Origin of the sequence: Methanothrix thermoacetophila PT, assembly GCF_000014945.1 — an archaeon.
Classification (GTDB): domain Archaea; phylum Halobacteriota; class Methanosarcinia; order Methanotrichales; family Methanotrichaceae; genus Methanothrix_B; species Methanothrix_B thermoacetophila.
The window spans coordinates 1,264,717-1,380,059 of sequence record NC_008553.1; the positions used below are offsets into that span (position 1 = coordinate 1,264,717).

The following is a 115,343-nucleotide window of genomic DNA, read 5'->3' on the forward strand; positions in this document are numbered from 1 at the left end:
GTGTATCCATCACCGAGAATCAGAGGTCTCTCCGATGATATGGTGTAACGATCATCAGAATCTATCAGTACCTCCCGGAGCTCGCCCTTTTCGAGGGAGCTGATCTCCTCTGTAATCGGCCCCTCCGGATACCCTGCGAGGTACCTCTTCCCCAGGAACCCTATCCAGAGGTACCGTCCCCAGCTTTCGTACTCGAAGCGCTTCGCCACAGCTCTGCACGAGTATATCAAATTCCCTTCCTCGATCGTTCTCTCTGTGGGAATTATGGAAAGAGACTCGCTCCCCATGCCCTCCTTCAGGTCGTAGACGAACCATCCGAAGTCCTCTGCGTTCCACACCCCCTCCGCGGTTGCCATGTGGCCCCTGATCTCAGCTATCTCAGATGGCATCTGGCCTGCAGATACTCCTACCGTGATGAGCATGATGCTGAGAACAAGGCCAATCTGTCTCGGTGATCCCATTTGCCAGCCCTCTAGATAACTCCTTATATCTACTTCTCCATGAGCTACGCGGAGTCTGTCATGTCACCTATTAAGCATGTTGCCATCTACGGCAAGGGAGGTATTGGAAAGTCCTGCATAGCATCAAATGTGGCGGCTGCATGCGCCGAACGCGGGGTCAGGGTCCTGGTCGTCGGATGCGACCCGAAGAGCGACTCCTCGATAAATCTCATAGGACGAAGGATTCCCACGATGATGGACATGATCCGGGAGGGGAAGGAGATCCGTGAGGAGGATGTCGTCTTCACAGGATACAGAGGAGTGAGGTGCATAGAGGTCGGCGGCCCGGAGCCGGGAGTCGGATGCGCTGGCAGGGGAATAATAGTGGCAATAGATTTCCTTAGAAAGGTCTCCAGGATAATGGATGATGTAGACCTCGTGCTATATGACGTTCCCGGGGATATCGTGTGTGGTGGATTCTCAGCCCCGATAAGAAAGGGTCTCGTCACGGAGGCGTACATAATAACATCTGGGGAGTACATGCCTGTTTACGCTGCCAACAACATATGCAGGGGCCTGAAGCGGCTTGGGGCAAGGCTCGCCGGGGTCGTTTGCAACTCCAGGGATGTTGAGGGGGAGAGGGAGATCGTCGATGATTTCGCCAGGGCGATAGGTAGCAGGATGGTCGTGTTCATACCAAAAGATCCCGTTGTACAGAGGTGCGAGAGGAGAGCTGTAACGGTGATCGAGGGTGAGCCTGAAAGCAGCATCGCAGGGGTTTATCGCGCCCTCGCAGAGCATGTTCTGAGCTGTACGGATGCATCGGTGCCGGAGCCGCTCGACGACGAGAGTCTGCGTGAGATAACAAGGATGTGAACCGCCCTTTGGGAGGAGCTAATACCCTTCCGATCTTTCGTGGAGGTAAGAGCATGCACATTCCGAGGATCGTAATTGCCGGGGACAGAAGCTCCAGCGGCAAGACCACGATAGTGGCAGGGCTGCTTTCAGCACTTGTTCGGATGAACTTGAATGTCCAGGCCTTCAAGGTAGCCATGGACTACATAGATCCGAGCTACCACACATGGATCACGGGGAGGTTCTGCAGGAACCTCGACGGTTACCTGATGAGCGAGAGCAGGGTGCTAGAGATATTCAACCATGCATCCAGAGATGCTGATATCGCCGTGATCGAGGGGGTTCGCGGCCTCTACGAAGGATACGAGGGGGATGCTGGTTCAACAGCGCAGATCGCGAAGATGCTCCGCGCGCCTGTGATACTGGTCGTGGATGCGAGATCGATAACGAGAAGTGCAGCCGCGCTTGTGAGGGGATACATGGATTACGACAGGGATGTTCAGATCAGAGGAGTCATACTCAACAAGCTCGGCGGGGAGAGGCATGCAGACAAAGCGACGAGGGAGATCGAGCGTTATGCCGGGGTTCCTGTCGTGGGTGCGATACAGAGGAACGATGAGATGCACCTCGCGATGCGCCATCTCGGCCTGGTCCCTGTGACAGAGGGAAGGCTGAGACATCATGGATTTGCTGAGAGAGTCTCCAGGATACGAGAGATCGTCGAGCTGAGTCTTGACATAAATAGATTGATTGAGATAGCAAAAGAGGCTGAGGATCTCAGGGAAGTTGAGCCAGATCTGTACATGAGAAACGATCGCGGTCTCGGCCTCAGGGTGGGCGTTGCGCAGGATGAGGCGTTCAACTTTTATTACAGAGACAACCTCGAGCTGATCGAGCTTGCGGGCGCTGAGGTCGTGCCCTTCAGCCCGATCCACGACTCCAGGATCCCGGAGGTGGACGGCCTGTACGTAGGCGGCGGATACCCGGAGCTGTATGCAGAGGATCTCTCTAGGAACAGCTCGATGATGAGCTCCATCCGCGATGCCCAAACGGATGGCATGCCTCTGTACGCGGAGTGCGGAGGCCTTATGTACATGTGCCGGGAGCTGGAGTGGCCTCACGATGGCGAGGAATCGCGGTATCAGATGGTGGGGGTGGTGCCGGCGCTCGCACGACGGGGCCGGAGGAGGATCGTGAGCTACGTGAACGGCGCCTTCGTCACCGACACATCCATCGGGAGGAGCGGTGATGGGTTCATGGGTCATGAGTTTCATCACTCCGAGCTCGTGGTCGATGGCGATGTGAGGTACGCCATAAAGCTAAACCGCGGCACCGGAATATCCAACGGCCTGGACGGAATAGTAGACGGGAGGATGATCGCAAGCTACTCGCATCTCCATTCCGCATCATACAGGGGCTTCCCGGACGTGTTCTTGGATGCGTGCCGTGAGTACAGATACGAGACCTGAAGCTCCTAGGTGGCCCCTGCCATCTCTCCGTGCCCTCCTCTAGTTCCATCTCGAGGGGGAGACAACCTTTAAAAACGTTAAGCTACCTCCCCTTGTTCCATGAGCTATCCCGAGTCAGAAATGCGGCAGAGAACGACGATTCCTATGGTCGACAGAAGCATAGGAGAGCTCGTCTCTGATATGGCCCGGATGGGGTTTCAGGCAGGGCAGCTTGGCCAGTCCCTGCGCGTCTGGGAGAACATGCTGAGCAGGGATGTGACGGTATTTCTGGGACTGGCAGGCGCCATGGTCCCCGCGGGGCTCCAGGAGATGATCGCGTATCTGATATCCAGAAGATACGTGGACTGTCTGGTGAGCACAGGCGCGAACCTCTTCCACGATCTATGTGAAGGACTCGGCATAATGCACTACAGGGGGAGTTCGTGCGCAGATGATGCTCACCTGAACGAATGCAAGATCGACAGGATCTTCGATGTATTCGTATCTGAGGTCGAGCTGCACAGGGCGGACAAGTACATCTCAGATCTTGTAATGAGCCTCAGGACCGACATCATGTATTCGTCCAGAGAGATAATGGAGCTCCTCGGAAGAGAGCTGCCGGAGACCACGATCCTGGGAGCTGCGTACCGTGCTGGAGTGCCGATATTTGTGCCGGCGCTGTCTGACAGCTCCATAGGGATAGGGATGGTCATCGCCTGGCGCAACGGTCACAGGGTTATCGTGGACCAGATCAGGGATGTGGATGAGATAACGCAGATATCGGAGAAGTCGGCGGAGACCGGAGTGGTGTTCATCGGCGGCGGCGTGCCGAAGAACTTCATACAGCAGACGAAGGTCATATCTGAGCTCATGGGAACATACCGGGGAGGTCACTCGTATGCTATACAGTACACCACGGACACGCCGCATTTTGGGGGGCTCTCGGGATGCACATTCAGCGAGGCCGTATCGTGGGGGAAGGTTGATAAAGAGGCGAGGATGGCACAGGTGTTCTCGGATGCCACGATCACCGTGCCACTTGTGGTCCATGCGCTGAGGGAGCGCGTGAAGAAAAGATACTCTGTGCCCAGGTTCACCTGGAATGGATCCGAACTCGAGCTCGTCTATGAGCAGGTCTAGTTGAGAGCGCATCGAACCTCTCCTCGGCGATCCACCTCACAGAACCACCTGGGTGCAGTGGCGTTCTTCATGGAGGGGGAGCGGGCCTCCACCCAGTAAGACTTATATTTTGTCAGTAATATTTTCTCTTCATAACACTCAGACCCGACAAGACGCAACGCTACGGAGAAACGGTTTGCTATGGAATATTATTAATATTGAGGAGATGAGAGCTGCTGGTGATCAGAGCGATAAAGAGATGCCCTAGAGTCTATGAGGAGAACGTGCAGTGAGCATCAGATGATCAAGAGGAGAGCAGATGGGGGTGTTGAAGGAGCTCGTCCTCAGCTGATCCTGTGGATGGAGAGAGGAGGATGGTGAAACTTGGAGTCATACCTGCGGCAGGCTCCGGCACGCGCCTCGGGCCGTTCACGAATGCGATACCGAAGGAGCTTCTGCCGGTGGGAGAAAAGGCTGTCATAGAGCATGTCGTTGAAGCGATGAGGCTTTCTGGAATAGAGGATATAGCGATAGTATGCAGCCCGCACAAGCACGGGCTCTGCGATTACCTGGGATCAGGCAGGCGGTTCGGCGTGAATCTCGTCTATGTCATGCAGGACGAGCGAAGGGGGTTAGGGGACGCGGTTCTCGCTGCTGAGAACGTCATCGACGAGAGCTTTGCGGTCGTGCTCGGCGATAACTTCTTCCACCCGAAATCGTTTCTGAGCGAGCTGATCTCATATCATCTTGAGAGAAGGGCGGATGCAACTCTGGGCGTCGCGGAGGTCGAGGACGTCACGAGACACGGCATCATCAAGCCTGAGGGCGACAGTATCGTCGACATCGTGGAGAAGCCATCGCCCGAGATGGCGTTCAGCAATCTCGGAGCCATCGGGATGTACGTATTCTCCCCCGATATCTTCGATGCGATACGGGAGACGGAGCCGGGGTACAGGGGTGAGATCCAGCTCACGGACGCCGTGAAGGTCATGATCGATCGTGGGAGGAGTATCTTATACAGAAAGATCGATGGGATCCACATCGATGTCGGAACTCCAAAAGATCTGATGAGGGCGAACGAGTGGTATCTGAGAAACGTCATGGATCGCTGCTGATTCGTTCATCCGAGACCCATCGCCTCCATCATTCTTTTGTTTATGATCCGCACATCGAACCGCTCCTCAGCGATTCGACGGCTCGCCGCGCCCATTCGCCCGATCAGCTCAGGCTCAAGAACGAAACGCTCCATCGTCTCAGCGAGCGCTCCGACGTCCCGCGGCGGCACCAGGAATCCATTTTCCCCGTCGATCACGGTCTCGCGGCAGCCAGGAGCGTCTGTCGTGATCACCGGCCGGGCCATCAATGAATGATCTCCGTGCCCGAGAAACCGCTGAGAGGATGTGTTTGGGCACGTGTTGTTTTCAAGGTTTTCAGCTGAAAAAGTACCGTACATTCCGAATTTATCATAGTTCAGAGAAAGGTGAAAAACCCGGATACCGCGTGCCTATTTGAGATACTGATCAAAAGTTCTAAATACAAATATGATGCAAATTATTGATCAAGTTTCTGTGTCATAGATCCGGACAACACAAGTACGGAGGCGCTACCCATGTCCGATGGTTTGGGAAAAATAAGGCTCCTGCTCCTGACTCTCACAGGGGCATTGCTGATTTTGTTAATGATCTCCTCATCGATGGCGATCCAGGTGAGCTACAGCTCCAGTGGAGGAAGCGGCTTCGCCTCAGCCTCTAGCTCATACGATCTGGACTCCTCCACCAGCCTCCAGGAGTCGGTAACAATGGGCGGTGGCATCTCGAAGACCATGACGTCCGCGGGAGCAGGGAGGAACCGGATGGAGCAGACGATAAGCGGCTCCGGTGAGACCGGCAGCTTCTCAGCTGAGAGCAGAGTTGAGAGCGTCGGCGCCATGAGCATCGGCTCCTCGTCTCTCTCATCAGGCGGTTCAGGGGCACTTTCCCAGTCAGTATCATGTCTCGGAGATGCTCAGGTTCAGGTCCAGGCCCAGCAGGGGAGTTCAGAATCGCTTGAGCGGGCTGTTGTGAGCGCTGGATACCTCTCTGCATCACAGAGCGTGGCTGCAGCTGATGAGATCACATCAGGCCAGGCTGTTGCGGGCATGGGAAACTATGTTGGCGCAGTGTCAGAGGGGCAGACAGGTAGCGCAGGATCTGTCCAGATGGCATCTGTTCTGTACGGATCTATGAGTGCAGAGCTTGGCACAACAACCGCCGGCTGTGGGGTGAGCAGCTCGCAGAGCACACTGATCGAGGGGGCGGCTGGCAGCATCTCCTCCAGCTCGATGTCTGATAGCACGCACATGACCGTCGCAGGTGACTTCCTGGGCACCGGCAGCATCGAGGCAGATCTCTCCACAGGATCGGATGCTGCGGTCAGAGGTTCCATCTCCGTGGACGGCGCTGAGTGGATGAGCGGATCGGATATGGAACGCGTCCACCAGGAGGGCGGCGGGCTTGCGGTGCATGGTCTGCGCGCACTGGATGATGGTGTGGGCACATTCGGCGTGGCTGCGGAGAGCGGCTCTCTCGGCGAGAATGTGGCAACCCTCATGCAGGGCGGATCTGACTCGTCCTACGCTCTCATCGGCTGGCGGTGGAACACGCGGGATCCGAGGATCCAGCTCTACCTCAAGAACGACGACCAGCTCGCTGGCGAGGGTCTCACAGCCGCGCAGGCGCAGGCAGCCATCGCTGCTGCTGCGAACACGTGGGATGATGCGGTCGGCCAGAACCTCTTCGCTGACGGGACGCCGGTGATCATCTCCAGCTCCGTCAACACCGACAACCCATGGGACGGGGTGAATGTGCACGCCTGGAAGTACCTCAAAGATGCGCCATCTGCCCTCGCATACTCCAGGACGAGGTATGGCAATCCGGTGGTGGACGGGTACTACAGCGTGCTGGAGTCAGATGTGAGCTACAACACAAGGTACAGCTGGTCCACGGATGGTGTGAATCACATCGATGTGCAGACTGTGGCCCTGCACGAACTCGGGCACACGATCGGCCTTGGCGACCTGTACACGCTCCCAGAGAGCGACCCGAGACGCTACGACTACGACCAGGTGATGAACGCCTATAACGACATCCAGAGGACGCTCGGGAACGGTGACCGGGCGGGGGCGGTGCAGTTGTATGGCGCTCCAATACCTGTTGCTGCATATGGGGGCCTGTATCGCATGTACGGATATGGTGATCACTTCTACACAACCAGCTACCCAGAGGTCCAGTTCGCAAACTCAATCGGATACAGGTACGAGGGCATAGCAGGATATATTTATCCATCCAACCAGGATGGAACCATACCCCTGTATCGCATGTACGGATATGGTGATCACTTCTACACAACCAGCTACCCAGAGGTCCAGTTCGCAAACTCAATCGGATACAGGTACGAGGGCATAGCAGGATATATTTATCCATCCAACCAGGATGGAACCATACCCCTGTATCGCATGTACGGATATGGTGATCACTTCTACACAACCAACTACCCAGAGGTCCAGTTCGCAAACTCAATCGGATACAGGTACGAGGGCATAGCAGGATATATTTTGCCAGTTGGCTGAGATCTCCCATCACCTCCTGGGTGCTGAAATTCGCTCTCGCTCATATGTGCGTGGCAACTTGTAGGGCATGCGATCTGGTTGGTGATAGCACTCATTCATTCGACACGAACGCATGCCGGGGCCATTGTCTTTCCAGGAAAGTCATTATATGGATAAGAGCGCTGAAATTTACTTTCTATTTACTTTTCGCAGAACCATCCCAAAGGTCTCTGCAGCCTGTTCTTTTGCTATAATATGAAATACAAGCATATATATTCTCCAAAGAATATAACAAGGGAATAAGAATGAGAAATATGAGCTGATGTAGTAATATTTTTCCTTAACTACTTCAAAACCTAATGACAAACAGATGTGTTTGATCTCTTTTGGCGTACACCTATCATAGTAAGCAGGAAATCCTTGACGATTTTTTGCATTTGGAAATGCTGTGTTGGATAACTATTTAAACTAGGAAAATATATAATATATTTCATGGCCTATGAGGATAACCGCAATTGGCGCGAATACAATGAGAAATTGGTTAGGCGAGGATGGTTTTACCTTAGCACTGACTTTGTGAATAATTGGGATGAAGAGCTACTGAAGATGAATAAGAACAAGAATGGCAGACCCTATCGCTATCCTGAGACATTTATTCAATTTTGTGGTTTAGCATACGCCTTTCTTCATTTACCATACAGGCAGCTCGAAGGATTTATTCAGGCGCTAAGCGGATTTGTTCCTGGGCTGTTGGCTGCCGATTATTCGACATTATGGCAGAGGATTACGAATTTGGAGTTGAATATTCCAATACCTGATAACGATTTAGTGGTCGCAGTTGACTCAACAGGAATGAAGGTTACGAATAGAGGCGACTGGATGAGAGAAAGTCATGGTGTTGAACGCAGAGGCTGGATAAAAGTGCATATCGCCGTAGATGTTGAAACAAGGAAGCCCGTAACCTTCGAGATAACCGATGAGACCGTCACTGATCATGAGATGGTAAAACCGCTGCTGGAAGATGTTAAGCTTGAAGATTCACTGATGGATGGAGCTTATGATAAGGAGGGGGTATTCGATTTCATGAAAGAGAAGGGCGTAGATATGCCTGGAATCAAGATCAGGAAGAATGCTATCGTCAAAGCAGGCTCGTCCAGAGCCGAACCAGTTCTTGAGTTTATGAAGTATGGATACCACAGTTGGAAAATTGTGCATGGATATGGAAGAAGGTGGGCGGCTGAAAGTGTATTCTCAGCAATTAAGAGGATATTTGGCGAGACTGTGAGGGCCACTTCGAAGGAAGGCATGATTCGCGAAGTACGCAGGATGTTCACATTTTATACTATAATTTTAAGCGTATAACATTATGACGAAGATTCTTGAAAGAATAAGAGAGAATATATGAATATAAAGCTACTTATCCAACACAGCAAAAAAGTTTGAAGAGGTGTACAAGTTGCTCATCGGATTGAAACAGATAGTCCCCATTTTTTTGACCGCAGTTGTTTTGATCGCACTGGGGACAGGAGCACCTGCGTCGAGTAATGACGAGGTCATAACTGTAGTGGATTCCGCTGGAAGAGAGGTGGTGGTTCCATATCCCGTGAAGTCTGTAGTGGTTCTTTGGAGCAATCCAGCTAAAGAGATGCGAGCTCTGGGGGCGGTGGACAGGATCGTGGGCATGGATCAGTCCACCAAAGATGAGGTGGACAAGGGAACACTTCCCGAGCTTACAAACGTTCCCGTGGTGGGAACTCAGGAGGAGCCGAACTATGAGAAGATCGCTGAGCTGAAACCCGATGTTGTTATATGCCTGTCGGCCGGGTACCCACCAGAGCCTGACGAGGTGCAGAAGAAGCTGGAGCCATTCGGGATAAAGGTTGTGGGGCTGGATTTCTACAGGACTGAGGTATGGTTCGATGAGATAAGTACACTCGGCAGGATGCTTGGAAAGGAGTCTGAGGCCGAGGAGTACATGTCCTTCTTCAGGAGTTATTACGACCTTATCAACCAGACAGTCGCGACGATACCTGACTCAGATCGTAAAACCGTTTATTTCGAGGGCGCCAAGAAATACTTAACCTATGGGGGTGCTGGTTACGGCAGTGGAATACCCAACATGATCCGCGCTGCTGGTGGTAAGGATCTTTATCCGGAAAGGTCTGAGCTGGCATTCGAGGTCGACCCCGAGGATGTTGCCAGAAGGAACCCTGATGTGATATTCAAGGGTACCACCTTGGGCTGGAACGCAGAGAGTGATGAGCAGTTCAAATCCATCCGCGATGAGATAATGAGCCGACCTGAGCTTGCAAACACAAAGGCTGTTAAGAACGGCCAAGTCTATGTTATAAGCTTTGACGTAACAGGAGGTGCTGGCAAGAAGTTCGGGCCAGTCTTCCTGGCGAAGGTGCTCTATCCTGAGAAGTTCCAGGATCTGGATCCGATAGAGTTCTACAGAGAGTATCTGAATAGGTTCCAGGGATTGGAGTACAGAGGTGTGTACCTCTACCCTACCCCCTGATTTTTGGAGATTGTCTTGCAGCTATTCCTCCACTGTTGTAATGTGCCCCAGATGCGACCAGCTGCGAGATTGACACCATGATGGGAGCTGATAAATCGTATGAAACCTCCAGACAGAATCAGGAGTACATCTTTAGCGATAACATCGAAGGCTGACAGAGTTAATGCCAGACAAGCCTACTCAGAGTTTGTTGCAAGGAAGATTCTGTTTATTGCTGTGAGTTTTGCCATTCTGCTGCTTCTTGCGATTTTGTCGGCCTGCACGGGGGGTGCCAAAGAAAGCTGGACCGAGGTTTTTCATTCGATACTATCGAGATGCATCCCTTCCATAGATAGCGACCCCTTCGTGGAATCGATAGTCTGGCATCTCCGGCTTCCCCGTATTCTTATGGGTATAGTGGCAGGATCTGGACTGGGGGTAGCAGGGGCTGTGATGCAGGCGGTGACAAGAAATCCTCTTGTTAGTCCGTTCACAGTGGGGATATCATCTGCTGCAGCCTTCGGTGCCTCGATGGCAATAATGTTTGGGATAGGATATGTGGGCGTCGGAACCTATATTATAATCCTGAGTGCTTTTATATCTGCTCTTGGATGTGGTTTACTGGTATTTTTTATAAGCCGCCTGAAGAGATCTTCCCCAGAGGTCATGGTCCTTGCCGGTATAGCGCTGACGTACTTCTTTGGATCGTTGACAGCGATTCTTCAGTTCTTCGCAAATGAGCAGCAGCTCAATGCCATGGTCAACTGGACATTTGGGACTCTCTCTGGTGCTGACTGGCACAAACTGACAATAATCACTGGAGCGTTTCTCCTGTCGATGCCGGTTTTCATCCGGTTCTCATGGGATCTGAATATAATGTTCTCTGGGGGCGATGAGGCTGCTAAGAGTCTGGGAATAAATGTGGCTCAGGTGAGAAACGTGGCCCTCCTATTATCTTCATTTATCACCGCCGCGATAGTCTGCTTCACGGGGATAATCGGTTTTGTGGGGTTGGTCGCACCACATGTTGGCAGGATGGTTCTGGGGAGTGACCACAGGTTTCTCCTTCCGGCATCATGTGTTGTTGGCTCTATCCTTGTGATCGGGGCTGATATAGTTGGAAGAACGATCCTGGCGCCGGTGATCATACCCATCGGGATTGTCATCTCATTTGTAGGGGTTCCCATGTTTCTCTATCTGATGGTGACAAGAGATAGTGGTTGGGATTAGCATGTCCGGAGAAAAAGTGATGGCTGAAAAGCCTGTTACCTTTCACAGCAGCTGTCTTAGGCTTGCTGGAGTTCTAAGATACCCAGCTGGGATTAAAGATCCTGCACCTGCGGTCCTCATGATCCATGGATCACTTGAGCAGGACAGGGACGGGAATCTCCTAAACAGACCTGACGGAAGGCCAGTATTTAAGAAGAATTTCTTTCTGGAAATATCAAAGAGGCTAGCACGTGAGGGATTTGCAACCTTCTCATGGGACAGAAGGGGTATTGGAGAGAGCGAGCCTCCTGTCTTTGATGGGGGATATCTTCAGGATGCTGAAGATGCGATGGCTGCCTATCGGGCACTTTCCTCCCTCGATCTTGTGGACCCTGAAAGAATCGCGGTTATGGGTCAGAGCGCAGGGGTCTACACAGCAGGTCTACTGGCTAAAAAGGAGAACAGGCCGAAAGCATACATTCTCCAGGGAGGTCTTTACAGAGATTATGCAAAGATGATGATCTTCAACTACCAAAGAGTGGTAGAATACGCTACAAAGAGCCCGGAAAACCTCCGATGGGTTGAGGAGAACGACATACTGGGTCTGGTGATTGGACTGAACCTTCAGTCGCTTATGGAGAGGGCGATGATGGGTGAAGTCGAACACCTCTTCAACTACAAGGGGAAAACGTGGAGGATCCGGCACGACCCGATCTGCTATTTACCTGAATATTCGCCAAAAAACCAGTTTAAATACATACAGAAGCCGGTGCTTGTAATTCATGGAGCTTGCGATCTGAACGTTCCAGTTGAGGATGCCTTCATGATAGAGCAGGATTTAAAGGAGCATGGCAACAAGAACGTGGAACTGGTAATAATCCCTGATGCAGATCACAGCTTCCAGCAGATCGCAGAACCAGCTGAGTTGAGACTCAAAGAGCGAATCTCTCTTGAAAGTTTTCGACGTCCCTATCGTGAGGAGTACTTTCTCGCAGTTGTATCCTTTCTCAAGAGATGGCTTTAAGGCATGCTCCTCGCACCAATTTGCTCTCGCTCTTATGTCTTTGGCAACTTGCGGGTCGTGCAATATGGCTGCTGAACGCACTTATTCATTTACCTGGAATGCATAGCAAGCCCAGTGCTTCTATTAGGCAAGTTAACATATGGATAAGAGCGTGCAAACGCTCTTATGTATTCAGCAACTTGATATGCAGGCCGGTTGCTGAATGCACTCATTCGCTCGTCACGAGCGCATAGCGTGACTGGTGCTTCTTCGGGCAAGTTATCAGATGGATAAGAGCGAAAGCAAAAACTTTTTATGTTTAATTAGCATAGTTATTTATTATGAAATGTAGAACAGTTTTAATGGGTTTGGTTATTTGTCTTTTGTTTGTATCGTCTGCGTATAGCGCAAGCCTTGCCTTCAAGAATATACCACTTAGTTCAGAGATTCTTGCTGTTGGCAACGATGCTGGAAGGGTTAATTATTATACCTCACCGTTCGACCTTCCAAACAGGGTACCTAACACAGATGTTCTCCTTGTGTTAATGGCTTACGAGGTTAATGATGAATATAACTTCTTTACTCTCAATGTACCTAATAGTGAAAGACGTGTAATTAACGATGCCCATTACAGCGTCGCGAGGGGTTCGACATATTATGCAGGAAAGCTTCTTCCTTCTGGAGGTTCTTGGGCAACGCAGATAGTCCCTCTTAGGCAGAGTTTGCTGAGAACCCAGGGCAATATTCTTGGGATACACACGAGGACAGATAGCGGTAGTGCTAGTGGGAATACAGACGACATAAAGGTTACCAGAATTTACCTGATTTATTACGTGACCTGAGATACCAAGTATGGACTGGGATGGATAATATCTGCTATTTTTTTATTTTGCCATACTTTTTGGTGGCCTACTCCTTGCGTGTCATTGGAGCCAATAGATGATTCCTATTTACACGTATCTTCAGCTTAGCACCTGGCTTTGATTGTTTATCTGGCATATTTGGAGCCAAATTCGCTCATGCCCATGTGATAACTTACCTTTAGAGGCAGCAGTCATGCTATGCGCTCCTTGCGAGCGAATGAGCGCATTCAGCAACCGGCCTGCATATCAAGTTGCTGAATACATAAGAGCGTTCGCTTTTATCCCACATTCCGCATTAACGCTCCAGTCCGTAGTATTTTTCGCATTCTGGTCCAAACAGTTTTATTATTTTCAAAGTATTCTCGTTGAGGTTAGCGATTTTCTGGTGTTTCTCGCCGCACAGCCATATGTTGACTTCGGTGACACCGAGGAACATGAACGCGATCCATTTGAGAGTTGGTTTTTGTGTGGGTTTCTTCAGCTGATTTGGTATGGATTGATTTGATTCTTGCAACCTTTTTCTGATCAGCCACTCTGCCACGGAATAGATCATGAGTGAGAGGACCATGATCATGGCGAGAGCTTCGATGCGTTCTTCTTTTTTGAGGTAGACCTCTGCGACTCTGAAGCTTTTGTCTTTGAGGAACCTGAATCCGCGTTCTACCTCTTGCTGTCCTTTATAGTAGCTGAGTAGTGTATCAGGGTCGATATTGAGGTCGTTAGTTGCGATTATAAACCTTCCGAGCCTGGATTTCGTTTTTTCGACTTTTTCCTGGTCGAGTTCGATATCCGCGTCTATAAAATATATTTCGATGAGTTTTTCGCCGTTTTTAGGTCGTCCTCGTTTTTTATCTGCTCGTTTGCAGACCTTTTTGAGAGAGATATGGCTGAACCTGTAGAGCGGATGGTCTCTGGCCCACAGTTCAGTTTCTTTCAGTGCGTCTGCTTCGCATGCGAACTCACGCCGTTTCAGTTTTGCCAGAGACCGTCTTGCTTTTGTCCCGTCCTTTTCAAGATGATTCTCGAACCTCTCTGCCTTGAGATCTCGCATCGGTTCTGACTGGTAAAGGACCCACTTCTGCTGTACTCCGCCGTAATCAGAGGTCGTCGAGAAGCATCTGTACCTGGCGTCGCGACACTCAACCATCTCAACATCGCTGTCAAGAAGCATCTCACACTCCTTTATCGTGGCCGGGACACGTGTTATCCATTTCATCTCCCTGCCGAGCATCCTGATGTTGGGCTCGGTGTAGACTGCACTGTCTGCTATGTAATACGCGCAGTCTTCAAGGTTGAGTCCGGATTTGATCTTTAAAAACGACTCTATGATCGTGTTCCTGTCGGATGCGTTACCTGAATGCGCTTTTGCAAAAAGCGGTATACCGTCCTGGTTCGTCACAAGACTGAGAACAAACTGTTTCAGATCCATCCGGCTGTCCTTCGAATGGCCCAACGTTATCTCAATCGATCTACCGCCATTGAAACCCTCATAGCTGCCATGAACGCTGAAGCTTGTGGTGTCTGCGTGCAACCTCTGGACTCCAAGCTCGAGCTCTCCCATCACCTTCAACGCTATCTCGTTGAAAAGATCCGTAGCACCTTGCTCATAAATCGCATCCAGCGTCCTGCCTATCGCATCATCGTTCAAATCAGATGCGTTAACTCCATCCCCAAGAAGCCTCTCAACAGGCAGCCTCTCGTAGAACTCCGGAAACAGGTACAACCTCTGACCCACAAAACCAAGACCGTTCAGAACCATCGCCTTAACAATCACCGAATGTTCCAGCTTGTGCTGCCTCAACTTCGGCATACGCGAATCTATAACATCCGCTATGCCAAGCCGGTCGAAAACCGCCGCAACTATCCCCAAATGATCCAGCGATCGCGTGTCTGTCTCCATCTAAGCTGCTCCTCAGAACAAAACCCTTGGTGCAGCTTAAAACGTTTGCCACACGCCCCATCCCAGGAAATTGTTTGGAAAATCAACGTTAATGCGAAATGCAGGATAAATGCAAATCGGCAAGCTTTGTTAAAAATCTTACAGACAATGCAAAATTTTTTATTTATAATTTTATAATTTAGAAAATTGCACAATTAATAATTTTATTTTATTACATATGTTTCTTATTAAAAGAATATGCGAAATTTGATGCACATTATGTGATTTTGTTATCCTAGAATTTGAGTATTTTGTAACCAAAAAAATTTTCAATTTTGCATAGCCTTACTGCGAAATGTGGGATACAAGCAATAACCAGGAAAAATGAAACGATATTCCCTGTAGAAACGAGGATAAAATCGGAACTAACAGTGCCTGAGGGATCAGGCTATTTATTTGGTGACGGTGAATATGATTCCAGGAAATTTTTGAATGATGTTGTAGATAAAGGTTACATGCCTGTTATTAAACCGAGAAAAATAAGTGCCGGTGGTTTTGGATCCAGAATCAGAGATCGGATCTTTAATAGAGAAATATACAAACACAGATCAGTTTGTGAAGGATTCTTTGGTGCTTTGACCAATTGGTTTGGAGATAGAATACCATGTTTCCTCGAAGAGACAACTATTACAAGGATACTTCTGAGAGTACTGGCTTATGCATTGAGAATTCTATCAAGATTTAGTATAAAATAAATTTGAATGATAGACACACCCTCAACGCCGGAAGGGTTCTTGTTACCACGGTCAAAAGAGTCCACGTAAAGATGGTCGTTACTGCATTCGCTTATAATCTGTACCAGCTGTGCACGCTGAAAAATGCCGGCATAATTTGAACCTAGCGGAGGCTATCTAAGAATGACGGAAAAAAGAGTGAAATCAAGGTAAAATCAAGCGATTTGAGCAAATTTTGAGCGAAATAGTAATCAAAAATAAGAGCTTAAGCTAAACGTGCATGTAAATAGGAATCCATATATCCTATGAAATTAAAAATATCCAGCCAAGGTGGCGAGAATGAGACGGTCTAAAGGAAGAGCCATTCCACGGTGCTTCATATGTTTGGGCAAGGTCCTTCCCGTGGCAATCCTGACAGGATGCCTGTTTGCTGGTATCCAGGGCTGCGCTGGGCAGGGAGAGGGGATGAGGCTTGAGGTAGAACCACAACAGGTGCTGGTAGGCGATCCCGTCAGCATAAGGGCGAGCGGGCTTGATGCGGGGCAGATTGCCACGCTGCGTGTTTCTGGCCAGGATGTCTTAGGAAACACCTGGTATTCGGAGGCGTCTTTCCGGGCGGACGATGCGGGAACGATAGACACCTCACGTGACGCGCCGGTGGAGGGCTCGTACCACGGGATCGATCAGGCTGGGCTTTTCTGGTCCATGAGTGTCAATCAGACAGGAGAATTTGTTTCTGCGTTCCCGGTGATACACAACCTCACTGTGGGGTTGTATGTTGACGGCCGGGAGGTGGACAGCAGGGTGGTCCAGCGGATCGCCCAGATCGATCTTGAGAGGGAGAATGTGACAGATCCCATCGTGGGTGTTTTCCTGATACCAAAAGAGATCACGGAGCCCACGCCGGCGATCATAGTGCTGGGCGGCTCCGAGGGCGGTTACAAGGAGGGCTGGGCGAGCGTGATCGCCTCCAAGACGCGCATGCCCACGCTGGCGCTCGCCTACTTCGGCGCGCCGGGATTGCCGCAGACCCTTGAGAACATCCCTGTGGAGACAGTGGGAAAGGCCATCGAATGGCTGAATCAGCAGCCTCTGGTTGCCAGAGACCACATCGGAATCGTCGGGGCATCGCGTGGTGGTGAGCTGGCCCTTCTCGCAGCCTCGATATATCCAGAGATCAAAGCTGTGGTGGGGTACACACCGAGCGGAGTCATCTGGTCTGGCATCGGAGAGAACCCGGATGCACCGGCATGGACCTACCAGGGCAGGGCGTTTCCGTATCTGAAGGCGATGATGAGTGAGGAGCAGGGGAGGCAGTTTCTGGAGGCTCAGAAGAACGGCACACCCTATCTGGATGCGCCATCCTTCCTCTACAGCCTTGAGATGCAGCGGTCCCGTATCGATGAGGCCACAATTCCTGTTGAGAACTCCAAAGCAGCCTTTCTGCTCATAGGCAATCCCGGGGACGGGGTCTGGCCCTCTGATATGCTATCCCAGATTTCCATCGATCGACTGAGGGCCCACGATCATCCCCGCCAATACCAGCTCCTCTCCTACGATCAGGGCGGGCACATGCTGATACCCTATCCCTATTATCCAACCACAATGCGCCAGTTCTATCTGCCCACTGTCGATGTATGGGAGGGGCTGGGCGGAACAGCTGAAGGAGCTGCAAGGGCTGCAGAGGACTCGTGGCCCAGGGTGGTGGAGTTCCTGAAGAGGGAGCTCGAGGGATAGCAAGGCACTCCAACCCGGCCTGCCTCTCGCGCCCCATCGCTGTTGCTGAGTGACGATCATCCCCACGACTGGGGCGCAGGAGGATGCAAAGGCTTATCTACTCACTCCTGAACATACGTCCAGTGATAGGATGGCGGAGATAGCGCCTCACAGGCATTGCGTTGTATGCGGGAATGCTATAGGGTCGGAGGAGAGCTTCTGCGATGAGCTTTGTGAGTCCAGGTTCAGATCGGCTCAAAGGAAGCAGCAGATCCTGTTTGCAGCATTCATCATACTCATGGCGCTCATACTCTTCCTTCCATCGATCATCAAGATGAGCGGATGATGGATGAAGCGATACAGAGCCCTCATTCTTCTGTCAGCGGCGATTCTGCTGGCTGCCCACGGAGGCGGTGCCAGAGAGAACATCCACGTCGAGGAGGTGACGATGCATCTGATGGATGGGAGCGCCACCTTCGAGCTCAACTACTCACTGGATGCCTTCACGAGGCTCTACGTCCTGGCCCTGGGCTGCAGGTCACTCGAGCCTGAGCTCGCCTCCATCCTCTGTGGATACAGGGACGTCAGGCTGATCAGGGCAGATCTGAATCGCGCTGCCCTGCTCGTCGGCGATGCAGCAAGGTACAACGGCGGATAATATCTCTTTGAGTCCCGCCCCTTCGGATATGGGATCCCCAGGTTCACGGTTGTCTACCCAGATGGCCAGGCCAGGACGTACTACAATGTGACATCGACACAGGACGTCTTCTGCACTGAGCGCTGATGCTCAGGATGCCGCTGGAGTCTGACCTCCTTCGGGGATTGCGCCTCACTATCAGTCACCGTGTCTAAGTGGTCCTGGTCATGAGGACCGACTGGCTCCATACTCCCCCAGTCCCTGGCTACTGCTTTCGGCCTCCATCTCCCTGGCAAGATCCCTCAGGCCGGGGTGTACCACTGCTCCAGAGAGATAGGCGAGCCAGAGCATGAACCTCTCAGCCCTATCCTCCAGAAGCCTGGTCCGGTTGTAATGCACCATGGCCTCCTCCATATAGCCCCTGGCAAGCCTGGAGCTCTCCTCAGATAGGAGTGCAGAATCCCTGCACCTCTCCTCCAGGTCCTCCATATCATCGATGAGTGCAAGGCTCCTGTTATAGAGAGGTGCCGTCTGCTCGTACAGGGCTCTGGACTCAGCGAGCAGCCTCTCCGACTCCTCAACCATCATCGCAGAGGAGAGGGCCTTTGGCTGGGGGGTCGTCGGAGGAGCAAACCCCCCTGGTCCGATGTGGGGCGCGGAGGCCGAGGCCCTCGCCCCGGTCTGGAGGTTTAAGACATCATCGATCCTGCCATGTCCGAGAGCCTGAGGCTCCATTGCAGTTGCCACCTGCATGGTGGCAAAAATGAGCAATAATACGATCCACATCGAGGTAAATCGCCTCCTGGCACCATTCAAATGAGGATTCCTAAAAACCTTGCTTTAAAACCCACATTTCGCAGTAAGGCTATGCAAAATTGAAAATTTTTTGGTTACAAAATACTCAAATTCTAGGATAACAAAATCACATAATGTGCATCAAATTTCGCATATTCTTTTAATAAGAAACATATGTAATAAAATAAAATTATTAATTGTGTAATTTTCTAAATTATAAAATTATAAATAAAAAATTTTGCATTGTCTGTAAGATTTTTAACAAAGCTTGCCGATTTGCATTTATGTTCTCCTATTACTATTATCAACTGTGACTGAAAGTTATTCCGTTAATGCGGAATGTGGGATAACCACTGTGTATAACCTATTGCTCCGAGGAACCGTTGTATCCATGATCTGGCGTAGCTCATGGAGTGCGCGAATCTGGACCAACCCTATGAGATGACTCTTTTTGCGTCTTCCAGGTTTTTGGTAGTCTGCCATTATCAAAGGCAACTGCAGAGATCCGCGTGAAGGTCAAACGCATACTCCGGAGGCATGGATATCCGGTGGACAGACAGGATGAAGCTGTGCTCACCGTCCTGGAGCAGGCAGAGGCGGTGGCCGCGGAGTGGGCGGCTGCGTGACTCCAATGGCAAAGCAGAAGTACAGCGCTGCATAAAGCCCAGTATCATTCCTCCTCATCGTGATTTTGGATTTCATTCGTCTTTATTTACCAGTAAAAACGTGCGAAAATCCCTTCCCCTGCATTATGAATAATATCTCTGACCTTAGCTTTATGAGTGAGCTTAGCTTTATGAGTGAGCAGAGATGCTGGAGCAGGTGTCTTCGGTCCGCATCGTTCTCTTAGGTTCTCCGAGGAAGCTGTAAGCTTCACTGATAACTGCAGGAAAATCGTCAATCGTTAAAGCAACACCTGTCGCTGAAAAATGTAAAAATGGATAAAAATTCCGCGCTCAGACTATGAGCGGGATGTTCTCGACGGACTCGGGATTCGCGAGTGCTGAGATATCGCCGACCGGCTTGCCCAGGGCCTTGGCCTTTATGACCCTGCGCATGATCTTTCCGGATCTTGTCTTCGGGACGTCCTTGACGAAGTAGACGATCTCCGGATATGCGACAGGCCCGAGCACACTCCTGACGTGCTTCGCGATGTCCTTCTTCAGGTCCTCGCTCTCCTGCACGCCCTCCTTGAGTATTATGAAGGCCACGATGACCTCGCCCTTGACCTCGTCGGGCTTGCCGATGACTGCTGCCTCAGCGACCGCCGGATGCGAGACCGCAGCTGACTCGACCTCGGCGTTGCTGATCCTGTGGCCCGCTACCTTCAACACATCATCAATCCTGCCCTGGATCCACCAGTAGCCGTCCTTGTCCCTCGTCGCCTTATCGCCTGCCAGGTATGTGCCGGGCTTGATATCCCAGTACATCTGCCAGTACTCCTTCATGTACCTCTCGGGGTCCCTGAAGAAGGCGCGGAGCATCGACGGCCAGGGTGTCTTCTGGACTATATTACCGCCGTAGCCGAGTGGCACGGAGTTGCCATCCTCGTCGTAGATGTCTGTATTGAATCCAGGCAGCGGGAACGCCACGGAGCCAGGCTTCTCAGGTGTCATCGGGAGCGGAGCGATCACGTGGCATCCTGTCTCTGTCTGCCACCATGTATCGATGATCGGTGCCTGCCCTCCTCCGATGTTGTTCCTGAACCAGACGTACGCCTCGGGGTTGAGTGGCTCGCCGACGGAAGCCAGGATCCTGATGGACTTGAGGTTGTACTTCTTCGGCCACTGATCGCCGGCCTTCATGAACATCCTAATCGCAGTGGGAGCTGTGTAGAACACAGAGACGCCATACTCCTCTATGATGGACCACCATCTGCCGATGTCCGGATAGTCAGGGGCGCCCTCGTAGAGGATGCTCGTCGCGCCAAGGCAGAGCGGGCCGTATACGACATATGAGTGGCCTGTGATCCAGCCGCAGTCCGCTGTACACCAGTAGACGTCCTCCTCATGGACGTCCAGAGCCCATGCGGTTGTGTATGCAGGACCGACACAGAATCCACCATGTGCATGCTCGATGCCCTTCGGCTTTCCGGTTGTGCCCGATGTGTACAGAATGAACAGCCTGTCCTCTGGATCAAGCTCCTCCGTGTAGCACTCGGCTGGCTGATCTTTTACAAGATCATGGTACCAGATGTCGCGGCCCTCTTTCATCGGGACGTCAAGCCCTACCCTCTTGACCACGACGACCTTCTCAACGCTCGGGGCGTTCTGGACTGCCTCATCGACGTTCGGCTTGAGCGGGAGCGGCTTGCCACGCCTGTAGAAGCCATCAGATGTCACGACGACCTTAGCCTCTGCATCCGTGACCCTGCTCTGCAGGCCTCCAGCGCTGAATCCCGAGAAGACAACACTGTGGATCGCGCCGATCTTCGCACATGCGAGCATCGTGATCGGGAGCTCGGGTATCATGGGCAGATATATGCTGACCCTGTCGCCCTTCTTGACGCCCAGACTCTTGAGACCATTTGCCATCTTGTTGACGGCCTGGTAGAGCTGGTAGTATGTGATCGTCTTTGTGTCGCCAACAGGCTCGCCGACGAAGTAGTACGCGACCTTGTTCCTGCGCCAGGACTTCGCATGCCTGTCAACTGCATTGTGTGCGACGTTGCACTTACCTCCGAGGAACCACTTCGCATATGGCGGGTTCCACTCGAGGATCTGGGTGTACGGCTTGAACCAGTCCGCGTATGTCTGGGCCATCTCATCCCAGAAATCGAGGTAGTTCTGGGCACACCACTCGCGCATCTCCTTCTCTGTCTTGAAGCCCTTCTTCTTCATCCACTGGTAGGAGTTCGAGTACTCGATGATCCACTGGGGGGTGTTGAATATCCTGGTCTCCTCCTGCAGAACAGCAGTCTTTGCAGTCTCAGCCATTTACATACCTCCATTCATCTAGATAATGTGCTTCCGTCCCACGATGCCGCTGGCATGAGCTCCACCCGAGAACTCCTCCTGAGAAGAAGCGGGTCAAGAAGTCCTCCTGCCAAACCATAACTGCCATGCCGCGATCACCTATGAGCATTGGGAGACTCCGGAAACACGATAATTCCATACGTATTCCGTATTTATAAAGCTGTCGATATAGAAATGTCACCAAAAATTTGTAATAATTATTTTTCGTGATAAAAGTGTTAAAGATTATATGTAAATTAACGATATCGATATCCAGCAGAAGGGACCATGATAAGAAAACACACGAAGTCAGGCCAAAACAGAGTATCACATAAAATCAAATAAAATAGGTTGACCGCTCACTTGATGAGCGGTATGGCGTCCACAGCCTCCGGGTTCGCAAGCGCAGAGATGTCTCCAACTGGATTGCCCAGGGCCTTGGCCTTTATGACCCGGCGCATGATCTTTCCGGATCTTGTCTTCGGGACGTCCTTGACGAAGTAGACGATCTCCGGATATGCGACAGGCCCGAGCACGCTCCTGACGTGCTTTGCCAGTTCCTTCTTGAGATCCTCGCTCTCCTTCACACCCTCTCTGAGTATGACGAAGGCCACGATGACCTCGCCCTTGACCTCGTCGGGCTTGCCGATGACTGCTGCCTCAGCGACCGCCGGATGTGACACGAGCGCCGACTCAACCTCAGCGTTGCTGATCCTGTGGCCCGCTACCTTCAACACATCATCAATCCTGCCCTGGATGAAGAAGTAGCCGTCCTTGTCCCTCGTCGCCTTATCGCCCGCCAGGTAGACTCCAGGCCTGATATCCCAGTACATCTGCCAATACTCCTTCATGTACCTCTCTGGATCCTTGTAGAAGGCGCGGAGCATCGACGGCCATGGCGTCGGGTTGACTATGTTGCCGCCCTGTCCTGGAGGCACTGGGTTTGCGTCCTCATCGTAGATGTCTGTGTTGAACCCGGGCAGCGGGAATGTGGGCGAGCCGGGCTTGAGCGGTGTGATCGGCAATGGAGAGACCACGAAGCATCCAGTCTCCGTCTGCCACCATGTATCCATGATCGGGCACCTGTCGCTTCCGAAGTACTTTCTGTACCATATCCAGGCCTCGGGGTTGATCGGCTCACCGACAGAGCCGAGCAGTCTCAGGCTGGAGAGATCGTACTTCTGCGGCCACTGCTCGCCGGCCTTCATGAACATTCTTATGGCTGTTGGCGCTGTGTAGAAGACAGAGACCTTGTGCTCCTGGATTATGCTGAACCATCTCCCGAAGTCTGGATAGTCAGGGGCGCCCTCGTAGAGGATGCTCGTCGCGCCCAGACAGAGTGGGCCGTAAACGACGTAGGAGTGGCCCGTGATCCATCCGACATCGGCTGTGCACCACCAGACATCGTCGTCCTTGAGATCGAATACCCAGTGAGTTGTTTGTGCCGGAGTCACGCAGTAGCCGCCATGGACGTGCTCGATGCCTTTTGGCTTTCCTGTCGTGCCTGATGTGTAGAGGATGAACAGTCTATCCTCAGAGTCCATCTTCTCTGTCTCGCACTCGTCAGGCTGATTGGCCACGAGCTCGTGATACCAGATATCACGGCCCTCCTTCATCGGGACGTCAAGCCCTGCCCTCTTGACCACGACGACCTTCTCAACGCTCGGGGCGTTCTGGACTGCCTCATCGACGTTCGGCTTGAGCGGGAGCGGCTTGCCGCGCCTGTAGAATCCATCGGTTGTGACGACAACCTTCGCCTCTGCATCGAGAACCCTGCTCTGGAGGCCTCCAGCGCTGAATCCGGAGAATACCACGCTGTGGATCGCGCCGATCTTCGCACATGCGAGCATCGCTATCGGCGTCTCCGGGATCATGGGCATGTATATGCTGACCCTGTCGCCCTTCTTCACACCAAGACTCTTCAGGCCGTTTGCGAATTTGTTAACAGCCTTGTACAGATCCAGGTAGGTTATCTTCCTCACCTGCTGATCTGTCGGCTCGGGCACGAAGATATAGGCGACCTTGTCCTTCTTTGCGCCCTTTGCATGTCTGTCCACAGCGTTGTACGCGACGTTGCACTTCCCACCAACGAACCATCTCGCATACGGCGGCTTCCACTCGAGGATCTGCGCGTATGGCTCGAACCAGTCCGCGTAGGTCTTGGCCATCTCGTCCCAGAACTCTATGTAGTGCTGGCCGGTCCAGGCGCGCATCTCCCGCTCGCTTGTGAATCCCTTCTTCTTCATCCACTGCATGACATTTGAGTTCTCAGCAAGCTCCTTAGGGGGATGGAACACTCTTGTTTCCTCAAGAAGAACCGCAGTTGTAGCAGCTTTTTCCTCAGCCATTTTGTGACACTCCTCAACAGTCATTCTGCCTCCAGCCCATCCCGATCTGTTGCGAATCTGCCCTCCCAGCAGACAAATCAGGATGTGGAGACTCAGAGGCATTATTACGATTGATAATTATCTCTTTCGTTTATAAAGTTAACGTTTGAATGAAATTAATGTTTAATAATGATATTGAAAAATCATTGAAGTAACCTCGAAGCAAACAATTCATTTTACAATATTACATCTTGTTGGATCGTCGTCTATATCGAATAGCTCCAAAACTATATAAAATTATTTAAGAAACTCTCGGCTGCAGACAAATCCGCAGCATAGAAATTTAATAAAAATAAAAATTGCGGACGTTCTACACAATCTTCGGTATAGCGTCCACTGCTTCTGGATTTGCAAGTGTGGATATGTCTCCGACAGGCTGCCCCATCGCCTTCGCCCTTATGACCCTGCGCATGATCTTTCCGGATCTCGTCTTCGGGACGTCCTTGACGAAGTATACCGCCTCAGGCATTGCAACAGGCCCGAGTGTCTCTCTGATATGCTTTGCGATGTCCTTCTTGAGCTCCTCGCTCTCCTGCACCCCCTCTCTGAGTATGGCGAATACTATTATGACCTCGCCCTTGACCGGATCCGGCTTGCCGATGACAGCTGCCTCTGCGACCTTCGGATGTGAAACTGCAGCCGACTCAACCTCCGAGTTCCCGATCCTGTGGCCTGCGACCTTGATGACATCATCGATCCTGCCCTGTATCCAGAAGTAGCCGTCCTCATCCCTTCTGCCCTTGTCGCCTGCCAGGTACGTTCCGGCCCTGACGTTCCAATAGGTCTCCCAGTACGTCCTGAAATACCTATCGGGGTCTTTGTAGAAGTCTCTCAGCATCGATGGATACGGCTCAAGTATGACGATGTTTCCGCCCTCTCCTGGAGGCACAGGCTTTCCAGCCTCGTCCCATACATCCATGCTGTATCCCGGCAGAGCGAACGTGCAGCTTCCTGGCTTGAGCGGCGTGATCGGAAGCGGAGAGCCTATGAACGTGCCGGTCTCGGTCTGCCACCAGGTGTCCATGATCTGGAGCTCATCCCTTCCGATGTTCTTCCTGTACCAGACCCAGGCCTCCGGGTTGATCGGCTCGCCCACGGTGCCCAACAGTCGCAAACACTTCATGTTGTACTTGGCAGGCCACTGCTCACCGGCCCTCATGAACATCCTGATCGCGGTTGGCGCTGTGTAGAGCACGTTCACGCCGAACTCTTCGATTATAGACCACCATCTTCCGAAGTCCGGGTAATCAGGAGATCCCTCGTATATTATGCTGGTCGCGCCGAGCGAGAGCGGGCCGTATACGATGTAGGAATGTCCTGTGATCCATCCGATGTCTGCTGTACACCACCAGACGTCATCCTCTTTGAGATCGAAGACCCAGTGGAGAGTCTGCGGAACGCCAACACAGTATCCGCCGTGCGCGTGCTCTATGCCCTTCGGCTTTCCTGTCGTGCCTGATGTGTACAGAATGAACAGCCTATGCTCTGGGTCAAGCTGCTCGGTCTCGCACTCAGCAGGCTGATCCTTTACGAGATCATGCCACCAGATATCCCTGTCCTTGTTCCATGGGATATCCTGGCCGGTTCTCTTGTAAACGATCTGATGCTTTACTGTTGGAGCATCCTGAATCGCCTCGTCAGCCTGCTTTTTGAGCTCCACAATCTTTCCGCGCCTCCAGAATCCATCAACGGTGATCGATATCTTCGACTCCGCATCGATAACCCTGTCAGCATACGCCTTCGAGCTGAATCCTGAGAAGACAACGCTGTGGATCGCACCGATCTTTGCGCATGCAAGCATCGCTATCGGGAGCTCAGGAATCATTGGCATGTATATGCTGACTCTATCGCCCTTCTCGACGCCCAGACTCTTCAGGCCATTTGCGAACTTGTTAACCTCTCTGTAGAGGTCACCATAGGTGAACTTCCTCACGTCGCCCAGCGGCTCACCCACACCGATGTACGCCACCTTATTTCTCCTCCAGGACTTCGCATGCCTGTCCACCGCGTTATAGGCCATGTTGACCTTGCCGCCAACGAACCACTTGGCATACGGAGGCTTCCAGTCGAGGACCTGCTTGTAGGGCTCGAACCAATCTGCATACGTCTTGGCCATCTCGTCCCAGAACTCAACATAGTTCTTTGAGCACCATTCCCGCATCTCTTTCTCTGTCTTGAAGCCCTTCTTCTTCATCCACTGCATCACATTTGAGTTCTCAACCAGCTCCTTCGGGGGATGGAACAACCTCCTCTCCTCGAGAAGGACCGCAGTTTTTGCGGTTTCCTCGGCCATTTTTATAAACCTCCTTCCATATCCATCCGCCGCGTGGTCTGAGGGCTATAGGGCGGCAGATGTTAATGGTAGATTATGTTCATTATTAATAAATCTATTGGTTCGTGCTATCATTTGCCCACCATTCCCAAGATAATATAATAAATAATAATTATAGATTCTCGAACAACATCTCTTTCGGGTTGGATGAGTATACCAGATAAATATCCAGAGCATATGGTATGAAAATAGTTCTCGCAAAGGTCCATTTTCATCCACATTGGTGACCTTGGGTCAAGGGTGTTTTTGTGTTTTTTTATAATGCAGATGAAAATCAATACCGTCCACCCAAGCACCCCGTTCAGATTGTGCAGATCCCGGATCACACCTTTTGCCCCGGCCGTGCAGGAAAGCCTTTAAGCCCATCAGATGCCTCAGAGACCATCATGAAATCCTCTGAGGAGCTGCTCTCGAAGATCAAATCGCTCATTGATGCCCTGGAGGAGCTGCGCCTTCACATCGGAGTTAAAGATATCTCCATCGGATCCAAGAGGTTCAACGCGCAGCTCGTCTTCTGCCTGGCCAACGCATGCCTCAGAAACAGGGCAGTTTTGCTCTACGGCGGCATGGGCGCTAACAAAACAACGCTTGTGAACATTCTTGGTGGTGTGTTCATGAACATGAGCTTCGATGACGTGGAGAACCTCATGGTCACAGGACACCCAGAGCAGACAGAGGAGAAGATCATTGGCTTCATAGATCCAAGACAGTGGATGCAGCCCACCAGCTCAGAAATCAGAGTTCTCTGGACGCCGTGGGCGAGATCCAGGTGGAAGCTCATCAACGAGATCAACAGGTTTCCTGCTGGAAAGCAGAACCTCTTCCTGGAGATCATCAAGAAGAGAAAGATAACCTATGCGGGCCAGGTGCTGGAGCCGGGGGACACATGCTACTTTGCCACGATGAACCCGGAGTTCAGCTCCACCTACCCTGTTGATGAGGCCCTGATGGACAGAATATCCGCATGCATCCCAGCGGTACAGCCCGACCTTCTCGCCGGCCTGAACCTCGCGGAGCGCACAGAGGAGATACGAGATCTGGCGGAGCAGCTCCCGAAGTTCTCAGCAGACGAATTTGATGCACTGCCTCACGCGGTTGAGGGCATACCGCTGGATTTCCTCACAGAACTCTGCATAGTCTCACTGATCCGCGACTTCACGCTATGCGAGCGCGCGCCGTGTTTTGATAAAACACAGCTCTCAGGCAGGAATCCAAGTCATGGTCTCTGCTCTGGATGCCATTACTACAACAACCCTGAGGTCTGCTGCTGGCAGATCGATGAGGGCCTTTCTGACAGGGTTCGACAGGATCTGAGGGCATTCACAAAGGCTGTCTCGTTTGTCTGTGGTATCAGTAACGGATCCAGAATCGAGGTGTTGAGGGCGGTTGCACCCTATATCATATGGCATAGGGTGACACCGAACCGCTCAATGCTCGAGAGGCCTCCATACTATGGAGCAAAGCGCCTGGAGTACATCTCAGATCTGGTTCAGAAGAGCATAGACAGGACTGTGAATGAGCGCGGGGAGATGAACATGATATTCTCAAGGGCGGTCGATGGGGAGCTCACGGTTGAGAGAGCGATAAAAGAGCTCTCAGAGCACGACGACCCGATCGCGAGGCTGGATTACATCCCGATGCTCGAGAGGCTGAGGTAGTTTACAGTAGATCCACCGAATCTGGCGGCATGTGAATCCAGATGTGTTGTGATGTGGGCGCGAATCGCTGAGAAATCAATGGGATTCATGTGATAACCTACCGGTTATTTGATCTCGATTTCGAGGGTGATGACAAACAGTTCGATCTGTATTCCCGTACCGGGGCTGGGATGATGGGCCTGAAGGATATGATGGAGAACGCATACGGCGGAAGGATCCGGCACAGGAGGCTCGAATCCGGCAGAGGTGATGGGGTCATAAGCCTGGAGGACCTCGCCGACAGGCTCCCGGATCATCCGGAAAAGAGGGAGATCGCGGAGCTTGTCAGCGATGATGTAATTCCAAGGCTATTATCGAGCAGACCTCATGGAAAGAGGGAATCCGTGATTTTGGGGTATATCACAAGCATCGCAGCAGAGAGATCAAAACAACCGGTCACGGTGCACCCAATGGACTTCGCGGGGCTTGAGCTCTCCCGTGGGACTCTCATCCTGAGCAGTAATGGAAAGAGCAGACCATCACATGTGGGCGAGAGGATGAGCTCCGGCATAATCAAGATGTGCGATGCCGGAGATTACCTCGGCCAGGGTATGACCGGAGGAGGGATAGTCGCCTCCTCATGCGGAACATATGCGTTCAGAAACATGAGCGGCGGATGGGGCGTGATCCTCGGAGATGCGGGCAGCTTCATCGGAGTCAACAACTCAGGAGGAAAAATACTCGTGAAGGGCAATGCAGGCGAGAGAGTGGGCTGGCTGATGCGCTCTGGGCGTATAACCGTGTTGGGCGATGTCGGGGATTACGCAGGCATTCTCGCGAAAGGCGGCCTGATAAGGATCCGCGGCGGTGCTGGAGAGAACGCCGGCTGGAGGGCTGGCGGTGTCAGGATCGAGATCGGTAGAAGATGAGATGCTCAGGATATGGGAGACGGCACGGAGCGAGTGGCACCATCCACAGCTCCCGCGTCCTGTCATATCCACTGATGGCTCAGGCATCTTCCCATTCGATAACTACAGGATATCTGTCAGGGAGGAGGATCTGAGGGACCCGTTGTATCTGGAGAGCCTCTTCGAACACCTTATCCTCCATTACATCCTCTGCCCCAGGTCGCTTGAGGTGGCTGGAGAGCTCGCCCTCTCAGCTCTGAAGGGCATCAAGAGGAACGACACGAACTTCGCGAGGACGATCGTGAACATATTCAGCGATATAGTGATTGACTCTTTCAGGCTTGAGAGGAGTGAGTATGACGAGCAGAAGGTAATCCTCCTCTGGAGGCGCATCGCGGAGTCTGCAGAATCCGATCTTGATATGGCAGTTCTGTCTTTCATCGAGAAGTACTGGTCAGCCGATATCTGCGGTGCAGCCGAGACAGAGGAGACGAGAATTCTGCTCCAGATCTTCGCCCCCGGCGTTCGGGAGAAGTCTCTGTGGAGGAGACAGTGCCAGCAGATGGCAATGGTTCTCTCACCACTCGCCCCCGGCTCTCTAGGAAAAGAGGAGGTCAGATCCCTGGAGATCCTTCGCGGGAATGCGAGATCCGCGCCTCTCGCGGGTCTTGCATCTGAGCTCGAGCCAGAGGAGTACATCAGGTGTCTGGACGTGCTGGGCATCAGGGGAGACCTGAAGCGGTGGTACCGCGATCAGGGGTACAGGATAGAGATCGTGGCGAGCAGGTCGAGCAGGAGTGATACATATCCCACAGGCACATCGAGATGGCGCTTCGACGATCCACCGAGCGAGCTGGATGTGAACTACTCACTCAGTATGAGCCCCAGGCTTGTCCCCGGGGTGACCACGTACAGGAGAGATCGCGAATCATGCGGCATGACTCCGGGCAGATCCGATGTTCCTGATCTTCTTGTGGTTCTCGACAGCAGCAGGTCGATGGATGGTCACAGGAGAGGATCCAGGACATTCTACGCGACGCTGGCCGCGTTCAAGGCCGCGCAGTTCGCCTACGAGCAGGGTGCTGAGATAGCCGCGATAAACTTCAGTGAGAGGTTTCTGGTACAGCCATGGTGCAGGGACCTAGACGCTGTGGAGGATGTCCTGATCGAGTACCTTTGTGGAAGAACGAACATACCCGGAAGCAGGATTCTGGAGCTCGTAAAGGAGAGGAAGGGCTGTCTGATTCTCTGCATAACAGACACAGGAATACAGAACCTCTACACACAGTGGGATTACCTGAAAGAGGCATCCTCGCTTGGCAGGTTTGTGCTCTTCTGCATAGATGAGAAGGGCAGGGACAGATACGTCCTAGAAGCGCTCGGCTCTCTCGGCAGGGTTTATTACATAAACACTCCGGAGGATCTTATATCTCTCGTCGTTGAGACCACAGAGGATGCGTACGGGGATGCGCCTGTTTAGCATCCAGGTGGCTCTGATTCAGGCGGTCCGATCGTGTGCTCATGTTCTGGCTCCAAATACCTCACAGGAGTTCTGTCAGGATCCCTGAAGGCACTCTCCAGCACTCCAGGCCACGACCGGCAACCCCGAACGCCCGGATGGCCGAGAGAATGAAGGCACTCAAAGCATAATAAGGAGACCTATGGAGCGATGTTGATGGACCGTGTTCGGCAGCTTTCTGTAAAACCTGGGATGAGCGTGGATGAGCTGGTGAGGGGCATGGAGGGCTGCGGCTTCGGCGCACGCAGGCTCGCGCATGCCGCTGAGATCTACCAGGAGATGGTGGAGGAGGATTACAGGAAGTTCTTCACCCTCGCAGGCGCGATGGTGCCCGCAGGCATGAGGAATCTGATCTCAGATCTCATAAGAAGGGGGATGATAGATGTGCTCGTCACGACCGGAGCGAATCTGGTGCACGATATCGTGGAATCTTTCAGCCATCACCGTCTGGGGTATCTCGAGGCGGACGACTCTGAGCTGAGGAGATCTGGAATATCAAGGATATATGATGTATACATAACAGACGATGACTTCGTCAGGTTCGAGGAGCTGGTCCAGAACCTGCTTCCAGATAGAGAAGCTCCGATCTCTGGAAGGGATCTACTGGCAGAGATAGGATCGGGGATAGACGACAGGAGATCGATACTCAGAAGCGCCAGCGATTGTGGTGTTCCAGTCTTCTGTCCTGCAATAACAGATTCGATGATAGGGCTCCAGGCATGGCTCCACAGGCAGACGAAAAAGCTGAACATAGATGTTCTTGAGGATGTGCGTGAGATAGTCGATATATGCTACGAATCAGAGAGGGCTGGAATACTCATGGTCGGTGGGGGGGTTCCAAAGAACTTCGCACTGCAGTCGATGCTTGTGACCCCGAACAGCTTCAGGCTCGCGATCCAGCTCACAACAGATCATCCAGAGGCAGGGGGACTCTCAGGCGCGACGCTCTCAGAGGCGATATCCTGGGGAAAGATAGATCCAGAGGGGAAGCACGTCACAGTCTACGGGGACGCGACCATAACGCTTCCGCTGCTTGTCGCATCTGTAATCACCAGGATAGAGGAGAGGTGTGAGCGTAATTAGCAAGGTTTTTTCGGTGGAGAGCGCACCATTCCTGCTGAGGTCGTGCAGGAGGGTGCCATGATCAGCGTGCAAGGATGGCGAAAAACTTCTTCGAGCCAGATAGATCACATTGATCTGGATGCACGGCTCCCACCCGTCTCCTCGACATAGATCTCCCCGTCCTCTGTGACGTAGATATCAAAGCTCCTCTCAATGAGTCGCCTTCTGGTGAGATGCGGGGCGATCTCCTTCAATCCCGCCAGGATATCTATTGAGTTCACCGGCAGCTTCAATCCCCTCGTGTCGGCCTCTCTGAATATGATCCCGGGAAGGGCGAAGAGGTCTGTGCCCTCAGGGATACTGACGGCAACAGGCGCGTGGATCATCTTCCACTGCTTCAATGTCTCAAGTGCGCGGTCTATGTTCTGCATCGCCCTCTTCTCCAGGATGCTGACATTCGCTCTGGTCGTGCCAAGGAGAGCAGCCACCTCCTCCTGCGACATCCCACTCCTTCTGAGGCGCAGGACCTGGATCTGCCTCTCAGTGAGAAACCCGCGCGAATTCATGAATGAACCTCCAGTCCACAGGCCTCAGCATTCCTGCATGCAGGAACGCCCTCACATCATCAGAATCAGAGTTCAGGAGTAGATCCGCGGATCCGGATGAGACCACCCTGCCATCCATGATGATCACAATCCTGTCAGCCAGACGCACCGCCTGGGGCAGGTCATGGGTAGATACCACTGTGGTCATTCCTCTCATCTTCGCACGGGATATCAGCTCTTCTATGACATAAGATGTTCTGGGATCGAGATTGGCGGTCGGCTCATCGAGAAGCAGAAGTTCAGGGGATATCGCGAGAGCTCTTGCGAGAGCCACCCTCTGCATCTCCCCTCCTGAGAGGACCTTTGCGGGCCTTCTCTCGTATCCTTTGAGACCGACATCAGAGAGAGCAGCTTCAACCCTCTCATCGATCTCATCCTTCGATAAACGACGTATCCTGAGACCATAAGCCACGTTATCGTAAACAGTGCCCCGGAGCATGACAGGCCGCTGGAAGACCACGCCGATCCGGCGCCTGGCTGCCAGCCTCTCGCCCTCGTTCTTCGGAGCTTCGCCTTTAAAAAGCACGCGACCTTTTGACGGAAGATCGATGAGATCCATCACTCTCAGCAGCGTCGTCTTTCCAGCGCCTGTTGGGCCGATTATGCCCAGCGTCTCGCCTGTCCTGACCTCAATGTTGATATCGGTAAGTATCTGTCTGCCGTTCTTCTCGATGGAGACGCCTTCAAGCTGTATCGTCCTCACCACCCCTGGAGTCTGCCGACCACTGTGTTCACCACCAAAGCTATCGAGATCAGAATCAGGCCGAGAGCTATTGATATCTCCAGGTTCCCCATGGATGTCTCGAGAGCGATCGCTGTTGTGAGAACTCTTGTGTATCCTCTTATGTTCCCACCAATCATCATCGCGACGCCCACCTCCGAGAGGGCTCTTCCAAAGCCGAGGAGGACTGCTGCAAGCACAGGTCCCCGCGCCTCCACTATCACCGTCCACATCGTCTGAAATCTGTCGGCGCCGAGCGAGACGGCCGTATCTCTAATATCTTCACTTACACTGCTCAGAGCCGATATCGTGAGCCCGAGGATTACGGGCGTTATCAAAACAGTCTGACCGATGATCATCCCGTAAGGAGTGTATAGAAGCCCGTAGCCCCCCAGTGGACCCTCCCTTGAGATAAGCAGGAAGACGAAGAGTCCGACGGTCACTGTGGGTATACTGTAAAGGGTCTGGATGAGATTTATCAGACCACTCCTCCCCGGGAAGTGATGAAAATGTATCAGGCTTCCAAGAGGCACATTGATCAGAGATGCGATGGTGACCGAGGTGAGTGCGATTAAAAATGAGCGGAGCGTGACCTCGATCACCTCCGGATTCAGTTCGATTATCAGCTCAACAGCCCTGATGAAACCTCTTGCAATCTCATCCAAATGCGCTCACCATCTCTCCTGGACATTCTGTGGCATTGCATCCGATCTCCGTGCAGTGACCTGCGGCTGGATAGAACAGCGCTCTCCCGTAGATATCCTTTCCGTAGCCGGCTATGATCTCCTGTCCCTCTTGGGAGAGAAGAAACTCCACGAACCTCTCCGCATCATCCAGATGCTCGGAGGCTGATACAGGTATTGCAGCATATACATTGAGAAGTTCCTCGCTCTCCGTCACCAGCGGCACGAGGCTCAGGTTGCCCGCAAAGGCCATGTACGTCGACATATCTGTGAGCGTGTACGCCCTCTTCTCATCTACCATGATCAGCGTCGCACCCATCCCCTGACCCGACTCCAGGTACCAGCTTCCGGACGGCTCGATGCCGGCGCTCTTCCAGAGCAGCTTCTCGCGTGCATGCGTCCCAGAGTTGTCGCCGCGGGAGACGAACCGCACGTTTGAATTCTTCTCTCCAGCATCTGCTATCATCCTGAACGCCTCAGATGCGTTCGTGCCCTTTATCCCCGCAGGATCATCGGCAGGGCCGACGATGTAGAAGTAGTTATACGCGAAGCATCTCCTTTCAGTGCCGTAGCCCTCAGCTATGAACTCATACTCTCTCGCCTTATCATGGACCAGGAGGAGATCCACATCCCCGCGCCTTCCCTGCTCAAGCGCGAATCCTGTCCCACCAGAGATCACATCAACCTCTATTCCGTACTTCTCCTCAAACCGGCTCTCGAGAGTATCTAGAAGCTTTGTGTCGTAAAGGCTCGTTGTCGTCGCGATTCTCAGCCTCTCATCTGTCTCTCCTGCGGAGACCATGCAGAGCAGCAGTGCCACAAAAAGCAGCTGTGCACAACATCTAATCGAAATCATACTTTCCCTCCTGTAAGCACTATTACTAACAATATTACTTATATGTAAGCGTTTTGGATGTCCGAGCACATGTGTGCTGAGCGGTACCGTAAGATTGACAGTCTTCATAGGGGATGGATCTCTGCAGCGATTTGCCATAAAAGCACAAGGAGGGGAATAACCTCCTGTATCGACACGTTTTTGGGAAGCCGAGTATTTGCTCAATATCGTGAGCGTACATGAGTTACTGATCAAGCGAGCCGCTATCACCGGCGTGGTCTTTCATTCAGAAATCTGCCAGGAGGGCAATTTACCTCAACGCACTGTGCATGTACGAACCGACCATCACAGATGCTTTCATCCTTTTGGGACGCATCTTTATTGCATGTCGTATGATACATACACAACCTTGGCTTTTCATCAGCCGTCTCGAGTTGTCCAGCGCGACAGCTATAAAGCAGAGGTGTTCCTGGAGATCATTGATATGAGATCGTTGCTCGCGCTCCTCTCAGTTCTGATCTTCATCCAGGGGTCTGCTATCTCACAGCAGGTGGAGGACATCTATTCGAATATCGATTCATGTGATGTGACTGTATCTGGCAATGTGTCTGGCTCTCATCTCCAGGCCGACCTCACGCGCTCCGGTGTTCCTTTGAGCAGTTACGTGCTTCCACTGGATGCTCCCGGCACTCTGATAATCAGCTGGAACCTGAGCGATCCGGATGTGGGGGCATACGAGGCCTGCGCCAGCGTGACCAGAAGTGGAGAGGTCCTGGCGAGGAGATGCTACAGCTTCTACCATGGAGGAGAGGTCCCCGTCAGATTTGATGTCAGAGATTTTCTGGCAGACTCTTCCGGCATACACATGCTCATATATGCAGCGGATCCTGCGATCGTTGATATATATTACATGCTCATATCCGGAAACAGGGCTGTATATGTTTACAGGGACAGATCGGTGAAGATCGCGGGCGGCAGAGGCGTGCCGACGTTCATAGAATGGAAGTGGCCAGTGCTGCTGAATGCTGGAGAGACGTACACGGGGAGAGCGAAGATAGTCGAGCTGCCCGACGGCCAGACGCGTGCCTTCATGAACAGATTCGTCGCTGTGGAGAACGCCAGGATCACCGAGACATATGAAGATGAGATGGGCGCATCTGCGACGGTTCTCGGCACATCAAGGGTGCCGTTCCGGGGAAGCCTCAGGTTCGTTCTGAGCAATGGTACAGAACTGGAGGTTGTCGAGAAGAAAACCCCGGTACTGCTCGATGGTGATGATGAGAGCGTGGAGATATCCTGGAACAGAACACTAGATCCTGGAATCTACCATCTAAAAGTGGTGCTGCTGAACAGCAGCGGAGCTGTGGTGGATATCAGAGAGAGCGTTATAGAGGCAGAGCCAGTCATCCGGAGAGGGTCAAATGAGAGCAGTGAGAGCAAGAGCAGTGCCTCTGCTCCAGCTATGGCTGGCCTGATTGCCATGTTGACGATCAGACAGATCATCAGAAGAAGGGGCAGAGCAGGATAGGAGAGATATACTGGTAATACAAAAGTCCGCCCTCATCCACAGATAACTCGACTGTAAAAGTCGTCTCGAAATATCTGATGCTATCGGTACATCACCTTGAGTACCAAGAACTCTTGGGCATTCTGCTCAGTTCTGGCGTATATCCTATTCGGATAGACCCCTGTCTGGAACCGAAGGATTTATTTACCGATAGTGGATCAAGGTGAATACGTGGGCTCGTGGTCTAGCTGGTTATGACGTCGCCTTGACATGGCGGAGGTCATGCGTTCGAATCGCATCGAGCCCATTGCCCAAGTAGCTCAGTTGGGAGAGCGTCAGACTGAAGATCTGAATGTCCCCGGTTCGAGTCCGGGCTTGGGCATCGCGCACATGATTTTCAGCCTGTATTTCTGTCACGCGGAGAGTGGTGTCTGCTGGCAGTGTTGCCATATGGATTCGCACCCAACCTGCAGCTTCACACTGGCGAAGTTGTTCCACACGCATATCATCATCGAATAACTATTTACGATGTGAGCTGCATAAGGCAGATGGCTGATTATCATGCTTTGTGTGTGCAGCCAAAGCGTATCAGACATTGATGGTATCATGAGAGGGTGTGATAGATCGTGATGAGGCTCGTTCTTTGTGCAATCATGCTGATTCTCCTCATTCCGTCTGAGGGGCGCGTGATAAGGGTCGATGATGACGGCGGCGCTGATTTCTCCAGCATTCAGGATGCTCTTGCCCTGGCAGGGGATGGCGATATAATAGAGGTGATGAGCGGGGTTTATGCGGAGAGCGTGAACATAACAAAGTCAGTATGTGTGCGAGGGGTCGACTCAGGAGAGGGCCTTCCTGTCCTGGACGGAGGCGGCCTGGATGGTTTTGTTGCCTCATCAGATGGCGTTAACGTGAGCGAATTCATCATAACGAATGCGAGCGCGTGGGGCGCAGCGGGCATCAGGGTTCTCTCAGAGAACGCGCTCATATCAAGATGCAACGTGAGCGACTCGTTCGCTGGTGTTCTCCTGCTAGGCGGGAACGGATCTGTTGTTGATTGCAATGTAACCGAATGCCACTTCGCCGGAATTGTGGCTGCATCCTCTCGTAATACCGTGAAAATGAACAGGGCACATGAGAACAACAATGCCGGTATCCTCATTCTAAGATCAGATGAGAATCTCGTGGAAGGCAACGATGCGAGCTACAACCTCGGAAGCGGGATAAAGGTTTACAAATCAAACGATTGTGTTGTAAGAAACAACACTGCAGATACTAATGATTACGGGATAGTGCTCTCCGAGTCTCATAGATGCACTGTTGAGGGCAACATCCTCGAGAACAACGATTACGGCATATACCCATACCTCTCCTCCACGAACACCATATCCAGAAACACCGCGAGGACGAACGATTATGCTGTATACCTTTACAGCTCCTGGAATAACACCATCACAGAAAACGACCTCAGGATGAATGATGCATACGGAATTCTGATATACTATTCAGATAATAATACGATCTCATCGAATGATCTGAGATCAAACGAGATCGGCGGGCTGAGCGTGAGGGGTTCCAGAGGCAACAGATTATGCGGAAACATGATGGGCGACAGCCCATATTCGCTCCACATTGAGGACGCGGAGTTCAATATCGCAGAAGGAAACCGGATAAGCAATGGCGAGACTGGAATCATTCTTGAGAGGTCAATGAACAACACTCTCTCCGGCAACACAATCTCTGAGACGCTTACAGGGATATCGGTCTCATCTGGCCGAGGGAATATCATTGAAGGGAATAACCTCACGGGATGTAGACTCGGCATAGAGGCGAACGCATCCATCGGGAGCATAATATCAGCGAACATCATCGAGAGATGCGATCTGTGCGTTCATCTCCTCCACTCTCCGGCCTCCAGGCTCGAGGGCAACATCATCAGGCAGGGCAGCTCAGGGGTGCTCGTCGAGGCGTCCGATGGTTTTGCAGCGGTCGATAACACGTTCGATGGTGTGCCCAGAGCAATTACCATCACTGCATCCCACGGCTCCCGGGTATCGAACAGCAGCATAACCGGAGCTGACACCGCGATTCTCGTGAACTCCTCTGAAGAGGTGGTGGTGGAGGGCAACAGCATGAGCAACTCCACTGAGGGCATCAGGCTCCTCGCATCATATGATACAGAGATCGCCGGGAACGTCATCACAGGCGCTAAGAACGGAATCATCCTGGACGAATCGAATGAAAACACAATCGAGGAGAATAACATCTCGAGATGCAACAGCGGGATCACGCTCTCACGCTCCTGGAGGAACGTTCTGATGATGAATAACATCTCATACAACACCAACGGCCTGGTGCTGGATGAGGGCATGTATCCCATAGAGTCAAGCGAGAATCAGATCTACCTCAACAGCTTCGTTCAGAACAGAAACGATGTCGTCTCATACATATCGAGCAATTTCTGGAGCTCTCCCACGAGCATTCGATACATCTATCGCGGCAGGAGCTTCGAGAGCCGGATGGGCAACTACTGGCACGGTTTGGAGGGGGAGGACAGGAACGGCGATGGGATACTGGACAGTGGCAGGAGCGTTGGCCTCGAGGACGACCCCTATCCGCTCGCAGAGCCTCCGGAGAGGTACAGGGTGCTCTCAGGCGTGTGATGGACGGATGTAGACTCCTGTAACCTCAACGCAGATGTGCCATCTGATCACCGGGCGCGTTTAGAAACGAGCCTCATCGTCGCACGACGGCCGGGTTAAGTCGTTGATGAAGCCGTACTGGCTACCCCGTGCTGCCAGCTTCGCTGTAAGTCAGATCGAATACCATATCGGTCAGCCAGCGACGGAACGACTCATTGTCGCTGAATTGCTTGAACAGCTCCGTATCATCCTGGAGCAACGCGGTCATCACCCGAACGAGGGCCTTGTCGTGCTCGATGCGTGCGTTTTGTTTGTCGGAATGCTTGCGTGCATTCTGGTAGGCGGTGTCGGCCGCTACGCGTGCAGGAATCTCCTCGGTGATCAGTTTGCGCACCCGATCGGCGTCTGTCCAGGGAATGTTGCCGAACTGATCATTAAAAGCCTTGATGATGTTCGAGAGACGGTCGAGCTCTGGTTCGTGCTTGTGTCCACCGCCCACAGTGGGCACCGGTTCGATCTCGGCATCCGCATCGGGAAGCGCGATCCTCCTGCTCGCCTGCTTTTCGACCCGGTAGCTCTCCATGTCGATCGCCTCAAGGATGCCCTTTGAGAGGTCCTCCTCTTTCGGCGCCGGCAGTTTTGGAGCACGGCGCGGACCTCATCGAGATGCTCTCTGCTAACCAACAACAGGCCGATCAAGAGCCAGCGTTTGTTTGGCTCGCTCTCGTCATGGAAGACGAGGTATTCGGCCGTCCGTTGTTGGTCCCACAGATCTCGTTGCACAGCTTATAGCTCCCCCCGAAATGCCTTGTCCAGGATCGCCTGCTCGAGGTGCTTCAGCTTCTCGTCCGTCTCCGCCTGTGCCGCCTTGAGGGCGCGGATCTTCTCCTGAACCACTTCCAGGCGCGCCACGATGCGCCGCTGCTCGGCAAGGGGTGGAACGGGGGATGGGAAAATTGCGGACGGACAACAGTTTGGCTCAAGTTGGGTTGTGCACCACCGTATCGTTAAGCAAGTAAAGTGCCGCGCAAATAAATAAAAGCGTAGAACAAGAACCGTTCAATGAAAACTTTCGGCTCTTTGGGCAAAATCGCGCAAATCGCTTGGTTGGTAGCCGCTGGTATCTGGAGAATACCAACCTTTCCCGCTGTTGCACCATACATTGCAATTAGAAGTGTGCCAGGCTCGAACATTTTTGCGTTGCTATTCTGAAGCCCTAATTCGGTGATTTGTTCGGTAGCTGCAAATATATCCCTGTCATCCAATTCCCCTGACTTTATCCAAGGAATATGTCCACCGTAATATTCCAACTTATCCCTTTGGGGGGTTCCGCCTGATGTAGTTTGTGCCACCTCCCCCAACCTCACCACCCGCCAGTGCGCGGGCAGGGGGCCGAGTTCGGTCAGGCGGTAGCCGTCGGGAAGGTGGGGCGCACGCTCTGAGGTCTGCTCGCTCGGCCTATTCATTCGGGCCTCCCCTCCATTGCCAAATAATCGCCAAAATCGCCAAGTATATGCCAACTAATCGCCAACCCTCCGCAGGGCATAGTAAGCGCTTCTCCCCTTGCCGCGAGGTTTCAGGATGCCCAACTCCACCAGGCGCTTGAGATCAAGCCTTGCCCCTTCATCGGAGACGCCCGTAAATGCCCTGAACTCTCGGTTGGTGATCTTCCCGTGCTCCTTCACATAAAGCACCGCCTGGATTTGGCGCTCGTTCAAGCCCAGCGCCCGCAGGCGCTCCAGTGTGTAAGGGTCTTGCAGGAAGGTCACCCGGAGGCCGCCCTGCCAGTGGGCGAACTCAGGCTCCAGAAACCCCTGCTCGTGACAGAGGCGGATGATGCGCGTGGTGCCCGTGCCCCAGCGTTCGATGACACCGGCAAAATAGAAAGCCTGCGCAATCAACGGGTTGCGGAGCACCGACGAGTGCGGACCGTAAAGCGCCTCCGGCGTCAGGGGTGGGGGAAGTTCACCCGGACTCCAGACCTCAAGGCGGCCTTCTTCCAGACGAATCTGGATGTCCGCCGGATAGGTGTAATCCCGGTGGATGAGGGCATTCACCACCGCCTCGCGCAGGGCCTCCAGCGGATACTCCCACACTTCCTTGCGCCGGAGTCCTTCAAGCGTCGGTTCCTCGACCTTGATCTCGAAACGCACCTTGAGCACCTGCCGGAAGCGCTCCATGACGCCTTCGAGCTGTTGCCAGAGGGTGCCCTGAAAGTCGTGGCTGTCCAGAATCTCGTTACCCCGGAAAAGTCCGACGCGCACCTGAGCCAACGGAAAGAGCCGCTGTGGGCGTTTTCCAAAGAGCAACACCGCGGCGTTCTTGAGCCTGCCGTCGCTCAGGAGATCGAGGTTCTGCAGGGTCTGCTCGGGGTTTTCAGCGTCGAGATAAGGGAGCTTAGGCCGGGCCAGGCGGGCGAAGTTGGCAAGGGCTTCGCGATTAACCTCATCCAGGCCCCACTCGCTGGGGAGGCCATCCCAGGTGCGTCCCGAGCGCTCCAGGATGTGTCGGGCCAGTTCATCCGGGGAGTAGTCCCGGTTCGTCGTACCTACTCGGCGGAGATACCGACCGCCGTAGGAGACTAGGCCAGCCGCCGGTTCCACTTGAATTTCGATGACTGGTCTGCCTTTCATGTCCACCACCTGAATGGAGGGCGTGACGCCTAAATGGGATGCGATGAGGTTCGTAATTCGCTGGACCTCCCGGTCGTCCACCGTCGTCCCCACAATCTCGCCATCGTCCCGGATGCCGACAAGAAGCGTTCCGCCTCGAGTGTTGGCGAGAGCCGCCAGGTCCTCCAGGGCCCTGTCGGTCCACTGGCGCTTGAACTCCAGCGTTTCTCCCTCCTGTTGGTCGATTCTGGGCATCTTTGCTCTACCCTCGCTAAGTCAGTCCCAAGGCTTTCAGTACTTCGTTCAGCTTCCGGTCGGCCTGGGCTCGCTCTTCCTCGGCCTCCCTGAGGAGGACCACCGCGTCTTCCAACGCCAGAACCTCCTCCTTGTCGTTGCTGGCCACGTAGCGGCTCGGCGAAAGGTTGTAGTCGTTTCGGGCGGCTTCCTCGTTGGTGATGACCGCCGCGAGGCCTTCCTCGGCCCGCCAGTCGTGGTACAGCCGGGCGATGGTCTCGATGTGCTCGTCGGCCAGGTAGTTCTTGGGCCGCCCCTTGGCGAACAGTTTGGAGGCGTTGATGAGCAGAATCTCCCCCGGGCGGCGCTTGCGGCGGTTGACCACGATTATGAACCCTGGGGCGGTGGTGTTGTAGAACATGTTCTCAGGGAGCAGGATCGCGGCCTCTATCAGGTCGTTCTCAACGAACGCCCTGCGGATGTCACGCTCGCGGTTCGAGCCCTGATTGCCGCTCCCGCGGGAGACCGCGCCCGTATCCAGCACCACGGCCATGCGGCCGCGCTCGTTCAGTGAGGCCAGCATGTGCTGCAGCCAGCCCCAGTCCGCGCTGGATGAGGGAGGCACACCGAAACGGAAGCGCTCGTAGGGGTCGTTCTCATAGACCTCGGTCGGAAAGTCCTGGTTCCACATGGGATTGGCGGTGACCAGGTCAAAGGTCATCAACCGACCGGTGGCGTCGCGAAACGCGGGGTTGCGCATGGTGTCGCCCAGGCGGATGTCGGCCTCCATGTCGTGGATGACTGCGTTCATGCGGGCCATGGCAAAGGTGGTGGGGTTGATCTCCTGGCCGAAGAGGCGCAGGGGTGCGTGTTCGGGCGGCAGGCGGCGGTGGCCGTTTTGCTGCTCCCCGCGGGTTTCCAACAGTCTCAGGTGGCACTTGATGAGCAAGCCGCCAGAGCCACAGGCCGGATCGTATACGGTCATGCCGGGCTCAGGCTCCAGGATGCGGGCCATGAGCACCGCCACCTCGCGCGGGGTGTAGAACTCGCCCGCGCTCTGCCCCTGGCCTTCGGCGAACTTGCGCAGCAGGTACTCGTAGGCGCGTCCCAGGATGTCCGGCTCCACGTCCCGCAGCCCCAGACGATGGCGGGAGAGCACATTCACGAGCTTGGCGAGGTACTCATCGGGCACGATGTGCTGGCCGGCAGCGGTGGCGTTGAAGTCCACCAGGTCAATGACGCCCCGCAGCCGCGGGTTTTCGCGGGCCACCGCCCGCACCGCGTCGGTCAGGTACTGGCCGAGCCCCGTGGTCTGCTTGCGGATGTTGGACCAGCGGGCCCTTTCCGGGATGTAGAAGCGTACCGAGCCGCGGCTATTTGCGATGGTACCGCGCTCGCGCTCATCCTCCACGATGCGCGTCGCTACATCCCGGCTGCCGAATTCCTCGGCCAGACGGTCAAGTTCGTCCTCGAACACGTCGGAAAGCCGCTTCAGGAAAACCAGCGGCAGGATGTAGTCCTTGAACTTGGGAGCGTCCAGGGGACCGCGAATGGCGCAGGCCGCGTCCCAGAGCCAGGTTTCCAGGGTAGATATGTCAAGCGGCACAGGGTTGTACCTCCTTTGGGCGGTTTTGGTAGAACCTGGTAAATGGAACGACCGGTTCCTGAATTATTATCTTGCTGCCTGTGTTTCAGGCATTCCAGCGGATTCTTCGTAGCGTAGGCAAAGGCAAGCCAGAGGTCTCTCGCATAGGTCTTAACCTGCTCAAGCCCTTCCTCCGGCGGCTCTGATTCGCCCTTGGCCTCCACCATCGCAATCGGAAAAGCGTCTGAGAGATGAAGGAGGTAATCGACTTTTCGCGCCTTGCCCCTGCGAACCCGATCGCCCACCAGGATGACGCGCCCCTGCGTGTACTGCTGGTCCCGCTGGTAGTAGTGCTCCCTTGTGATTTGTGTGTCGGCCCAGCCTGCGGCTTTCAGTTTCGGGTCGATGAGCGTTGCCCGCGCGTCCGCCTCGTTTCTCATGCGACAGCCTCCTCTAGTGCTCGCCAACCTCCTTATTGTTTTCTTCGTTAAAGCGCCGCACCAGCTCCTCGAAGATGGTGCCCATGGCGTGATTGTCGAGGCCCGGCAGGCGCACGCTGCCGTCGCTGTTGAGCACAGGGTAAGGACTCAGGTTGATGGACGGGTCGAGGAACTTCTCGATGAGCGTGCCCAGCGCGTCTGCTTTGGCCAGGCGAGGGATTTGGTTGCGGAACTCGAAGTTGTCGATGATCTCCTGCACGTTGGGCGAGAAGCCATCTAGGTAGGCGCGAAAATCCGCCTCCAGTTGCTGGCGGCTGGCACGCGCCTTGAGGTCGCGTAGCGTGAAGGGGGAGGTGTTGTAGAAGGCTTGACCAGCGGCCTGTCGCAGAGCAGCATCTTGGTGTACGATCCCCGCTTTGTCGAGTGAAGCTTTCATGTCGAGCACGGCCTGCTTGGTGGGCTCCAATACCGCATCCAGTCTGCGGATCACGGTCATCGGGAGAATGACGTCACGATATTTGCCGCGCACGTAGAGGTCGCGCAACACGTCGTCGGCGATGCCCCAGATGAAATTCGTGATCCATGTGATTTGACCGTTTTCCATGCTAAACCATCCTCTAATCTAGTAGAGGCATGCCGTTCTAAGAGATGCATCCGATGATTCTGCTCTCAATCACCTGGTGAACTTTCTGCGAATAAAAATTATGCTCGAGATCGCAGACCGCGCCCGCCTCACCGGTCCAGAGGGTGTTCCTCTCAGGATGCTACTTCAGAAGCGTGTACAGTGTGGCCGCGGTCAGCGCGTCCCCCAGGCCGACGGTCGTCACAGGATCCGACGCCACGAAGGATGGATGAACGCAGACGCTCGATCCATCGTTTTCCCTGAACGCGCCGAGACCAGCCCTCCTCCCGCCGGCGCGCAAGAGATCCTCCACCGCCCTCCTCCCCTCATCACTCACGCCCAGATTCGCCGATCTATCAATTGACCCTGTCGCAGCGAGCCGGCCCGCGATCTCCGCGCCCATCTCCAGTGCCGCGATCTCTTTTACCGGATCAGGCGAGATGCTCACCGTGAACTCCCGGGTGTGGACACACACCCTGGGGATGCCAAACTCCTCTTGTATCTGCTCGGCAGCCCCTGCGATATCCTCCCAGTTCTCCCCTGAATCCGCCAGCATCGAGAGCTCATCCTCATTCATGCCGATGCTATCGACCTCCAGGATCTCCAGGAGGAATCTCATGACCTCCTCTCGTTCAAAACTGCCCATCTCAGCGTGGCTGTATCGCGTGTCGAGCCACCATCTCATCAAGCCCAGACGCTCCTCGAATATCTCCCTGTGGAGCTCGTAGGGGACGAGATGGAATCCCGAAAGCACCACACCCTTCACAGCAGGATCCGGCCTTCCCAGAAACGCTCGGAATGCGGGATTGATGTGCATCATCCGATTCAGCGGGTCGAACGTCGCGATTATCCTGTTCTCTCTCGGAGCCATGATCCTGCCCGAAGGCGTATCGACACACTCACCACTCCTGTACTGTATCACGAAGTGCCTGAGCTCCTGCCCATCCTTTGACGCATGCACAGGATCTGTGAGTGAAACGCCTCCTCCCATGACAGGAACCCTGACCGCATGATGAAAAAGAGATGCCTGGCGTGGAGTAAGGGATGGAACGTTGACGACGGGCTCTGCTCCGAGCGCGGCGAGAACGTTTGCGATGTTCCCCGCATTCCCACCCATTCTGATCTCCCAGTTGAAGAGCGATGCGATCTCATCCGCAACCTTCTCACCCTCAATAATCAGCTCGCTTCCCGTTCCGTGGCCCATGTGATGCAGGATCGAGATCGCGAGATCAGACAGGGACGTGATCCCCGATGGGATCTCCAGGGATCTGAGTAATGGACAGAGATCCCGGAAGAGCATCTCGATCTCCTCCCCTGTAATGGTGTGAACGCAGTCGATGTTGACGTTGAATGCGCAGAGCACCCTGAGATCAGATCCTGATGAGATTGTATTTGCCGGTGCCAAGGCCGATCTTCTCCCCATACACAATCTGATGCAGAGCGTTCGTCGACTCCCAGCACCCCCTGAACTTGTCCTCTCCGGGCATCCTGTTGCTCTTCAGGTAGCTGTTCTCGAGCCCCATCTGCGCGTTGACTAGATCGTAGCTGGCCATGTCGATGGCGACCGGGTCCCTGGATGCGAGAATTCCTATGTCCGGGACCACCGGAGCATCGGACCAGGGGACGCAGTCGCAGTCCGGCGTTATATCGATCAGAAAGTTGAAGAAACCGACGCGTCCGGATTTGCCGAGAACAGCTCCATATGCATACTCAACCATTCTCTCCACGAATGGGGGTATCGCAACAGCCCAGTCGAAGTCCATTGCCCTCTCCAGGCATGCCCTGACGCACTCGCCGCATCCGACACAGACACCGAGATCTATGTATGCTTTCCCGTCAACCACAGAGATTGCAGACCTGGGGCACGCCTTCATGCATCTGCCGCATCCCCTGCATTTCTCTTTATACACCATGGGCTTTGCAGTGTGCTGCTCAGCCTTTCCGATCGGCGGCGCGCACCCCATGCCGAGGTTCTTTATCGCCCCGCCGAAGCCCGCCACCATGTGCGCCTTGAAGTGAGATATCACGATCATGCTCTCGGCGCTGACGATATCCCCGGCGATCCTCACAGATCTGAAGTGATTGAGGTTCACATCAACACTGACGTGGTTCTCGCCACGCAGTCCGTCTGCGATTATGACGGGCGCGTCGACGACCGCATATGCGAAGCCATGCCCTATCGCTGTCCGGATGTGGTCCACAGAGTTCCCACGGCCGCCGCTGTACAGCGTGTTAGTGTCCGTCAGAAACGGCCGCGCGCCCTTCTCCTTCACAAGCTTCACGACCTCACGCACGAATACAGGGCTGATGTACGTGTCATTCCCCACCTCGCCGAAGTGGAGCTTTATGGCGGTGAGATCGCCTTTATCGATAATTTTATCGAAGCCTGCAGCGTTGAAGAGCCTTCTGATCTTCTCGAGCTTGTTCTCGCCGTCGCTCCTGGATCTCATGTCCTTAAAGTAAACATCGCTGGTCATGATACTCCCCTTTGTGAATGTGCTGGCCTGCTAATCAGGCTTTCCATGCTCTTATCGGACGTGTCCGAATAAGTATTAGGTGTTCGCTCTTATCCATCTGATAACTTGCCCGAAGAGGCACCAGTCACGCTGTGCGCTCGTGGCGAGCGAATGAGTGCATTCAGCAACCGGCCTGCATGGCTTCCAAGTTGCTGAATACATAAGAGCGTAGGTGTTTATTATGTGCAAAAGAGGGGAAGATCCAGATTTCTGGCCACAGCTCTTATCCGGACAGGTCCCTCTTATCACGCTGTGAGAGCTCTGCTGATATCGAGCATCCAACGCTCGGATGTGGTTTCACGAATTGTCGATACGTATTTACTCAATATCGTGAGCGTACTTGAGTTACTGATCAAGTGAAGCCGCTATCATCGGGCATGTTGTTCATCCAGAAATCCGCCAAGAGGGCAATTTACCTCAACGTATTGAGCATGTTCGTCGATACTCCTCGCAAGAGGGCCGGATCATGCGGCTCACCGCAGAATCAGATCCCGAGCGCCGATCGTTTCTCCTCGATGTGCCCCAGTATCAGCTCTGCAGCCTTCACAGGATCTTTCTCCACAGATATCACGCCGCCTGTTACCTCCCTGCAGCCTCTGAGGAGCAGATCCAGCAGCCGAGGAGCTCCGGTGATTGTCGGCACAGGGTTCACGTATGTGTAGAGGCCAAACGCAAGCGCGAAGATAGCATCGATTGTGGCCTTCTGCTCCATGTATTCGGGCGCTGCAGCAGCCACCGGCAGATCCTTGACAGGCACGCCAAGCATCTCCGAGACGCTCCTGAGAAGCTCGGAGAGCCTGCCGACATCGGTGCATGTCCCGTAGCTCAGCACTGGAGGGATACCAAGAGAGCTGCAGATCCCTTCCAGACCGCTGCCTGCCAGAGCTGCAGCCTCCTTTCGACAGAGTCCGGCGAGCTGCATGGCAGCATTTCCGCAGCCCATTGAGAGGATCAGAACATCTCTTTTTATGAGCTCCTTTGCCAGTGCGACGCTGTGCACATCCTGACCTGAATCTCTGAGCGTTGTGCATGAGACCAGACCCACAATGCCCCTGATCTGCCCTGATTTCAGCGCATTCAGAAGCGGATCGAGGCTGCCGCCAAGCAGTTCCAGAATGCTCTCCGTGGAGAAACCAACAGTCGCCTCCCCAGCAGGCAGATCTCTCACGTGCTTCTCTCCCGATCTGCGCGAGGGATAGTTAGATATCGCCATCTCCAGGAGCTTTGCGGCCTGATGCTCCACCTGCTCAGGCACATAATTCAGCCTGTCACTGATGCCTTCAAACGCAACAAGCTCGCTGACGGGAACCAGCCTGAAGCCGTATCTCCTCGCATACTCCGGATCAAGAGGAAGCGAGCAGTTCATATCGCATGCCATGAGGTCTATGGAGCCTGTGGCCATCATTGGCTCCTGAGAGATCCAGTTTCCGGTAAAACCACCGAGCACCTCATCCATGGACCAGCGCTGTATTATCTCCTGGCCGGTCTCGATGCTCGCTATTATCCTCAGACCCCTTGCGCCCGCGCTCCTCGCCCTCTCCTGCCATTCAGGCTGCCTGGCGAGCATTATCATCGCGAAGCCCATGAACGGCTCGTGGCCGTTGACCACGACATTCACGTAATCCGGATCCAGGACTCCGAGATCGACCATCATCTTGTGAGGCCTAGGAACACCGAAGAGCACGTCCTGGCAGTGTTCCAGCACCATCTGGCTCTGATACGCCATGGCTATCGAGAGGCGCATCGCCTTCATCGCCAGGCTCTCATAACTTCCATCAACGTTTGTGAGGCATGAGCCTGTGGCCAGAAGTATCTCCCCGTGGATGCCTCCAGGAAATATGCCTAAAGCTCGCCACAGATCCTTCCGCTCAGCAGGTGCGAACGCCTCCACGATCTGGCTCTCCTGATAGTAGCTCCGGTTGAAGTCTGCTTCGACCGCATCACAGAGCCTGAGAGCTGTATCCTCTGGAGATCCGGATGTATCGATATCGAGCATGGAGGCGAGACGTCTCAGCTTTTTCTGCTCAACGATCCTGAACGGAGTTCTGCCAAGAGCTGTTGCTCTGAGCGTCCTTATCGTCTGCTCCGCATGGTAATGGTATGTCGATGCGCCCATCACGTTTCTCAGAAGCATCATGCGCATCGCCATGCCATCCGCTGATATCCCGCAGACACCCCGCCTGTCCTTCGATGCATCTGCCCTGCAGGGGCCGTTGGAGCAGAGATCGCATCGCGTCCCTGCCATGCAGTACGGGCATCTCCTGTCGGGATCTCCTCCCATGCCCTGGGACTCATAGCGGTCCCAGAGGTTGCTCATGCCATCTTTCCTTATCTGCTCGTACATCCGCCGAACAGATTCATGATATGATATCCTCTCCGGCTCCATATCTCTCACTCCATACACATCGCACCGGCTGGCCGCACCCAGCATGGTTGCGTGAATTCCGCCATCTCTGCAGTAAAGAGACGTGAGGCTGCTGCTGGATCACAGACCTCATCACCACACTCATTCCACCAGCACCAGCTCCACCGGGCGTCTCGGAGTGTGCCTGGTCGGCGGGGCGTATCCCATGCGTATGAGGAGCTGTGGATACCTGACGCCAAGAAACTCCGCCATCTCTCCTCTCAGCTCATCTATTGCTACTGGCTGGCTGAAGAGATCGAAGCGCACGTCCATCTCAGTCGCGAGAAGGAACAGCTTCTCGAAGGTGACGCCCAGCCTGACCCACGTCAGTTTATCTTCCGAGTCTGATGATAGAACTGCTGCTGCAGGAGATTCTCTCATGAGAGCAGACTCCTTTCTGGCCCTTGACCAGGATGTGTCGAATGCCCCGAAGATGAACTTTCCAAGGTACGACTCGAAATCAGAATAGCCAAATGCATATCCAGGCAGCCCGTCATACGCATCCGAGGTGTTGGGTCTTATCCAGGATGCCAGCTCCCTCCTGAACTCCTTGTTCCCGAGCTGTATCTTGTGGGCGCGTGCGAGTATCTCTGCCATCCGGTTCTTGCCATCCGGATCCGTCATTATGTCCAGCCTGAATCCATCATTCTCCACGAGCTCTTTCATCCTCTGGAGCTTCTCAGGCTCGATCTCCCGCTCCTCAAACCTGCTTCGATTTGTGTGCCGCTCTGTTATCTGTCTGAACAGGTCAGGGAACCTCCTCTCAGCGATGCCCTCTGAAAAGCCGATGACAGCGATGCGATCCGCATCAATCCCATCCGGGAAGCATTCGACACTGTAACCCAGATTGAAGTGCTCTGCAGCTATGAGCATGTTGGCCACTGCACAGCCCAAACTCATGTATGCGGTCCGGTGCGTCGGATCGACTGCCGGAAGCGTTCTGGATCTGTCAAATATCACAGATATGCTGCTGTCTTTGATTGAGAACTTCCATGGCTGTGTGTTCGGACCCGAGGGGGCGAGAACCGCGTACCTCAGGACAAATTTAAGCTTATCATACATGCTTCCGCGTGATGGAAAATCCTCCTCACGTACATCCCATGCGGCAAGGTTTTTCATCATAGATGTTTCCTCCTTGGCATGCAGTGGCCTGACGCGCCACATGCTGCACAGCAGGGAGCGCAACCGACAAATATATTGTGAGCTGATGAAATATAAAAGTTGGCTCATCGTGAATGGGCTGGAGAAATGGCAACTCTGAATCCGATCCTCTCGCTGATCTTCGACGAATATCGATTCTCTTCCGTTTGCTCTCCCTGAGTCATCGTGCACTCCCTGCTCCTCTGTTTCAGATGAATTACAACCCGCAACTCCTTTAACATGGCAAATTCACCTGCAGAATCATGCCGATACATCCGATAGATTACAGGTATGGAACGCCGGAGATGAAGGCGATCTGGGAGGAGGATTACAGAATCAGTATGCTCTTCAGGGTGGAGGCAGCCCTTGCCAGGGCAGAGGAGGAGGTTGGTCTCATCCCGAAGGGGGCTGCAGATGCGATAGCAAGGGCAGCGGAGATGGCATCGCCCCAGCGGGCAAAGGAGATCGAGGCCGAGATAGGACATGATATGATGGCAGTTGTCCTGGCGATGGCGGAGGTCTGCGACTATGGGGAGTGGATACACCTCGGCGCGACATCAAACGACATTCTCGACACAGCAACAGGCCTGCAGCTCAAAGCATCTCTGGAGATCATAGAGGCAAAGCTCAGGGAGCTGCTCAGAGTCCTCCTGGACCTGGCTATGGAGAACAGAAATCTCGTATGCGCTGGTAGAACACACGGACAGATGGCGGTTCCAACAACATATGGATTGAGGTTTGCAATATGGGCCTCGGAGGTCGCCCGTCATATTGATAGGCTCAGGGAGATACGACCCAGAGCTGCAGTCGGGAAGATCAGCGGTGCTGTTGGGACACAGGCAGCATTCGGGCCTCACGGCATGACAATACAGCGCAGGGTCATGGAGATCCTCGGGCTCAACGAGGTCGATGTCTCAAACCAGGTCGTGCAGAGGGATCGGCATGCAGAGGTCATCTGTCTCCTGGCTCTCATCGCCTCTACTCTCGACAAGATCTGCGTGGAGATCAGAACTCTACAGAGAACAGAGATCGCAGAGGTGGAGGAGAGCTTCGGCAGGAGGCAGGTCGGTTCGAGCACAATGCCTCACAAGAGAAATCCGATAAGATCCGAGCAGGTATGCGGTCTTGCTAGGGTTGTAAGAGCTCAGGTTGAGCCGGCGTTTGCGAACATACCCCTCTGGGACGAGCGAGATCTGACAAACTCCAGCTGCGAGCGCGTCATATTCCCTGAGGCTTTCGTGCTTACAGATCACATACTCAACCTCACAATCAGGATCCTGAAAGGGCTCAGGATACGAAAGGAGAACGTTGAGAGAAACCTCACATTGCTCAAGGGTCTGAACATGGCCGAGGCCGTCATGGTTGAGCTGGCTAAAAGGGGCGCTGGCAGGCAGACATCCCATGAGATTTTAAGGGCTGCATCAATGAGAGCGTTCGAGGAAGGAAGAGAGCTTCTTGATGTTCTCCTTGAGGATGGGACTGTCACGAAGTACATTAGCGAGGATGAGATCAGAGAGCTGCTCGACCCCCACAGGTACACGGGCACAGCTGTCGAGCAGGTAGAGCGGCTTGAAAAGAAGCTCAGACTGTACTGCGAATGAATGCAATCGAGAGCATCGCGATATGTTGGGTCGTGTGCTCGAATAGTTGATGATTCTGCTGGAATCGAGAGCCATGGGCAGGATATCCCATGAGATTGAGCACTGCGGATTCCAATGATACGGGCACAAGATCGAATTGGGAAGATAGGAGGCAAAAGGCGGGTGTCGGAGGTGGGAACGCGTCCGGCTTTTGCCCAAACAAATTAAGGCAATTGTCGAATATAAATATTTCGGTTGAGTGGGGGCTGTCCGAATAAGAGCTGAATTCAGTAATCTGCAGCTTGCTGCTTTTGGATGTCGCGGGTAATTAATCATTATTCGGAGAGGTTCCCCCAAAGTGGATGTGTCCGAATAATGATTAAGTTTCTGACATGTATAAGGCGGGAAGTTCCGGATTTCCGGCCACAGCTCTTACTCGGACAGGACCCCTAAAGTCCCCCTAAAGTAATGGAAAATTATTAGTAGAGTGCCCCCATTTATCCTGTTGCAGAGGATAGATATGGGCGTGTTCGAGAGCCTGCGGATGAGCCTCGGAATCTGGTTAAGTCGTATTTTCGGCAAAAAGCGTGCACGAATTGGAATTTACGGGCCGCCCAATGCTGGGAAGACCACCCTGGCCAACAGGATAGTTAAGGACTGGAGCGGTGATGGTACACTAGGCACGGTATCTCCAGTTCCACACGAGACCAGAAGAGCGGTTCGAAAAGAAGGTCTTGTGATAAATGCAGATGGTGCAAGCATTCACCTCGATATAGTGGACACGCCAGGAATGGCCACAAAGATCGACTTCAGGGAGTTTATGGCATATGGCATGAGCGAGGAGGAGGCCAAGCGGCGGGCGAAAGAGGCCACAGAGGGCGTCATAGAGGCAATCAAGTGGCTGGACGATCTTGATGGTGTTCTGCTTGTCATGGACTCCACAGAGGATCCCTACACTCAGGTCAACGTCACTGTTATAGGCAACATGGAGGCGAGGAATCTGCCGCTTCTTATTGTGGCAAACAAGATCGATCTCCCGAACGCCGCCCCCTCAAGAATAAAGGCCGCGTTCCCTCAACATCCTGTGGTCCAGATATCGGCGCTGGAGGGGAAGAACCTGGACGAGCTGTATCATGCAATAGCAGTACACTTCGGGTGAGCATATGCGGGAAGTACAGATGGACCTCATATCTGAGGAGAAGCTGAACCGCATGACCTCAATGGAGAAGATCCGGCTTATCCTTGACAAGGTCAAGACGGGCAGGATAGTGGTTCTCGAGAGCGGACTCACTCCAGAGGAGGAAGTGAGGCTTATAGAGATGACCATGACGGAGATCCGGGTCGATGAGTTCTCAGGAATAGAGATCGAGAGCTATCCTGCGAAGAGAGAAGGGTCCTTTGTGAGCAGGATCCTGGGGAGAGGATCATCAAAGGGCAGGATGACAGTTATAGGCCCGGCAAACCAGCTCAGGACGGTCGAGAAGGATCAGTATCAGATAAGCACCAAGGTCTCGGTCGGGGATTAGATGCCTCATATGTGCACCAGATGCAAAAAGGTATTCGATGATGGCGCTGATATACTCAAAGGCTGCCCGAAGTGCGGCGGGAGGATGTTTGAGTATATTCGGGAGAGAGAGACGCTGATCACTGAGTCCATGGGCGTCAGAAGGCCGCCCAAGAGAGCCGTCACCACAGCTGTTCGCGACAGAAATGAAATTAAAGATGTGATGGGTGGAGATAGGGGCGCTTCTGAGAAGATCAAAAAGCCTGCTGCCATCCAGACTTCTCAGAGATCACCTGAGGATCGGCCGATAGAGAGCGTGAGGATCACAGAGCCGGGAAGATACGAGCTGAACCTTCCGACGCTATTTTCAAGAGATGAGCTTGTCATGGCGTTAAAGGAGGGGACCTATCTGATAGACCTGAACTCGGCCTTCAGAAGGTCTAAGAAATAAAGGTCAGTCCCTCTCGACCATTATCCTCAGATTCTTCCAGTCCTGGCTCACGCCGCGGAGGGAGCTGGCCATACCTGCTGATACGTTTCCGATTATCTGCTGCGTGAAGTCGTTCAGCGGTATCTCGATGCCATCCACAACCAGGCGAACCTTCATGCGTTTTCCATCTCCGTCTCGAAAGCGGAGCTTGCGTTGTGAATACCCTTCAGGCCCCACCAAATATCGCGATCGGTGGTGTCCAGACCGTCACATTGGGCCGGAGGTAGTTGATCTGTGCGCCTGAAAGAGCCTGTGGCATTGTTATTATCGTGTTCGTGCCAGCTGTTATGTTTGCATTCATTATCGCGAATGACGGGGTGATCGTCACCGGCTTAGCAGCTGACAGCTCCTTGGGCTCGACCGTCGAGCGCTGGATCTTCTTGCCGAGCGTGCTGAGCTGCACGACATCCGGGCTAACATTGCTTATGGCTGGAGTGTACTGGCTTATCATGGGAAGCGAGACCGCCTCTGTCTCGTCAAGCGTGCTGAGATGTATCACATCGATTGCGCCTGCCATGCAGATTGATACAAGCATCAACAAGACCGCCAATAATATTGTGTACCTCATCTATCAACCTCCTTTTGGACCTGATTTGCGTTTCATCATTTATTCCTTTTGATAGGCGGTCTTCTGAAGATGTTGAGCCATGGGGGGCAAAGATGAAATTCTAGATCATCTTTGAGCGGCAATGGAGGTAGAAGCCATGAGAGTTCTGGTCAGTGACCCGCTGGCCGAGGAGGGCATAAGACGGCTTGAGACGGCCGCAGAGGTCGATGTTATAACCAACCTCTCTCCTGAGGAGCTGGTGGAGAGGATCAAGGGGTATGATGCTCTGGTCATACGCAGCGGGACCAAGGTGACTGCAGATGTGATAAACGCAGCGGACCGGCTCAAGGTGATAGCGAGAGCTGGTGTTGGAGTGGACAATGTCGATGTGGATGCCGCGACGAAAAAGGGCATAATAGTCGTGAACGCCCCGGGCGGAAACACGATCTCAGCTGCAGAGCATACAATTGCTATGATGCTGTCGCTCGCAAGGAACATCCCGCAGGCGCATGCATCTGTCAGGAGGGGTGAGTGGAACAGGAAGAAGTACACTGGTGTAGAGGTCTTCAACAAGACCCTGGGCATAATTGGACTTGGAAGGATCGGGACAGAGGTCGCAAAGAGGATGAAGGCATTCGGGATGCGCATACTCGCCTACGATCCGTTTATAACAGAGTCCAAGGCGGCTGAGCTTGGAATAAAGCTGGCGAGCCTCGAGGAGATCTACAGGGAGAGCGATTTCATAACTGTTCACACGCCACTCACCCCAGAAACGAGGAACATGATCGATGAGCCTCAGATAAAGATGATGAAGCCCACTGTGAGGATAATAAACTGCGCCAGAGGCGGCATAATCAATGAGGCAGCTCTGGCCAAAGCGGTCGCGGAGAACAGGATAGCCGGAGCTGCAGTCGACGTTTACACAAAGGAGCCGCCGGTGGGCAATCCACTTCTCGAACAGGAGCGGATCATAACGACACCGCATCTCGGAGCATCGACTGCTGAGGCACAGATCAACGTGGCGCTCGCTGTTGCGGATCAGATAATCGCCATAAGCAGAGGGCAGCTCCCGACGACAGCGATCAACCTGATCTCCATACCGCCGGAGACGATCGCTCTGATGGAGCCGTACATGGATATCGCAGAGAGAATGGGCAGGCTCCTCGGGCAGCTGGGTACGAGCAGGTTCGAGCAGCTCGAGATCGTGTATGGCGGGTCCATCGCGGAGAAGGATACCCGGTTGATAACAATAGCGGCTGTGAAGGGGCTGCTATCGGCCATCGGTGCCCATGCGAACCTCGTCAACTCGATGGCGCTGCTGAAGGAGAAGGGCATAAAGCTAATGGAATCGAAGACGGAGGTGGCGAACGGATACAGCAACCTCATAACCATGCGCCTGAAGACCACATCAGAGACATTCGCGGTTCACGGCACGGTTTACAGGCCTGACGACAGGAGGATCGTCCAGATCAACGACTACAGGGTTCATGTTCCGACTGAGGGCAACCTTGTTCTGGTTCTGCATGAGGACAGGCCGAACATCATAGGTCCAGTGTGCGTGGTTCTGGGCGAGGCGAATATCAACATCGGGAGCATGCATGTCGGCAGGATCTCAGCAGGGAAGCCGCAGCTGATGGTCCTGAACGTGGATACTCCTCTCGACGACGAGACCATGAAGAGGATACTGAGCGTTTCTGGCGTTCTGAGTGCGAGGAGGATAAGCATGTGAGGATGGCCCCCACAAGGCCATCTCTTAACGACGCGTGTGACGTAGTGGATAGCCTGCTTCGCTCTTATCCATTTGATGACCTGCCCGAAGGAGCAGTGGTCATGTTATGCATTCGTGTCGAATGAATGAGTGCTATCACCAACCACATCGCATGCCCTACAAGTTGCCACGCACATATAAGCGGCCTGCTTTTCTTGATACTGATGGGATGACCGCACAAAACATGCTGGCTCGTCCCTGTGATTCAACGGATCGATAACCTTGAAGAAATGGGTAAAGTCGAGTGCAGCTGGCCGTTCATCAGAATCCGACTCTCCGGAGATTCGACTAAATGTCAAAGAATGCGGGGGAAGGGATTTGAACCCTTGAACTCCTGCGAGAATAGATCTTGAGTCTATCACCGTTGGCCTGGCTTGGTTACCCCCGCCTGTGTATCCCATAGCTGGTTTGTCCGATATAAGGCTTTCTGGCTCAATGCCGGGCGCGCCGCTGTGTGATTCCATCCAGCCTGCGTTCTCGTCTCGGAATCCTCATCCGGCCAGAAGGGCATCTCCCAGGCCTCAGCAGCAGCGTTTAATCTCCATGAGCATCTCGATCTCACGCTTGTAGCACTCCTCGCATATCCTTCTGGGCCCCAGCTTCCTGTGCATGACCTTGAGAAGGGGTCTCCCCTCTGCACCGCATATCTCGCATCTCATATGCAACGCTTGGGATACGTGCTCTTATGGTTGACGGCTCCAAGCCGCAGAATCAAGCACAATGGCGGAAACAGCCTCTGAATGCGATAGCGTTGCGAAACCTTGAAAAATTAAGCCAGAAATCCAGGTATTACTGCTTTTAGATGCCTGAGACTGTAATCCTTATTCAGACAAGTACCCAGCTCCAGGCAAAACGCTTTATCCTCATGGATCCCTTTTCAATCGATGCACGCTGACGTGACCATCATCGGCAGGGTTCTGACACATGGGGGAGAGCAGAGCGAGATAGCCACGCCGTACGGAAACGTCAGGGCGATCTCATCGAGGATCAGCGGAAGAGATGTTGTCTTCATTTCAAGACATGGGGACGACCATCTTCCGCCGTACCGCGTCAACTACAGGGCGATAATATGCGCCGCGGAATCCACAGGCGCTGGGAGGATCATTGCCATAAACACGGTCGGCTCTATGATCTCGCCTCCAGGAAGCTTCGTGATACCGAACGACTTCATAGAGTTCACGAAATTCAGGGTCCCCACATTCTATGAGGATCGTGCGGTTCATGTGGATATGAGCGAGCCATACTGCCCTGAGATACGGAAAGTGCTGATGGAATCCTGCAGAGCCGAGGGGCATGAACCCTACGAGGGCGTCTATGTGTGCACCGAGGGGCCGCACTTCGAGACGCATGCTCAGATAAAAATGCTCAGAAGCTTCGGAGATGTGGTGGGGATGACCGGATACCCGGAGGTTGTGCTCGCGAGGGAGAGGGGCCTGTGCTACGCATCGATCTGTCTGGCAACGAATAAAGCAGGCGAGGGGCAGTTCGATCTCAGACAGATCGTGAGCGTCGAGAGAAAATCCATGAGCGATCTCGCCAGGATAATCGAGAGGGCGGTCTCGATGATCCCTGAGCAGAGATCATGCAGATGCAGCAAAGCTCTGGAGAATGCAGAGTTCTAGGCGATCTCTTCCTGCAGATCGTGGTTTAATTCTCGAAGTCGTCTCAAAACTGCACCCGCAATCGACTGCGATAAGCGATCCTGTAATGCCTCTGGGTTCAGAGACATTTACGCAATCCATCGATAGCTGGCTATTCTGAGACAATCTTCTAAGGTCCGTGCCCAGACGCCCAAGAACATCCGAAGTTGGTGATGATTCCGGTGTGCAGGCAGACCGCTCAGCCGGCACAACTTCGACTAAAGACGAATTGTATTCGAGGGTAGCTCTGGTGGTTTATGGGGTTCCTGATCCAATGTACGACGAAAAGCTTATTATGCGATCAGATCCCTCTGCCATGAACATAGGCAAGTGACGAATTCGAGGAGGTTATATCTTGCTGACTAAAGTTCTGTACATGGGCTTGCTTCTTCTGCTCATCATCGGCGCAGGGATGTGCGAGGATCAGGCAGGGATTGCGGAGAACGCCACTGTGGGCATGGATAACGTGACTGTGGATGCAAATGTGACATCGAATGTGACCGCTGAGGCGGCTCCGCTGAGCCTCCAGTACATCTGGTCCCTGAGCCTGAGCAGCGGGGAGCAGATAACAATGGCACTGAACCAGAGCGGATCAGAGCTATTTGGATCTGCAAAGTATGAGGGTGCTGAGCCATGGAACGGCGTTGTTGTGGGGAGTGTGAGTGATAGCAGCGTGGATCTCGTCCTGACCGCGCTGATGGGCAAGAGCCTGGTGCCCATGGTTCTGAAGGGCAGCTATTCTGAGGACACGATCACAGGTACTTACAGCGTGTACAGCCCGACAGGCGTTGTTGAAAGCGGGAAGTTCACGGCGATGTGGATAAATCCTGATACCTCTGTGTACACGCCTGCAGTCATTCCTGAGGCTGCAGCACCTGCGCCAGCAGCTCAGACAAATACAACGGAGACAGAGCAGACCACAACAACGACACAGCCAACCCAGCTCAGCACGAGATTCTTCGATGTGAAAGAAAAGAAGGAGGAGATCTTCTCATCGCCTGCCAGCATAATACCGCCAGCCATGGGAATGAGCGCGCTGACGTAAGATTGCAACAGGCATGGACCCCCATCAGATGTGAGGTCCATGCAATAATTTTTCATTCACCTTTTTGTTTGGCCCAAGCAGTATTTGCTCCGCTCTTATCCATCTGATGACTTGTCCGCAGAGAGCAGTCACGCTATGCGCTCGTTTCGACTTATCTTCGACTGCGTCGAAGAGTTTCGACAAATTCGAAGGCCAGGCGAGCGAATGAGTGCATTCAACAACCTCCCGCATGACCTCCAAGTTGCTGAATACATAAGAGCGATTTGCTCAATATAGTGAGCGTGCTTGAGTTACCGATCAAGTGAAGCTGTTATGGCAGAGTCGTTCATCCAGAGATCCGTCGAGATGGCAATTTAGCTCAACGTATTGAGCATGTTCCCCAAGCATCTGCTCAAGCATCTCTGCCCCGAGCAGTTTTGTTCAGCGCTGTCAGGACAACCGCTGCGGGAGGAATCTCTCGTGAAGCTTTATCGCTGTTACGAGAAAGACGATTGCAAACAAACCCATGACCGCCAGATCCACATTGACTGAGTAGTAGGTGACGCCGCTTATCGAATACCTTGCCAGATCAACAAAGTACGTGAGCGGTGAGACTGAGGAGATGGCACGCCCCCATCCTGGCAGCTGATCCACCGGCACGAAGACTCCGCTGATGAATACCAATGGAAAGCGAACCAGTGAGGAGAGCATCATAACCGTCGCGGGCACATCCGTGGGCGGATAGGCTGACAGGAGTATGCTCAGAGATGCGAAGCAGAACGTCGCGAGGAGCATTCCCACTAAAAATATCATCACATGAAGAACCTCAACTCCCATCAGCACCGCGACAGCAAGGGGGATCAGAGATATCATTATCCCGAAGACAAAAGATGCGATGACATCGCCCAGAAGCAGCGCCCAAATCCCGACAGGCGCGGTCACAAGGCGCTCCAGGGTTCTGGACCGCGCCTCCCACGGGAGGATTGCCGGACCGACTGCTGTTGATGTGAAGAATATCGCCATGCCCATCAGCCCTGGAAAGAGATCTCTTACTGTCATATTCCTCCCGATCGTGAATGCCATCAGCAGGAAGAGCGGGAAGATGATGCCGAAGACCATGACCGGACCTTTGGCGTAGTAGATCCAGACATCCTTTCTGGCGATGGCGAGAGATCGTCGAAGCTGATCAAGATATCTCATTTATTCAGCTCCTGTTTTGTGCGTGAGCCTCACGAATATGTCCTCCAGAGAGGGCGCAAGAGTGCTGAGCGCCAGGATTCTCATGTTGTTGGTCTTGGCATACTCCACGATGCTTGCGATTGCAGTATCGATGTCATCAACGTACAGCCGGAGCTTGTCTCCGGACTTCATGACCTCTCGAACAGAGTGGATGCCCGATATCCTCCTTTCATCAACAGATCTGCTGAAGCTCACCTCGATGCAGTGATGTGCGCTGCCCGCCAGCCTGAGCGCCTCGGGGCGATCCACTGCGATGATCACACCTCGATTTATGATCGCCACCTTATCGCAGAGCTGGCTGGCATCCTCTATGTCGTGCGTCGTCAAGAACACAGTCGTGCCCTCTCGATTCAACTCACGTATGACCTCCTTGATGAGCCTGGAGCTCTCGACGTCCAGGCCGGATGCCGGCTCATCGAGTATGAGCACAGGTGGATCGTTTATCAGCGCCATGCAGAGGAGAAGCCTCTGTCTCATTCCTTTAGAGAATGCGCGCACCTGGTCGCCCCTCCGGTCGTAAAGGCCAAATCGCTTCAAGAGCTCGCTGGCGCGCCTCTCCCGCTCCCTTCGGGGAATTCCATAGAGCTCACCCATGAACATCAGATTCCGCCATGCTGTTAGCTCAACATACGCATTGGCCATCTCCGGCACGAATCCGATCGATGTCCTCGCTCTGATCGGATGTTTACAGATGTCATATCCCATTATGGCGGCAGTCCCTTCATCAGGCCTCACCGTTCCCGTCAGCATTCTTATTGTGGTGCTCTTCCCGGAGCCGTTCGGCCCCAGGAAGCCGAATATCTCACCCTCTGCAACGCTGAAGCTTATATGATCGACCGCTGTAAAGCTTCCGAATCGCTTTGTCAGATCACTGACCTGAATTGCATCCATCTATCCTCCAGCACACTGCCTCACGGCTAGGGATCACCTTATACTTCACGGGCAACAATCCGTTGGAAGCATACTCCTCTGGCTTGGAGTCCGCGCCCAGAGCTCTCCTGAAATAAGAAACGACGCCCAGCCCACGATGCAATTCATTCCTGTACACCGGACTGGAGAGCGCGAAGCCTCGCCTCGACGCGCTCCAGCTCGCTCTTCAGCTCCTCCCTGTACTCCTTAAGTCTCTCCACCATCTCCTCTTTGCCCGATATCCTGCCGAATCCGGCGCAGCAGCAGAAATCACGCTGAGGCATTCCATGATGCATCGGCATCTCAAATACCATCCCTCTCATGTGGCACATTCACTCCACCTCCATCTCATCCAGCAGATCGATCACGATCCTGCGAGTTCTCAACCTCCAAACCTTCTCAGGTATGCCGCCGCTCTCCCTGTACCCCGCCACCTCGATGATGCCTGCCTCCCGTAAAGCGGAGAGGTGATAGTAGAGCCCTGGCATTGAGATCTCTCCGTAAGAGCTCAGCTCCTCGTAGATCTCCTTCGTGCTCCTCTCCCCCTTCCCTATGCATCTGATTATGGCCCATCTGGTCGGACAGTGCAGCGCACGGATGTATCGCTGGATCCTCTGGAACGGTCCCGAAAGGTCTGGATCTCTACACACATGCATTGCTTGAATACTCTAGTATATAACTTTAATGTACAAGCCGTATGCTCTAAAACTCTTGTCAGGATTGAAGATTCATCCTGAGACTGCGAGAATCGATGATCCCGCTGGAGCGGTGATCCGCTGGAGATCTATGCTGAGGCGCATGTTCTCGTGCCGTAGGTATCTGGAGGCAGATCATGTATCGAGATATATGGATATTCAATGAAAACACTCTCTATAAACACAACATTGTGAACACTTTTAATCGTATCGTTTGAAGAAGCACAATTCATAAATATCAAAAGATCTTGATGCGTTATTGCTCAGAGGCCGTGCCGGAATGCGCTGCTGCACACCAATCCGATCGACACTCACGTATGGATTCGTGGGATACAGCCGCCAGCTCTGAGCGTTCCAGATGATCTTGTACAGAGGGTTGGGCAAATGCCAGATATTGAAGATCTCCGGGAGCTCGGAAGTAGGATGATAGCGATACTGGGTCTGTCCACATCGCCTGTTGGTGTGAGGTTTCTGATGGATGGCGAAGTGGAGGGAGCTGAGGTACTTCATAGGCATCGATACTGCCAGGCGCTGATGCGTGCCCGCCATGGCAGAAGTGTCATTTTAAATGCCGAGGGGATATCGTGCCCGGCTGCTGCCCGAGCGTTCGGATTCAGGCCTCTGCCAGAGCCGCTGCGAACCGGGAGGGGGCTGGTGAGCTTCGGGATAGTCTCAGACGAAAGCGTCGCGCGGAGGATGTTTGAGGATATGCCACATCTGGAGATGGGTGCGGTGAAGCAAATACATCTGTATCCTCTGGAGGTTGCAAAGCATCCGCCGGATCTGGTGGTTGTGGAGGGCGAAGCTGAAAAGCTCATGTGGATAGTTCTGTCATACATGCACTCGCGTGGCGGAGAGAGGGTGCAGAGCAGCACCGCGGTTCTCCAGGCGACATGCGTCGACTCCACAGTTGTGCCTTATATTGAGAAAAGGCTGAACTTCAGCCTGGGATGCTATGGCTGCCGCGATGCCACTGACATGGGGGATGGTGAGGTGGTGCTGGGCTTCCCTGCTTCTTATCTGCCAGAGATCGTGAAGCATCTCGAATTCCTCAGCAGAAAAGCGCTACCTCACTCCAGGGAGAAACATGCATTTGCAGCCCTGAAAAGTGATGAGCAGACAGGATGCTCGGAATTGACTGTCGGATGATCCCCTCCATCTGCATCATTTGGATTCCGCCACCCACTGCCCTGAATACTGGCTTGCTACCTTATGAGCTGAGTTGCGCCCTGCTCACATCATCGGGCATAGTCGTTCATCCAGAGAATCTGCCAAAAGGGCAATTCACCCCAACGTATCGAGCATGTTCGCATCACTCCCCCCATCCACCCCTTCAATCCCCCTCTTCGATCTGGCAGCTTCCTCGGCGACCTCCATCTTCCCCAGAACCCTGGAAATCGCCTCGATCGCCTCCAGATATCTCACAATCTGGTCGAGGTAGTTGATCAGATCCCCCTCGTATCCGTAGATCCCGTAATCGTCGCTCAAGGCGTACAGAATCCCCTTCGGGTCCATCCCCTGTGATCTCATCTCCAGGATCCTCATCGAGACCGACCGCTCGACACAGCCGCAGTACGGCGCCTCCCTGCACGTGCATCTCATGAAATCTCTGGCGAAGCGCAGGCACTCCTCTTGGATTCTGCGATCGAGCTTTAGGAGATCCGGGCTAGAGATGAGATCGAAGAATGACCCCTGGAATACCCTCTGTGCCACCGGCATTCTGATCTTGAATGATATCTGGTCTGCTGCCCTCAGGAACAGGGCATCGAACTGCTCGAGATCGACGGCGATCTCTGTGGGAGATTTCCCTGCATTTATGCCTCTTATCACGAGATCCGCCTGCTCCGGGCTGAGGAAGTGCGCTGCCACCACCCTGCCGAGCCTGGTGGGTGATATGTCCCTCACGAGATTCCTCTCACGCAGCTTCTCCAAGGATCTGTTGAGATCGTCCATACCGATAGTGATCTTGTGTAACTCCTTCAGCTCATCCATGGATCGGGCGACTGTTGTGTTTGCGAGAACCTCCTCGAGCTGCTGCTCCTCCTCATACTGCGGTGAGACGTCCTCAACTGAGCTGCTGAGGAGCCTCAGTGCAACCTCATCCTCGCTCTCCAAGCCGTTATAGCGCCTCCCGGGCTCTGCGAGTATGTACACAAGACCCCTGTCATGGTACCCTGGCCTGCCCGCCCTGCCTAGCATCTGATTGAACTCATGAACGGTGAGCCACTCGATTCCCATCGCAAGCGTCTCGAATATCACCTGCGATGCAGGGAAATCCACGCCCGCTGCAAGCGCGGATGTAGTGACGACCGCATTGATCTTGCCCTGAGCGAAGAGCTCCTCAATCCTCTTCCGCTCGTGGTACTGCAGTCCTGCATGGTATGCGATCGCTCCTGGAATCGACTGCGCGATCGAGAAGCACTTCTTCCTGGAGTTCGTGAAGATTATCGTCTGTCCCTTATATCCTGTTGAGGATCTCACAGACGCTCCCGATCCCACCAGTCTTCTTATCAGATGCAGCTTATCCGCAGGGGATGTGAAGATCAGATGTCGCTCTATGGGCACAGGTCTTATCTCGTACTCGACCAGCTCCGCACCAAGCCTCTTTGAGAGAGCGGCCGGATTCCCGACGGTCGCTGAGAGGTATATGAACTGCGCCCGGGGAGCGACGAATCTCAGCCTGGCGATCATTCCCGCGAGACGGTGGCCGCGATCAGGATCCTCGAGCATGTGGACCTCGTCTATGACCACGGTTCCTATTTTTCCGAGGTTCCTGCCGCTCCGGAGAACCTGGTCTATCCCCTCATATGTTCCGACGATGATGTCAGCGTCCAGATCCGTCGGCAGGCTGAACCCCCTTCCAAGACGTATGCGGCTCACGCCCACTTTTATCGATGTCCTGAATCCCAGCTCTGAATAAGCGGAGAGCTGCTCGAACTTCTGGTTGGCCAGGGCGACCAGCGGGACGAGAAAAAGAAGTTTCCCCCTTCCTTCGATCAGGTTCTTGATGCCAGCGATCTCCCCGATCAGGCTCTTTCCGGTCGCCGTCGCAGATACAACAAGAAGGCTCTTACCCTCAAGAAGCCCCTTTCTCACAGCCATCGCTTGTACCGGCAGGAGCTTGCTGAGCCGCCTCTTGAGATGTTCTCTGAGTTCTATGGGAATCTCGATCTCATCAAGGCTCAGAGATGCGACCTCTTCAGAGGCTGGTACGATGTCGTAACGCGTGAGATCCGGATCTATCCTCTGGAGGTTCAGGAGATCCATGACCTCATCCAGGTCTCTCCTTCTCGCGAGTATTCCAGCGAGGTGCCTCCTCCCGGCTCTCCCTATACCTCTGAACTCGGCCTCCCTGTTTATCTCATCGACAGCGCATCTGTAGCATATTCTGGTGCCCCTGTAGCTCACTGAGTCTTCTCCGAGAAGCTTGACCCTTCTTCTTCCCAGGCAGTGCTGGCAGACAGAGACCCTGCGGTGCTTGAGCTGATATGCATTCAAGAGCTCAACAAACCTCTGCTCCAGGGCCTCCTCGCCATCAACCACAAAGATTCCATTCGCTTTCCGGAGCAGCCTCACAGAATCGTCTGGGGGAAGATACCTCTCGGTATCTTTCTTCACCAGAAACTTGTATGGTCTGGGTCCGTGTGGAGTATCCTTGATGCGCAGATATCCCTCGAAGACCACCCTGTCATCCTTTATGGGCAGCAGAAGAATCCTGGATTTCCCGGCCTGCGCCAGAACGTTCAAGCTCATCCTGTCAGGGTGAGGTCGACGAGCTCGTACTTAATACCTTCTGACTCCAGCCTGTTCAGAATCCCGGGGATCTGCTCATCGACGCTTACTATTATTGAGGAGACACCATGGTAGGCGGCCTCGACCACCGCCTCCTTCGAGCCGAAGAAGACATCCGGCTCCCTTCCGATCTTCCTCAGAGAGATCAACGCCTCTATCCCCAGAGCACCCACAAGACCCTTCTCAGGGATCAGTCGGGCGAGAGCCTCAAGATCAACACGCCTGCTCCCGCCAAGCTGTATCCTGGGGACCTTGCAGATCTTTATCTTGCCCTCATCAAGACTTATGAGGCCTCTCAGATCAGAGACCCCGACATCCTCTCCTCTGGATGCATCTGAGATCGCTATTCCGCTGGCCTCAACATCCGGGCGGTAATGCGTGGCGTACAGGAGTCCATCCTCCATCTCAAGGGTCACACGCTCCCCCTCTGAGATATCGTGCCTGGCGATCGCAGGCCAGACGGAGACGTGATTGATGATCTCCTCCATCACGACCCTGGCATAGCGCTTGAGCTCGGCAGCGCTCTCAAGGAGCCACTCAACACCCCTCTTCGTTATCCTGTAGCGCATCCTGCCGTCTGTCTCAACGAGACCGTCTGCGACGAGTTCCTTTATGTACTCAGAGATAGCCTGTGGCGTCACTCCGAGCTTGTCGGCCACCTCCTTCTGCCTGACATTCGGCTGATGCGCCGCTATCTCCACGAGTATCTGGAACCTGGAGCTGTCCCTCCTGGACTGGAGAACATTTGGCATGTGTCCACCTCACCGGCCTGAACGCTGTATCCGCGCCTGAGATCATTCTTCAGAGAGCTCTATCCTCTGACCTCTCACCGTCAGCCCCTTCGCGCGTTTCGCCGCAGCTTTCAGATACACCTGGCTCTTTCCGAGATCCCGTGAGAGCGTGGATATCGATGTCATGCCTGAACGGACCTTCTCCCTGAGCTTTTCCGTTAGGTCCCTGAGCTCATCATCAGACATGAATGTTACCCTGATGAGATCGCTGAGATCCTCCATGGACGAGAAAAAGTTCGCCTGGACCCTCGAGAAGGCTGAATGATACTCCTTTTCGGGGCTCTTCCCAGGCTCCGGCACCCTCCACTTCGTCTCTATCAGACCGCTCTTCCGGAGAAGCTCTATGGACTGGCTGACGCTCTCGTTATCCCCGAAGATCTCGACGAGCTCCTTCTCGGTGAGCCACTGATCGCACAGCTTATCGAAAACCCTTTTGTGAGATTCAGAGCCAAAAACCTGGAGCAGAGGGACCAGATCAGATGGATCGTTGATGATCCTAGTTCTTTTCCCGTTCACAGAGCATCCCAGGCCCTGTTTGGAGCTTACACCACTTAAAGCTTTTGAGAGAACAGCGAGGACGATTGTTCTGTGGCCGCATTTGATCGTGGAAGACGCGCATCGACAGATATAGATGGATGGATTGCTCATGGGCTTGAGAGGTACATGAATGAAGGTAGCATCTGTTGTCGGGGCAAGGCCGAACTTTGTAAAGCTCGCGCCTCTCTCAAGGGCCCTGCGGGAGAGGTTTCATGAGGTGATTATTCACACAGGCCAGCACTACGACTACGAGATGGACAGGATATTCTTCGACGAGATCGGGATTCCTGAGCCGGATCACCATCTAGGGGTTGGATCCGGCAGTCATGGCAAACAGACGGGCGAGATGCTGGCTCGCATCGAGGATGTCCTGATGAAGGAGGAGCCAGATGCAGTTGTGGTATTGGGGGATACAAATACAACACTTGCAGGTGCACTGGCTGCTGCAAAGCTCCACGTCACCCTGGTCCATGTGGAGGCTGGACTGCGCTCATATGATCGGAGAATGCCTGAGGAGATCAATCGCGTCCTCGTCGACCACTGCTCTGATATCCTATGCTGCCCCACAAAGACGGCTGTGGATAACCTTCGGCGTGAGGGTATTGTGGATGGCGTGTACCTGACAGGGGATGTAATGGTTGATGCGATGAACCTCTGTATGGACATATCCAAACGCTCAACGATTCTGGAGAGGTTGGATCTCAGGCCGAAGGAGTACATGCTGGCGACGCTCCATCGCGCGGAGAACACCGATGATGATGAAAGGCTCTGGGGGATCATCGGCGCGTTCGAGGATATCGGAAGCAGCCTGGTGTTTCCCTGCCATCCCAGAACAGAGAGACGGCTCAGGGATCTCGGCCTGTGGGACTCGCTGAGTGAGAGCATAAAGGTGATAAAACCAGTGGGATATCTGGACATGCTCCAGCTCGAGAGGAACGCCTTGAGGATCCTCACCGACTCTGGTGGTGTGCAGAAGGAGGCGTACATACTCAGGGTGCCATGTGTCACGCTCAGAGATCGCACTGAGTGGGTGGAGACCGTGAACGATGGCTGGAACGTCCTTGCCGGAGCCTCCAGGGAGAGCATAGTGAGATATGCAAAAGGCTTTGCACCAAACCGATCTCAGACACACATCTTTGGAGATGGCGAGGCAAGCCGTAGGATTGCGGATGTGATGGAGAGCTTTATGTGCTCAAGCCGCGATACTGCTCAGGAGAGCATCAATACCTCATAATGAAGATTCATGGAGCTGGCAAGCCTTGATGAGACTGCTCATCCTGATTCTGGCGATACTGGTTTTGTTTCTCACAGCATGTGCGAGGCCGGACCTCTCGGTTGAGAGCGTGAACTCAGAGCTAGACGCCGGAAGGATGGGCAGCATGGTTCTGAGCATCAGGAACGCCCAGACGAACGCCACAGAGGAGGGCCTCTACACATTCAACAGCTCTGATGCTTTATGTCTGGTCCTGAGGGCTGTGAGCCACGATGACAGATTGAGGATTTTGAGTGAGCCGCTGCATCTCGGCTCGCTCCGTTCCGGGTCTGTGGTCAGAGTGGAGATTGATGCACTCGCAGGCGAAGATATTGGCATCTATCCGGTGGATATCATACTGAGCTACATGTGGCTATCCTCCATTGAAACCTCCGGAGGTGCATCTCCTGAGGTCTATTTCCTCTATGAGAACTCCACAGACGTGTTTCCTGTTGAGGTTAAAGTAGTCACAGGCCCGGTTCTTTCCCTGTTCCCCAGCAAGTCATCCATCGAGATCAAGAATCTGGGTGACAGGACAGCGAAGAGTGTGAGTGTGCAAATCACCTCTCCAGTGGTTCTCAGGAGATCTGGGATAGAGCTTGGTGACATCCCTCCTGGAAAATCGAAGAGCATTGAGATCCCAAAACTGGAGGGTGAAGAGTACCCTGTGGTGTGCATGGTGAACTACACATCCGGATTCACAGAAGTCAGCACAGAGCTGGCGAGTGTGGTCCGGACCCGCCAGCTTCCGGGTGGCGCGATTCTCTTGCTGGTGCCGGTGATCGCTGTGGCGCTTTACGTGGTGTTCAGCAGAAACGAGCTGCGCAGGATAATAGGGCGGTAGATGACATGAAAAACATCGGCATGGGAGATATCGATCAGCAGTTCCCTCCCACATGCATATCATGAAACATGTACTCCGAGCACTGCACGGACCTGTCCGGATAAGGATTAAGTGTCTCCGTCATCCAAACGCAGCAAGCCGCAGATTTCTGGATTCAGCTCTTATTCGGACAGGTTTCACTGCACAGGGGCAACAGATATAAACCATCAGCTCTCTCAGCTGAAGTCATGCCGGGGTGGCAGAGCGGACAAGCTCTGGGCCGTGCTCCAGCGGCAGAGGTCCATACGCGGCAGGCTCGAGACCTGTTGTCCCTTCCAGGGACGCTTGGGTTCAAAATGGCGCGGACGCCGAGTCCACCATGAAAATCCCAACCCCGGCGCCAAAAATAACCAAAAATGATATCCTTCATCTGGGAGAGTAACTATTATGGCCAGATTTTCAGAGGCAGAAAATCGAGTTCTGAATGTCAAGATATGCATGCGATGCAATGCGCGCAATCCGATCAGGGCAACACGCTGCCGTAAATGCAGGTACAAGGGCCTCAGGATGAAGTCCAAGGAGAGCAGAGGATAGACGGGTCTATGCTCAGGAAGCGTGTCGAGATAGGCCCTGTGGAATCAGGGCTCTGGAATGCCGTAGAAACCGATGGCGCAGCACACCTGACCCTCATAGATCCAGCGTCACAGGACCCGGAGCGGGCTGTGCAGATGGCGAGATCTGCAGCGGACGCTGGTACCACAGCTTTAATGGTCGGCGGATCTGTTGGTGCAACAGGCTCCGCCCTAGACAGGACTGTGCGCGCCATAAAGGATTCAGTGGACCTGCCGGTGATACTCTTTCCGAGCAGCGCTGCTGGCCTTTGCGATAACGCTGATGCGGTCTTCTTCATGAGCCTCCTGAACTCGAGATCCACAAGTTATCTTATAGAAAACCAGGCGCTCGGCGCACCGATTGTCTCCAGATACGGGATCGAGGCGATACCCATGGGCTACATTGTGGTTGAGCCCGGTGGTACAGTAGGATGGGTTGGTGATGCGAAGCTGGTGCCGCGCAGAAAGCCGGATATCGCGGCTGCGTACGCCCTCGCAGGGCGCTATCTCGGGATGCGGTTAATATATCTAGAGGCCGGTTCCGGCGCAGAGTCGCCCGTACCCACGAGCATGGTATCTGCGGTCAGGGATGCCATAGGAGATACCCTTTTGGTGGTGGGCGGCGGGATACGCGACGCAGAGGCTGCCAGAAAGCTTGTGTCGGCGGGTGCAGATCTGATAGTCACCGGCACAGGTGTAGAAGAATCAGGCGACGTCTTCAGATTTGTGAAGGACATCGTAACCGCGATACATGTCTAGAGATGCTGTTGTCGGCGCTGTCAGAGCGCTCGGAGTCGATGGACTGCTTCTCGTGGGCGACAGCGTCTGCGATGCTGATATCTACTATGCATCGAGGTTTCTATCCAGCGATAGATTCGCTGTGCTGATCACAGACAGGATCCATCTTCTGGTCTCCAGCATGGAGAGAGCGAGGGCCTCGTCAGAATCAAAGGCTGATGTGGTGGAGACAACGAGCGATTACTCCATGAAATCCAGGATCGAAGAGTTTGGGAGTGCTGATAAGGCATACATTAAGGTCCTCGAGGAGTTCGTCTCCAAACATGGAATCTCGCATCTCGGCATACCCTCAAATACCCCCGCGGGAATTTACAGAAGCCTAACTGAGCAGTTCGAGACCTCTCTCCTGGATAAACCATTTGAGCACATTCGCGCTGTTAAAACGCCTGAGGAGATCTCAGCGATTGCAGAAGTCCAGGAGGCATGCGAGTCTGCAATGGAGGTTGCAGTAAGTCTCATAAAAAAATCAAAGCCCACTGGTGGCATCCTTGTTTTTGACGGCAAGCCGCTCACCTCTGAAAGGGTGAGGAGCGCTGTTGAGCTCAGGCTTGCGGAGCTGGGATGCGAGACTCTGGACACCATAGTCTGCGGTGGTCTCATGAGCTCCAGTCCACATTCAAGAGGCAGCGGACTGCTTCCCGCGGACATGCCCATCGTCATAGACATATTCCCGCGATCGAAGAGCAGCAGGTACTTTGCGGACATGACCCGAACGGTCGTCCGCGGGGAGCCATCGGTAGAGATCGTGGAGATGTATCAGGCTGTGAAGATAGCTCAGGAGGCGGGTCTGAAGTGCATAAAGGAGGGTGTGAGCGGAGCCGATGTGCACGGGGCCGTATGCAGAACGTTCGATGATTTTGGATACACAGAGCGGGAAGAGTGTGGTTTCATCCACTCAACAGGCCACGGCGTCGGGCTGTCGATACACGAGAGACCCTCCCTGAGCGAGCACGGTGGGACGCTCAGATCAGGGAATGTGGTCACGGTTGAGCCCGGGCTGTACTATCCGGATATCGGTGGAGTCAGGCTTGAGGATCTCGTGGTTGTCAGAGAGAACGGGTGCGAGAACCTGACAGCATTCGAGAAGGAGCTTGTGATCCGGTAGGTATATCTCTGTAAAAAGCATGCAAATATGACGCAGATGCACAGACCATCTACGGTATATAGGGACTTCAGTGCATTATTGGCATGAATCGGGATTGAGATGTCTGGTTGGGAGCCTGTCTGCAAATGGAGCTTCGTCTGATCGAGGTTGTCCTTCCTGAAAGAGATCTCGGGGATTTGGAGAAGCTGCTCGAAGGTAGGGGTGAGGTTCTCGATGTCACGCTGCTGCGATCCCTCGGCCCCTACAGGTACCCTGTTCTGGGCGTCTGGAAAGAGCGCTTCTCCACGGAAGAGATAATCGTGAGAATACTCACATCCGCTGAGAAGACCGAGGGTCTGACCGACTTAATATCAGAGAAATTTGCAAATGTGGATGGATTCAGGATAAACATCATCCCCGTTGCAGCCACGATACCGAACATCCCGGAAAATGCAGAGCCCATTCAACCAGAGGTATCTCCAGAGGAGCACAAGAGACCCAAAGAGAGGATCAGCCGGGAAGAGCTCTACTCGTCCATAGAGACCGCAGCGAAGCTGACGAAGGTTTACATCGCCATGATAGTCCTCTCGTCCATCATAGCCGCAGCCGGCCTGCTCAGCAACAATGTTGTGGTTATAATTGGCGCGATGGTTGTGGCGCCACTTATGGGCCCAAATGTCGCCCTGGCGCTTGCCACCACACTCGGCGATCTAACGCTGGCAAGAAACGCACTCAAGACAAACCTCGTGGGAATATCGCTTGCCGTAATCCTGTCAGTTGCTCTTGGACTTATTCTACCTGTTGATCCATCGATGCCTGAGATCAGCTCCAGAACCAGCGTCGGGTTTGCAGAGGTCATTGTAGCGTTCGCCTCAGGCTGTGCAGGCGTCCTGGCGTTCACCACTGCAGCGCCGGCCGTGATCATCGGCGTGGCCGTCGCGGTCTCACTCCTGCCGCCGCTTGTCGCTTTTGGCCTGCTCCTAGGTGCGGGGTATGTATCATATGCAACCGGCGCGCTTCTTCTCTTTCTTGTTAACCTCATATCCGTCAACCTTGCCGGTGTTGCAACATTTATAGCGCAAGGGATCTTCCCGAGGAACTGGTGGGAGGCGGATAGAGCCAAAAGTGCAACGTTTGTCGCGTTGATGCTCTGGGCGCTGCTTCTCGCAGCCCTGCTCTCGTTTATATTGGCTTCCCGGATCTGAGCAAGGACTGCCTGCCGGGAGTGGTGGAGCCGGGTTGTGATCCCCGATCACTGAAGAGTTGAGCCGAATCTGCAGAGCCCTGAAACTGGTTCTCCCATTTGGGATGGGTGTAAGTGGCATTAAGTTAAGATAACAGAATCGTTCGTCTCGAACGGCCGTCTCTGGATAAGAGGTTGAATCATACGTGCCTTACAGCTTATTTGTCAGAAGCGCTCACCCTCAGAAAAAGTCCTCTCGGCCGGACGTTTCCAGATAAGAGCCGGACGTCAGAAACATAAACTCCCCCGTTCTTGAAGCGCTTTTGGTCTTATTAGGACAGGTTCCAGCAGATAGACCTGTCCGGATAAGAGCGGTGTCCAGAAATCTGGACCTTGCCGCATTCTGCATGTCATAAACACCTAATCCTTATTCAGACACGTCCCGGCAGATACTAGATAGACTTATATCTGCATAGCGTATTTGCCATCAAAACCATAATGGTGATTCGATTGAGCCTCTTAGATCATGTCGACCCGGAGATTTCAGCGGTGATACGCAAGGAGCTAGACCGGCAGAGAAACACCCTGGTTCTTGTCGCTGCGGAGAACTTCACGAGCCCTGCGGTGATGGAGGCACAGGGCTGCGTGATGACCAACAAGTACGCTGAGGGCTATCCGGGAAAGAGGTACTATCGTGGTTGCGCATTCATGGACGAAGCCGAGAATCTCGCAAGAGACAGATGCAAGAAGCTCTTCGGAGCTGAGCATGTCAATGTACAGCCGCACAGTGGCTCGCAGGCAAACATGGCCGCGTACTTCGCCACGCTCAAGCCCGGGGACACCATAATGGGCATGAACCTCGATCATGGTGGTCACCTTTCTCACGGATCTCCAGTCAACTTCTCGGGAAAGCTCTATCATGTGGTTCCATACGGGGTGAGCAGGAAGACTGAGATGCTGGACTACAGCGAGATTCTGGATGTCGCCAGGGAATGCAGACCACAGATGATAGTATGCGGCGCCTCCGCATATCCGAGGATCATAGATTTTAAAGCGATGCGTGAGATCGCCGATGAGGTTGGAGCGCTGCTGATGGCGGATATCGCCCACATCGCTGGTCTGGTCGCCGCTGGCGTCCATCCAAGCCCGATTCCGTATGCGGATATCGTGACGACCACAACCCACAAGACCCTCCGCGGGCCGAGAGGCGGCGTGATAATGTGCAGGGAGGAGCTCGCCCAGGCGATAGACAGAGCTGTCTTCCCGGGAATACAGGGCGGGCCGATGATGCACACGATAGCTGCGAAGGCCGTAGCGTTCAAGGAGGCGATGACCCCTGAATTCAGGAGATACCAAGAGCAGATCGTCAGGAACGCAGCCGCGCTCGCGGACAGGCTCATCGAGAACGGCTTTGATCTGGTCTCGGGCGGCACCGATAACCACCTCATGCTCGTCAAGCTCCTGAAGGAGGGCATAACCGGAAAGGAGGCTGATGAGACCCTAGAGAGCGCTGGCATCGCTCTGAACAAGAATATGATACCATTCGATCCGAGGACTCCGTTCGTGACGAGCGGGATCAGGATCGGCACGCCTGCAGTCACGAGCAGAGGCATGAAGGAGAACGAGATGAGGGAGATAGCGGACCTCATAACAGAGGTCATTCGGGACATGAAAAACCCAGCCACCATAGAGTCGGTGCGTTCCAGAGTCAGGGCTCTGTGCGAGAGGTTCCCGCTTTATCCTGAGCTGGGGTGAGGTGTCTTATCTTGATAATAGATGGAAAGGCACTTGCTTCGGATATCGAGGCCGAGGTCAGGGAGAGGGTCGAGAGACTTGGCTTCAATCCTGGACTGGCCACGATACTGGTCGGAGAGAACCCCGCATCTCAGATGTACATTAGGATCAAGCACGCTGCATGCGAGCGTGTTGGCATAAGATCCGAGAACATCGTGCTGCCAGGCGATACTGACGAGAGCACGCTCATAAAAACGATACAGGGGCTTAACAAGAGAGGGGATGTGCATGCGATATTACTACAGTTGCCGCTGCCCGGACACCTCGACCCAAGGAAGGCGATGATGGCGATATCCCCAGAGAAGGATGCTGACGGATTCCATCCCGAGAACATGGGCGCACTGCTCCTCGGCGCGGAGCGGCTTGTTCCGTGCACTCCCAGAGGGATAGTCTACGCTCTCGAGCATCTGGGGGTGGATATCGAGGGCTCAGAAGCTGTTATCGTGGGACACAGCAACGTTGTAGGGAAGCCTCTCGCAGCGATGCTTCTGAACAGAAACGCCACAGTCCAGGTCTGCCATGTTTATACAAGAAATCTCAAAGAACACACAAAAGACGCTGAGATACTCGTGGTCGCAGCAGGCGTCCCCAGGCTCATAAAGGCGGATATGGTCAGGGATGGAGCATACGTCTTCGATGTCGGCATAAACAAGGTGGATGGCAAGACTGTAGGAGATGTTGATTTCGATGCCGTCAAGGAGAAGGCAGCCGGGATAACGCCGGTGCCTGGCGGTGTTGGACCGCTCACGGTCGCGATGCTATTGAGTCAAACCGTGACAGCTGCTGAGATGTCTCTGGAGAGGCAGAGATCGTGAGCCTGGTTATAGCGTTCTCCGGCAGGGAGGCTGTGATCGCAGGCGACAGGAGGAGCATAGCATTCGCCGGCGATTGCAGGTTGCTCGAGGAGGAGCTGTACTCCGGCAGGATACATGACGATGTGGAGCTGCTCCGGAGGGCGGGGGAGCTGTCTGCGACGATATACATCTCCGACGGCAGGGAGAAGGTCTGGCGTGATGGGGATGTGCTTGTGGGGGAGGTGACGGAGGTCTCAGCGTCCAGCAGCAAACGCCGAAGGGTGTACGTGACATCAGGGGCGTATCTCATCGTGGATGTGGTCGATGGAAACGCCAGGATCTCCGGAAGGGGCGGAGCCTCTCTCATCATTCTGGGAAACCGGCACACGAGAGATGCTGCTGGAAAGGCGCTACAAGGACTGGGGAAGATCAGCGCTGACGCGATCGCGAGGGTGATGGATGAAGTTAGTGCAGGAACCGCTACCATGAGCAGGGAGCACACGCTTTTGAAGATCACTGCGCATCATAAAGATCCTGCATCCATTCTCATGCAGACCTTTTCGAGAGACTGCGAGAGGATGGGCTGGAGGTTATGAGGTCTGCTGTTATACTTGCCGGCGGGGAGGGCAGACGGATGGGCGCGGAGAAGGCGTCCGTCATGCTCTGCGGCAGGCCCCTCATCGAGCATGTTATTGAAAGGATACTCGATGCGGTCGATGAGGTCGTTGTTGTTCTGAGAGACTATGAGCAGGCGAGGCGGCTAGAGGGCGCGGTTTCAGGATGCAGAGTGGCGATTGATCACGCGTGTGGCATAGGGCCGCTCGCAGGCCTCCAGACCGGAATGAATGTTGCTCGGGGGCGCTACGCATTCGCAACAGGTTGTGATATGCCCTTTCTAAATTCTGATATAATAGATGGCCTCTTCTCGGTCGCCGATGGTCACGACGGCGCAGTTCCTATTCTGAATGATATTCCTGAGAGGCTCCATGCGGTTTACCTCGCGAGGCAGCTGGAGGATGCATGCAGAATTGCGATCGCGAGAGGTGAGCGCAGGATATCAGCGCCGCTAGCATGGCTTGACATCAAATTCGTGGATGCCGAAATCTTCAGAGACGTGGATCCCGAGCTCCTGAGCTTCTTCAACGTCAATACTCCCGATGATCTCAGGAGCGCGGAGGACATTGTGAGAAAACGGACTGCCGAGAGGCACTCTGGTCTGCCGTGATGGAGATATCGGGAGAGTATTCAAATGGCAGTGCATCCGGCATCGTTGATCCTGATCTACGAGAGCTTGTTGAGAGATATCGGGAGAGTATTCAAATGGCAGTGCATCCAGCATCGTTGATCCTGATCTACGAGAGCTTGTTGAGAGATATCGGGAGAGTATTCAAATGGCAGTGCATCCAGCATCGTTGATCCTGATCTACGAGAGCTTGTTGAGAGATATCGGGAGAGTATTCAAATGGCAGTGCATCTCAGGGGCCTGTCCGAATAAGCAAAAAGTAATTATGACAAACGAGAGCTGTAAGGCTCATAATTTTGGATCCAGCCTATTATTAGGACACGTTCCAAAAAAGTATATGTAGCTTGATATCCAAAGAAAAACTGCTAGATGCCCTGTTCCTTCAGAAAGTCACAGCTTCTGAATCAAGCGCTGAAGACGGCCGTGACTCAGAAATGCCCAAGGCAGGGCGTGCGCGAAGCTGGGATCGGATCTGTCCACATTCGCAGATTCGAATCCTGCTGCTCCCTCAGGAGGACCTCACATGAGATACGTTATTCTCCATCTGGCCGTCATGATGGCCCTTATCGCATCTGCATCTGGGCAGATGGCAGGCACAACATCATGTTGGATGTGCCCCGTGTGCAGCACTGTTTATCCGCTCGAAGTCAGCGTGCCGGCAGGGGCTCAGTACTACCAGACAACTCTGGGAAGCATAATGATCCTCGACCCAAATAACCCGGACTGGTACTGTCCAACATGCTACTACACGCTCGGCATGCTGACGTTCGCCGGAAACTTCGTCCTCGTTCCATGCGAGGATTATACAGAATATGAGAATGTGACCGAATACGAGGCTGAAGAGACCGGCGAGGAGTCCGGGGCTGTTCAGCCGCTCACCACATCCCAGCTGCAGGCCTCGCTTGAACAGAGCGATGCAGCTGAGACCGCCAGGAATCTCAGCGGCAGCATCCTGATGGTCGTTGCTCCTAAAAACTACCAGGAGAGGGAGCTGAACATCCCGAAGGAGGCATTTGAGAGGAGCGGGCTGGATGTAGATGTGGCATCGAAGGGTGTCACCACCGCCACCTCTATGAGCGGTGAGAGTGTGGCGATAGATGTCGATGTTAGAAATGCAGATCTCTCAAAGTACAGAGCTGTGGTCTTCGTTGGAGGAATTGGAGTCGAGGAGCTCAACCTGCACAAGGACAGCGATTACGTGAACCTGGCAAAGAGCGCACATGATAAAGGAATAATCGTGGCCGCGATCTGTCTGGCTCCGAACATACTCGCGAGCGCAGGGTTGCTGGCGAACAAAAATGCGACCTGTGCAGACAGCACATATCTGGTTCAGAAGAACGTGAATTACATCGACGCGCCCGTTGTCAGAGATGGAACGATAATAACGGGCAGGGATCCTGATGCGTCGGCGGAGTTCGCGGAGACCATCGTATCAGCCCTCTTAGAGGAATTCCAGTCCATGACAGGGCAGGTCGAGGAGCAGAGCGGCGCGCTGATGCCTGTGGGCATTGCATCATCTCCAAAATACAGATGCACGGTCTGCGGCTACGAGTACGACCCAGCGGCCGGAGATCCGAGCCAGGGGATCCAGCCAGGGACGCCATTCGGTGAGCTGCCGGCAGACTGGAAGTGCCCGCAGTGTGGCGCCGCGAAGGATAAATTCGTGCGCGTGTGATGCTGCTGACTACAGGCGGATGGGCGGAAAAAAGGTCTATATCTAAGACCCGAGCTGACGTTCGTTCTGCTGGATGAATCGCTCGATCTCAGAGGCTGCACGCTCTGCCACCTCTGAGATCTCCCTTTCTGCATTTATTATCACAAACCTCTCGGGCTCCCTCGAGGCTAGGATCTCGAAGTTACCGCTCACATCTCTCAGGAGCGCCTCCATCTCGAAGATCGAGGTCGCGCCGCGATTCTTACATCTCATGAGAGCTACCGACGGATCTATCCTGAAGAGGAGCGTCAGATCTGGCATCAGCGACCAGGGCCTGTGAAGCTCATATATCCACTCCATCGAGATAGTCCTTCTGAGAAGAGCGCCCTGGTAAGCGACACGCGAATCTATATACCTGTCGGATACAACAACTTCACCACTGTTGATGGACGGTAGTATGCATGAGCGAAGATGATTCGCATGATCCGCCATGAATAAAAAGAGCTGCTCGAATCCAGATGCGCGCCTGGCCATCTCTCCAAGAGGACCATCTGTAGGCTCCCTGGTGAAAACGAAATCCGGAAACCTCTTCCGGAGCATCCGCGCGACTGTCGTCTTTCCAGCGCCGTCAATCCCCTCAAGCGTGATCAGGATGCCTCTATCCGCTCGCATGATCTGAATGGATTTACCGATATGTTTTCTGTTTTACTCTCATCGATGCGCGGCGGATCCGACGTGAAGGATCCACGACAAAATGATCCTACTGTGCTGACGAGTCCGCCAGTCGCCCTTGTCTCTGAGAAAGAGGCGCATACAATCTCCAGACCCTCACTCCGGCAGCGTGGATCCCATCATGCTACCCTCAGATTGCTCTGAGCTCCCTATCAGCCCTGTACACAGGCACTGCCCGTTGACCCACTGGCACATCGGGTTCTGCTCGCAACGCTGCTTCTCAGGATCTTCGGGGATCAGACCACGACAGTAGCACTTCCCGTTGACCCAGTTGCATTGAGGGTTGCTCTCGCAGATCTCCTTTGGAGAGGGGCCTGGTGACGGCTCCGGCGGAATCCAATGATAGATAACATCAACAACCACGCGGTTGCTGAACATGTTTCCTGAATAGAGAAGACATTCATGCCTGCCCAGAGTATCTGCGTAATACCAGATGCGGTAGAAGCCAGGATCCACATATCCGAGGTCATACCTCCACACGAAACCCTCTGGATATATCTCGTAGATGGACACAGGCGATGCTTCCGGAACGAATAGCAGTATCTCTGACCACGTGCTAAGCGGCATCGTGGCATACCACGACCATCCACTGTGCCGCCTGATCCACATCACGGGCACGCTCTCAGGAAAGATCGCGCTGAACCTGCCCCAGGGCATGTAGCTGCCGCTGTAGTAGACATAAGATGACTGACTCGTCTCATCGAACGGCAGCAGCTCGCCCACATCAGTATCCGGCGGGGGCTGGGATGTATAAGCAGCGCTCTCCACCGCTGAAGATCCCGCAGCCTCGGGAACCGCTGGAGACGTCCCTTCTGCTCCAGAGGATTGCAAAAGAGATGTAAACTCCTGCATGCTCATATTCACAGCGCCGGATCCGAGATCCTGGTCGTAGCCGCCAAGAGCCAGCCCGCTGATGAGGATGAGACCAATCAGTACCAAGATATGTATGCGTTTAATCACGAAGACCCTCCGATATTCAATCTTATAGCTCCAAGACAATCCAGCGTGTGCCGGACAGTCACGCTAAAGAGGCGTTTTCTCCAGCACACTTGCCGGGCGCATTACTCACTGGTGGGAGGGTGTTCCACATGAGCCAGTATGTGCACACAACTCTCGCCAGTTCCTTGAACTTGGTATATCCAAGCGGTTTTATGAGATAACTGTTTGCATGGTTCATGTATGCATTTCTGATATCATGCCTGTTATTCGATGTGGTCAGGATCACCACCGGTATGCTCCTCAGATCCTCTGTGCGCTTTATCTCCTTTAGGAGATCCAGTCCATCCATTCTCGGAAGCCTCAGATCAAGAAGTATGAGATCCGGCCTGGGGCTGCCATTGCTGTCCACGTACTTGCCGCGATGGAGTAGATAATCGAGAGCCTCATCTCCGTCACTCACCCAGTAGATCTTTCCCATTTTCATCTCTTCAAAGGATCTTATAAATAGAGACGCATGATTTTCGTCGTCCTCCACAAGCAATACCGATGACATACCACACCCACTTCAATGCACTGTTTGTTCTATTGCACGACCTCAAGCGTCCGGTGCGCATGACCTGCCACACAAGACAATTTATTGATGCTGTTCTGGGCCTGAAACAGCTCAGATCAAGATGCTGCTTCTGTTATTTGAAGCTCTCGATATGTGAGACGCAGCTGGCCACCCTTCTGAACTGCTCGAGTATCATGTCTCCCGTCGCACCATCTGGCTCGAATCGTTCATCTGGATGAGACATGCATCGTGATGCCTCCTGAATGCTGTGATATCCACCGGATCCATATGCAGCTATCATCGCAGCGCCCAGCATCTCTCCCTCCAGCACCCTCTGGGAGACCACCGGCAGGCCTGTTATATCCGCCTTGATCTGGTTCCAGAGCCTCGAGATCGACTGTGTTCCTGTCGTTCTTACTTCTTTAATCTGCACGCCCTTTTCCTTAAACCTGTCGATCACCATCCGCATCGCACATGCACAGCCCTCCATGATCGCTCTTGATACCTCCGACAACCCGTGATTTAAGGAGATGTTGACCATTGCGCCCATAGCAGAGATGCTGTGGCGTTCATGAGAGAGATACGGCAGAAATATTAGACCGCCAGATCCAGGAGGTGCGATCTCTGCCTCTTCTGCCAGCTCCCAGGGATGTTTTGAGACGAGAGATGCCATCCACTCCATGCTCAGACCCGTCGTCGATAGCGAGGCTCCTGTGTGCCAGAGATTTTCATCAAGAGGATGTGGCGCAGTGTAGAACCCCTCGATCGGAGAATCCCAGCAGAGCTCGATTCCCTCAGATGTGCCGGCCTTGTCGCACACAACTCCCTTCTCGAAAGATGCAGTCGCGAGGATCGCCTCCACGAAGTCGGGCGCGCCCGCGAAGACCGGAATGCCCCCACGCAGCCCTGTCATATCCAGGACATCTGGCTCTGTGTAGCCTATCAGCTCCCCCATCACCCGATGCTCCGGGAACATATTGGGATCGAGAGCAGCTGCATCGATCTCCTCATCACTCCAGGGGAGGATCTCCTTTGAGGCTACTGATGCTATTAAAGAGCCGGTGAGCTTCCATGCGACATAGTCCATCGGCTGGGCCACCTTTCTCAACCGTGCGAAGATCTCATGTTTGTGGTTTCGGAGCCACATCGTCTGCGGAACGTACCACGATGGCTGCACATCTCTTCCAAGGAGATCTGAGAGGATAGATGCCTCTCTCTCTGCCCTTCTGTTCATCCAGAGCACAGAGGGCGCGACCGGCTCCATGGACGCGCCGAGAAATACCGGAGAGGGGCCGTGACCACCGATCGATATTCCCGAGATCTCGGGTGGTGGTTTCAGCTCACGGAGCGCCTCGCAGAGCGCGAGCCAGAAGGCCTCCGGGTTCATCTCCACAAAACTCTCATAGCTCCTGAACTGCCTGTACCGGTTTACAGCGCTTCTCACCAGATCTCCATCATGTGTGAACAGCCCCGCCTTGACAGAGGTGGTGCCTATATCGATGCCCAGATACATATTCACACCTACAATTTACCGCAGAGGCGTTGGTCCGGCCATGCGTCCGTGACGAATGTGAGATTCCCGCAGAGGCTTGCATGAGCGAGACTGCAAATAAAGATTCACACAAAATCCGCGAGGCCAGTCTGCTTCACCTTATCCGATCTGAATAGCGATTCTATCTCCATTTGGATCAGCTCGAGCCGCTGGCGCGTATAGCTCGACACGCCGTACTCCTCCGCGACCTTCATCGAGACCTCGAGGTATTTTCTGACGCTGCCCTCATGGACTGTGAGCACAAGCCTCCCACCACACTTCGGGCAGCTCTCGCTGAGCGGAGGCCTCCTGTACTTCGCGTTGCATTTCACGCAGCGCACACTCTGGCGCGAGAACGCCCGTAGGTTTCCCATCAGATCCGGCAGGAAATGAGAGTTTATCACACGCTCAGCCACATCAGTCGCATCAACAGCTCTAATCAGTTTGGCGAGCTCCAGCTGGGATTTCATTTTGTCTATCATCGTCTCAAGGGTCTTGTAGGAGCTGTTTCTCGGACCACCTGCGATATCATCTGTATCGTGGGTGAAGCCGAAGCCACAGTACTGCCCTTCGCTTCCAAGCCGCTTTGAGACGAGATCTATCAACCCCTCAACATCCTTCGGGTTTGCATTCCTCAAAGTCGCCTCATAGAACTCAAGAGGGTAAATGAAAGATAGATCGAGGTTGTGGGCCTCCTTGTCGACCTCTGCGGGGTTAATTCTTGTTGTCAGGACGAGAGGCGCGTCCATCTTCCCACCCCTCTTCTCCGGCAGGTAGGATCTGGAGAAGTTCAGCAGCGCGTCCATCAGCAGCATCACGCAGTCCTCATCGCCATCACAGTTTCTCCTCTTGGCTGCGTGGAAATAGGGATGTGCGTATCCAGCACTCGCCCTCGTGAACCCTATGAGCCTGCAGAGAACTCCAGCGGATGTGTGCGGGGCCAGCCCGATCATCAGTCTACCTATGAGATCCTCAGGTCTCTCCGCATTGTAGTATGGCTCAAGACCATAGAATTTAACGAGGAGATCATCTATAAACTTCGAGACCCTGAGAAGCCAGTCGCCAGCATTTCTGCAGAGCACGACGTCCTGGACCTTCAGCTCCAGGATCTGATCATCGCTCTCCAGAGGTTTTCCATGGATGTCGTGCGTGTACCCGAGATCGAGAAGAGCATCCACGCTGGTGCCGATCTCTCTGGGCCGGAAGTGCGTGAGAGGAAGATCTGTTAGATCATACCTTGATGTCCCGTCCTTGAAGATAAACACGCCGTGCTTTGCCCTCAACACCCCCTTCTCGAGCGGCTCCGGCGTGGAGTCCCTTGACGTCAGCCCCATGACGCCCCTGATGTTATCAACACGTTCCCCAAGGGATTCAAGAGCTCTTGCGAGAGTGCCTTTCACATCTATCCTCATCCGCGTGGCTGCGCTCGTCTCTGTGCCGCACCTGGGGCATTTATCGTCGGCACGCACCCCGCATGACAGACATGCACGCACACGCTCTGTATGGGCTCCACACTCGCATCTGAACGCAAACCCCTCCTTACCGCAGGACGGGCATCTCCTTCTTTCCACAACAACCTCTATGAATCCATGCTCTGCGGCCTCATTCACAAGACGGCTCTTTCCTCCTTCAGAGCCCGTGGGGAAGAGGACGTGCGGCGGAGGGCGCATCTCCCTCCTGTCCGATTTCTCCGGCCGTCCCATCCTGCATCCGATCCTGGTGGGCGCTCTCGCCCTTATTACGAGTCCAGAGAGCTGGTTGACGGCACTCAGCGCATTATCCGCATTAAGATCCTCTCTTCTCCAGCGCCTTCCGGTCTCATCCACGCCCAGGCAAAGTAGGAGCGGGAGTGCGTCCTCCACCACGATCATTCCATCTCTGACTTTGTGATGGACAAGCAGCTTCTCTAGGACCTCCTTCACATCCTCGCGCATATCCATGAGAAGCGCATCACCGTCGATTTCCCCATCAGAGGCTGCATCCGCAAGCAGATCCAGCTCATCCAGGGTTATATCGTGCCAGAGATATGTGTGATCGGGATGAAGCGGCACGCCGAAATCTCTCGAGAGCCGTATCGCCGTTCTTCCATCTACATGCTCCATTCCCGCCGGATCGCCGCCAGCCCTCCTGAACTCCTCAGCCCACCACTCGAAGGTGTAGGATGCGGGCGCAAGCGGCCTGTTGTTCTCCATGAAATCACCGAAGCTGACCAGGATCTCGCCGAGGTCTATGATCTTTGAGATATTCCTCCTCAGAGCCTCAGGGCTTGATATCCACGGAAACGATGACGGATCGTCTATGCGCACAACATCGCCATTCGTCAGCCGTACAGTGGGACCCTCGATGGAGCTCACCGGAGCTACGGCGGCAGCCTTGCCTGGCTGCTCGACCTTGATCTGGGTTCCGGGGGCAAGGAACTGGTTGAGCACCATCATCGTGGCCGGATTTATGCCGGCTGCTGCGAGACCTGTGTTTCTGGATCTCCCGTAACGAAGCCTGAATCCTCCGGGCCTGGATGGATGGGAGAAGACCGGCCTGCCCGCTATCAGATCCCTTAGAAACTTCCCGCTCGATCCCCCACCATCCTTCTTCTCCCCGCCAAGCACGTCCAGCCACCCCCAGCCATCTATTCCGAGCTTTGAGACATGCTTCTTTATCTTCGGGCGCTTCAGCGCGATGCCCTCTGCGGAGACGAGCGCGATGCCCCCGCGAACCCTGTTCGTCTCAACTCTGGGAAGATCACGGTAGCCGGAGACCTCCTCCTCCTCTGTGGGCTCGCCATCTATGCACACAGGACAGTTTCTGATTATCGTTCTTATCTCATCATCAGATGGTGTGTACTGGAGGTGCTGGAGGCGCTTGTATAGCCCGATCTCCTCGACGTACCTCTCTATCTCCTCATCTGTGGGTTTGTAGGGAGCGATGCCCATGCTCCGCCTGACGTAATCCGCGACAAGCACTGAGAGCGCCTGGGCGGTTCCGCCTGCTGACCTTATCGGGCCTGCGTAGTACACCTTCAGATACTCGCTACCGTCGTCGTTCTTTCCCAAACCGACCCTGGCTATGCCCTCGATCGGTGCTGCCACCACCCCCTCAGTCAGGAGCGCCACAGAGGTCCTTATGGCCATATCGATGGCATCGAGCCTGCTCGCGCCTTTACCCAGACGCCCCTCTGCGAAATCCCTGCCGATGGCGAGCGCTGCCTCCTCCCTGCTGAGCCCCTGCACCTCGAACTCCCTGATCCTCTCTGCAACTCCTGGTATGGAGACGAGCTTCTCGACCCGCTCTGCCAGGTCGACAGCTATGGGTATCTCCACATCTGTCTCTGGGTCAAGACCTTTCGATCTCGCCCTCCGAGCGATCTCCATCTCCTCTCTCAAACCGCGCTCAAGACGCTCGAAGTACTCAGCGCTCAACTCCGCCTCCAGAGAAACAGACCCGTCACAGGATCATAATCCCTGACATGGGCCTTTTCCTCGAGATCTGTGATGTGAAGCTCGGCAGCAAAGATCCTCCCGCCGAGAAGATGACCACCGATGAGATTGTAATTCTCATCTGCGAGCACTATGTGCGCATGGATGAATCTCTCTCCATCTTTCAAAGAGATATTTCCCGTGCAGGATGCTATCTCGTATGCGCCCTCAAAGCTGCGCTTCCTGTACACCTTCTCTGTCTGATCGTAGTAAGCAAGATTGGCGGAGGAGAGAGCTCCTATGACACTGAAGAAGCCGGAATCTATGGATCGGTCTGCAGCCACCCCTCTTATAGCATCCATTATGTCAGAGCCATACTCCAGCCCCACCATCATCATCTTCGGCATGTACAGCCCCCTGGAGCCTCATCGCATCGACTGCTTTAGTCCAAGCTCATTGAGGTACCCAAAACTTTTTTTTGAACTGTTATGGACTTTACGGATCTGCCGCCGCCCTTCTACTCTCTCTTAACAGAGTCTGATGCCGCCCGTTCTCAGACCGCTCTCGACTATCCTGCCGATGACCTTCGAGCCCGGACCCATGATCCTGCATGCGTCATCCGCCTGCTCCTCAGGAAGCACCACGACGAACCCCATGCCCATGTTGAACGTTCTGTACATCTCCACATCATCCACTCCCCCAAGCTCCTGCAGGAATTTGAATACAGGATGTGGCTCGATGGGGTCTGTTATCTCGAAACCGAGATCTGTTATGCGGTGGAGCTTGAGGAGCCCGCTGCCTGTTATATGTGCAAGGCCATGAACATCGCATCTCTGGAGAAGCTCCAGAACCTCGATGTATATCCTGGTTGGGGTCAGCAGGATCTCGCCTATGCTTCTGGAGTCGCCCGGCATCTTATCGAAGTATGTGTATCCAGAGCTCTCGATTATCCTCCTGGCGAGCGTGTAACCGTTGCTGTGCAGCCCTGTGCTCGGCACTCCCACTACAGCATCACCGATGCGGACCTTCTCGCCGGTGATCACTTTCTCCTTCTTCACATAGCCTATGGCTGTGCCTGCCAGATCCAATCCCCGGATCATCTCAGGCAGCGATGCAGTCTCCCCGCCGACTATGCTGATGTTGGAGATCTCAGCGCCCTTCTGCAGACCCACGGCTATCTGCTCAGAGACCTCGGGATCGACCCTCTCCACAGCGAGGTAATCCACGAAAGCCAGCGGCTCGGCACCTATTGCGAGGAGGTCGTTCACGTTCATGGCGATGCAGTCTATTCCGATGGTGTCCCATTTCCTCATGGCATTTGCGATCAGGATCTTGCTCCCAACGCCATCGGTCGTCATCGCTATCGCGAACTCGCCCATGTCGATCAGGCCAGCATAATGCCCTATGCCTGTCAGAGGCGCACCGAAACCCTTTCTGGAGAATGTGAGCCTGCGCCTCATCGCATCGATGGATCTGTTCTCCAGCTCGATATCGACGCCAGCATCAGAATAGGTCATGCCCTTCATGCGCGATCACCATTGAGCCTGAACTCCCTGTGGATCTTCTGTACAGCCCGCTTTCCATCCTTTGCTGCGACGACAAATGATATGTTGTGCTCGCTCGATCCCTGGCTGATCATCCTCACATTTATCCCTGCCCTTCCCATGGCGCTGAAGAGACGGCCAGCTACACCAGGGGTGCCTGCCATGCCAGAGCCGACGACTGCGACGACACAGACGTCCTTGTTGTGAGAGATGCCCCTAACAATCTCCCTGGGAAGATCCCGTCTCAGAGCCTCCTCTGCTTTGTCGAGATCCTTCTCCTCCACCACCATCGATATGTTCGCCTCTGATGATCCCTGGCTGATCATGATTATGTTCACTCCAGCATTTGCCAGAGCCGAAAACACCCTGGCCGCGACTCCAGGGGTGCCGATCATCTCCGCACCAGAGACATTGAGCAGCGCAACATTTGTGGAGAGGCTCACCGCCTTTATGACCCCGTCCTTCAACTCCTCCTCCTGGACTATCTGCGTTCCTGGGCTCTCAGGGTCGAATGTGCACTTCACCCTTACAGGTATGCCCTTCCGTATCGCCGGCTCAATCGCCCTTGGGTGAAGTACCTTCGCTCCGAAGAAGGAGAGCTCCATCGCCTCTATGTATGATATCGTGGGGATGGTCTTCGCAGACGGATCTATCTTGGGATCTGCCGTCAGCACCCCGGATGTCTCCTTCCAGAACCAGATCTCATCCGCGTCTATCGCAGCTCCGATAATCGATGCTGAGAAGTCAGAGCCGCCACGCCCAAGGGTTGTTATTATGCCGTTCTCGTCCATTGCTATGAAGCCGGTGACAACAGGTATGCCCTTTATGGGCAGCAACTTCTTCGCTATGAGGGAATAGCTCTTCTCGAGAGGCTTCGCATTCCCGTAATCGCTGTTTGTGATTATCCCCACTTCCCCACCTGTGTAGTACCTTGACTCAATTCCCATGTCCCTGAAGACCCCTGAAAGTATCGGGGCCGAGAGCTGCTCGCCAAAGCTTGAGATGTAATCTATGGATCTAGGTGTGAGCTCTCCAAGATAGCATATCCCAACGTAGGCCTTCTCGAGGGTATCGATCTTCTTGCGTATGTCTGATCGGATCTCATCCCGTATTGCTTCATCAGATATTGCATCTGTGATCGCCTGCTCATGCTTCTCAGCAAGCCTCATGATGAAATCATCGACATCAGAGACCCTTCCATACTTAGCAGAGGATCTAGCACATTCCAGCAGATCATCGGTGACGCCCTGGAGGGCAGAGGTCACCACCACGATCTCATTGCCTGAGCTGAATCCCCTCACAAGCTCCCCTACGTTTCTGAGCCGCCTGCCATCAGCTACAGAAACCCCACCGAACTTCATTACTAAGCGTGCCATCTGGAACCCTCCCCCATACCAGCCATACAACAATATAAGCTTTAGGATAATAAGCTGGGACCTGCCCGGATAAGAGCTAAGGCCAGCGATTTGGGCCTTACTGCTTTTGGATGCCTGAGACGCTTAATCCTTATTCGGACATGTCCATAAGCAGGGAAAACCTGTCTGAATAAGAGATGTGACAGGAATCCGGGCCTTGCTGCCTTTTGATGTATTAGGGACTCAATCCCCAATCAGACAGATCTCAGTATGCCATAAACGCTTGCATATCCATTTGACGACCTGGCCAGGAGCGGCGCTGTACTCTATTCCTGGCAAATGAATGTGCACTTCCAGCAACAATCCTGCGCGGACTCCAAGTTGCTAGACAACCAAGTTACTGGATAAATAAGGCGGAGGCGATGTCATCCCGATACAGATCAATGTCAACCAAGTTGGTATAAAGTTGCTAGATAAATAAGAGCGAACGCCTAAAAAGCGACCGCCGAGTACTTTCAGTTCAGCATCTGCAAAACAGCTCAGCGATCTGCGGCGTCTGAGTCATAGCCATGACATTGGAGACGGTAACCGGTAACGGTTGAGGTGCCACAGAATCAAAGTGCCCTGTAGCGCACCTCCCTATGGTACTCGTCCAGCGCTTTTATCGTCAGCTCCCCTCTCAAAGCCTTCTCGATCGCCTCAGCTGCAGCTTTGGCCGCCTGGACTGTTGTTATGTACGGAACATGGTAGTCGACAGCACTCCTCCGTATCTGGAAGCCATCCTTCACGGACTGCTTTGTCGTGGGCGTGTTTATTATCAGCTTCACCTCGCCCCTCCTGATGTAATCCAGAACATTCGGGCTTCCGTGGTAAATCTTCCTGACGCGTTCCGCAGGCACACCCGATCCTCTCAGGTACCCGGATGTGCCGTCGGTCGCTATTATCTTAAGACCGGCGTTGACGAACCTCCTGGCAACTTCTGCAATCTCTGCCTTGTCCTCGTCTCTCACAGAGATGAAGACTATGCCATCGAGCGGCAGGTTGTTCTCAGCGCTCATCTCGGCCTTGAAGAACGAGAGACCCATGTTGTAATCGATTCCCATGACCTCTCCTGTGGATCGCATTTCAGGACCAAGGAGAACATCTGCGCCTGGGAGCTTGTCAAACGGCAGGAGCACCTCCTTGACAGCCACATACGGTATCTCTGGCTCGACGTTGAGATTCATCTCTCTCAGGGTATTTCCCGCCATGACCTTTGCAGCGATCTTTGCCAGGGGCAGCCCCACGGCCTTCGATACAAACGGTATAGTCCTGGATGATCTCGGATTCGCCTCGAGGACGTAAACGATACCATCCTTGTAGGCCATCTGAATGTTGATGATTCCTTTGACATCGAGCGCCAGAGCTATGCGCCTGACATAATCCTTCACAGTCGCGATGACATCCTCTGGAAGCGTCTGTGGTGGGATCATGCATGCGCTGTCACCCGAGTGGATACCTGCTTCCTCTATGTGCTCCATGATTGCGCCAATGAGAACATCACGCCCATCAGATACCGCATCCACATCTATCTCAACAGCATTCTGGAGGAAATCATCTATGAGCACAGGATGCTCATGGGATACGCGCACAGCCTCACGCATGTATAGCTCAAGCCCGGACTCGTCGTAGACGATCTCCATCGCCCTGCCACCGAGGACATAGCTCGGCCTGACCAGGACAGGGTAACCGATCTCCTTCGCGACCCTCTTCGCCTCCTCAGGCGAGTACGCTATCCCTGCCTTGGGCTGCGGTATGCCCAGCTTGTTCAGAAGCTTGTTGAAGCGCTCCCTGTCCTCTGCGATATCTATGCTGTCTGGAGATGTTCCCAGGATGACGGTCTTCAGACCACGCCGCTTTAGTTCTTTCTCCAGAGGGACTGCGAGATTCACAGCTGTCTGACCACCGAACTGTACCATCACTCCCCAGTATCTCTCCTTCTCGATTACGTTCATCACGTCCTCAAGGGTGACCGGCTCGAAGAAGAGCTTGTCAGACGTGTCGTAATCTGTGGAGACGGTCTCAGGGTTGTTGTTGATTATGTGAGCCTCGATCCCCATCTCCCTGAGGGCTGTGACTGCATGGACAGTGCAGTAATCGAACTCTATGCCCTGGCCGATTCTTATCGGACCTGAGCCCAGGATCAGGACCTTTTTATTATCCGAGGGATTCAGCTCGCACTCCTCATCATACGTCGAGTAATAGTACGGAGTCGATGCCGCGAACTCAGCTGCGCACGTATCCACCATCTTGTATGTAGGTATTATGCCCAGAGATAGTCTGTAGTCCGTGACCTCCTCTCTGCTCAACCCCACAAGCTCTGCGATCCTGCTATCCAGGAACCCCATCTTCTTGGCACGCCTGAGCCTGTCAGGGGTCAAGCCATTTTTCAGCTCGTCCTCCATCCGGATTATGTTCTGGATCCTCTCTATGAAGTACGGATCGATCATGCTAAGCTGCGAGATCTCCTCCACCGAGAAACCGCGCCTGAGCGCCTGGTATATCGCAAAGAGCCTCTCGTCAGTAGGTGTCCTGAGCAGCTCCCTGACATCGTCATCTGTCCAGGGAACGTACTTGCCATTGTATCCCAGATCTATATCGATGTCGAGAGACCTGATGGCCTTCATGAGCGCCTCCTCATAGCTCCTGCCTATGGCCATCACCTCTCCCGTTGACTTCATCGATGTCGTGAGAGTTCTATCGGCTTTGACGAACTTGTCGAATGGCCATCTAGGTATCTTTATGACAACGTAATCCACAGTAGGCTCGAATGATGCCGGCGTCTCCTTCGTCACATCATTTCTGATCTCGTCGAGCGTGAGACCGATGGCTATCTTTGCAGTGACGCGTGCTATCGGATAGCCGGTGGCCTTTGATGCCAGAGCTGAGGATCTCGAGACGCGGGGGTTGACCTCGATGACCCTGTACTCGCCGTTTCTTACCGCGAACTGTATGTTGCATCCACCCTCGATACCCAGAGCTCTTATGATGTTTATCGCAGCAGATCTGAGCATCTGTATCTCATGATCCGAGAGCGTCTGTATGGGTGTGACAACTATCGACTCTCCTGTGTGGATCCCCATGGGATCCATGTTCTCCATGTTGCAGATGGTGATGCATGTATTGTTCGAGTCCCTCATCACCTCATATTCCACTTCTGTCCACCCTATGACGCTCTCCTCGAGGAGAACCTGATGTATGCGGGATCTCTTCAAACCCATCTCGCATATCCGCATGAGTTCTTCGTGCGTCCTCGCGACGCCTCCGCCGCTGCCTCCGAGGGTGTAAGCGGGCCGGACAATCAGAGGAAGGCCGAGCTCCTTCATCGCCTCTTCCGCCTCCTCGAGGCTTGTGACCGCAATGCTCCTCGGCACCGGCTCTCCGATGCGCTCCATCGCCTTCTTGAAGAGATCCCTGTCCTCAGCCTCCTGGATCGATCTCACCTTAGTGCCGAGCACCTCAACACCGTATTTCTCCAGGACCCCCATCTCCGCGAGTTCGCTCGTTATGTTCAGGCCGGTCTGACCGCCTATTCCAGCTATTATGCCATCAGGGCGCTCCTTCTCTATGATCTTTGCAACAATCTCAGGAACCAGCGGCTCGATGTAGACCTTGTCCGCCATATCAGGGTCGGTCATTATTGTAGCAGGATTTGAGTTCACCAGAACGACCTCAACACCCTCCTCCCGGAGGGATTTGCATGCCTGCGACCCTGAGAAGTCAAACTCCGCTGCCTGTCCGATCTGAATGGGGCCTGAGCCTATCAGCAGGACCTTCTTGATGTCTGAGCGCTTCGGCATCTCAATCGCCTCCTGATGCTATCTTTAAGACTGAGCTGAAGAACGGATCCTCGGTGCACATCGGTCCAGGATGCGCCTCGGGATGGTACTGAACTGCCAGGATCTTCAGGTACCTGCTCCTTATCCCCTCAACAGTCCCATCGTTCGCGTTCAGCTGCGTTATCTCCAGATCTGTCCCCTCAACAGACTCGGGAACGACTGCGAAGTTGTGGTTCTGTGAGGTTATGTAAACAATCCTGCTCTCTAGATCCTTCACCGGCTGGTTGCCTCCATGATGGCCGAACTTCAGCTTGAACGTCCTCGCACCCAGTGCCAGCGAGATGACCTGATGGCCGAGACATATGCCGAATATCGGCATCGATCCTGCAAAATATCTGACAGCCTCTATGGCGCTCACCGCCCTCTCGGGGTCCCCGGGTCCGTTTGAGATGAAGATACAATCAGGCTCGACTGCCTCTATCTCCGAGACGCTTGAATGCGCAGGAAGAACGTGCAGATCGAACCCGCGACACTCCAGACTCTTGAGTATGTGCCTTTTTATCCCTAGATCTATCACCGCCATCCTGGGGCCGTCTCCTTTTATTCTGTACGGACTTCTGCACGTGACCTCGCTCAGCAGGTCCAGGGATGATATCGAGGGCTGATCCCTGGCGAGCTGCACGACATCGACCCCTCTTATCCCTGACTCGCCAACAACGAGAGCTGCTTTCATGGCGCCAAGTCTTCTTATCTTGACCGTGAGCATCCGTGTATCCACACCGTGAATCCCGGGCCGCCCCTCATCCACGAGAAACTCCTCGATCGTCCTGCTGGACCTATGATGCCTCGGGCTCGGCCAGATGTGCCTGCAGACCATCCCCCTTGGCCACATGCGATCCGACTGGAACTCATCGCCGCTCACACCGTAGTTGCCCTGGAGCGGGTATGTGAAGAGCAGGATTTGTCCGTTATAAGAGGGATCGGTCAGAGCCTCCTCATATCCAGACATCACCGTGGTGAAAACTATCTCTCCGGTTACGATCCCTGGGGCACCAAAACCGTAGCCCTCTACCAGAGTGCCATCCTCTAACCCTAAGACCCCAATCATAGTATCGCCACCACAAGCAATGAGGTGATCTAAATATGTTTCGATGATGTGGAGGGGCGTGTCCGAATAAGAGACGGGAGCCAAAAATATGTGCCTTACAGATATTGTTTGTCACAATTGCTCTCCGCTTGTCCGGACAGTCCCCTCCACATGGAGCTGTCCGGATAAGAGTTGAGACAAGAAATTTGGACATAACCGCTTCTGCATTGTCAGAAACACTTAATCCTTATTCGGACGGGTCCCTCCACATAGATGTGTCCGAATACGAGCCGAATTCAGAAATCTGTGGCTTTGCTGCTTTTGGATGGAGGAGACACTCAACTTATTCGGAGAGGCTCCCGGTGGCTGAGAGAAGCATTATATCCCTCCCGTGAGAAGAGGAGTGCATGCTCAAGAGGAGGCATGTGCTCTCCATGAAGGACTTCTCCAGGGAGGAGATCGATGAGATCCTGGAGACTGCTGAATCGCTCGAGCCGTACGCACGCGGAAAGGGATCGGACATTCTTGAGGGTAAGATCCTCGCGCTTATGTTCTTCGAGCCGTCCACACGCACAAGAATGTCATTCGAGACGGCGATGAAGCGGCTCGGCGGCAAGACCATAAACCTGGGCTCGGCTGAGGCAAGTTCAATAGCCAAGGGCGAGTCGCTCGCTGATACAATACGCGTTGTCGGTGGATATGCGGATGCTATAGTTATAAGACATCCAAAGGAAGGATCGGCACGGCTCGCTGCCGAGTTCTCGCCAGTTCCTGTCCTGAACGCCGGTGATGGTGCAGGCCACCACCCAACGCAGACGCTTCTCGATCTGTATACGATAAAAAAGGAGAGCCACCTTGACGATCTCTCAATCGCGCTTGTTGGAGATCTGAAGTACGGCAGGACTGTTCACTCCCTCGCATACGCCCTCTCCCTTTACGGGGCTGACATATACCTTGTCTCACCGCCGACCCTGAGGATGCCCGAACAGATAATCGGGGACCTCTCAAGAATGGGCACGAGGGTGAGAGAGGTGTCTGATTTGAGAGAGGTCATAAAAGAGGTCGACGTCCTCTACATCACAAGAATCCAGCGGGAGCGCTTTCCGGACCCGGTCGAGTACAACAGGGTGGCGAGGAGCTACAGCATAACCATCAGAGACTTGGAGGGCGTGAAACCCGAGCTCAGGATCATGCATCCACTTCCCAGAGTTGATGAGATCTCACCCTCTGTAGATGAGACGGAACATGCAGTCTACTTCAGGCAGTCTTTCTACGGCGTGCCTGTAAGAATGGCCCTGCTCAAGATGATCCTGGAGGATTGAACAATGGTGGAGAGAGAGCTCAAGGTCCGCCCCATCAGGTCGGGAACCGTCATAGACCACATACAGGCAGGTCAGGCGCTGAACGTCCTCAAGATTCTCGGCATCTCCGGCACAACCGGTGCGACGGTCAGCGTGTTGATGAACGTCAGCAGCAGAAAACTGGGCAAGAAGGATATCGTGAAGGTCGAGGACAGGGAACTTAGGGAGGATGAGGTAAACAAGATAGCCCTCATAGCGCCTGGCGCGACGATAAACATAGTCAGAGATTACGCGGTCGTGGAGAAATACGCTGTCGATCTCCCTGATGTGATAGTAGGAGTCGTGCGCTGCCAGAACCCTAGCTGCATATCGAACACGAACGAACCGATAAAGCCGAAGATGCTTGTCAAGGGGAAGAACCCGGTCGTGCTGAGATGCTTCTACTGCGATCAGCCTCTTACGGAGCGGATCGCGGAGTATCTGCTGTGATACGTAGCAGGGCGTGAGCTCCAATCTTCAGGAGATGTATCCAGTCCATGTGACTCGGATGTGTTCGAATGAGTATCGTCCGATATCCAAAAGCAGTGATGCCCCAATTCTGGCTCCAGCTCTTGCAGGCCCAGACCATTCCGAAGATTAAGCCAAAGGATGAGATCTGAAGATTGCGATTCTTCAGGTGCACCCTCCTTATTCAGGCGCTCATTTATTCAGGCGGCCCCACAACTCGAACATGTCCGAATAGGGTGTTTATGATGTGCAGAAGAGCGGAAGATCCAGATTTCTGGGCACAGCTCTTATCCGGACATGTCTCAGAACTCGATCGATAGATTAATATGGCACCTATGCAACGAAAAGAGACATGCAGCCCGGTGGTGTAGCGGTCAATCACGGGAGGCTCTGGACCTCCTTACCTAGGTTCGAATCCTGGCCGGGCTATCATTAAAAATAAAGCCGTGATTTTTCAGGAGCTTCAAAGGTTGTTCGACATTGCTGTTCCAATTGCATATTTCCCATAGACCCAGCAGATTTGATGTATGGCACTCTCTGCTCTCCAGGCCCACTGGTGTGTCTCTCGAAAACTATTTTTGACCTCGTCTATCACAGCATCACATGATCTTCAGAGCATATGATGTCAGGGGTATCTATGGAGATGAGCTGACAGAGGACGTTGCCATGCGCGTCGGTGCCGCTTTTGGCACATACCTTTCAGGAGGGGCGATATCCCTGGGGCGCGACACCAGGACGAGTGGCCCCTCTTTGGAGAGGGCGTTTCTGGAAGGTGTTCTCAGGACGGGCGTGGATGTCCATAGTTACGGCGTGATACCGATACCGATTCTGGGCTACATCACCATGAAGATGGGCAGAAGGGCTGCAGCATACATATCCGCCTCTCACAACCCACCTGAGTACAACGGCATACGCTTCAGAACAGGAGATGGCTACGGCATGCTTTACAGGGATGCTGGAATTGTGGATATCTACATGAGCGGCGAGTTCAGGTCTGGAAACGGAAGCGTCACGGTGGAGAATGCCGACAGGGCTATTCTGGAGTACGGGGATTATGCAGCAGAGAAGGTAAAGACAACCAGAGATCTCAGGGTTGTGCTCGACACGGGCAACGGCTCTGCATGCGGTATAGCTCCCATCTACACCAGAGCAGGCATCGAGGTGGAGCTACTGAACGCGACCATGGACGGAAGGTTCCCAGGAAGAGGGGCGGCGCCGACATCCGAATCGCTGAGAGAGGCAGCGGAGAGGGTTGTCAGCACAGGCGCTGACTTTGGGGTGGGTTTTGATCCAGATGCAGACCGAGGGATGGTGATCGATGATAAAGGAAGAGTTCTCCCACCTGAAAAGATCGCGATAATTATCGCAAGAAGGCGTTACAAACCGGGAGATCTGGTCATCGCAGGCTTTGATTGCTCAATGATACTGGAGCGCGAGCTCGAGCGCGATGGGATAAGAGTAGAGCGCGAGAGGGTTGGGGATGTGTTCGTCGCCAACAGGGTCAAAGAATCGGGGGCTGTTCTCGGCGTCGAGAGAAGCGGTCATTTCTTCATTCCTGAATTCCAGTACTCAGATGATCCCTTCGCAATGAGCCTGGCGCTCGCCGAGATCGTATCTGAGGAGAAACTCTCCGAAATGGCGGACGAGATACCCGATTATCCGTACCTCCAGAGAAGCATAAGACTGAAGGAGAACATCGATATTCAGTCCCTGATGGATAAACTCCTGGAGGAGCTCGCGGATCTCGAGCCCGACACCACCGATGGCATAAAGGTGATGAGTGAGGGGTGGAGCGTTTTAATAAGACCCTCGAATACAGAGCCACTGATCCGGATCTATGTGGAGAGCGTTAAGGATGATGTGGAGAAGATAGCAGGTATATACGAGAACAAGATCCTGAGCACAATGAGGAGCGGGAATTGAAGAGAGATGATGTTTGTGTGCTGATACCCACGCTCAACGAGGCGGGATCCATCAGGGAAGTCATAGAGGGCTTCCGCAGCATGGGCTTCCAGGACATTCTGGTGATCGACGGGCACAGCACAGATGGCACTCCAGATCTGGCAAGGGAGGCCGGCGCGAGGGTGATCGTCCAGAGCGGATCCGGGAAGGGACAGGCTCTCCTGGAGGCTTTCGGGCTTATTGACAAAGAGTACATCGTGCTTATAGATGGCGATGGGACGTATCTGCCATCAGAGGTCGACAGGCTGCTCGATCCGCTTATGAGAGGCAGGGCGGATCACGTCATAGGTAACAGGTTCTCCAATCTCAGAGGCGGATCGCTGAAGCGTTTGAACCTGGTGGGGAACTGGCTCATCAACATGCTCTTCGGGATCATCTACGGCGTGAGGCTCAGGGACATACTCTCCGGATACAGGGCATTCACCAGATCTGGTATCTCCAGCCTGGATCTCTCCGTGACGGGCTTCGAGATAGAATCAGAGATAACGATAGAGAGCCTGAAGAAGGGATTGAGGATCGTGGAGGTGCCGATAACGTACCTGCCAAGGGCAGGGGGGACCAGGACCAAGCTCAGCCCGCTCCGCGACGGCCCGAAGATCATGCTCACGATCTACAGGCTCGCCAAGACCCAGAACCCGCTCTTCTACTTCGGGCTGATGGGCGCGATCTTCGGATCTATGGGTTTTCTCCTCGGCCTCTACGTCGTGAGGGACTGGCTCCAGGGTAGGATTGAGCACATACCTCTCACGATACTTACCGCGATACTGATCATAGTCGGGTTCCAGCTCTTCCTCATGGGCATCCAGGGGGATATGATGGCAACGATGCACAGAGAGGTGATGAGGGAGCTCTACAGAAAGAAGCGGTAGGGATATCAGATGGATTTGAAGATGCTCATTCTCCTCTGTTTCATCATCGATTCGTCCCTGGCGCTCCAGGCGCCTGGATTCTCGTTATCCATCGCTATCGAGAACACGACAATTCAGGGGGATGAGGGTAAAGGGGTGTTGACCTCAGAGGCGCCCTGCCTAAGGTTCAATCTCTTCTGGCTCAGGGATGTTGGCGTCGAACCTGAGATCTATCTGGATACATACCAGAATCTCTACAGCGGCAACGGTCTTGTGGTCGAATCCAAGAGCCGCTTCAGCTCCCGAATCAGGGATTTTGATGTGAGAATTCTTGATATCAACTACAGCCTCGCAGGATACAAAGCGAGGAAGACCTTCGCGGTATGGTACTCACCTGTGACAGATCGCACATACATCGCCTCGATGGAGTCGTGCTCTGGCAGCAGAGAGGCACTGCTAAGCATTCTCAGAACGATCTCAGAGACAAACGAGACAAACAGATCCAGGACTCTTGTTGAGAGAAAGAGCCGCAACGACACATGGTCGCTTCTCCTCTCAGATCTCCTTTCGAGCTGGAGGTATGCTGAACCATCACATCTGACCGGTGGTCAGTTCTTGATCCACACGAACTACACAGTCTCTGAGAGTGTGCTTCTCTCATATGATGGCATCGATCTCTCATTCCCTCAGGATCTGTTCATGAGACCTGCTGCTGTATTTTACCTTCTGAGAGATGCTGGCTATACTCCTGTGATACTGCAGAGGCAGGGCAGCGTATGGATCGCTGTGAAGGATGGTGATGAGTGGCAGGCGATCTCGCTCAATCCCCTGAACCCGGACAGAGCGGTTGGCGTCCAGGTCTTCGGGAATGAGTGGTATAGGGGAGTCGTGTACACCGATCCTGAGGAGCTTGCAGCGGCAAATTCGATCGATCTCAGCGTGCCTGTTGATTATATCGTGAGGAGATGTGAGCCGTCTAGGTATGTTCACCTGGAGATGGATGACAGCACAGATCGCAGCGATCTTGAGAGGATCCTGAAGGAACACAGCTACATCTCCAGATACAGTGAGAGCAGGTTCGATTGCTCCAATGCATCACAGGTCTGCTGGTCGTTTTTGAAAGGATTAGGCTATGATGCTTATCTGATGGTGGGGGCAAAGGATCATCCGCTCGGCGAGCACATGTGGGTTGTGGTCAGGATGAAGAATGGGTACATAGCAATAGAGTGCGCGGAGGTGGGAAGCGCCCAGAACTTTATAAAACTCGGCTCGATCAAGAGCGATTCGGATTATTACAGAGGCGTGATGTACAACTCGAGCGTCCATTACTCGCTTCTGAATCCTACGGAGGGCATGTGGCTGGAGCCCGGCGATGAGAGGATACGGTCCTGGATGAGCTGAAAGCCAGCCGATCAGCCAGGCTCATCCAGTTGATGGAGAGAAGAGTATCCCCAATCCCTTAAAAGCGCAGCTCAATCAAGATCTTCGATGATTCGCGAACACTGGTTATAGGGGATCCATTTCTATCTACATCGCCTTTCCCCTCATATGAATTTCATGCTCAGTTCATTATATTTGTTCTGAGACCGAGCATCGCTGATATTCTTCTGCAGATTGGCGAACTACACAATGTTAATTAAAAATATAATGTATTTCTACTTCTGCTTATGTATAGATTCTTCCACAAACGTTTACATGCTGCACAATGGGGGAAAGTTAAGTATGATGAATGCAAACAATCAATGCGGAGGAATATCATGGCTAGGATACTGGTCGCGTACTACTCCCGCACGGGCAATACGGAGAAGATGGCGAGAGCTGTTGCTGAGGGTGCGAAGGATGCTGGAGCGGATGTCGATCTCAAGAGGGTCGAGGATGTTGAGCCCGATGATCTCAAGTCGGCTGATGGAATAGTGATTGGCTCACCCACATACTACGGGCTGATGTCAGCAGAGGTGAAGCAGCTCTTCGACAGAAGCGCGAAGGTGAGAGGGAAGCTGGAGAACAAGATCGGCGCTGCCTTCACCTCGTCTGCAAGCATCGAGGGGGGGAATCAGACAACTCTTCTATCCATAATTCAGGCGATGATGATACACGGGATGGTGGTTGCAGGGGATCCAATGGAGACAGGAGGGCATTATGGAGCCATAGCCATTGGATCTCCTGATGATAATTCCCTGAGGACATGCAGGAAGCTTGGTGAGAGGGTCGCGATGCTGGCTGAGAAGATATGTAGATAAGAAATGTGATGATCTCGCTGGCTCTGCATCTCTAATAGATCCGGTTAAGAATCACGCGTCTCCGAACCCAAAAGCAGTGAGGTACAATTTCTGGCTTCAGCTCTTTATTCGGACATTCCCCTTTGACACATCGCAACATAGATCTCCAGAGGATGTGTTGCATCATATCATGATAGAGGATACTGCAGAGAAGATCAGGAGCATGGAGATCAGGGGCGCAGGGCTCATCGCACGTGCCGCAGCAGCTGCGCTGAGGGATTTCGTTTTAACTCTGGATGTCTCGAGTCTGGACGAGTTCGATTCGGCACTGAAGAAGGCTGCGGACACGCTTCTCAGGACCAGGCCAACGGCCGTCTCTCTATCAAATGCAGTGCGGATGGTTGCAAGGTACCGTTCGGAGGATCTCGAGTCAGCAAGAAGAGAGGTTGTGGCAAACGCCGAGCGGTTCATAGAGAGTTCCCTGAAGGCGGTGGAGAGGATCGGCGAGATCGGAAGCAGGAGGGTCAGGGATGGGGATGTGATACTGACCCACTGCAACTCGAGCGCGGCCCTGGCAGTCATCGAGCGCGCTCACAGGGATGGAAAGAGAATAGAAGTCATCGCAACCGAGTCTAGGCCCAGGTATCAGGGGCATCTGACAATAAAAAGGCTTGATGAAGTAGGGATACCAACAGAGCTGATTGTGGATTCTGCGGTCAGAAGCGTTATCGAGGATGTGGATCTCGTTGTTGTTGGCGCGGATGTCGTAACAGCCAACGGCTCGCTCGTCAACAAGATAGGAACATCACAGATCGCGCTCTGCGCACACGAGGCCAGGAAGCCGTTCATGGCGGCAGCCGAGACGTACAAGTTCAGCCCTGATACGCTCATGGGAGAGCTCGTCGAGATTGAGGAGAGGGGGCCTGAGGAGGTTCTGGATGACTATATGAGATACAAGCACCTCCGCGTGAGAAACCCGGCCTTCGATGTAACGCCTCATCAATACATAGATGTGATATGCACCGAGGTCGGAGCCATACCGCCGGAGATGAGCTACATTATAATAAAGGAGTGGCTGGGCTGGGAGATCAGGGCATAATCGCTCCCTACCATAAGATCTTGAAGGGGCGGCAGGCAGTGTTGTGGTGCATATGGTACGTAGAATCCGCTGGATCTGTAATCTGCTGAACCATGGAACCAGAACTGGCATAAAGCATGCACAATAAATCGGAGCATGATGGGCTACAGACACCTCCTTGTGGATGCAGTGCAGAGCGTGAATCCCGACGATCCTGGGATAAGCATAATGGAGATCGAGCGCCTTTACGGCATACCTGCTGAGAGAATCGTCTTTCTCAGCAGGAACGAGAACCCGTACGGTCCGTCTCCTGAGGTTGTAAGGGCCGTGAGCCGGGCAGATCTGAGTAGGTATCCTTCACAGGATGAGTTTCTGAGCGCTGCTGCTGAGTACCTTGGAGTTTCAGAGGATCTCGTGATCGCGGGAGCGGGGCTTGACGGCATAATAGATTCCGTTTCAAGACTCTTTCTGGAGAAGGGCAGATCTGCATTCATACCTGTACCAACATACACGTACTATGAGCTCGCAGCAAGGCTCTGCGGTGCAACGCCCGTGCTCGGCCGCAATCTGAGGGAGATTCCAAAGGATACATCACTCACATTCATCTGCTCACCGAACAACCCCACAGGAGGGTTGATAGATGATGAGCTGCTCCGGGAGGTTCTGGAGGGCACAGACTCCATGGTCTTCCTGGACGAGGCTTACGCCGAGTTCGCGGGTGTGGGCCATGCGGAGTGGGTCGAGAGGTATGAAAATCTCATAGTTGGAAGGACTTTGTCAAAAGCGTTCGGCCTGGCAGGGATCAGAATAGGGTATGCGGTCGCGCCTGAGTGGGTGGCCGAGCAGTACAACAGGGCAGCGCCTGTCTTCGGCATAAGCGCTCCTGCGATAGCCGGCGGCGTGGCAGCTCTGAAAGATCCACACCACATGAAGAGCGCTGTCAAGAGGATCTTGGCTGAGAGGGAACGCGTCGCTGCGCATTTGAGGACGCATCCATCGCATGCAAATTTTCTGTATGTGGAGACGGTGAGGGAGTCGAGCGCGCTAGTCAGGGATCTCCTGAAAGAGGGGATATCGGTAAAGGACTGCTCGGGAATACCGGGTTCCGACAACCACCACATAAGGGTTACCATAGGGACGCCGGAGGAGAATGATGCGTTCCTCGAAGCTTACAGCATGGTGGAGGAGGCTCGAAGCTCGCGATAAACAGACTCAGAAGGTGTGAGATACCACCATACGCATCTGACGCAGACGAAAATAGAGACAGGATGCTTCAGCCCATGATGCTGCGTGGAGCCGCTGCATGCGTGGCGCAAGGTGTTGGAGGCCTGACCCCAGACGATTCCGTAATATCGAGCATCATTTAATAGAAGTATCAAATATAAAACGTTATTTTTATATAACTACTATGAGCGAAACAGTTAAAGAGTGTGCTGTGGATATGCTGATTTTGTTGTCGAAATATATCGTGGGTGGGGATGGTGAACGGTAAAAACAAGCAGCTGACCCTTACGGGTGTTGTTGTCTCCGCGATGCCCAAGGTGCGCACCACAGATGGGCATCTGCTCGACTGGGACAGGAACGCGATAGTGAAGCAGCTTCTCAAGGAGACCAAGCTATCTGAGAATTTTTATAAAATGCCCGCCATAACTGAGGATGAGGCCAGGGAGATCGCGAAGGAGGTGGAGCGCAGGATACGATGGATGAACGTCCGCTACCTCTCAGGGCCCCTCGTCAGGGAGATCGTAAACGTGGTGCTCCTCGAGAGGCATCATCCCGAGTGGCGGAACATATGCACGAGGATAGGCACACCAGTGTACGATGCCCACCTCATCGATATAGGCACAGGGTTTGAGTCGAGGGAGAACGCGAACCTTCAGGACAACGCGGAGACGTCGCACAAGAAGAAGGCAGACAAGATCAGCAAGGAGCAGTACCTCCTGCTTCTTCCCCCGCACCTCTCAGATCACCACATCTCCGGGGACCTCCACATCCACGATCTGGAATACTTCGGCACACGTCCGTTCTGCCAAGATCATGATCTCAGGTACTTCTTCTACTACGGATTGATGCCTGACGGGCGCGGGACCAAGGCATCCGTTGCAGGTCCTGCCAAAAAACCTGAGGTGGCAATCCTCCATGCCGTAAAGGCGCTAGGCAGCGCACAGACGAACTTCGCGGGAGGTCAGGGCTTCTACAACTTCCTGACCTTCGTGGCGCCGTATCTGGAGGGATTGGATTACGAGGAGATCAAGCAGCTCATGCAGATGTTTGTCTACGAGATGACCCAGATGATGGTCGCGCGCGGCGGGCAGCTTGTATTCTCCTCGGTCCAGCTCACGCCCGGAGTGCCAACGATCTGGAAGGACAAGCCGGTCGTCTACAAAGGGAGGATATGGAATGGTGAGCAGGCACCACTGAAGACATACGGCGAGTTCGAGAGGGAGGTGAGGCTCGCCTTCAAGGCGCTGATGGAGGTCATGCTGGAGGGCGATTACTGGGGAAAGCCGTTCAATTTCCCGAAGCCGGAGATAAGCATCGAGCCTGATTTCATGAGGGAAGATGATGAGTTCAACCGTGCACATCCGGATCTGCCGACTTACAGAGATCTGTACATGCTGGCCTTCAAGCTTGCTGCAAAGTACGGCGCTCCATACTTCGACAACCAGCTCCCAGAGTACAGAGGTGCTGGAAAGGGGATATCGTGCTACCAGTGCTGTGCGTATCAGTTCTCCTCCACCTTCCAGAACGACACCGAGTTTGAGGACAAGCTCTACTTCAAGGACGGAAAACACTTCTCGATGGGTTCGTGGCAGGTCGTCTCGCTGAACTGTCCGCGGGCTGCCTACAAGGCGCGCGGGGAGGACGAGCTGCTCTTCGAGTATCTCAGGGAGTTGATGGATGTCTCCGTCGAGATCTTCAAAGTGAAAAGAGACTGGATGGATAAGATCATAGCAAACGGACGGATGCCGTTTGCCACCCAGCGACCCAGGGATCCTCTCACCGGAGAGAGGGGCACAATGGCTGTAGATCTTGATCGGCTCGTCTATACGATAGGAGTAGTGGGGATAAACGAGATGGTCCAGTTCCACACGGGCAAACAGATGCATGAATCAAGGGATGCATGGCGGTTTGCGGTCAGAGCGATGACCGAGATGCAGCTTTATGTTAAAAAGCTGAGCAGGGATCACGGGATGACCATCGCGCTTGCGAGGACTCCTGCTGAGACCACAGCGCAGCGCTTTGCTGTATCGGATTTGCTGCACGATGAATACAGGGAGTGCGCAAAGCGTGTTGTGAAAGGCGATCTTAAAACAGCGCTGGAGAACCTCCACAGGACTAGAGACCTCCCAGTCTACTACACAAATGGCACACATGTGTGTGTGAGTGCGGATATCCCGATCATGGAACGTGCGATGCTGGAGCATGTCTTCTTCCCAATAGTGGATGGGGGTAACATCTTCCACATCTTCTTAGGGGAGAGCGATCCAGATCCAGAATCGCTGATGAACTTCGGGATGAACCTCGCGAAGAACACACAGATCGGCTACTTCGCGTTCACCAGGGATATGACTGTGTGCATGAGCTGCTGCGCGATATCTCCCGGGCTCCAGGAGAAGTGCCCCCGCTGCAACTCCTCTGTGGTGGATCACATAAGCAGGATAACCGGATATCTCCAGGCTGTCAGCGGCTGGAATGCTGCGAAGCAGCAGGAGCTAAGGGACCGGAAGAGGTACAAGCATCTGCTCTCGTAGATGCTGCTCATCAGACCCCCTTAAGTCATATTATCCTACATGGCTCATGTGGTCGAATCGTCGGAGAGGCTAGCTACTGATATCCCGCCCAGCAGCAATCGACTTCGCCTCTTTTACAAGGCTGCAGATCCGCCGAATCGCAAGGATGTGCAGCTTTATCTCGCAGCATTGCTGCGAGCATTGATTGCAAAAGCTGCTGACGAAAGGTATATATCATATCTGCCTACTCCACGATTACTGGCCGATAAAAGGCAAATTGGAGGATTTCGTAATGCCTGCAGTAGTTAACAGAGAGGAATGTGTGAGCTGTGGAACCTGCGTGGAGGAGTGCCCGGAGGAGGCTATCAAACTCGATGACGAGGAGATAGCAGTAGTCGACCCCGAGAAGTGCACAGAGTGCGGCACATGCGTAGAGGCCTGCCCGTCTGAGGCAATCCACATCGAGTAAGGATCTTCCCGCTTTTTTTATTTGTTTCAGGTCGTATACACAGCGATCCTCCATGCTGCGGTTTATCTGATCCAAACGCTTGCAGCGCGTGTGAGGTTTCAGGCAGAGACCCACCCAGAAATCTCCTGGGTGATGGATGTGCGCTACGAAGCGTGACCGGCCCGATCCCAGCGGCGGATCAGCACCATTGCACATGCGTCTAGCATTTGTACAAGTGCAGCACACAACTGTAGATGCTCCTCGAGCATCCTGAAAAATAGATTATAGGGCTCTCAGGATCAGTAGAACATCCTGAGAGACTCGTCTGCCTTCTCTTCCTCACCGAGAACCTTCTTCACAGCCTGTCTGAAGTCCTCCATGGTGACAACGGTGGCCTCTCTCCTTATCGCGTTCATTCCGGCCTCGACCGCAATGGCCTTCAGCTCAGCACCGCTTGCTCCCTCTGTCTGCTTCGCTATGGATGAGAGATCCACATCACCAGCCAGCTTCATCTTCTTCGTGTGGATCTCAAGTATCTTCAGCCTCGCAACCTCGTTGGGCATCGGTATCTCGATGATCCTGTCGAACCTGCCCGGCCGGAGGAGCGCAGGATCCAGGATGTCTATCCTGTTTGTGGCGGCGATGATCTTGACATCACCTCTCTCCCTGAAACCATCCATCTCGGCCAGGAGCTGCATCATCGTCCTGTTGACCTCTGCGCTGCCCGTTGTGCCGTCATGCGTCCTGATGCTCCCCACAGCGTCAATCTCATCGATGAATACTATTGATGGTGCCTTATCTCTTGCCATCTGGAATATATCCCGCACGAGCTGCGCACCCTCTCCGATGAACTTGTGGACCAGCTCGCTTCCCGACATGTGTATGAACGTTGCCCTGGCATGGTGCGCAACAGCCTTGGCGAGGAGCGTTTTCCCTGTGCCGGGGAGCCCGTAGAGGAGGACTCCTCTGGGCGGCTCTATTCCTATGCTGCTGAAGAGCTCCGGCCTTGTCAGCGGAAGCTCAACTGTCTCGCGTATCTCCTGTATCTGAGAGTCGAGACCTCCAACATCATCATACGTCACATTCGGAGCCTCTATCAGCTCCATCATCTTCGCCCTAGCATCCACAGATCTCTCCAGGAGCCTCACTATCGTCAGGGAGTTGTTTATTGCAACCCTGCTGTTCGGCTGCAGCTTCTCCATTATCTCCGGAGGAGCTGTGGTTATGAACTCCTGGTTGTTCCCATGCTGTCTGAGCATGACGTAGTCGTCGCCCACCTCTATCACTGTGGCCAGAAACAGCGGCATGCGCCTCAGCAGAGCGTTCTCCTTCTTAAGACGCTCAAGCTCGCGCAGATACTTCTTGTTGGATATGAGAGACTCGAAGAGCTTCGCTCTGGCCTCCTCGCGCTCCATGCGGAGGGCCTCGGCCTCCTCAGCCAGTGCCCTGTTCTCCCTCTCGAGCGCTGCGATCCTCTTGGTGAACGACTCGATCAGGCTTTCCTGATCCGTCATAGCTGACGATTCACTCATAGTAACGCCTTCGATCTTCAACGATATAAACTCATGCATCCACGCCCAGGATACATTCCGCGAATTTCGTATCGCTCTTATCCATATAATGACTTTCCTGGAAAGACAATGTCCCTGGCAGGCGTTCTTGGAGAATGAATGAGTGCTTCCAGCAACCGGACTACATGTCCTCTAAGTTGCTGAACACACAAGAGCGTTTCATATTTAACATTGATAGAGTTCCGCTCTCATTCCCTGCTGAAAAACAGCGTACTTCTGCCCTTCGACCAGCCTCAACCGTGTAGGGTGGTCTCGACGAGTGGCCAAATGCTCTCCACCACAGCAGCGTTAGAGGCACATATTAGAGGTACATTGGTATGAAAATGGTTCCCGCAAAGGTCCATTTTCATCCACATGGGTGACTTTGGGTCATGGGTGTTTTTTCAGCATTTCGTGTGACATCCGGTGCAGCCATAGAGGACCTGTCAGGATATATAGCCGTGGCCGGAAATCTGGATCTTCTCCTCTTCTATACATCATAAACACCTAATCCTTATTCGGACACGTCCACCATAGATATAAGTGCATTCAAGATCCATGCTTTCTAGATGGTAGAACATCTAGCCGAGATGGCCAAGGCCCTGGTGCGGATCAGGGACGGGAAGCCTGAGGTCCTGACGTCTCCATTGATCAGGTTCTGCCCTCTCAGGAGGGATCTATATGGGATCGACGAGGAGAGCCGCGAGACTGTGGAAGAGGTGATCCGAAGCCACATCGAGGATCTTGGCATGTACAGCTCACAGCGGGTTCTCGAGCTTGCAGAAGATCCGGTGAGCTTCGGCGCCTCGGAGATCCTCATGGATGGTATGGCAGAGGGGCTGGTGGACGCTGCAGTGCTTGTCTGTGATGGCGCCGGCACCGTTGTCATAACCAGGCCGGATGTTCTGCAGGCAATCGGAGCGCACATGACAGGGCTCATCAAGACTGAGCCAATAGCGGAGATCCAGGATGGTCTGGAGCAGAAGGGATGCATCCTTATCGATCGTCACGCGACTATCGATCAGATCAGAGGTTTCGTGACAGCGATCGATGCGGGTTTTGAGCGGGTTGCTGTGACCCTGGCAGGGAGCATGTCCTCTGATGCCAGAGATCTCCGTGCGATAGGTGCAAGATCCGGAAGAAGGCCTTTCATCCTAGCGGTGCACACCACCGGCATAAGCAGTGACGAGGCTGCGGCTCTGGCGGAGACATGCGATATCATCTGGTCCTGCGCATCCAGGGCCGTAAGGGAGGTCGTGGGAGAGAGGGCAGTGCTCCAGATAGGCGTATCGATACCAGTATTCGCCATGACCCAGGAGGGAAAGCGGCTCGTCCTGAACAGAGCGCTGCACTTCAAAGGCGCACTTGTGATCCACAGATCGAGCCTGCCACATCTGCATGCAAATCGTCAGCCGAGACCACTGATCTAGTCAGGAATTGTGCATGATTCTCCGTCTGTATCTGAATCCAACGCTATTATCCAGCGGACAACCTGCATGCAGAGACATCGGTCCGGCAGCGAGCTCCTGACAGATGAATGGGTGCTTCAAGCCGAGGTGCGGAGCCTCCAACCTGCTGAATACAAAAGCGATAACGCTCCGCATTTTGACCGATCCCCAGTGGCTCTGGTGCGAAGGTTCATATCTGCAGGCTCATAGCGTAATGATGTGCTGATCAACAAGATGCTCAATCTCGGAGAGGAGGACTGTGTCTTCCTTGCAGAGGAATCCCTGGAGGATCTCCTCTGGCTGCCGGTCACCAGAAATATCGTGGCTGAGGCGAGTGATTTCGATCGCGCTGTTGCTGTAAACGAGAGATCTCTTGCGCTGTACTCAGAGGCTCAAGACCTATGGATTCTCCTGACAGATCTGTACTCAGAGAGCAGGCCGGTGATGGATCTCATCAAACGCATGGATTGCGAGAGGGTCGATTTAAATGCGGACGCCCTCTTCCAGGCGATCGTGGAGTGCCTCTCGGTATCGCTGATGGAGGGCGTATTCTGCGATAACTGCGAGGAGAGCGGGGTTCCTCACTATCCTGAGGACAGGGTATCCGGACTTGAGCGCATGTTGAAAGTGCTGCTTGAGGACGCGCTGGATGATGGCTCCCGAGTGCTTGAGGTTGGATGCGGAAGCGGCATTGGAACGATGGTTCTCAGGTCGCTTGGGATGAATCCGTGGGCGATGGACATAGACCGATGCGAGGTGTGCCAGGGTCTGAGGGCGGGCGCTCTGGATCCCAGGAGGACGTTCGTGCTTGATGCGAGACTCCTCCCAAGGTTCTTCAGCACGGAGAGCTTCGATGCTGTGATGGGATTCATGGTGGGATTGATAGACGACTCAAACTGGCATATCTGGAGGGACATAATAGTAAAATCGTCATCTCTCGCCAGAAACACCGTCCTGTACACGGTGTACTCAAAGAGGGAGGCTGAGAGGCTCGCAGATCTACTCGCGAATCTCGGCTGGGATGGCAGGATTATCGACAACAGCAGCGCCACTGCTGTGTACGATCAGTGGGTGTACCTGGGATGCAAAGACATCTCTAAATCACAGTGACGGCGTTCTCAACATCCAGGATGGCTTCCTGCACGGCAGCTGCATGATCGTGTGTCTCTGCATTGAGACTCACGCCCGTGAACCCGCTGTCCTTTAGATGGCGTGGAGAGTCTCAGCACACAGTTAATTCATCAGCATGCGCTCGATCTCACCCATCTTCTCAGGTGTGTCAATCAGTATCAAAACGTCGCCTTCCTGCAGCCTCAATCCCCCTGTAGACCTCAGAGTCTCATCGCCCCTGTTTATCGCGAGTACGTTCTCGATGCCGAGCTCATCGAGATTTCTGCCTGCAGCCTTCGAGCCCCCTGGCACTCTTATAGTGAAGATCACCTTTCCCATGAGCTTCAGATTTGCGTCGCAATAGGCCTCCTCGGAGAGGCTGCGAAAGAGGCTGTAGTCTCCAGCGCGTACATCTTCCACAAACCTCTCGATGGTGTCTCTTGAGAGCTGGTACCTCTCGAGAACCCTCGCGAATATCTTGATAGATGTCTCGTACTCCTCAGGAACGACCTCGTCTGCACCGAGCATGTGGAGGGTTTCAACCTCCTGAATATAGCGAGTCCTTGCTATTATATAAATATCTTCATTCAGACGTCTTGCCAGCTCTACGATCTGACGTGTGGCCACAGGATCGGAGATGGCGATCACCAGGACCCTTGCATCCGTTATTCCGAGATGTCTCAGCACCTGCTCCTGTGTCGCATCCCCATAGTAGATGGGCTCTCCATTTCCACCCTCTCTCTTCACGATGGGGTGTGTCTATCATTCAAATTTATTTTATACTAAATCTTGATAGAATTCTCAATGCATAAGCCAGTACTCTCAGAAGCATCCTTGTAATAGTTGTCTCTTCGAGGAAACATGGTATTCTATCTCCAAACCAATTGGTCAAAGCACCAAAGAATCCTTCACAAACTGATCTGTGTTTGTATATTTCTCTATTAAAGATCCGATCTCTGATTCTGGATCCAAAACCACCGGCACTTATTTTTCTCGGTTTAATAACAGGCATGTAACCTTTATCTACAACATCATTCAAAAATTTCCTGGAATCATATTCACCGTCACCAAATAAATAGCCTGATCCCTCAGGCACTGTTAGTTCCGATTTTATCCTCGTTTCCACAGGGAATATCGTTTCATTTTTCCTGGTTATTGCTTGTATCTTTATGATATCCTTTTTTTATTTGCGAATTTAGTGGAATCAATGAAACTATCTGTATAATCTATTGATTGTAACCTTTCAAGAACTTTATTTAATATCTCTTCAATATTTGAAGATAAATTCTTTTCCCAGAAATGCAAAACTGAATGATCAATTCTTATTCCAAGCACTTCTTTAATCCTAACTTCTGCTGATCTTAAAGAATGCCCCTCAAACTCTTTTATCAAAAGTGCCTTAATTATGGTCTCCAAATCATAAACTTTTGGTTTTGGAGCATTTATTGATCGCAAATCTAACGATAACGAATCAAATACTTCTAATATTAACTTAATATCGTATAATCTTGTATCCCATCTCTTAAGCATGTTATTTGCTTGTTTTATGGTATATTAAAATTTATCTTAGCTTAACTTTGGAATACAGCATATTCTAATATTAGCATATTAGACACACCCCTTCACGATGTCAGGATTTAAATCGACCACAACGTATGGTATACCCTTCGCCCTCGCGGCCATGGCGACGTTCCTTCCATTCACCCCAAAACCCACGATTATCAGGTGGTCTTTAAGTGCGTGCTGTTTCCCGATCCTCTCGAGCGCATCATATCTGGAGAGCTGTGAGATGCCAGCTGCCACCCTGTGTGAGATAGCTATCATAAATGTCGTGGCAGCCATGGTCAGCACCGTCACATCCAGAAACAGCTGGTAGACCTCATGGGATAGAAGGCCAGCATCCAGTCCAACCTTGGAGAGTATGAAGGAGAACTCCCCCACCTGGCTCAGCGCCAGGCTTACCAGCACCACCAAGCGCGTGGGAAGGCCGATGAGAGATGTGGCCAGTCCGCATGCAATAGTTTTTATTAATATAACACAGATAGAGAGAGCTATGATATAGGCTGTGTTCTTCATGAGCAAATCGAGATCGAGGAGCATGCCGATGGATACGAAGAAGAAGCTTGAGAATGCATCACGCAGCGGGCGGATGTTCCCGATAGCATGCAGACTGTAGGGGGACTCGGATATCACTAATCCAGCCAGAAATGCGCCCAGCCCGAGTGAGAGACCGACGAAGGAGCTGATCCACGCTATAGCAAAGCACATGCCCACCGTGAACAGAAGAAAAAGCTCGTGATCTCTCGTCTTCAACACCTGGTAGAGAATCCGTGGCACAGCCCACTTCGCGCCTGCTATCACGACTGCTATGAGCAGCGCCGCTTTGATGATGATGAAAATTGGCGACTCTGCTGTGGCCACAGCTGCTCCGGGCAGCATGGGTATGAGCAGCATCATCGGGACCACTATGACATCCTGGAATATCAGTATGCCAAGTATGGTCCGCCCGTGAAGCGCGTCGAACTCTCCCCTCTGCTGGATTATCCTGAGAACTATGGCTGTGCTGCTGAGCGATACCATGAACCCGATGGCGATAGCCTCCCCAAAGGGTCTCCCCAGATTTACCAGAATGAAAACGACTGCAAGTGTGGTGAACAGTACCTGCAGAAAGCCTCCGACCAGAACGAACCTCTTTATCTGCAGCAAATCCTTAAGGGAGATCTCTATGCCGACGGTGAAGAGAAGCAGTATAACGCCGATCTCCGCCAGGACTGCCACCTGATCGAGGGATCTGATCAAACCCAGACACTGTGGTCCTGCAATGATTCCAGTTATGAGATACCCCAGAATCGCAGGCAACCTGATCCTGTGGAATAGAAAGAGCACAGCTGAGGATAGGACAAATATGATCACTACGTCTCCAAGTAGCTCTGTTTCCAAATGCAGCCACTCCTCATATGAGATCAGCTCTGTTTCATGCACAGCCTGGAGATACCTGGGAACACACAGTGCCGTGCTAGATGACTTCCAGGAGGTCCATGATCTCCCCGAAATCGACCTTTGCCGTTGAGTCGATTGTGAGCGGGGTCACCGAGATCTTGCCCTCCTGATACACAGCCCTGACGTCTGTGCCTTCTCTCTCGCTGCATATCAGATCCCCTCCGATCCAGTAGTACGGACGCCCCCTTGGATCCCTGCGTTCCTCAACAGCCGTCTTGAATATCTTCCTCGCAAGCCTCGTGACGACTATCTCTGTATCCTCAGTGGCGTTCAGCGGCAGATTGATGTTCAGGATATCAACCCCCACAGGCATGCCCCTCTCCAGAACCCTGCTCGCTACCCTGCGAAGAAGGTTCATGGCTGTATCGAACTTGTACTCCACAGAGTGGTTGTTATCGAACTTGTCACCCTGATCCGCAACCTGTATCGACGCTGCGATCGCCGGTACACCGTAGCTGGCAGCCTCTATGGCAGCGCCGATGGTCCCGCTGGTCGTGACAGTGTCTGTGCTTATGTTCTCCCCCACATTTATGCCCGAGACAGCGAGATCGGGGAGCTCTCCATTCATCACAACAAAGATGCCGAGTATGACCGAGTCTGTCGGGGTGCCTGAGACCGCGTACGCCTTTTTCCCGTCGAGGTTCACCTCGGCCATCCTCAATGGCTCGAACACCGAGACAGACCTTCCAACGCCGCTCCTCTGGCCGGAGGGTGCGACAGCTATGACCTCCCCGAGATCCTCGACGCTTCGGACCGCCGCCCGGAGCCCGGGGGCGTAAATCCCGTCGTCATTGGTGACAAGTATCCTGCGCATCCTGCGATCCCTGCTCAGCTCTCATCCCGTCTCTGAGGCAGGAGTTATATGTGTTTTTGGGTTGCGATGCTGTGTTGAATAATGTTTGGAAATCCAATCGCAGAGAGCTAATTCATATAACATGAGACTTTAGTAAGAATCGATAGCTATTGGCCACAAGGCTTCGAATTATTCAACACAGCAGGTTGCGATACGAGAAACTCACTGGGGTTAATCAATACTCAGAGCGCGCCATCGACAAAATATACGCTCATTGCTTGATTGGAGCGTGTGTTCATACCATTGATATCAGCAGCTTGTGCCCATCTGGGTTCACATTGTGCCAGCGATCAGAGGTCACCAGGAGGTCAGTCAGCCCGTGATTCAAGCCATCGACCTGTCAAATCACTGTGAGCAAGATTTATAAGACCATCAGATCTCGTTAGCCAGGGTGGTTGATTGAGCATTCGCCTGAGCCGGCAGCGTACCAGATTGCATGGAGTTTCAAAAGAGACATGTGTGCATCTGCGTGATGTGACTCTCGGTTTGTGTATAGCATTTACACTGCTGATGGCTCTCTCAATAACAGGCACTGCAGCCACAATACATGCTGGAAGCGATGTCCAGAGAAGCATAGATGCGGCATCTCCAGGGGATACGATAATTGTCGGGCCTGGTGTTTACGGGAAGTTCACAGTGAACAAGCGTCTGAACCTCATAGGCGAGGGAGCTACTGTCGTGGCGTCATCCTCAGATGCATGCATAAGCGTTGAGGCGGACATGGTGAACATCAGTGGATTCACAGTCAGAAACGGTCTTTACGGGATTCGATTGAGCAGGGTCAGTGGATGCAGCATAACAAACAACACTGTAACAGGATGCAAGCAGCCTGGGATCGTCCTTCTGACATCATCTGGAAACATAATCGCAAACAACAACGCCAGTTACAATGGCGTCGTCGGGGAGGGCTGGTACGGGATATACCTCACAGACTCCTCCAACGATAATCTTATCGTGAACAACATTGCGAACAACAACGGAGCGTACGGGATACACCTCTCAACATCATGCTTGAACAACACGATAAAGGGGAACATCCTCAACGGAAACATGTATGGAGTATACATGTTCACAGGCTGCTCTAAGAACATCATAGAGGGGAACCTGATCTCCGGAAACAAGGCGAACGGGATCGATCTGCGGTTCAACTGTAACCGCAACACGATAAGAGATAACATAATCACCGATAACCAGGTCGCGGGGATATCCCTCCTGGACTCAGGCGAGAACGAGATCCTCAGCAACGATATACGCTCCAACATCAGGTTCGGCATACAGATACAGGGAAGGAGCGATGGCAACACTGTGGAGGGGAACAACATCTCCAAGAGCCCCACGGGGATATTCGTGGAGTCGAGCAGCAACATCTTCCACTCCAACCGCCTAATCGATAATGTGGTACAGGTCGTGGACAGAGGGGAGAACGCATGGAACGCCCCCTACCCTGTTGGGGGGAACGCATGGAGCGATTACTCAGGCGTTGATGAGCGCAGTGGGCCCGCTCAGGATGTGCCAGGGGCGGATGGTTTTGGCGATACTCCAAGAGAGATCAACAACCGCTCGAGGGATATGTACCCGGTCATGGGATACGAGCTCAAGCCGATCAGGATAATAAATGTGAGCGTGCCGGAGGAGATTGAGGCTGGAGAAGAGCTGCTCATAAACACATGGATCGAGTCTGTCAATGGTTTATCCCAGGTCTCAGCGCGAATCCCTGAGTCGAGGTCGTATGTGCGTCTCTACCAGGTCGGTGATCATTACGAGGGGTCTCTCACCACCGCGCTTCTCGATCCCGGTGAGTACTCCGTTGTGATCACGGCGACAGACAGAAGAGGATATGAACTAGAAGAACTCATAGGGGAGTTCAGGGTCACACCCAGGGCCGGACGCAGCTTTGAGGCTGCAATGGACCAGCTGAGAGGAAGATCATGACTCGCAAATTCATTATTGCAGTGGGAATGCTATTAATCATATTTGCAATGTGCATGCAGTGGGCACTTGCTGAATGCCCGATGTGCAAGCCAGATTATGAAGAGTATCCACATGAGGGGTTTCTGAGAAGCCTAGGGCCTGAGGAGGAGAAGACATCAGCCCCGGTGATCTCTGCAAAGACAGAGAGGCTCAAGAACCCGCTCTTCAACAAGAGCCTCCAGACGTCTGCGACAGAGACGAATAACGATAAAGCCTCAACCCAGACAACTGAAAGCGCGCCGGTGAGATCGAGCAGTATGCTCATTCCTGTAACAGAGGTCGCCCGCTCCGATTTGGTTCTGGATGTGAGCAACGGAGCGAGCGAGTACATCGACGGCGCGGTGCACATAAACTACATGGAGTTCTACAACGAGAACAAGGAGCTCAAATCGGTAGATGAGATCGCAGCGCTCCTCGGGAACGCCGGGATCTCCCCCAGCGACAGGGTGGTGCTGACAGGT

The 115,343-nt window shown here is 53.6% G+C and carries 98 protein-coding genes, 5 tRNA genes and 5 pseudogenes (2 of these 108 only partly in view); 59 read left to right on the plus strand and 49 right to left on the minus strand.

The window, feature by feature from the left end:
• A protein-coding gene (locus MTHE_RS06125) for an S-layer protein domain-containing protein (protein WP_011696352.1) crosses the window boundary here: on the minus strand, positions 1-461 show its start. The gene continues 2,164 nt to the left of window position 1, outside the view; 461 of the gene's 2,625 nt are visible here — the first part of the coding sequence; its start codon is at positions 459-461; its stop codon lies beyond the left edge, outside the window.
• Between the two features lie 60 nt (positions 462-521).
• On the opposite strand from MTHE_RS06125, the gene cfbC reads away from it, so the two are divergent.
• The 4 genes from cfbC (at position 522) to MTHE_RS06145 (ending at position 4,977) form a co-directional block, all read left to right on the plus strand.
• Positions 522-1,316 carry a Ni-sirohydrochlorin a,c-diamide reductive cyclase ATP-dependent reductase subunit gene (cfbC, locus tag MTHE_RS06130; RefSeq protein ID WP_011696353.1) on the plus strand — a complete coding sequence of 265 codons (795 nt, stop codon included), beginning with the start codon at positions 522-524 and terminating at the stop codon, positions 1,314-1,316.
• Between the two features lie 53 nt (positions 1,317-1,369).
• Complete coding sequence (gene cfbB / locus MTHE_RS06135) at positions 1,370-2,764, plus strand: Ni-sirohydrochlorin a,c-diamide synthase (protein ID WP_011696354.1); 1,395 nt, start codon at positions 1,370-1,372, stop codon at positions 2,762-2,764.
• Positions 2,765-2,863: 99 nt separating this feature from the next.
• The gene (locus MTHE_RS06140; RefSeq protein WP_011696355.1) at positions 2,864-3,883 is read left to right on the plus strand and encodes a deoxyhypusine synthase; all 1,020 of its coding nucleotides are present in this window, start codon (positions 2,864-2,866) and stop codon (positions 3,881-3,883) included.
• A 353-nt stretch (positions 3,884-4,236) separates the two neighbouring features.
• A complete protein-coding gene (locus tag MTHE_RS06145) occupies positions 4,237-4,977 on the plus strand; it encodes a sugar phosphate nucleotidyltransferase (protein ID WP_011696356.1) in 741 nt (246 codons plus the stop codon).
• Positions 4,978-4,982: 5 nt separating this feature from the next.
• Here the strand turns inward: MTHE_RS06145 and MTHE_RS06150 are convergent, their stop codons facing one another.
• Positions 4,983-5,222, minus strand: a complete 240-nt coding sequence (locus MTHE_RS06150; protein ID WP_011696357.1) for a glycosyltransferase — start codon at positions 5,220-5,222, stop codon at positions 4,983-4,985.
• 249 nt (positions 5,223-5,471) lie between these two features.
• On the opposite strand from MTHE_RS06150, the gene MTHE_RS06155 reads away from it, so the two are divergent.
• The 6 genes from MTHE_RS06155 to MTHE_RS06180 all read left to right on the plus strand — a co-directional run bounded on the left by MTHE_RS06155 (position 5,472) and on the right by MTHE_RS06180 (position 13,002).
• Entirely contained in the window at positions 5,472-7,469 is a 1,998-nt protein-coding gene (locus MTHE_RS06155) for a hypothetical protein (RefSeq protein ID WP_175265865.1), read from the plus strand.
• Positions 7,470-7,940: 471 nt separating this feature from the next.
• Positions 7,941-8,810, plus strand: a complete 870-nt coding sequence (locus MTHE_RS06160; RefSeq protein WP_011695394.1) for an IS5-like element ISMth3 family transposase — start codon at positions 7,941-7,943, stop codon at positions 8,808-8,810.
• 106 nt (positions 8,811-8,916) lie between these two features.
• Complete coding sequence (locus MTHE_RS06165; protein ID WP_232840833.1) at positions 8,917-9,969, plus strand: ABC transporter substrate-binding protein; 1,053 nt, start codon at positions 8,917-8,919, stop codon at positions 9,967-9,969.
• A gap of 99 nt (positions 9,970-10,068) precedes the next feature.
• Complete coding sequence (locus MTHE_RS06170) at positions 10,069-11,178, plus strand: FecCD family ABC transporter permease (RefSeq protein WP_011696360.1); 1,110 nt, start codon at positions 10,069-10,071, stop codon at positions 11,176-11,178.
• Between the two features lie 19 nt (positions 11,179-11,197).
• Positions 11,198-12,181, plus strand: a complete 984-nt coding sequence (locus MTHE_RS06175) for an alpha/beta hydrolase family protein (RefSeq protein ID WP_232840834.1) — start codon at positions 11,198-11,200, stop codon at positions 12,179-12,181.
• A 320-nt stretch (positions 12,182-12,501) separates the two neighbouring features.
• Positions 12,502-13,002, plus strand: coding sequence for a hypothetical protein (locus tag MTHE_RS06180; RefSeq protein ID WP_175265866.1), 501 nt, complete (start codon positions 12,502-12,504; stop codon positions 13,000-13,002).
• A gap of 316 nt (positions 13,003-13,318) precedes the next feature.
• On the opposite strand, the gene MTHE_RS06185 is transcribed toward MTHE_RS06180, so the two are convergent.
• Positions 13,319-14,923, minus strand: coding sequence for an IS1634-like element ISMth2 family transposase (locus MTHE_RS06185; RefSeq protein WP_011696362.1), 1,605 nt, complete (start codon positions 14,921-14,923; stop codon positions 13,319-13,321).
• A gap of 314 nt (positions 14,924-15,237) precedes the next feature.
• Between MTHE_RS06185 and MTHE_RS06190 the strand changes: the two genes are divergently transcribed.
• The 4 genes from MTHE_RS06190 to MTHE_RS06205 all read left to right on the plus strand — a co-directional run bounded on the left by MTHE_RS06190 (position 15,238) and on the right by MTHE_RS06205 (position 18,010).
• The gene (locus tag MTHE_RS06190; RefSeq protein WP_175265867.1) at positions 15,238-15,657 is read left to right on the plus strand and encodes a transposase; all 420 of its coding nucleotides are present in this window, start codon (positions 15,238-15,240) and stop codon (positions 15,655-15,657) included.
• 444 nt (positions 15,658-16,101) lie between these two features.
• Positions 16,102-17,373 (plus strand): acyl-CoA thioester hydrolase/BAAT C-terminal domain-containing protein, encoded by a 1,272-nt coding sequence (locus tag MTHE_RS06195; protein WP_011696363.1) that lies wholly within the window; start codon positions 16,102-16,104, stop codon positions 17,371-17,373.
• A 130-nt stretch (positions 17,374-17,503) separates the two neighbouring features.
• Positions 17,504-17,698 (plus strand): DUF2116 family Zn-ribbon domain-containing protein, encoded by a 195-nt coding sequence (locus MTHE_RS06200; RefSeq protein ID WP_175265868.1) that lies wholly within the window; start codon positions 17,504-17,506, stop codon positions 17,696-17,698.
• A gap of 3 nt (positions 17,699-17,701) precedes the next feature.
• Positions 17,702-18,010, plus strand: coding sequence for a hypothetical protein (locus MTHE_RS06205; RefSeq protein WP_011696365.1), 309 nt, complete (start codon positions 17,702-17,704; stop codon positions 18,008-18,010).
• Between the two features lie 204 nt (positions 18,011-18,214).
• Here MTHE_RS06205 and MTHE_RS06210 read toward each other — a convergent pair whose 3' ends face one another.
• Positions 18,215-18,724, minus strand: coding sequence for a hypothetical protein (locus tag MTHE_RS06210; RefSeq protein ID WP_175265869.1), 510 nt, complete (start codon positions 18,722-18,724; stop codon positions 18,215-18,217).
• 551 nt (positions 18,725-19,275) lie between these two features.
• Here MTHE_RS06210 and MTHE_RS06215 point away from each other — a divergent pair.
• Positions 19,276-19,410 (plus strand): annotated as a pseudogene (locus MTHE_RS06215) (type I restriction enzyme endonuclease domain-containing protein); the annotation flags it as partial.
• Positions 19,411-19,740: 330 nt separating this feature from the next.
• On the opposite strand, the gene acs (MTHE_RS06220) reads toward MTHE_RS06215, so the two are convergent.
• The 3 genes from acs (MTHE_RS06220) to acs (MTHE_RS06230) all read right to left on the minus strand — a co-directional run bounded on the left by acs (MTHE_RS06220) (position 19,741) and on the right by acs (MTHE_RS06230) (position 26,418).
• Positions 19,741-21,720: an acetate--CoA ligase gene (gene acs, locus MTHE_RS06220; protein WP_011696367.1), complete on the minus strand. Its 1,980-nt coding sequence runs from the start codon at positions 21,718-21,720 to the stop codon at positions 19,741-19,743.
• A gap of 377 nt (positions 21,721-22,097) precedes the next feature.
• Positions 22,098-24,086, minus strand: coding sequence for an acetate--CoA ligase (gene acs, locus MTHE_RS06225; protein WP_175265870.1), 1,989 nt, complete (start codon positions 24,084-24,086; stop codon positions 22,098-22,100).
• 349 nt (positions 24,087-24,435) lie between these two features.
• A complete protein-coding gene (acs, locus tag MTHE_RS06230; RefSeq protein ID WP_011696369.1) occupies positions 24,436-26,418 on the minus strand; it encodes an acetate--CoA ligase in 1,983 nt (660 codons plus the stop codon).
• Positions 26,419-26,843: 425 nt separating this feature from the next.
• On the opposite strand from acs (MTHE_RS06230), the gene MTHE_RS06235 reads away from it, so the two are divergent.
• From MTHE_RS06235 to MTHE_RS06250, 4 genes are all read left to right on the plus strand, one after another.
• Positions 26,844-28,115, plus strand: a complete 1,272-nt coding sequence (locus MTHE_RS06235; protein WP_175265871.1) for an AAA family ATPase — start codon at positions 26,844-26,846, stop codon at positions 28,113-28,115.
• Between the two features lie 89 nt (positions 28,116-28,204).
• Positions 28,205-29,023 carry a hypothetical protein gene (locus MTHE_RS06240; protein WP_175265872.1) on the plus strand — a complete coding sequence of 273 codons (819 nt, stop codon included), beginning with the start codon at positions 28,205-28,207 and terminating at the stop codon, positions 29,021-29,023.
• Positions 28,995-30,482, plus strand: coding sequence for a vWA domain-containing protein (locus tag MTHE_RS06245; RefSeq protein ID WP_011696372.1), 1,488 nt, complete (start codon positions 28,995-28,997; stop codon positions 30,480-30,482). The genes MTHE_RS06240 and MTHE_RS06245 overlap by 29 nt, the downstream gene beginning before the upstream one ends.
• A 189-nt stretch (positions 30,483-30,671) precedes the next feature.
• Positions 30,672-31,604: a deoxyhypusine synthase gene (locus MTHE_RS06250; protein WP_175265873.1), complete on the plus strand. Its 933-nt coding sequence runs from the start codon at positions 30,672-30,674 to the stop codon at positions 31,602-31,604.
• Between the two features lie 104 nt (positions 31,605-31,708).
• On the opposite strand, the gene MTHE_RS06255 is transcribed toward MTHE_RS06250, so the two are convergent.
• Genes MTHE_RS06255 through MTHE_RS06270 form a run of 4 tightly spaced genes read right to left on the minus strand, consistent with a single transcriptional unit; the run spans position 31,709 to position 34,412 of the window.
• Complete coding sequence (locus MTHE_RS06255) at positions 31,709-32,149, minus strand: Tfx family DNA-binding protein (protein WP_011696374.1); 441 nt, start codon at positions 32,147-32,149, stop codon at positions 31,709-31,711.
• Positions 32,124-32,891, minus strand: a complete 768-nt coding sequence (locus tag MTHE_RS06260) for an ABC transporter ATP-binding protein (RefSeq protein ID WP_175265874.1) — start codon at positions 32,889-32,891, stop codon at positions 32,124-32,126. The genes MTHE_RS06255 and MTHE_RS06260 overlap by 26 nt, the downstream gene beginning before the upstream one ends.
• The gene (locus tag MTHE_RS06265; RefSeq protein WP_011696376.1) at positions 32,888-33,574 is read right to left on the minus strand and encodes an ABC transporter permease; all 687 of its coding nucleotides are present in this window, start codon (positions 33,572-33,574) and stop codon (positions 32,888-32,890) included. The genes MTHE_RS06260 and MTHE_RS06265 overlap by 4 nt, the downstream gene beginning before the upstream one ends.
• Positions 33,567-34,412 (minus strand): substrate-binding domain-containing protein, encoded by an 846-nt coding sequence (locus tag MTHE_RS06270; RefSeq protein ID WP_232840835.1) that lies wholly within the window; start codon positions 34,410-34,412, stop codon positions 33,567-33,569. Before MTHE_RS06270 ends, MTHE_RS06265 begins: the two co-directional genes overlap by 8 nt.
• A 499-nt stretch (positions 34,413-34,911) precedes the next feature.
• Here MTHE_RS06270 and MTHE_RS06275 point away from each other — a divergent pair, with 499 nt between their 5' ends.
• The 4 genes from MTHE_RS06275 to MTHE_RS06290 all read left to right on the plus strand — a co-directional run bounded on the left by MTHE_RS06275 (position 34,912) and on the right by MTHE_RS06290 (position 38,597).
• Entirely contained in the window at positions 34,912-35,955 is a 1,044-nt protein-coding gene (locus tag MTHE_RS06275; RefSeq protein ID WP_011696378.1) for an EH domain-containing protein, read from the plus strand.
• A 212-nt stretch (positions 35,956-36,167) separates the two neighbouring features.
• Positions 36,168-36,241, plus strand: a tRNA-Val gene (locus MTHE_RS06280).
• 2 nt (positions 36,242-36,243) lie between these two features.
• Positions 36,244-36,316 (plus strand) — tRNA-Phe (locus MTHE_RS06285).
• Between the two features lie 247 nt (positions 36,317-36,563).
• Positions 36,564-38,597: a right-handed parallel beta-helix repeat-containing protein gene (locus MTHE_RS06290; RefSeq protein ID WP_011696379.1), complete on the plus strand. Its 2,034-nt coding sequence runs from the start codon at positions 36,564-36,566 to the stop codon at positions 38,595-38,597.
• Between the two features lie 121 nt (positions 38,598-38,718).
• Here the strand turns inward: MTHE_RS06290 and MTHE_RS06295 are convergent.
• The 11 genes and pseudogenes from MTHE_RS06295 to MTHE_RS06335 form a co-directional block, all read right to left on the minus strand.
• Positions 38,719-39,219: pseudogene (locus MTHE_RS06295) on the minus strand (type I restriction endonuclease subunit R); the annotation flags it as partial.
• Between the two features lie 143 nt (positions 39,220-39,362).
• Positions 39,363-39,488, minus strand: coding sequence for a hypothetical protein (locus tag MTHE_RS09250; protein ID WP_011696381.1), 126 nt, complete (start codon positions 39,486-39,488; stop codon positions 39,363-39,365).
• Positions 39,489-39,583: 95 nt separating this feature from the next.
• A complete protein-coding gene (locus MTHE_RS06300; RefSeq protein ID WP_175265875.1) occupies positions 39,584-40,042 on the minus strand; it encodes a restriction endonuclease subunit S in 459 nt (152 codons plus the stop codon).
• 54 nt (positions 40,043-40,096) lie between these two features.
• Positions 40,097-41,443 (minus strand): ATP-binding protein, encoded by a 1,347-nt coding sequence (locus tag MTHE_RS06305; RefSeq protein WP_011696382.1) that lies wholly within the window; start codon positions 41,441-41,443, stop codon positions 40,097-40,099.
• Positions 41,444-41,459: 16 nt separating this feature from the next.
• Positions 41,460-43,028, minus strand: coding sequence for a type I restriction-modification system subunit M (locus MTHE_RS06310; RefSeq protein WP_011696383.1), 1,569 nt, complete (start codon positions 43,026-43,028; stop codon positions 41,460-41,462).
• Positions 43,029-43,135: 107 nt separating this feature from the next.
• Positions 43,136-43,447, minus strand: a pseudogene (locus MTHE_RS09335) (hypothetical protein); the annotation flags it as partial.
• 16 nt (positions 43,448-43,463) lie between these two features.
• Positions 43,464-44,051 (minus strand): annotated as a pseudogene (locus tag MTHE_RS06315) (type I restriction-modification system subunit M N-terminal domain-containing protein); the annotation flags it as partial.
• A gap of 160 nt (positions 44,052-44,211) precedes the next feature.
• The gene (locus tag MTHE_RS06320; protein WP_175265876.1) at positions 44,212-45,474 is read right to left on the minus strand and encodes an ADP-dependent glucokinase/phosphofructokinase; all 1,263 of its coding nucleotides are present in this window, start codon (positions 45,472-45,474) and stop codon (positions 44,212-44,214) included.
• Positions 45,440-46,546 carry a DUF362 domain-containing protein gene (locus MTHE_RS06325; protein WP_011696386.1) on the minus strand — a complete coding sequence of 369 codons (1,107 nt, stop codon included), beginning with the start codon at positions 46,544-46,546 and terminating at the stop codon, positions 45,440-45,442. The genes MTHE_RS06320 and MTHE_RS06325 overlap by 35 nt, the downstream gene beginning before the upstream one ends.
• A gap of 523 nt (positions 46,547-47,069) precedes the next feature.
• A complete protein-coding gene (gene cooS / locus MTHE_RS06330) occupies positions 47,070-48,971 on the minus strand; it encodes an anaerobic carbon-monoxide dehydrogenase catalytic subunit (protein ID WP_175265877.1) in 1,902 nt (633 codons plus the stop codon).
• 120 nt (positions 48,972-49,091) lie between these two features.
• Positions 49,092-50,111, minus strand: coding sequence for an Acg family FMN-binding oxidoreductase (locus MTHE_RS06335; protein ID WP_011696388.1), 1,020 nt, complete (start codon positions 50,109-50,111; stop codon positions 49,092-49,094).
• Between the two features lie 281 nt (positions 50,112-50,392).
• Between MTHE_RS06335 and purB the strand changes: the two genes are divergently transcribed.
• The 4 genes from purB to MTHE_RS06355 all read left to right on the plus strand — a co-directional run bounded on the left by purB (position 50,393) and on the right by MTHE_RS06355 (position 53,664).
• Positions 50,393-51,730 carry an adenylosuccinate lyase gene (gene purB, locus MTHE_RS06340; RefSeq protein ID WP_011696389.1) on the plus strand — a complete coding sequence of 446 codons (1,338 nt, stop codon included), beginning with the start codon at positions 50,393-50,395 and terminating at the stop codon, positions 51,728-51,730.
• A gap of 499 nt (positions 51,731-52,229) precedes the next feature.
• Positions 52,230-52,868 carry an Era-like GTP-binding protein gene (locus tag MTHE_RS06345; RefSeq protein WP_011696390.1) on the plus strand — a complete coding sequence of 213 codons (639 nt, stop codon included), beginning with the start codon at positions 52,230-52,232 and terminating at the stop codon, positions 52,866-52,868.
• A 4-nt stretch (positions 52,869-52,872) separates the two neighbouring features.
• A complete protein-coding gene (locus MTHE_RS06350) occupies positions 52,873-53,235 on the plus strand; it encodes a DUF2073 domain-containing protein (RefSeq protein ID WP_011696391.1) in 363 nt (120 codons plus the stop codon).
• Positions 53,236-53,244: 9 nt separating this feature from the next.
• Positions 53,245-53,664: a Zn-ribbon domain-containing protein gene (locus MTHE_RS06355; RefSeq protein WP_232840836.1), complete on the plus strand. Its 420-nt coding sequence runs from the start codon at positions 53,245-53,247 to the stop codon at positions 53,662-53,664.
• Between the two features lie 3 nt (positions 53,665-53,667).
• Here the strand turns inward: MTHE_RS06355 and MTHE_RS06360 are convergent, their stop codons facing one another.
• Both MTHE_RS06360 and MTHE_RS06365 read right to left on the minus strand, forming a co-directional pair.
• Positions 53,668-53,820, minus strand: coding sequence for a hypothetical protein (locus MTHE_RS06360; RefSeq protein WP_011696393.1), 153 nt, complete (start codon positions 53,818-53,820; stop codon positions 53,668-53,670).
• 49 nt (positions 53,821-53,869) lie between these two features.
• Positions 53,870-54,271, minus strand: a complete 402-nt coding sequence (locus MTHE_RS06365; protein ID WP_011696394.1) for a hypothetical protein — start codon at positions 54,269-54,271, stop codon at positions 53,870-53,872.
• Between the two features lie 136 nt (positions 54,272-54,407).
• On the opposite strand from MTHE_RS06365, the gene serA reads away from it, so the two are divergent.
• Entirely contained in the window at positions 54,408-55,979 is a 1,572-nt protein-coding gene (gene serA / locus MTHE_RS06370; protein WP_011696395.1) for a phosphoglycerate dehydrogenase, read from the plus strand.
• 342 nt (positions 55,980-56,321) lie between these two features.
• On the opposite strand, the gene MTHE_RS06375 is transcribed toward serA, so the two are convergent.
• Positions 56,322-56,406, minus strand: a tRNA-Leu gene (locus MTHE_RS06375).
• 133 nt (positions 56,407-56,539) lie between these two features.
• Positions 56,540-56,677 carry a hypothetical protein gene (locus MTHE_RS06380; protein WP_175265878.1) on the minus strand — a complete coding sequence of 46 codons (138 nt, stop codon included), beginning with the start codon at positions 56,675-56,677 and terminating at the stop codon, positions 56,540-56,542.
• Between the two features lie 225 nt (positions 56,678-56,902).
• Here MTHE_RS06380 and MTHE_RS06385 point away from each other — a divergent pair, with 225 nt between their 5' ends.
• Both MTHE_RS06385 and MTHE_RS06390 read left to right on the plus strand, forming a co-directional pair.
• Entirely contained in the window at positions 56,903-57,640 is a 738-nt protein-coding gene (locus tag MTHE_RS06385; protein ID WP_011696396.1) for an MTAP family purine nucleoside phosphorylase, read from the plus strand.
• A gap of 373 nt (positions 57,641-58,013) precedes the next feature.
• On the plus strand, positions 58,014-58,703 hold the full coding sequence (locus tag MTHE_RS06390) for a hypothetical protein (RefSeq protein ID WP_011696397.1): 690 nt from the start codon (positions 58,014-58,016) through the stop codon (positions 58,701-58,703).
• 429 nt (positions 58,704-59,132) lie between these two features.
• On the opposite strand, the gene MTHE_RS06395 is transcribed toward MTHE_RS06390, so the two are convergent.
• The 4 genes from MTHE_RS06395 to MTHE_RS06410 all read right to left on the minus strand — a co-directional run bounded on the left by MTHE_RS06395 (position 59,133) and on the right by MTHE_RS06410 (position 61,486).
• Positions 59,133-59,882 (minus strand): ABC transporter permease, encoded by a 750-nt coding sequence (locus MTHE_RS06395; protein ID WP_011696398.1) that lies wholly within the window; start codon positions 59,880-59,882, stop codon positions 59,133-59,135.
• A complete protein-coding gene (locus tag MTHE_RS06400; protein WP_011696399.1) occupies positions 59,883-60,812 on the minus strand; it encodes a daunorubicin resistance protein DrrA family ABC transporter ATP-binding protein in 930 nt (309 codons plus the stop codon).
• Between the two features lie 143 nt (positions 60,813-60,955).
• Positions 60,956-61,162 (minus strand): hypothetical protein, encoded by a 207-nt coding sequence (locus MTHE_RS06405; RefSeq protein ID WP_011696400.1) that lies wholly within the window; start codon positions 61,160-61,162, stop codon positions 60,956-60,958.
• Positions 61,163-61,486 carry an ArsR/SmtB family transcription factor gene (locus MTHE_RS06410; protein WP_011696401.1) on the minus strand — a complete coding sequence of 108 codons (324 nt, stop codon included), beginning with the start codon at positions 61,484-61,486 and terminating at the stop codon, positions 61,163-61,165.
• A gap of 423 nt (positions 61,487-61,909) precedes the next feature.
• On the opposite strand from MTHE_RS06410, the gene MTHE_RS06415 reads away from it, so the two are divergent.
• On the plus strand, positions 61,910-62,674 hold the full coding sequence (locus MTHE_RS06415) for a DUF169 domain-containing protein (protein ID WP_011696402.1): 765 nt from the start codon (positions 61,910-61,912) through the stop codon (positions 62,672-62,674).
• Positions 62,675-62,809: 135 nt separating this feature from the next.
• Here the strand turns inward: MTHE_RS06415 and MTHE_RS06420 are convergent, their stop codons facing one another.
• Genes MTHE_RS06420 through MTHE_RS06430 form a run of 3 tightly spaced genes read right to left on the minus strand, consistent with a single transcriptional unit; the run spans position 62,810 to position 66,624 of the window.
• The gene (locus MTHE_RS06420) at positions 62,810-65,278 is read right to left on the minus strand and encodes a DUF5814 domain-containing protein (protein ID WP_175265879.1); all 2,469 of its coding nucleotides are present in this window, start codon (positions 65,276-65,278) and stop codon (positions 62,810-62,812) included.
• The gene (locus tag MTHE_RS06425) at positions 65,275-66,069 is read right to left on the minus strand and encodes a DUF7839 domain-containing protein (protein ID WP_011696404.1); all 795 of its coding nucleotides are present in this window, start codon (positions 66,067-66,069) and stop codon (positions 65,275-65,277) included. The genes MTHE_RS06420 and MTHE_RS06425 overlap by 4 nt, the downstream gene beginning before the upstream one ends.
• Positions 66,070-66,111: 42 nt before the next feature.
• Positions 66,112-66,624 carry an ArsR family transcriptional regulator gene (locus tag MTHE_RS06430; protein WP_011696405.1) on the minus strand — a complete coding sequence of 171 codons (513 nt, stop codon included), beginning with the start codon at positions 66,622-66,624 and terminating at the stop codon, positions 66,112-66,114.
• A gap of 151 nt (positions 66,625-66,775) precedes the next feature.
• On the opposite strand from MTHE_RS06430, the gene wecB reads away from it, so the two are divergent.
• From wecB to MTHE_RS09345, 13 genes and pseudogenes are all read left to right on the plus strand, one after another.
• The gene (gene wecB / locus MTHE_RS06435; protein ID WP_011696406.1) at positions 66,776-67,879 is read left to right on the plus strand and encodes a non-hydrolyzing UDP-N-acetylglucosamine 2-epimerase; all 1,104 of its coding nucleotides are present in this window, start codon (positions 66,776-66,778) and stop codon (positions 67,877-67,879) included.
• 25 nt (positions 67,880-67,904) lie between these two features.
• The gene (locus MTHE_RS06440) at positions 67,905-68,741 is read left to right on the plus strand and encodes a COG1361 family protein (RefSeq protein WP_011696407.1); all 837 of its coding nucleotides are present in this window, start codon (positions 67,905-67,907) and stop codon (positions 68,739-68,741) included.
• Positions 68,742-68,970: 229 nt separating this feature from the next.
• Positions 68,971-69,123 (plus strand) — tRNA-Ser (locus tag MTHE_RS06445).
• Between the two features lie 44 nt (positions 69,124-69,167).
• Complete coding sequence (locus MTHE_RS06450; protein WP_011696408.1) at positions 69,168-69,314, plus strand: 50S ribosomal protein L40e; 147 nt, start codon at positions 69,168-69,170, stop codon at positions 69,312-69,314.
• Positions 69,315-69,322: 8 nt separating this feature from the next.
• Positions 69,323-70,090 carry a geranylgeranylglyceryl/heptaprenylglyceryl phosphate synthase gene (locus MTHE_RS06455; protein ID WP_011696409.1) on the plus strand — a complete coding sequence of 256 codons (768 nt, stop codon included), beginning with the start codon at positions 69,323-69,325 and terminating at the stop codon, positions 70,088-70,090.
• Positions 70,083-71,234, plus strand: coding sequence for a M24 family metallopeptidase (locus MTHE_RS06460; protein ID WP_011696410.1), 1,152 nt, complete (start codon positions 70,083-70,085; stop codon positions 71,232-71,234). The genes MTHE_RS06455 and MTHE_RS06460 overlap by 8 nt, the downstream gene beginning before the upstream one ends.
• A gap of 125 nt (positions 71,235-71,359) precedes the next feature.
• Positions 71,360-72,418, plus strand: a complete 1,059-nt coding sequence (locus MTHE_RS06465) for a TIGR00341 family protein (protein ID WP_011696411.1) — start codon at positions 71,360-71,362, stop codon at positions 72,416-72,418.
• Positions 72,419-72,906: 488 nt separating this feature from the next.
• Positions 72,907-74,151 carry a serine hydroxymethyltransferase gene (locus MTHE_RS06470; protein ID WP_011696412.1) on the plus strand — a complete coding sequence of 415 codons (1,245 nt, stop codon included), beginning with the start codon at positions 72,907-72,909 and terminating at the stop codon, positions 74,149-74,151.
• Positions 74,152-74,162: 11 nt separating this feature from the next.
• Positions 74,163-75,005 (plus strand): bifunctional methylenetetrahydrofolate dehydrogenase/methenyltetrahydrofolate cyclohydrolase, encoded by an 843-nt coding sequence (locus tag MTHE_RS06475; protein WP_011696413.1) that lies wholly within the window; start codon positions 74,163-74,165, stop codon positions 75,003-75,005.
• Positions 75,002-75,580: a DUF2121 domain-containing protein gene (locus MTHE_RS06480; protein WP_011696414.1), complete on the plus strand. Its 579-nt coding sequence runs from the start codon at positions 75,002-75,004 to the stop codon at positions 75,578-75,580. Before MTHE_RS06475 ends, MTHE_RS06480 begins: the two co-directional genes overlap by 4 nt.
• Positions 75,577-76,209 carry a molybdenum cofactor guanylyltransferase gene (locus MTHE_RS06485; RefSeq protein ID WP_011696415.1) on the plus strand — a complete coding sequence of 211 codons (633 nt, stop codon included), beginning with the start codon at positions 75,577-75,579 and terminating at the stop codon, positions 76,207-76,209. Before MTHE_RS06480 ends, MTHE_RS06485 begins: the two co-directional genes overlap by 4 nt.
• A 973-nt stretch (positions 76,210-77,182) precedes the next feature.
• Positions 77,183-77,650 (plus strand): annotated as a pseudogene (locus MTHE_RS09340) (DJ-1/PfpI family protein); the annotation flags it as partial.
• Positions 77,651-77,722: 72 nt separating this feature from the next.
• Positions 77,723-77,902, plus strand: coding sequence for a rubredoxin (locus MTHE_RS09345; RefSeq protein ID WP_232840925.1), 180 nt, complete (start codon positions 77,723-77,725; stop codon positions 77,900-77,902).
• A gap of 42 nt (positions 77,903-77,944) precedes the next feature.
• Here MTHE_RS09345 and tmk read toward each other — a convergent pair whose 3' ends face one another.
• The 10 genes from tmk to carA all read right to left on the minus strand — a co-directional run bounded on the left by tmk (position 77,945) and on the right by carA (position 92,874).
• The gene (gene tmk / locus MTHE_RS06495) at positions 77,945-78,553 is read right to left on the minus strand and encodes a dTMP kinase (protein WP_011696417.1); all 609 of its coding nucleotides are present in this window, start codon (positions 78,551-78,553) and stop codon (positions 77,945-77,947) included.
• Positions 78,554-78,709: 156 nt separating this feature from the next.
• Positions 78,710-79,573 (minus strand): hypothetical protein, encoded by an 864-nt coding sequence (locus tag MTHE_RS06500; RefSeq protein WP_011696418.1) that lies wholly within the window; start codon positions 79,571-79,573, stop codon positions 78,710-78,712.
• A gap of 58 nt (positions 79,574-79,631) precedes the next feature.
• Entirely contained in the window at positions 79,632-80,105 is a 474-nt protein-coding gene (locus tag MTHE_RS06505; protein WP_011696419.1) for a response regulator, read from the minus strand.
• A 133-nt stretch (positions 80,106-80,238) separates the two neighbouring features.
• Positions 80,239-81,618, minus strand: a complete 1,380-nt coding sequence (locus MTHE_RS06510; RefSeq protein WP_011696420.1) for a xylulokinase — start codon at positions 81,616-81,618, stop codon at positions 80,239-80,241.
• Positions 81,619-81,722: 104 nt separating this feature from the next.
• Complete coding sequence (locus MTHE_RS06515) at positions 81,723-85,052, minus strand: DNA polymerase II large subunit (RefSeq protein ID WP_011696421.1); 3,330 nt, start codon at positions 85,050-85,052, stop codon at positions 81,723-81,725.
• Positions 85,049-85,456: a PPC domain-containing DNA-binding protein gene (locus MTHE_RS06520; RefSeq protein ID WP_011696422.1), complete on the minus strand. Its 408-nt coding sequence runs from the start codon at positions 85,454-85,456 to the stop codon at positions 85,049-85,051. The genes MTHE_RS06515 and MTHE_RS06520 overlap by 4 nt, the downstream gene beginning before the upstream one ends.
• A gap of 120 nt (positions 85,457-85,576) precedes the next feature.
• Complete coding sequence (gene purM, locus MTHE_RS06525) at positions 85,577-86,575, minus strand: phosphoribosylformylglycinamidine cyclo-ligase (protein WP_011696423.1); 999 nt, start codon at positions 86,573-86,575, stop codon at positions 85,577-85,579.
• Positions 86,572-87,969 carry an aspartate kinase gene (locus tag MTHE_RS06530; protein WP_011696424.1) on the minus strand — a complete coding sequence of 466 codons (1,398 nt, stop codon included), beginning with the start codon at positions 87,967-87,969 and terminating at the stop codon, positions 86,572-86,574. Before MTHE_RS06530 ends, purM begins: the two co-directional genes overlap by 4 nt.
• A gap of 593 nt (positions 87,970-88,562) precedes the next feature.
• On the minus strand, positions 88,563-91,787 hold the full coding sequence (gene carB / locus MTHE_RS06535) for a carbamoyl-phosphate synthase large subunit (RefSeq protein WP_011696425.1): 3,225 nt from the start codon (positions 91,785-91,787) through the stop codon (positions 88,563-88,565).
• Between the two features lies 1 nt (position 91,788).
• Positions 91,789-92,874, minus strand: a complete 1,086-nt coding sequence (carA, locus tag MTHE_RS06540) for a glutamine-hydrolyzing carbamoyl-phosphate synthase small subunit (protein WP_011696426.1) — start codon at positions 92,872-92,874, stop codon at positions 91,789-91,791.
• A 386-nt stretch (positions 92,875-93,260) separates the two neighbouring features.
• Here carA and pyrB point away from each other — a divergent pair, with 386 nt between their 5' ends.
• The 11 genes from pyrB (at position 93,261) to MTHE_RS06595 (ending at position 104,971) form a co-directional block, all read left to right on the plus strand.
• A complete protein-coding gene (gene pyrB, locus MTHE_RS06545; RefSeq protein WP_011696427.1) occupies positions 93,261-94,175 on the plus strand; it encodes an aspartate carbamoyltransferase in 915 nt (304 codons plus the stop codon).
• 3 nt (positions 94,176-94,178) lie between these two features.
• Positions 94,179-94,643, plus strand: a complete 465-nt coding sequence (gene pyrI / locus MTHE_RS06550) for an aspartate carbamoyltransferase regulatory subunit (protein WP_011696428.1) — start codon at positions 94,179-94,181, stop codon at positions 94,641-94,643.
• A 374-nt stretch (positions 94,644-95,017) separates the two neighbouring features.
• Positions 95,018-95,090 (plus strand) — tRNA-Gln (locus MTHE_RS06555).
• 174 nt (positions 95,091-95,264) lie between these two features.
• The gene (locus MTHE_RS06560; RefSeq protein WP_175265883.1) at positions 95,265-96,584 is read left to right on the plus strand and encodes a phosphoglucomutase; all 1,320 of its coding nucleotides are present in this window, start codon (positions 95,265-95,267) and stop codon (positions 96,582-96,584) included.
• The gene (gene aglJ / locus MTHE_RS06565) at positions 96,581-97,492 is read left to right on the plus strand and encodes an S-layer glycoprotein N-glycosyltransferase AglJ (protein ID WP_011696430.1); all 912 of its coding nucleotides are present in this window, start codon (positions 96,581-96,583) and stop codon (positions 97,490-97,492) included. Before MTHE_RS06560 ends, aglJ begins: the two co-directional genes overlap by 4 nt.
• Positions 97,493-97,501: 9 nt before the next feature.
• Positions 97,502-98,872, plus strand: coding sequence for a hypothetical protein (locus MTHE_RS06570; RefSeq protein ID WP_011696431.1), 1,371 nt, complete (start codon positions 97,502-97,504; stop codon positions 98,870-98,872).
• A gap of 356 nt (positions 98,873-99,228) precedes the next feature.
• Positions 99,229-99,711 (plus strand): flavodoxin family protein, encoded by a 483-nt coding sequence (locus MTHE_RS06575; protein WP_011696432.1) that lies wholly within the window; start codon positions 99,229-99,231, stop codon positions 99,709-99,711.
• 169 nt (positions 99,712-99,880) lie between these two features.
• Positions 99,881-100,789: a ribose 1,5-bisphosphate isomerase gene (locus tag MTHE_RS06580; protein WP_011696433.1), complete on the plus strand. Its 909-nt coding sequence runs from the start codon at positions 99,881-99,883 to the stop codon at positions 100,787-100,789.
• Between the two features lie 138 nt (positions 100,790-100,927).
• The gene (gene hisC, locus MTHE_RS06585) at positions 100,928-101,974 is read left to right on the plus strand and encodes a histidinol-phosphate transaminase (RefSeq protein WP_011696434.1); all 1,047 of its coding nucleotides are present in this window, start codon (positions 100,928-100,930) and stop codon (positions 101,972-101,974) included.
• A 272-nt stretch (positions 101,975-102,246) separates the two neighbouring features.
• Positions 102,247-104,523: an anaerobic ribonucleoside-triphosphate reductase gene (gene nrdD / locus MTHE_RS06590; RefSeq protein ID WP_175265884.1), complete on the plus strand. Its 2,277-nt coding sequence runs from the start codon at positions 102,247-102,249 to the stop codon at positions 104,521-104,523.
• A gap of 271 nt (positions 104,524-104,794) precedes the next feature.
• On the plus strand, positions 104,795-104,971 hold the full coding sequence (locus MTHE_RS06595) for a 4Fe-4S binding protein (protein ID WP_011696436.1): 177 nt from the start codon (positions 104,795-104,797) through the stop codon (positions 104,969-104,971).
• A gap of 278 nt (positions 104,972-105,249) precedes the next feature.
• On the opposite strand, the gene MTHE_RS06600 is transcribed toward MTHE_RS06595, so the two are convergent.
• On the minus strand, positions 105,250-106,482 hold the full coding sequence (locus MTHE_RS06600) for a proteasome-activating nucleotidase (protein ID WP_175265885.1): 1,233 nt from the start codon (positions 106,480-106,482) through the stop codon (positions 105,250-105,252).
• A 587-nt stretch (positions 106,483-107,069) separates the two neighbouring features.
• Between MTHE_RS06600 and MTHE_RS06605 the strand changes: the two genes are divergently transcribed.
• Together MTHE_RS06605 and MTHE_RS06610 are read left to right on the plus strand one after the other, a co-directional pair.
• A complete protein-coding gene (locus MTHE_RS06605; protein ID WP_011696438.1) occupies positions 107,070-107,930 on the plus strand; it encodes a methanogenesis marker 8 protein in 861 nt (286 codons plus the stop codon).
• A gap of 237 nt (positions 107,931-108,167) precedes the next feature.
• A complete protein-coding gene (locus MTHE_RS06610) occupies positions 108,168-109,058 on the plus strand; it encodes a class I SAM-dependent methyltransferase (protein WP_011696439.1) in 891 nt (296 codons plus the stop codon).
• A 123-nt stretch (positions 109,059-109,181) separates the two neighbouring features.
• Here the strand turns inward: MTHE_RS06610 and MTHE_RS06615 are convergent, their stop codons facing one another.
• The 5 genes from MTHE_RS06615 to surE all read right to left on the minus strand — a co-directional run bounded on the left by MTHE_RS06615 (position 109,182) and on the right by surE (position 112,872).
• Positions 109,182-109,805 carry an NAD-binding protein gene (locus tag MTHE_RS06615; protein WP_011696440.1) on the minus strand — a complete coding sequence of 208 codons (624 nt, stop codon included), beginning with the start codon at positions 109,803-109,805 and terminating at the stop codon, positions 109,182-109,184.
• Positions 109,806-109,830: 25 nt separating this feature from the next.
• Positions 109,831-110,184, minus strand: a complete 354-nt coding sequence (locus MTHE_RS06620; protein WP_175265684.1) for a transposase — start codon at positions 110,182-110,184, stop codon at positions 109,831-109,833.
• A 41-nt stretch (positions 110,185-110,225) separates the two neighbouring features.
• Positions 110,226-110,588, minus strand: a complete 363-nt coding sequence (locus MTHE_RS06625; protein WP_175265683.1) for a hypothetical protein — start codon at positions 110,586-110,588, stop codon at positions 110,226-110,228.
• A gap of 78 nt (positions 110,589-110,666) precedes the next feature.
• Positions 110,667-111,998 (minus strand): cation:proton antiporter, encoded by a 1,332-nt coding sequence (locus MTHE_RS06630; protein WP_175265886.1) that lies wholly within the window; start codon positions 111,996-111,998, stop codon positions 110,667-110,669.
• A gap of 76 nt (positions 111,999-112,074) precedes the next feature.
• Positions 112,075-112,872: a 5'/3'-nucleotidase SurE gene (surE, locus tag MTHE_RS06635; RefSeq protein WP_011696442.1), complete on the minus strand. Its 798-nt coding sequence runs from the start codon at positions 112,870-112,872 to the stop codon at positions 112,075-112,077.
• 525 nt (positions 112,873-113,397) lie between these two features.
• Here surE and MTHE_RS06640 point away from each other — a divergent pair.
• Positions 113,398-114,843, plus strand: a complete 1,446-nt coding sequence (locus MTHE_RS06640; protein ID WP_175265887.1) for a right-handed parallel beta-helix repeat-containing protein — start codon at positions 113,398-113,400, stop codon at positions 114,841-114,843.
• Between the two features lie 80 nt (positions 114,844-114,923).
• On the plus strand, positions 114,924-115,343 hold the 5' end (the start) of the coding sequence (locus MTHE_RS06645; RefSeq protein WP_175265888.1) for a sulfurtransferase. Its footprint extends 966 nt past the window's final position; the window shows 420 of its 1,386 coding nt (coding positions 1-420); it begins with the start codon at positions 114,924-114,926; its stop codon lies beyond the right edge, outside the window.

Excerpts from the sequence above, each read along its gene's own strand:
- cfbC (WP_011696353.1), top strand. The coding sequence starts at position 522 with ATGTCACCTATTAAGCATGTTGCCATCTACGGCAAGGGAGGTATTGGA.
- cfbB (WP_011696354.1), top strand. The coding sequence starts at position 1,370 with ATGCACATTCCGAGGATCGTAATTGCCGGGGACAGAAGCTCCAGCGGC.
- MTHE_RS06140 (WP_011696355.1), top strand. The coding sequence starts at position 2,864 with ATGAGCTATCCCGAGTCAGAAATGCGGCAGAGAACGACGATTCCTATG.
- MTHE_RS06145 (WP_011696356.1), top strand. The coding sequence starts at position 4,237 with ATGGTGAAACTTGGAGTCATACCTGCGGCAGGCTCCGGCACGCGCCTC.
- MTHE_RS06150 (WP_011696357.1), bottom strand. The coding sequence starts at position 5,222 with ATGGCCCGGCCGGTGATCACGACAGACGCTCCTGGCTGCCGCGAGACC.
- MTHE_RS06155 (WP_175265865.1), top strand. The coding sequence starts at position 5,472 with ATGTCCGATGGTTTGGGAAAAATAAGGCTCCTGCTCCTGACTCTCACA.
- MTHE_RS06160 (WP_011695394.1), top strand. The coding sequence starts at position 7,941 with ATGGCCTATGAGGATAACCGCAATTGGCGCGAATACAATGAGAAATTG.
- MTHE_RS06170 (WP_011696360.1), top strand. The coding sequence starts at position 10,069 with ATGAAACCTCCAGACAGAATCAGGAGTACATCTTTAGCGATAACATCG.
- MTHE_RS06175 (WP_232840834.1), top strand. The coding sequence starts at position 11,198 with ATGGCTGAAAAGCCTGTTACCTTTCACAGCAGCTGTCTTAGGCTTGCT.
- MTHE_RS06180 (WP_175265866.1), top strand. The coding sequence starts at position 12,502 with ATGAAATGTAGAACAGTTTTAATGGGTTTGGTTATTTGTCTTTTGTTT.
- MTHE_RS06185 (WP_011696362.1), bottom strand. The coding sequence starts at position 14,923 with ATGGAGACAGACACGCGATCGCTGGATCATTTGGGGATAGTTGCGGCG.
- MTHE_RS06195 (WP_011696363.1), top strand. The coding sequence starts at position 16,102 with ATGAGGCTTGAGGTAGAACCACAACAGGTGCTGGTAGGCGATCCCGTC.
- MTHE_RS06200 (WP_175265868.1), top strand. The coding sequence starts at position 17,504 with ATGGCGGAGATAGCGCCTCACAGGCATTGCGTTGTATGCGGGAATGCT.
- MTHE_RS06205 (WP_011696365.1), top strand. The coding sequence starts at position 17,702 with ATGAAGCGATACAGAGCCCTCATTCTTCTGTCAGCGGCGATTCTGCTG.
- MTHE_RS06210 (WP_175265869.1), bottom strand. The coding sequence starts at position 18,724 with ATGGAGCCTCAGGCTCTCGGACATGGCAGGATCGATGATGTCTTAAAC.
- acs (WP_011696367.1), bottom strand. The coding sequence starts at position 21,720 with ATGGCTGAGACTGCAAAGACTGCTGTTCTGCAGGAGGAGACCAGGATA.
- acs (WP_175265870.1), bottom strand. The coding sequence starts at position 24,086 with ATGGCTGAGGAAAAAGCTGCTACAACTGCGGTTCTTCTTGAGGAAACA.
- acs (WP_011696369.1), bottom strand. The coding sequence starts at position 26,418 with ATGGCCGAGGAAACCGCAAAAACTGCGGTCCTTCTCGAGGAGAGGAGG.
- MTHE_RS06235 (WP_175265871.1), top strand. The coding sequence starts at position 26,844 with ATGAAATCCTCTGAGGAGCTGCTCTCGAAGATCAAATCGCTCATTGAT.
- MTHE_RS06250 (WP_175265873.1), top strand. The coding sequence starts at position 30,672 with ATGTTGATGGACCGTGTTCGGCAGCTTTCTGTAAAACCTGGGATGAGC.
- MTHE_RS06255 (WP_011696374.1), bottom strand. The coding sequence starts at position 32,149 with ATGAATTCGCGCGGGTTTCTCACTGAGAGGCAGATCCAGGTCCTGCGC.
- MTHE_RS06275 (WP_011696378.1), top strand. The coding sequence starts at position 34,912 with ATGAGATCGTTGCTCGCGCTCCTCTCAGTTCTGATCTTCATCCAGGGG.
- MTHE_RS06290 (WP_011696379.1), top strand. The coding sequence starts at position 36,564 with ATGAGGCTCGTTCTTTGTGCAATCATGCTGATTCTCCTCATTCCGTCT.
- MTHE_RS06300 (WP_175265875.1), bottom strand. The coding sequence starts at position 40,042 with ATGAATAGGCCGAGCGAGCAGACCTCAGAGCGTGCGCCCCACCTTCCC.
- MTHE_RS06305 (WP_011696382.1), bottom strand. The coding sequence starts at position 41,443 with ATGCCCAGAATCGACCAACAGGAGGGAGAAACGCTGGAGTTCAAGCGC.
- MTHE_RS06325 (WP_011696386.1), bottom strand. The coding sequence starts at position 46,546 with ATGACCAGCGATGTTTACTTTAAGGACATGAGATCCAGGAGCGACGGC.
- cooS (WP_175265877.1), bottom strand. The coding sequence starts at position 48,971 with ATGGAGCCGGAGAGGATATCATATCATGAATCTGTTCGGCGGATGTAC.
- MTHE_RS06335 (WP_011696388.1), bottom strand. The coding sequence starts at position 50,111 with ATGATGAAAAACCTTGCCGCATGGGATGTACGTGAGGAGGATTTTCCA.
- purB (WP_011696389.1), top strand. The coding sequence starts at position 50,393 with ATGCCGATACATCCGATAGATTACAGGTATGGAACGCCGGAGATGAAG.
- MTHE_RS06345 (WP_011696390.1), top strand. The coding sequence starts at position 52,230 with ATGGGCGTGTTCGAGAGCCTGCGGATGAGCCTCGGAATCTGGTTAAGT.
- MTHE_RS06350 (WP_011696391.1), top strand. The coding sequence starts at position 52,873 with ATGCGGGAAGTACAGATGGACCTCATATCTGAGGAGAAGCTGAACCGC.
- MTHE_RS06355 (WP_232840836.1), top strand. The coding sequence starts at position 53,245 with ATGTGCACCAGATGCAAAAAGGTATTCGATGATGGCGCTGATATACTC.
- MTHE_RS06360 (WP_011696393.1), bottom strand. The coding sequence starts at position 53,820 with ATGAAGGTTCGCCTGGTTGTGGATGGCATCGAGATACCGCTGAACGAC.
- MTHE_RS06365 (WP_011696394.1), bottom strand. The coding sequence starts at position 54,271 with ATGAGGTACACAATATTATTGGCGGTCTTGTTGATGCTTGTATCAATC.
- serA (WP_011696395.1), top strand. The coding sequence starts at position 54,408 with ATGAGAGTTCTGGTCAGTGACCCGCTGGCCGAGGAGGGCATAAGACGG.
- MTHE_RS06380 (WP_175265878.1), bottom strand. The coding sequence starts at position 56,677 with ATGAGATGCGAGATATGCGGTGCAGAGGGGAGACCCCTTCTCAAGGTC.
- MTHE_RS06385 (WP_011696396.1), top strand. The coding sequence starts at position 56,903 with ATGCACGCTGACGTGACCATCATCGGCAGGGTTCTGACACATGGGGGA.
- MTHE_RS06395 (WP_011696398.1), bottom strand. The coding sequence starts at position 59,882 with ATGAGATATCTTGATCAGCTTCGACGATCTCTCGCCATCGCCAGAAAG.
- MTHE_RS06400 (WP_011696399.1), bottom strand. The coding sequence starts at position 60,812 with ATGGATGCAATTCAGGTCAGTGATCTGACAAAGCGATTCGGAAGCTTT.
- MTHE_RS06405 (WP_011696400.1), bottom strand. The coding sequence starts at position 61,162 with ATGTGCCACATGAGAGGGATGGTATTTGAGATGCCGATGCATCATGGA.
- MTHE_RS06410 (WP_011696401.1), bottom strand. The coding sequence starts at position 61,486 with ATGCATGTGTGTAGAGATCCAGACCTTTCGGGACCGTTCCAGAGGATC.
- MTHE_RS06415 (WP_011696402.1), top strand. The coding sequence starts at position 61,910 with ATGCCAGATATTGAAGATCTCCGGGAGCTCGGAAGTAGGATGATAGCG.
- MTHE_RS06420 (WP_175265879.1), bottom strand. The coding sequence starts at position 65,278 with ATGAGCTTGAACGTTCTGGCGCAGGCCGGGAAATCCAGGATTCTTCTG.
- MTHE_RS06425 (WP_011696404.1), bottom strand. The coding sequence starts at position 66,069 with ATGCCAAATGTTCTCCAGTCCAGGAGGGACAGCTCCAGGTTCCAGATA.
- wecB (WP_011696406.1), top strand. The coding sequence starts at position 66,776 with ATGAAGGTAGCATCTGTTGTCGGGGCAAGGCCGAACTTTGTAAAGCTC.
- MTHE_RS06450 (WP_011696408.1), top strand. The coding sequence starts at position 69,168 with ATGGCCAGATTTTCAGAGGCAGAAAATCGAGTTCTGAATGTCAAGATA.
- MTHE_RS06455 (WP_011696409.1), top strand. The coding sequence starts at position 69,323 with ATGCTCAGGAAGCGTGTCGAGATAGGCCCTGTGGAATCAGGGCTCTGG.
- MTHE_RS06460 (WP_011696410.1), top strand. The coding sequence starts at position 70,083 with ATGTCTAGAGATGCTGTTGTCGGCGCTGTCAGAGCGCTCGGAGTCGAT.
- MTHE_RS06465 (WP_011696411.1), top strand. The coding sequence starts at position 71,360 with ATGGAGCTTCGTCTGATCGAGGTTGTCCTTCCTGAAAGAGATCTCGGG.
- MTHE_RS06485 (WP_011696415.1), top strand. The coding sequence starts at position 75,577 with ATGAGGTCTGCTGTTATACTTGCCGGCGGGGAGGGCAGACGGATGGGC.
- MTHE_RS09345 (WP_232840925.1), top strand. The coding sequence starts at position 77,723 with ATGCCTGTGGGCATTGCATCATCTCCAAAATACAGATGCACGGTCTGC.
- tmk (WP_011696417.1), bottom strand. The coding sequence starts at position 78,553 with ATGCGAGCGGATAGAGGCATCCTGATCACGCTTGAGGGGATTGACGGC.
- MTHE_RS06505 (WP_011696419.1), bottom strand. The coding sequence starts at position 80,105 with ATGTCATCGGTATTGCTTGTGGAGGACGACGAAAATCATGCGTCTCTA.
- MTHE_RS06510 (WP_011696420.1), bottom strand. The coding sequence starts at position 81,618 with ATGTATCTGGGCATCGATATAGGCACCACCTCTGTCAAGGCGGGGCTG.
- MTHE_RS06520 (WP_011696422.1), bottom strand. The coding sequence starts at position 85,456 with ATGCCGAAGATGATGATGGTGGGGCTGGAGTATGGCTCTGACATAATG.
- purM (WP_011696423.1), bottom strand. The coding sequence starts at position 86,575 with ATGAAGGGCATGACCTATTCTGATGCTGGCGTCGATATCGAGCTGGAG.
- MTHE_RS06530 (WP_011696424.1), bottom strand. The coding sequence starts at position 87,969 with ATGGCACGCTTAGTAATGAAGTTCGGTGGGGTTTCTGTAGCTGATGGC.
- carB (WP_011696425.1), bottom strand. The coding sequence starts at position 91,787 with ATGCCGAAGCGCTCAGACATCAAGAAGGTCCTGCTGATAGGCTCAGGC.
- carA (WP_011696426.1), bottom strand. The coding sequence starts at position 92,874 with ATGATTGGGGTCTTAGGGTTAGAGGATGGCACTCTGGTAGAGGGCTAC.
- pyrB (WP_011696427.1), top strand. The coding sequence starts at position 93,261 with ATGCTCAAGAGGAGGCATGTGCTCTCCATGAAGGACTTCTCCAGGGAG.
- pyrI (WP_011696428.1), top strand. The coding sequence starts at position 94,179 with ATGGTGGAGAGAGAGCTCAAGGTCCGCCCCATCAGGTCGGGAACCGTC.
- MTHE_RS06560 (WP_175265883.1), top strand. The coding sequence starts at position 95,265 with ATGATCTTCAGAGCATATGATGTCAGGGGTATCTATGGAGATGAGCTG.
- MTHE_RS06570 (WP_011696431.1), top strand. The coding sequence starts at position 97,502 with ATGGATTTGAAGATGCTCATTCTCCTCTGTTTCATCATCGATTCGTCC.
- MTHE_RS06575 (WP_011696432.1), top strand. The coding sequence starts at position 99,229 with ATGGCTAGGATACTGGTCGCGTACTACTCCCGCACGGGCAATACGGAG.
- MTHE_RS06580 (WP_011696433.1), top strand. The coding sequence starts at position 99,881 with ATGATAGAGGATACTGCAGAGAAGATCAGGAGCATGGAGATCAGGGGC.
- hisC (WP_011696434.1), top strand. The coding sequence starts at position 100,928 with ATGGGCTACAGACACCTCCTTGTGGATGCAGTGCAGAGCGTGAATCCC.
- nrdD (WP_175265884.1), top strand. The coding sequence starts at position 102,247 with ATGGTGAACGGTAAAAACAAGCAGCTGACCCTTACGGGTGTTGTTGTC.
- MTHE_RS06595 (WP_011696436.1), top strand. The coding sequence starts at position 104,795 with ATGCCTGCAGTAGTTAACAGAGAGGAATGTGTGAGCTGTGGAACCTGC.
- MTHE_RS06600 (WP_175265885.1), bottom strand. The coding sequence starts at position 106,482 with ATGAGTGAATCGTCAGCTATGACGGATCAGGAAAGCCTGATCGAGTCG.
- MTHE_RS06605 (WP_011696438.1), top strand. The coding sequence starts at position 107,070 with ATGGTAGAACATCTAGCCGAGATGGCCAAGGCCCTGGTGCGGATCAGG.
- MTHE_RS06625 (WP_175265683.1), bottom strand. The coding sequence starts at position 110,588 with ATGCTTAAGAGATGGGATACAAGATTATACGATATTAAGTTAATATTA.
- surE (WP_011696442.1), bottom strand. The coding sequence starts at position 112,872 with ATGCGCAGGATACTTGTCACCAATGACGACGGGATTTACGCCCCCGGG.